The 115,343-nt window shown below is 73.1% G+C and carries 93 protein-coding genes and 2 tRNA genes; 54 read left to right on the top strand and 41 right to left on the bottom strand.

Features of this window, described 5'->3' with window-relative positions; all coding sequences use genetic code 11:
* Nucleotides 1-62 precede the first annotated feature (62 nt).
* From ettA to ACH5A8_RS04070, 3 genes are read left to right on the top strand one after another with little or no spacing between them, the layout of a single operon-like run.
* Nucleotides 63-1,727 (top strand): energy-dependent translational throttle protein EttA, encoded by a 1,665-nt coding sequence (ettA, locus tag ACH5A8_RS04080; RefSeq protein WP_398997670.1) that lies wholly within the window; start codon nucleotides 63-65, stop codon nucleotides 1,725-1,727.
* A gap of 8 nt (nucleotides 1,728-1,735) precedes the next feature.
* Nucleotides 1,736-2,149: an acyl-CoA thioesterase gene (locus ACH5A8_RS04075; protein WP_398997668.1), complete on the top strand. Its 414-nt coding sequence runs from the start codon at nucleotides 1,736-1,738 to the stop codon at nucleotides 2,147-2,149.
* Nucleotides 2,146-2,847: a hypothetical protein gene (locus ACH5A8_RS04070; protein WP_398997666.1), complete on the top strand. Its 702-nt coding sequence runs from the start codon at nucleotides 2,146-2,148 to the stop codon at nucleotides 2,845-2,847. Before ACH5A8_RS04075 ends, ACH5A8_RS04070 begins: the two co-directional genes overlap by 4 nt.
* A 287-nt stretch (nucleotides 2,848-3,134) precedes the next feature.
* Here ACH5A8_RS04070 and ACH5A8_RS04065 read toward each other — a convergent pair whose 3' ends face one another.
* From ACH5A8_RS04065 to ACH5A8_RS04050, 4 genes are all read right to left on the bottom strand, one after another.
* Nucleotides 3,135-4,094 carry an ATP-binding cassette domain-containing protein gene (locus ACH5A8_RS04065; RefSeq protein WP_398997664.1) on the bottom strand — a complete coding sequence of 320 codons (960 nt, stop codon included), beginning with the start codon at nucleotides 4,092-4,094 and terminating at the stop codon, nucleotides 3,135-3,137.
* Nucleotides 4,095-4,325: 231 nt separating this feature from the next.
* On the bottom strand, nucleotides 4,326-7,082 hold the full coding sequence (locus ACH5A8_RS04060; protein ID WP_398997662.1) for an FtsX-like permease family protein: 2,757 nt from the start codon (nucleotides 7,080-7,082) through the stop codon (nucleotides 4,326-4,328).
* A gap of 1 nt (nucleotide 7,083) precedes the next feature.
* Nucleotides 7,084-10,374, bottom strand: a complete 3,291-nt coding sequence (locus tag ACH5A8_RS04055) for an FtsX-like permease family protein (RefSeq protein ID WP_398997660.1) — start codon at nucleotides 10,372-10,374, stop codon at nucleotides 7,084-7,086.
* Between the two features lie 155 nt (nucleotides 10,375-10,529).
* Complete coding sequence (locus ACH5A8_RS04050) at nucleotides 10,530-10,934, bottom strand: globin (protein ID WP_398997658.1); 405 nt, start codon at nucleotides 10,932-10,934, stop codon at nucleotides 10,530-10,532.
* 196 nt (nucleotides 10,935-11,130) lie between these two features.
* Here ACH5A8_RS04050 and ACH5A8_RS04045 point away from each other — a divergent pair, with 196 nt between their 5' ends.
* Nucleotides 11,131-12,132 carry a methyltransferase domain-containing protein gene (locus ACH5A8_RS04045; protein ID WP_398997656.1) on the top strand — a complete coding sequence of 334 codons (1,002 nt, stop codon included), beginning with the start codon at nucleotides 11,131-11,133 and terminating at the stop codon, nucleotides 12,130-12,132.
* A 119-nt stretch (nucleotides 12,133-12,251) separates the two neighbouring features.
* Here ACH5A8_RS04045 and ACH5A8_RS04040 read toward each other — a convergent pair whose 3' ends face one another.
* The 7 genes from ACH5A8_RS04040 to ACH5A8_RS04010 form a co-directional block, all read right to left on the bottom strand.
* Complete coding sequence (locus ACH5A8_RS04040) at nucleotides 12,252-13,658, bottom strand: FHA domain-containing protein (protein WP_398997654.1); 1,407 nt, start codon at nucleotides 13,656-13,658, stop codon at nucleotides 12,252-12,254.
* A gap of 103 nt (nucleotides 13,659-13,761) precedes the next feature.
* Entirely contained in the window at nucleotides 13,762-15,108 is a 1,347-nt protein-coding gene (locus ACH5A8_RS04035; RefSeq protein ID WP_398997652.1) for a VWA domain-containing protein, read from the bottom strand.
* A 135-nt stretch (nucleotides 15,109-15,243) separates the two neighbouring features.
* On the bottom strand, nucleotides 15,244-16,650 hold the full coding sequence (locus ACH5A8_RS04030; protein WP_398997650.1) for a protein phosphatase 2C domain-containing protein: 1,407 nt from the start codon (nucleotides 16,648-16,650) through the stop codon (nucleotides 15,244-15,246).
* 3 nt (nucleotides 16,651-16,653) lie between these two features.
* Nucleotides 16,654-19,398 (bottom strand): tetratricopeptide repeat protein, encoded by a 2,745-nt coding sequence (locus tag ACH5A8_RS04025; protein WP_398997648.1) that lies wholly within the window; start codon nucleotides 19,396-19,398, stop codon nucleotides 16,654-16,656.
* Nucleotides 19,395-20,717, bottom strand: a complete 1,323-nt coding sequence (locus ACH5A8_RS04020; RefSeq protein WP_398997646.1) for a hypothetical protein — start codon at nucleotides 20,715-20,717, stop codon at nucleotides 19,395-19,397. The genes ACH5A8_RS04025 and ACH5A8_RS04020 overlap by 4 nt, the downstream gene beginning before the upstream one ends.
* A 57-nt stretch (nucleotides 20,718-20,774) precedes the next feature.
* Complete coding sequence (locus ACH5A8_RS04015) at nucleotides 20,775-21,788, bottom strand: glutamate ABC transporter substrate-binding protein (protein WP_398997644.1); 1,014 nt, start codon at nucleotides 21,786-21,788, stop codon at nucleotides 20,775-20,777.
* A 35-nt stretch (nucleotides 21,789-21,823) separates the two neighbouring features.
* On the bottom strand, nucleotides 21,824-23,281 hold the full coding sequence (locus tag ACH5A8_RS04010) for a hypothetical protein (RefSeq protein ID WP_398997642.1): 1,458 nt from the start codon (nucleotides 23,279-23,281) through the stop codon (nucleotides 21,824-21,826).
* Between the two features lie 241 nt (nucleotides 23,282-23,522).
* On the opposite strand from ACH5A8_RS04010, the gene ACH5A8_RS04005 reads away from it, so the two are divergent.
* Nucleotides 23,523-23,999: an N-acetyltransferase gene (locus tag ACH5A8_RS04005; protein WP_398997640.1), complete on the top strand. Its 477-nt coding sequence runs from the start codon at nucleotides 23,523-23,525 to the stop codon at nucleotides 23,997-23,999.
* Here the strand turns inward: ACH5A8_RS04005 and ACH5A8_RS04000 are convergent.
* From ACH5A8_RS04000 to ACH5A8_RS03970, 7 genes are all read right to left on the bottom strand, one after another.
* Nucleotides 23,987-24,958, bottom strand: a complete 972-nt coding sequence (locus ACH5A8_RS04000; RefSeq protein WP_398997638.1) for an N-acetylglucosamine kinase — start codon at nucleotides 24,956-24,958, stop codon at nucleotides 23,987-23,989. The two genes, ACH5A8_RS04005 and ACH5A8_RS04000, sit on opposite strands and share 13 nt — an antisense overlap.
* Nucleotides 24,949-26,214, bottom strand: a complete 1,266-nt coding sequence (locus ACH5A8_RS03995) for a 6-phospho-beta-glucosidase (protein ID WP_398997636.1) — start codon at nucleotides 26,212-26,214, stop codon at nucleotides 24,949-24,951. The genes ACH5A8_RS04000 and ACH5A8_RS03995 overlap by 10 nt, the downstream gene beginning before the upstream one ends.
* Before the next feature lie 6 nt (nucleotides 26,215-26,220).
* Entirely contained in the window at nucleotides 26,221-27,114 is an 894-nt protein-coding gene (locus ACH5A8_RS03990) for a carbohydrate ABC transporter permease (protein ID WP_398997634.1), read from the bottom strand.
* 2 nt (nucleotides 27,115-27,116) lie between these two features.
* Nucleotides 27,117-28,058: a carbohydrate ABC transporter permease gene (locus ACH5A8_RS03985; RefSeq protein ID WP_398997632.1), complete on the bottom strand. Its 942-nt coding sequence runs from the start codon at nucleotides 28,056-28,058 to the stop codon at nucleotides 27,117-27,119.
* A 6-nt stretch (nucleotides 28,059-28,064) separates the two neighbouring features.
* Nucleotides 28,065-29,411, bottom strand: coding sequence for an ABC transporter substrate-binding protein (locus tag ACH5A8_RS03980; protein ID WP_398997630.1), 1,347 nt, complete (start codon nucleotides 29,409-29,411; stop codon nucleotides 28,065-28,067).
* Nucleotides 29,412-29,465: 54 nt separating this feature from the next.
* Nucleotides 29,466-30,677: an ROK family protein gene (locus tag ACH5A8_RS03975; RefSeq protein ID WP_398997628.1), complete on the bottom strand. Its 1,212-nt coding sequence runs from the start codon at nucleotides 30,675-30,677 to the stop codon at nucleotides 29,466-29,468.
* Between the two features lie 184 nt (nucleotides 30,678-30,861).
* Entirely contained in the window at nucleotides 30,862-31,965 is a 1,104-nt protein-coding gene (locus ACH5A8_RS03970) for a mechanosensitive ion channel family protein (RefSeq protein WP_398997626.1), read from the bottom strand.
* A gap of 371 nt (nucleotides 31,966-32,336) precedes the next feature.
* Between ACH5A8_RS03970 and ACH5A8_RS03965 the strand changes: the two genes are divergently transcribed.
* On the top strand, nucleotides 32,337-32,873 hold the full coding sequence (locus ACH5A8_RS03965) for an HNH endonuclease (RefSeq protein WP_398997624.1): 537 nt from the start codon (nucleotides 32,337-32,339) through the stop codon (nucleotides 32,871-32,873).
* Nucleotides 32,874-33,024: 151 nt separating this feature from the next.
* Here ACH5A8_RS03965 and ACH5A8_RS03960 read toward each other — a convergent pair whose 3' ends face one another.
* From ACH5A8_RS03960 to ACH5A8_RS03950, 3 genes are read right to left on the bottom strand one after another with little or no spacing between them, the layout of a single operon-like run.
* A complete protein-coding gene (locus tag ACH5A8_RS03960) occupies nucleotides 33,025-34,404 on the bottom strand; it encodes an ABC transporter permease (protein ID WP_398997622.1) in 1,380 nt (459 codons plus the stop codon).
* A complete protein-coding gene (locus tag ACH5A8_RS03955) occupies nucleotides 34,401-35,090 on the bottom strand; it encodes an ABC transporter ATP-binding protein (RefSeq protein ID WP_398997620.1) in 690 nt (229 codons plus the stop codon). The genes ACH5A8_RS03960 and ACH5A8_RS03955 overlap by 4 nt, the downstream gene beginning before the upstream one ends.
* Nucleotides 35,087-35,629: a PadR family transcriptional regulator gene (locus tag ACH5A8_RS03950; RefSeq protein WP_398997618.1), complete on the bottom strand. Its 543-nt coding sequence runs from the start codon at nucleotides 35,627-35,629 to the stop codon at nucleotides 35,087-35,089. Before ACH5A8_RS03950 ends, ACH5A8_RS03955 begins: the two co-directional genes overlap by 4 nt.
* Nucleotides 35,630-35,896: 267 nt before the next feature.
* Here ACH5A8_RS03950 and ACH5A8_RS03945 point away from each other — a divergent pair, with 267 nt between their 5' ends.
* The 3 genes from ACH5A8_RS03945 to ACH5A8_RS03935 all read left to right on the top strand — a co-directional run bounded on the left by ACH5A8_RS03945 (nucleotide 35,897) and on the right by ACH5A8_RS03935 (nucleotide 38,652).
* Nucleotides 35,897-36,169, top strand: a complete 273-nt coding sequence (locus ACH5A8_RS03945; protein ID WP_398997616.1) for a hypothetical protein — start codon at nucleotides 35,897-35,899, stop codon at nucleotides 36,167-36,169.
* Nucleotides 36,170-38,305 carry a 4-alpha-glucanotransferase gene (gene malQ, locus ACH5A8_RS03940; RefSeq protein ID WP_398997614.1) on the top strand — a complete coding sequence of 712 codons (2,136 nt, stop codon included), beginning with the start codon at nucleotides 36,170-36,172 and terminating at the stop codon, nucleotides 38,303-38,305.
* A gap of 71 nt (nucleotides 38,306-38,376) precedes the next feature.
* The gene (locus ACH5A8_RS03935) at nucleotides 38,377-38,652 is read left to right on the top strand and encodes a hypothetical protein (protein ID WP_398997611.1); all 276 of its coding nucleotides are present in this window, start codon (nucleotides 38,377-38,379) and stop codon (nucleotides 38,650-38,652) included.
* Nucleotides 38,653-39,111: 459 nt separating this feature from the next.
* Here the strand turns inward: ACH5A8_RS03935 and ACH5A8_RS03930 are convergent, their stop codons facing one another.
* Nucleotides 39,112-39,783, bottom strand: a complete 672-nt coding sequence (locus ACH5A8_RS03930; RefSeq protein ID WP_398997609.1) for a TetR family transcriptional regulator — start codon at nucleotides 39,781-39,783, stop codon at nucleotides 39,112-39,114.
* Between the two features lie 246 nt (nucleotides 39,784-40,029).
* Here ACH5A8_RS03930 and ACH5A8_RS03925 point away from each other — a divergent pair, with 246 nt between their 5' ends.
* The 3 genes from ACH5A8_RS03925 (at nucleotide 40,030) to ACH5A8_RS03915 (ending at nucleotide 43,592) form a co-directional block, all read left to right on the top strand.
* On the top strand, nucleotides 40,030-41,517 hold the full coding sequence (locus ACH5A8_RS03925; RefSeq protein ID WP_398997607.1) for an FAD-dependent monooxygenase: 1,488 nt from the start codon (nucleotides 40,030-40,032) through the stop codon (nucleotides 41,515-41,517).
* A 125-nt stretch (nucleotides 41,518-41,642) separates the two neighbouring features.
* Nucleotides 41,643-42,662 carry a DMT family transporter gene (locus ACH5A8_RS03920; protein WP_398997605.1) on the top strand — a complete coding sequence of 340 codons (1,020 nt, stop codon included), beginning with the start codon at nucleotides 41,643-41,645 and terminating at the stop codon, nucleotides 42,660-42,662.
* Nucleotides 42,663-42,671: 9 nt separating this feature from the next.
* A complete protein-coding gene (locus tag ACH5A8_RS03915; protein WP_398997603.1) occupies nucleotides 42,672-43,592 on the top strand; it encodes a LysR substrate-binding domain-containing protein in 921 nt (306 codons plus the stop codon).
* 232 nt (nucleotides 43,593-43,824) lie between these two features.
* Here the strand turns inward: ACH5A8_RS03915 and pepN (ACH5A8_RS03910) are convergent, their stop codons facing one another.
* Together pepN (ACH5A8_RS03910) and ACH5A8_RS03905 are read right to left on the bottom strand one after the other, a co-directional pair.
* Complete coding sequence (pepN, locus tag ACH5A8_RS03910; protein WP_398997601.1) at nucleotides 43,825-46,404, bottom strand: aminopeptidase N; 2,580 nt, start codon at nucleotides 46,402-46,404, stop codon at nucleotides 43,825-43,827.
* Nucleotides 46,405-46,555: 151 nt separating this feature from the next.
* A complete protein-coding gene (locus ACH5A8_RS03905) occupies nucleotides 46,556-47,572 on the bottom strand; it encodes an aspartate-semialdehyde dehydrogenase (RefSeq protein WP_398997599.1) in 1,017 nt (338 codons plus the stop codon).
* 389 nt (nucleotides 47,573-47,961) lie between these two features.
* Here ACH5A8_RS03905 and ACH5A8_RS03900 point away from each other — a divergent pair, with 389 nt between their 5' ends.
* Nucleotides 47,962-48,498, top strand: coding sequence for an RNA polymerase sigma factor (locus tag ACH5A8_RS03900; RefSeq protein ID WP_398997597.1), 537 nt, complete (start codon nucleotides 47,962-47,964; stop codon nucleotides 48,496-48,498).
* A gap of 1 nt (nucleotide 48,499) precedes the next feature.
* Nucleotides 48,500-49,408: a hypothetical protein gene (locus ACH5A8_RS03895; RefSeq protein WP_398997594.1), complete on the top strand. Its 909-nt coding sequence runs from the start codon at nucleotides 48,500-48,502 to the stop codon at nucleotides 49,406-49,408.
* A 57-nt stretch (nucleotides 49,409-49,465) separates the two neighbouring features.
* Here ACH5A8_RS03895 and ACH5A8_RS03890 read toward each other — a convergent pair whose 3' ends face one another.
* A complete protein-coding gene (locus ACH5A8_RS03890; RefSeq protein ID WP_398997593.1) occupies nucleotides 49,466-52,768 on the bottom strand; it encodes a S8 family serine peptidase in 3,303 nt (1,100 codons plus the stop codon).
* 420 nt (nucleotides 52,769-53,188) lie between these two features.
* Here ACH5A8_RS03890 and ACH5A8_RS03885 point away from each other — a divergent pair, with 420 nt between their 5' ends.
* On the top strand, nucleotides 53,189-53,647 hold the full coding sequence (locus ACH5A8_RS03885; protein ID WP_398997591.1) for an NUDIX hydrolase: 459 nt from the start codon (nucleotides 53,189-53,191) through the stop codon (nucleotides 53,645-53,647).
* 159 nt (nucleotides 53,648-53,806) lie between these two features.
* Here ACH5A8_RS03885 and ACH5A8_RS03880 read toward each other — a convergent pair whose 3' ends face one another.
* Both ACH5A8_RS03880 and pepN (ACH5A8_RS03875) read right to left on the bottom strand, forming a co-directional pair.
* The gene (locus ACH5A8_RS03880; RefSeq protein WP_398997589.1) at nucleotides 53,807-54,856 is read right to left on the bottom strand and encodes a hypothetical protein; all 1,050 of its coding nucleotides are present in this window, start codon (nucleotides 54,854-54,856) and stop codon (nucleotides 53,807-53,809) included.
* Between the two features lie 208 nt (nucleotides 54,857-55,064).
* Nucleotides 55,065-57,674: an aminopeptidase N gene (pepN, locus tag ACH5A8_RS03875; RefSeq protein WP_398997588.1), complete on the bottom strand. Its 2,610-nt coding sequence runs from the start codon at nucleotides 57,672-57,674 to the stop codon at nucleotides 55,065-55,067.
* Nucleotides 57,675-57,810: 136 nt separating this feature from the next.
* Between pepN (ACH5A8_RS03875) and ACH5A8_RS03870 the strand changes: the two genes are divergently transcribed.
* Entirely contained in the window at nucleotides 57,811-58,482 is a 672-nt protein-coding gene (locus ACH5A8_RS03870) for a DsbA family protein (RefSeq protein ID WP_398997586.1), read from the top strand.
* Nucleotides 58,483-58,581: 99 nt separating this feature from the next.
* On the opposite strand, the gene ACH5A8_RS03865 is transcribed toward ACH5A8_RS03870, so the two are convergent.
* The 8 genes from ACH5A8_RS03865 to ACH5A8_RS03830 form a co-directional block, all read right to left on the bottom strand.
* Nucleotides 58,582-58,779 (bottom strand): hypothetical protein, encoded by a 198-nt coding sequence (locus tag ACH5A8_RS03865; RefSeq protein WP_398997584.1) that lies wholly within the window; start codon nucleotides 58,777-58,779, stop codon nucleotides 58,582-58,584.
* A gap of 450 nt (nucleotides 58,780-59,229) precedes the next feature.
* Nucleotides 59,230-60,633 carry an amino acid permease gene (locus ACH5A8_RS03860; protein WP_398997583.1) on the bottom strand — a complete coding sequence of 468 codons (1,404 nt, stop codon included), beginning with the start codon at nucleotides 60,631-60,633 and terminating at the stop codon, nucleotides 59,230-59,232.
* A gap of 123 nt (nucleotides 60,634-60,756) precedes the next feature.
* Nucleotides 60,757-61,659 carry a TauD/TfdA dioxygenase family protein gene (locus tag ACH5A8_RS03855; protein WP_398997581.1) on the bottom strand — a complete coding sequence of 301 codons (903 nt, stop codon included), beginning with the start codon at nucleotides 61,657-61,659 and terminating at the stop codon, nucleotides 60,757-60,759.
* Between the two features lie 12 nt (nucleotides 61,660-61,671).
* A complete protein-coding gene (locus tag ACH5A8_RS03850) occupies nucleotides 61,672-63,012 on the bottom strand; it encodes an LLM class flavin-dependent oxidoreductase (RefSeq protein ID WP_398997579.1) in 1,341 nt (446 codons plus the stop codon).
* Nucleotides 63,009-63,743, bottom strand: a complete 735-nt coding sequence (locus tag ACH5A8_RS03845; protein WP_398997576.1) for an ABC transporter ATP-binding protein — start codon at nucleotides 63,741-63,743, stop codon at nucleotides 63,009-63,011. Before ACH5A8_RS03845 ends, ACH5A8_RS03850 begins: the two co-directional genes overlap by 4 nt.
* Complete coding sequence (locus tag ACH5A8_RS03840) at nucleotides 63,719-64,594, bottom strand: ABC transporter permease (RefSeq protein ID WP_398997574.1); 876 nt, start codon at nucleotides 64,592-64,594, stop codon at nucleotides 63,719-63,721. Before ACH5A8_RS03840 ends, ACH5A8_RS03845 begins: the two co-directional genes overlap by 25 nt.
* Nucleotides 64,595-64,599: 5 nt before the next feature.
* Complete coding sequence (locus ACH5A8_RS03835) at nucleotides 64,600-65,670, bottom strand: ABC transporter substrate-binding protein (RefSeq protein ID WP_398997572.1); 1,071 nt, start codon at nucleotides 65,668-65,670, stop codon at nucleotides 64,600-64,602.
* Between the two features lie 264 nt (nucleotides 65,671-65,934).
* Entirely contained in the window at nucleotides 65,935-67,134 is a 1,200-nt protein-coding gene (locus tag ACH5A8_RS03830) for an ROK family protein (protein ID WP_398997570.1), read from the bottom strand.
* Between the two features lie 571 nt (nucleotides 67,135-67,705).
* Between ACH5A8_RS03830 and ACH5A8_RS03825 the strand changes: the two genes are divergently transcribed.
* Nucleotides 67,706-68,326 carry a biotin transporter BioY gene (locus tag ACH5A8_RS03825; protein WP_398997568.1) on the top strand — a complete coding sequence of 207 codons (621 nt, stop codon included), beginning with the start codon at nucleotides 67,706-67,708 and terminating at the stop codon, nucleotides 68,324-68,326.
* A gap of 137 nt (nucleotides 68,327-68,463) precedes the next feature.
* On the opposite strand, the gene ACH5A8_RS03820 is transcribed toward ACH5A8_RS03825, so the two are convergent.
* Nucleotides 68,464-69,939, bottom strand: a complete 1,476-nt coding sequence (locus ACH5A8_RS03820) for an amino acid permease (RefSeq protein ID WP_398997566.1) — start codon at nucleotides 69,937-69,939, stop codon at nucleotides 68,464-68,466.
* A 216-nt stretch (nucleotides 69,940-70,155) separates the two neighbouring features.
* On the opposite strand from ACH5A8_RS03820, the gene ACH5A8_RS03815 reads away from it, so the two are divergent.
* Both ACH5A8_RS03815 and ACH5A8_RS03810 read left to right on the top strand, forming a co-directional pair.
* A complete protein-coding gene (locus ACH5A8_RS03815; RefSeq protein ID WP_398997564.1) occupies nucleotides 70,156-70,641 on the top strand; it encodes a ribose-5-phosphate isomerase in 486 nt (161 codons plus the stop codon).
* A 176-nt stretch (nucleotides 70,642-70,817) separates the two neighbouring features.
* Nucleotides 70,818-71,627: an Fpg/Nei family DNA glycosylase gene (locus tag ACH5A8_RS03810; RefSeq protein WP_398997562.1), complete on the top strand. Its 810-nt coding sequence runs from the start codon at nucleotides 70,818-70,820 to the stop codon at nucleotides 71,625-71,627.
* 100 nt (nucleotides 71,628-71,727) lie between these two features.
* Here the strand turns inward: ACH5A8_RS03810 and ACH5A8_RS03805 are convergent, their stop codons facing one another.
* Nucleotides 71,728-72,966: a GNAT family N-acetyltransferase gene (locus tag ACH5A8_RS03805; RefSeq protein WP_398997559.1), complete on the bottom strand. Its 1,239-nt coding sequence runs from the start codon at nucleotides 72,964-72,966 to the stop codon at nucleotides 71,728-71,730.
* A gap of 163 nt (nucleotides 72,967-73,129) precedes the next feature.
* On the opposite strand from ACH5A8_RS03805, the gene ACH5A8_RS03800 reads away from it, so the two are divergent.
* Nucleotides 73,130-74,305: a PP2C family protein-serine/threonine phosphatase gene (locus ACH5A8_RS03800; RefSeq protein WP_398997557.1), complete on the top strand. Its 1,176-nt coding sequence runs from the start codon at nucleotides 73,130-73,132 to the stop codon at nucleotides 74,303-74,305.
* A gap of 159 nt (nucleotides 74,306-74,464) precedes the next feature.
* On the opposite strand, the gene ACH5A8_RS03795 is transcribed toward ACH5A8_RS03800, so the two are convergent.
* Nucleotides 74,465-75,658: an acyltransferase family protein gene (locus ACH5A8_RS03795; RefSeq protein WP_398997555.1), complete on the bottom strand. Its 1,194-nt coding sequence runs from the start codon at nucleotides 75,656-75,658 to the stop codon at nucleotides 74,465-74,467.
* Nucleotides 75,659-76,142: 484 nt separating this feature from the next.
* Between ACH5A8_RS03795 and ACH5A8_RS03790 the strand changes: the two genes are divergently transcribed.
* Entirely contained in the window at nucleotides 76,143-76,337 is a 195-nt protein-coding gene (locus ACH5A8_RS03790) for a hypothetical protein (protein ID WP_398997552.1), read from the top strand.
* A 1,691-nt stretch (nucleotides 76,338-78,028) separates the two neighbouring features.
* Complete coding sequence (locus tag ACH5A8_RS03785; RefSeq protein WP_398997550.1) at nucleotides 78,029-78,646, top strand: nuclease-related domain-containing protein; 618 nt, start codon at nucleotides 78,029-78,031, stop codon at nucleotides 78,644-78,646.
* On the opposite strand, the gene ACH5A8_RS03780 is transcribed toward ACH5A8_RS03785, so the two are convergent.
* Nucleotides 78,647-79,405, bottom strand: a complete 759-nt coding sequence (locus tag ACH5A8_RS03780) for a GntR family transcriptional regulator (protein WP_396318894.1) — start codon at nucleotides 79,403-79,405, stop codon at nucleotides 78,647-78,649.
* 189 nt (nucleotides 79,406-79,594) lie between these two features.
* Here ACH5A8_RS03780 and ACH5A8_RS03775 point away from each other — a divergent pair, with 189 nt between their 5' ends.
* The 14 genes from ACH5A8_RS03775 (at nucleotide 79,595) to ACH5A8_RS03710 (ending at nucleotide 87,728) form a co-directional block, all read left to right on the top strand.
* Nucleotides 79,595-79,924: a hypothetical protein gene (locus ACH5A8_RS03775; protein ID WP_398997547.1), complete on the top strand. Its 330-nt coding sequence runs from the start codon at nucleotides 79,595-79,597 to the stop codon at nucleotides 79,922-79,924.
* Nucleotides 79,925-79,926: 2 nt separating this feature from the next.
* A complete protein-coding gene (locus tag ACH5A8_RS03770) occupies nucleotides 79,927-81,267 on the top strand; it encodes an FtsK/SpoIIIE domain-containing protein (RefSeq protein WP_398997545.1) in 1,341 nt (446 codons plus the stop codon).
* A gap of 14 nt (nucleotides 81,268-81,281) precedes the next feature.
* Nucleotides 81,282-81,461: a hypothetical protein gene (locus ACH5A8_RS03765; RefSeq protein ID WP_398997543.1), complete on the top strand. Its 180-nt coding sequence runs from the start codon at nucleotides 81,282-81,284 to the stop codon at nucleotides 81,459-81,461.
* Nucleotides 81,462-81,466: 5 nt separating this feature from the next.
* Entirely contained in the window at nucleotides 81,467-82,129 is a 663-nt protein-coding gene (locus tag ACH5A8_RS03760; RefSeq protein ID WP_398997541.1) for a DUF2637 domain-containing protein, read from the top strand.
* A gap of 19 nt (nucleotides 82,130-82,148) precedes the next feature.
* The gene (locus ACH5A8_RS03755) at nucleotides 82,149-82,334 is read left to right on the top strand and encodes a mobile element transfer protein (RefSeq protein WP_398997539.1); all 186 of its coding nucleotides are present in this window, start codon (nucleotides 82,149-82,151) and stop codon (nucleotides 82,332-82,334) included.
* 15 nt (nucleotides 82,335-82,349) lie between these two features.
* Nucleotides 82,350-82,649: a SpdD protein gene (locus ACH5A8_RS03750; RefSeq protein WP_398997537.1), complete on the top strand. Its 300-nt coding sequence runs from the start codon at nucleotides 82,350-82,352 to the stop codon at nucleotides 82,647-82,649.
* A gap of 5 nt (nucleotides 82,650-82,654) precedes the next feature.
* Nucleotides 82,655-83,203 (top strand): GGDEF domain-containing protein, encoded by a 549-nt coding sequence (locus ACH5A8_RS03745; RefSeq protein WP_398997535.1) that lies wholly within the window; start codon nucleotides 82,655-82,657, stop codon nucleotides 83,201-83,203.
* An 18-nt stretch (nucleotides 83,204-83,221) separates the two neighbouring features.
* Nucleotides 83,222-83,455 (top strand): hypothetical protein, encoded by a 234-nt coding sequence (locus ACH5A8_RS03740; RefSeq protein WP_398997533.1) that lies wholly within the window; start codon nucleotides 83,222-83,224, stop codon nucleotides 83,453-83,455.
* 91 nt (nucleotides 83,456-83,546) lie between these two features.
* Nucleotides 83,547-83,729 (top strand): hypothetical protein, encoded by a 183-nt coding sequence (locus tag ACH5A8_RS03735; protein ID WP_398997531.1) that lies wholly within the window; start codon nucleotides 83,547-83,549, stop codon nucleotides 83,727-83,729.
* Between the two features lie 5 nt (nucleotides 83,730-83,734).
* Nucleotides 83,735-83,905 carry a hypothetical protein gene (locus ACH5A8_RS03730; RefSeq protein WP_398997528.1) on the top strand — a complete coding sequence of 57 codons (171 nt, stop codon included), beginning with the start codon at nucleotides 83,735-83,737 and terminating at the stop codon, nucleotides 83,903-83,905.
* Entirely contained in the window at nucleotides 83,902-84,996 is a 1,095-nt protein-coding gene (locus ACH5A8_RS03725; protein WP_398997525.1) for a DNA cytosine methyltransferase, read from the top strand. Before ACH5A8_RS03730 ends, ACH5A8_RS03725 begins: the two co-directional genes overlap by 4 nt.
* A complete protein-coding gene (gene repSA, locus ACH5A8_RS03720; RefSeq protein WP_398997523.1) occupies nucleotides 84,993-86,387 on the top strand; it encodes a replication initiator protein RepSA in 1,395 nt (464 codons plus the stop codon). The genes ACH5A8_RS03725 and repSA overlap by 4 nt, the downstream gene beginning before the upstream one ends.
* Complete coding sequence (locus ACH5A8_RS03715; RefSeq protein ID WP_398997521.1) at nucleotides 86,380-86,592, top strand: excisionase family DNA-binding protein; 213 nt, start codon at nucleotides 86,380-86,382, stop codon at nucleotides 86,590-86,592. Before repSA ends, ACH5A8_RS03715 begins: the two co-directional genes overlap by 8 nt.
* Before the next feature lie 83 nt (nucleotides 86,593-86,675).
* Nucleotides 86,676-87,728 carry a tyrosine-type recombinase/integrase gene (locus ACH5A8_RS03710; RefSeq protein ID WP_398997519.1) on the top strand — a complete coding sequence of 351 codons (1,053 nt, stop codon included), beginning with the start codon at nucleotides 86,676-86,678 and terminating at the stop codon, nucleotides 87,726-87,728.
* Nucleotides 87,729-87,797: 69 nt separating this feature from the next.
* Here ACH5A8_RS03710 and ACH5A8_RS03705 read toward each other — a convergent pair.
* Nucleotides 87,798-87,868 (bottom strand) — tRNA-Gly (locus ACH5A8_RS03705).
* 615 nt (nucleotides 87,869-88,483) lie between these two features.
* Between ACH5A8_RS03705 and ACH5A8_RS03700 the strand changes: the two genes are divergently transcribed.
* From ACH5A8_RS03700 to clpX, 5 genes are all read left to right on the top strand, one after another.
* Nucleotides 88,484-88,560 (top strand) — tRNA-Pro (locus ACH5A8_RS03700).
* Between the two features lie 191 nt (nucleotides 88,561-88,751).
* Nucleotides 88,752-90,137: a trigger factor gene (gene tig / locus ACH5A8_RS03695; protein ID WP_398997517.1), complete on the top strand. Its 1,386-nt coding sequence runs from the start codon at nucleotides 88,752-88,754 to the stop codon at nucleotides 90,135-90,137.
* Nucleotides 90,138-90,416: 279 nt separating this feature from the next.
* Nucleotides 90,417-91,022: an ATP-dependent Clp protease proteolytic subunit gene (locus ACH5A8_RS03690; RefSeq protein WP_398998261.1), complete on the top strand. Its 606-nt coding sequence runs from the start codon at nucleotides 90,417-90,419 to the stop codon at nucleotides 91,020-91,022.
* 151 nt (nucleotides 91,023-91,173) lie between these two features.
* Nucleotides 91,174-91,854 carry an ATP-dependent Clp protease proteolytic subunit gene (locus ACH5A8_RS03685; protein WP_398997515.1) on the top strand — a complete coding sequence of 227 codons (681 nt, stop codon included), beginning with the start codon at nucleotides 91,174-91,176 and terminating at the stop codon, nucleotides 91,852-91,854.
* Nucleotides 91,855-92,023: 169 nt separating this feature from the next.
* Nucleotides 92,024-93,310 carry an ATP-dependent Clp protease ATP-binding subunit ClpX gene (gene clpX / locus ACH5A8_RS03680; protein WP_164585953.1) on the top strand — a complete coding sequence of 429 codons (1,287 nt, stop codon included), beginning with the start codon at nucleotides 92,024-92,026 and terminating at the stop codon, nucleotides 93,308-93,310.
* A 70-nt stretch (nucleotides 93,311-93,380) separates the two neighbouring features.
* On the opposite strand, the gene ACH5A8_RS03675 is transcribed toward clpX, so the two are convergent.
* Entirely contained in the window at nucleotides 93,381-94,355 is a 975-nt protein-coding gene (locus ACH5A8_RS03675; RefSeq protein ID WP_398997512.1) for a hypothetical protein, read from the bottom strand.
* Between the two features lie 136 nt (nucleotides 94,356-94,491).
* On the opposite strand from ACH5A8_RS03675, the gene ACH5A8_RS03670 reads away from it, so the two are divergent.
* The 13 genes from ACH5A8_RS03670 to ACH5A8_RS03610 all read left to right on the top strand — a co-directional run bounded on the left by ACH5A8_RS03670 (nucleotide 94,492) and on the right by ACH5A8_RS03610 (nucleotide 115,215).
* Nucleotides 94,492-97,116: a valine--tRNA ligase gene (locus tag ACH5A8_RS03670; protein ID WP_398997509.1), complete on the top strand. Its 2,625-nt coding sequence runs from the start codon at nucleotides 94,492-94,494 to the stop codon at nucleotides 97,114-97,116.
* A 188-nt stretch (nucleotides 97,117-97,304) separates the two neighbouring features.
* Complete coding sequence (locus ACH5A8_RS03665) at nucleotides 97,305-98,828, top strand: bifunctional folylpolyglutamate synthase/dihydrofolate synthase (protein WP_398997507.1); 1,524 nt, start codon at nucleotides 97,305-97,307, stop codon at nucleotides 98,826-98,828.
* Between the two features lie 6 nt (nucleotides 98,829-98,834).
* Entirely contained in the window at nucleotides 98,835-99,200 is a 366-nt protein-coding gene (locus ACH5A8_RS03660; protein ID WP_398997505.1) for a DUF4233 domain-containing protein, read from the top strand.
* A gap of 56 nt (nucleotides 99,201-99,256) precedes the next feature.
* Nucleotides 99,257-99,670 carry a nucleoside-diphosphate kinase gene (gene ndk / locus ACH5A8_RS03655; protein WP_398997503.1) on the top strand — a complete coding sequence of 138 codons (414 nt, stop codon included), beginning with the start codon at nucleotides 99,257-99,259 and terminating at the stop codon, nucleotides 99,668-99,670.
* A gap of 314 nt (nucleotides 99,671-99,984) precedes the next feature.
* On the top strand, nucleotides 99,985-101,004 hold the full coding sequence (locus ACH5A8_RS03650) for a rod shape-determining protein (protein WP_019983803.1): 1,020 nt from the start codon (nucleotides 99,985-99,987) through the stop codon (nucleotides 101,002-101,004).
* A gap of 164 nt (nucleotides 101,005-101,168) precedes the next feature.
* On the top strand, nucleotides 101,169-102,164 hold the full coding sequence (mreC, locus tag ACH5A8_RS03645; protein ID WP_398997501.1) for a rod shape-determining protein MreC: 996 nt from the start codon (nucleotides 101,169-101,171) through the stop codon (nucleotides 102,162-102,164).
* 15 nt (nucleotides 102,165-102,179) lie between these two features.
* A complete protein-coding gene (gene mreD, locus ACH5A8_RS03640; protein ID WP_396318891.1) occupies nucleotides 102,180-102,857 on the top strand; it encodes a rod shape-determining protein MreD in 678 nt (225 codons plus the stop codon).
* Between the two features lie 116 nt (nucleotides 102,858-102,973).
* Nucleotides 102,974-105,244: a penicillin-binding protein 2 gene (gene mrdA / locus ACH5A8_RS03635; protein ID WP_398997499.1), complete on the top strand. Its 2,271-nt coding sequence runs from the start codon at nucleotides 102,974-102,976 to the stop codon at nucleotides 105,242-105,244.
* Nucleotides 105,241-106,440 carry a rod shape-determining protein RodA gene (gene rodA / locus ACH5A8_RS03630; protein ID WP_398997497.1) on the top strand — a complete coding sequence of 400 codons (1,200 nt, stop codon included), beginning with the start codon at nucleotides 105,241-105,243 and terminating at the stop codon, nucleotides 106,438-106,440. The genes mrdA and rodA overlap by 4 nt, the downstream gene beginning before the upstream one ends.
* 173 nt (nucleotides 106,441-106,613) lie before the next feature.
* On the top strand, nucleotides 106,614-108,563 hold the full coding sequence (locus ACH5A8_RS03625; protein WP_398997495.1) for a TIGR03960 family B12-binding radical SAM protein: 1,950 nt from the start codon (nucleotides 106,614-106,616) through the stop codon (nucleotides 108,561-108,563).
* Between the two features lie 104 nt (nucleotides 108,564-108,667).
* Nucleotides 108,668-109,762, top strand: a complete 1,095-nt coding sequence (locus tag ACH5A8_RS03620) for a hypothetical protein (RefSeq protein ID WP_398997493.1) — start codon at nucleotides 108,668-108,670, stop codon at nucleotides 109,760-109,762.
* Between the two features lie 122 nt (nucleotides 109,763-109,884).
* Nucleotides 109,885-110,670, top strand: a complete 786-nt coding sequence (locus ACH5A8_RS03615) for a TIGR03936 family radical SAM-associated protein (protein ID WP_398997491.1) — start codon at nucleotides 109,885-109,887, stop codon at nucleotides 110,668-110,670.
* Between the two features lie 276 nt (nucleotides 110,671-110,946).
* Nucleotides 110,947-115,215, top strand: a complete 4,269-nt coding sequence (locus ACH5A8_RS03610; RefSeq protein ID WP_398997489.1) for a ribonuclease E/G — start codon at nucleotides 110,947-110,949, stop codon at nucleotides 115,213-115,215.
* Nucleotides 115,216-115,343 lie beyond the last annotated feature (128 nt).

Below are 115,343 nucleotides of genomic sequence, written 5' to 3'. Positions count from 1 at the left end.
GCGGTCAGGCAAGATGGGGTGTATCTGCCCACTGCCAGATTCAAGCTGCCGGACGGTTTCTCTTGGCTGAGTTCATTTACACCATGCGCAAGGCGCGCAAGGCGCACGGCGACAAGGTGATCCTCGACGACGTCACCCTGAACTTCCTTCCGGGTGCCAAGATCGGCGTCGTCGGCCCGAACGGTGCCGGTAAGTCGACCGTGCTGAAGATCATGGCGGGGCTGGAACAGCCCTCCAACGGTGACGCGTTCCTGTCGCCCGGTTACAGCGTCGGCATCCTGCTCCAGGAGCCCCCGCTCAACGAGGAGAAGACGGTCCTGGAGAACGTCCAGGAGGGCGTCGCCGAGATCAAGGGCAAGCTCGACCGGTTCAACGAGATCGCCGAGCTCATGGCGACCGACTACTCGGACGCGCTGCTCGACGAGATGGGCAAGCTCCAGGAGGAGCTGGACCACTCCAACGCCTGGGACCTCGACGCCCAGCTGGAGCAGGCCATGGACGCCCTGGGCTGCCCGCCCGGCGACTGGCCCGTCACCAACCTCTCCGGTGGTGAGCGCCGCCGCGTCGCGCTGTGCAAGCTGCTGCTGGAGCAGCCCGACCTGCTGCTCCTCGACGAGCCCACCAACCACCTCGACGCCGAGTCGGTGAACTGGCTGGAGCAGCACCTCGCCAAGTACGACGGCACCGTCGTGGCCATCACCCACGACCGGTACTTCCTGGACAACGTCGCCGAGTGGATCCTCGAGCTCGACCGCGGCCGCGCCTACCCGTACGAGGGCAACTACTCCACGTACCTGGACACCAAGGCGACCCGCCTCAAGGTCGAGGGCCAGAAGGACGCCAAGCGGCAGAAGCGGCTCAAGGAAGAGCTGGAGTGGGTCCGCTCCAACGCCAAGGGGCGCCAGGCCAAGTCCAAGGCCCGTCTGGCCCGCTACGAGGAGATGGCCGCCGAGGCCGACAAGATGCGGAAGCTGGACTTCGAGGAGATCCAGATCCCGCCGGGCCCGCGCCTGGGCAACGTGGTCGTCGAGGTGAACGACCTGCACAAGGGCTTCGGCGAGAAGATCCTCGTCGACGGCCTGTCCTTCACCCTGCCGCGCAACGGCATCGTCGGCGTCATCGGCCCGAACGGCGCCGGCAAGACCACGCTGTTCAAGATGATCCAGGGCCTGGAGACGCCGGACAGCGGCGACATCAAGGTCGGCGAGACCGTCAAGATCTCCTACGTCGACCAGGGCCGCTCCAACATCGACCCCAAGAAGACGCTGTGGGAGGTCGTCTCCGACGGCCTCGACTACATCAACGTCGGCCAGGTCGAGATGCCGAGCCGTGCCTACGTCTCCGCCTTCGGCTTCAAGGGCCCCGACCAGCAGAAGCCGGCCGGCATCCTCTCCGGCGGCGAGCGCAACCGCCTCAACCTCGCGCTCACCCTCAAGCAGGGCGGCAACCTGCTGCTCCTCGACGAGCCGACCAACGACCTCGACGTCGAGACGCTCTCCTCGCTGGAGAACGCGCTGCTGGAGTTCCCGGGCTGTGCCGTGGTCGTCTCCCACGACCGCTGGTTCCTCGACCGGGTGGCGACGCACATCCTCGCCTACGAGGGCGACTCCAAGTGGTTCTGGTTCGAGGGCAACTTCGAGTCGTACGAGAAGAACAAGATCGAGCGGCTCGGCCCGGACGCCGCCCGTCCGCACCGCGCCACCTACAAGAAGCTGACCCGGGGCTGATCCAGCAGATGCGCCACACATACCGCTGCCCGCTGCGCTGGGCGGACATGGACGCGTACGGCCACGTCAACAACGTGGTGTTCCTCCGCTATCTGGAGGAGGCCCGTATCGACTTCCTGTTCCGCCCGGACAAGGAGTTCAAGCAGGGGTCCGTGGTGGCGCGCCACGAGATCGACTACAAGCGGCAGCTCGTCCACCGGCACGAGCCGGTGGACATCGAGCTGTGGGTGACGGAGGTCAAGGCGGCCTCCTTCACCCTCGGCTACGAGGTCAAGGACGGCGACACGGTCTACGTCCGCGCCTCGACGGTCATCGTGCCGTTCGACTTCGAGGCACAGCGGCCGCGCCGGATCACGGCGGAGGAACGCGAGTTCCTCGAGGAGTACACGGACGAGAACCAGGAGGAGGCCGTCGCCGCATGACGGTCCTCCACCTCGCCGACGACACGGAGGCGGCGGACCTCGCCGCCTTCCTCTCCCGGCTGCTGCACTACGACCGGGCCGCCGCCGTACGGTTGCAGGCGGCGGGCACGGCGCTCGCGGTGTTCGGACGGCCGGCTTCCTTCGAGGTGCTGGCGGTGCGCGCGGTACGGCTGGCCAAGCCGTACGAGGACGGGCTGGACGTCACCCTCGACGTGACCGTCTCGGCCGGCGACCTCCTGGAGTCGGTCGACGAGCCGGCGGCCACGGCCGCCGTCCCGGCCCCGGTGACCGGGCCGCCCTGGGCGGGCGTCCTGCCGCCGCGCGGCGGCTGGCGGGCCGAGCCGGGGCTGCCTCCGGCCGTCTCGCTGCGCGCGCTGCTGTCCGCCGCCGTCGCCGAGTTCCGCACCCGGACCCAGGAGCTGCCGCCCGAGCGGCACACCCGGGCCGAGCTCGACGGGATCGGGCGCGAGATCTGGTCCCGGACGGTCGGCCGGACCCGGCTGCCGGTGCGGGCAGTGCACGCGGCGCAGTCGCTGGGCTTCCTGCGCGCCCGGCCCCCGGCGGGCCCTGCGCGGGCGGGCGACGAGGACGGGATCGTGCTGTTCTCGTCCGGGGCCTGGCTGCGGCTGCGTACCCCTTACGGGTCCATCGCCGTACGGCAGGCGGGGCTCGGGACGCTGGACGTCAGCGTCCGCTGAGCCTTGGGGGCCGGCGGAATCTCCCGCGCTCCGGATCTTTGAGGCCTTCTCGGACCTCCGCGGCCTCCAAGGCCCCCGGACCTCCGCGCCTTCCCGGACCTCCGCGCCTTCCCGGACCTCCGCGCCCTCCCGGACCTCCGGGGCCTCCCGGACCTCCGGGGCCGCCTCGGTCCGCTGAGACCTCCGGGGACTCCCGGGACCTCCGGCATCTCCGGGTTCTCCCGGACCCCGCGCCCCGTGAGTTCGCTCACCGCCCGCCGATCTTGCCCGGCGGTCTTGCCGGGCGGTCAGTCCCGTTCGCTGTCGTCCGGGCGTACCGCGATGTGGTCCGGTTCCAGTTCCAGCGCCACCCGGTCGCGCATGCCGAGGGCCTTCGTGTACTCGGCGGGCAGCTGGAGGCGGCCGGCCCGGTCCAGCATGGCGTACTCACGGCTGACCACCAGCTCGTCGCCGGTGGTCGCGTCCACCTCGCTGCGGCGCAGCACCTCCGTGGAGGTGCGGCCGTCGCGGATGGCGACCGTGCGGCGGACCTCGGTGGCCACCGCCTGGTCGTGGGTGACGATGACGATGGTGGTGCCCAGGCGTTCGTTGGCGGTGCGGAAGGCGGCGAAGATCTGTTCGCCGGTGTGGGAGTCGAGCTCGCCGGTGGGTTCGTCGGCGAGCAGCACGGCCGGGTCGTTGGCGAGGGCCACCGCGATCGCCACCCGCTGCTGCTGGCCGCCGGACATCTGGTGCGAACGCCGGTCGCGGCAGTCGGCGACCTCCAGCATCTCCAGCAGTTCCAGGGCCCGTTCCGCCTTCGCGCGCCGGGTGCCGCCGCGGCCGCCGGCCAGCTGCATGGGCAGGGCGACGTTCTGCGCGGCGGTCAGGTAGGGCAGCAGGTTGCGGGACGTCTGCTGCCAGACGAAGCCGACGACCTCACGGCGGTAGCGGAGGCGGTCCTTCGCGGTCATGGCGAGCAGATCGTGGTCGGCGACCCGGGCAGCGCCGGCCGTGGGCGTGTCCAGGCCGGCCAGGATGTTCATGAGGGTGGACTTGCCGCTCCCGGAGGCGCCGACGAGCGCCAGCAGCTCGCCCCGGCGCACCAGGAGGTCGAGGCCCTGCAGGGCCTGCACCTCCACGCCGTCGGCGGTGAAGATGCGGACCAGGCGGTCGCAGCTGATCAGGGCGTCGTGGCCGTAGGCGGGCCGGGTCTGGTCCTCGGTGGCGCGCCGCGCCAGGTCGGCGAGGGTGGTGTTCGTCGTCATCGGGCGGCTCCCTCTGCACGGCGGCTGGGGCGGTCAGGGCGTGTCGCCGGAGTCCCGCCGTCCGCCCCGGGGGCGCGGCGGGCGGGACGTTCGCGAGACGCCCCAGGGCGGTCATGGGTGCCGCGGCGGCGGTCGGACGGCTCGTGGGGGCGGCTGGGCGGCTCGTTGGGGCTCATCGGTCGCCTCGTCGGGCGTCTCGTCGCGGGCCCCCGCCCGCGGTTTCGCGGCCGCTCATCGCGCGTCCCCCGCCCTCAGTTCCCGTACCGAGCCCTTGCGGCCCGTCCACCAGGCCTGGGCGACGGCGATGCCCACCGCCAGCAGCAGGACCGCGGCCGCGGGCAGGGCCAGGGACAGCGGGTCGGTCCGCAGCGCGTGGCGGCCGGCGGTGGCCGCCGCCGTGGGCAGCGCGATGGCGGTCAGGTCGATGCCGGGGGACAGCAGCCGGATGGTCGCCCAGCCGGTCAGCGCGCCGCCCGCCGCGGCGAGCAGCGCCTGCGGGAGGGACTCCAGTACGAGCAGGCGCCGGCCCTGGGCGCGGGTGAGGCCCATGGTGCGCAGACGGGCCAGCAGCGCGGCGCGCTCGGGCGCGGCGCGCAGCAGGGCGAGGAGCAGGGCGAGGACGGCGTAGCCGGTGCCCGCCGCGACCGCCGCGGTGTAGATGTGCTCGGCGCCGGACTGCAGGGGCGAGTCGACGTACCGGGCGCGTTCCTCGGACCGCAGCTGGACGGCGGCCGACGCGCCGGCCGCCCGGCGGAGCGCCGCCGCGTCCAGGTGGTCGCCCGTCACCAGCAGTGTGCTCGGGTGGGCGGCCCGGCCGCCCAGCCCGGCCCGGTCCACGACCAGGAAGTCGGCGCCGGGCACGGCCGGCGTCCGGTCACGGACGACGGCGATCCGTACGGTGACCGTGTCGCCGTCGCCCAGACGGACCGGGAAGGGTCCGGTGCCGTAGGCGGCGACGACCGACGGGGAGGCCAGCGCGGGCAGCGGCGTCCCGCGGCCGGCCGGGCGCCGCAGGCCCTGCGCCGGGAAGGCGCCGAGGCCGGTGCGGCCGGCCAGCGCCGCGTAGTCGGCGGGGGCGACGCCGGCCACGGTCAGCTGGGTGAGGTTCGGTCCGGCCTTGGCCTGGTAGTCGACGCTCGCCTCGGTCACCGCCCGCACCCCGGGCGTCCGGCGGACCTGCCCGGCCAGCCCGGCGGGCAGTTCGTCGGCGGCCTGGACGCGGGCGTCGGCGCCCACGGCGAGCAGGGCGGTGTGGTCGCGGGCCTCGGCCACCCCGCTCAGGACGGAGCCGCCGAAGGCGGCGGTGGTGAGCGCGGTCAGCAGCGCCAGCAGGGGCAGCACCGCCGAGACGGAGCCGCGACCCGCCCGGGCCAGCGACAGGTGGCCCACCGGCCCGCGCAGCCGGCCGGCCGGGCGCATCAGCCAGCGCAGCGGCAGCGGGTACAGCCGCACCAGCAGCAGCGCGGCGATCACCCCCACCAGCACCGGCGCCAGCGACACCAGCTGGTCGCCCGAAGCGCCCGAAGCGGTGGAGGCGCCCGAGTCGTCGGAGACGCCGCGCCGCCGCAGCGCCTCCACCGCCCCGGCCGCGATCACCAGCAGCGTCAGCTCGGCGACCGTACGCCGCCGGGAGGGGCGCCGGCCGACGGCGTCCTCGCGCGGGGCGTGCAGGCGCACCGTGCGGTGCGCGAGCGCGGCGCGCAGGGGGAGCGCGGCGCAGCCGACGGCGGTGACCGCCGCGGCGGCCGCCACCGACCGGGCGACGCGGCCGTCGGGGACGGCGAGCAGGGCCGTGCCGAGACCGAGCGCCCCGGCGGGCACGGCGACGACCGCCGTCTCCGCCAGGAGCTGGCCGGCCAGGCCGCGCAGGGAGGCGCCGCGGGCGCGCAGCAGGGCGAGCTCGGCGCGGCGGCGGTCGGCGGCGAGTCCGCCGGCCATCAGCAGGACGACGACGGCGACCGTCGCGCCGCCGACGGCGGCGACCGACACCAGCGGGCCCACTCCCGAGCGCAGGCGGTCGTAGGAGCCGAACACGTCGTCGAGGGAGGTGCTCACCTGCGTCGCCGGATCGGCGACGGTGCGGACCCGGCCGAGGGCGGGGCCGGACTCCAGGGAGGCGACGGCGGACTTCAGCCGCCCCAGGTCGTGGGCGTGCAGACCGTGGGTGTCGGGGGCCACCTGCCAGTAGCGCACCGGCCGGCCGTCGGTGCCCAGCAGGGCCGGGGCCGCCTCGGGCGCGAGCAGCAGCGCGCCGAGCCAGTACTTCGGCGGTTCGGGCTCGGGCGAGTTGATCTGGACCAGCGCCGGGGTGCGCAGCAGCGGGGTGGCCGCCCAGTACGCGCCGTCGGGCTCGCGCGGGGCGAGCAGGCCCGTGACGCGGACGGTGAGCGCCGGGCCGGAGGACGCGGTGGGCACATGGATGACCGAGCCCACCTCGATGTGCAGGCTCCTGGCCGTCGCCTCGGAGACGGCGGCCTCCACGGTGGAGGTGCGGGCCGTGACGGCGCCCCGGGCCCTGGGCAGCCGGCCGGCGCGTACGGAGGAGTGCTCGGTCAGGCCGCTCGGCGCGAACAGGGTCACCTTCGCGGGCAGTCCGCTGGGCCTGGGGATCCAGGGGTCGAAGACGGCCAGGCTGTTGCTGGTCATCACGCCGTGCGCGGACTGGGCGGGGTCGACGGCCAGCGGGCGGGGGACGGCGGCGAGGACGCCGGTGTACTGGCGGCCCAGGGCGGGTGGGAGCAACGCCTGCTCCTGCTCCCGCGGCGGGAGCTGGACGTCGGGCGCGGGCGCCACCGCGGTGAGGACGCCGCGGGCCTGGCCCGCCTGGGCGACGGCCCGTGCCAGCCCGGCGTCCTCGTACCGGTCCAGGGCGCGCGGCAGCGCCGCGGCCAGGCACGCGGTCAGGGCGACCAGCACGGCCAGGGCGGTCGCGGCGCCCGGTGCGGTGCGCAGCCGGACGCGGACCCAGGAGGGGACGACGGTGTTCACCTCACTCACCTCCGCGGTCTCGAAGGGACACCGCCGGTTCGGCGCGGCGCAGGGTCAGCGCCGCGGTGACGAGCAGCGGCCCGGCGGCGACGGCGGCCAGCAGCACGGCCACCCGGGTGAGGGGCAGGTCGACCAGCACCGTCGGCACGGGTTTGGTGGCCTGCCCGGTCAGCACGATCAGCGGGATCACCGCCCGGGCCAGCACGGTGCCCAGGGCGGCCCCGGCCGCCAGCGCCACGGCGACCAGGACGCCCTGCTCGGCGGCGAGCATCCTCGCCAGCCGGCGGCGCGGTGCGCCCAGGGCCCGCAGTACGGCGAACTCGGCGTCCCGCTCGCGCAGCGCCCCGGTGGCGTTCACCGCGAATCCGAGGGCGGCCAGGAGCGCCGCGACCACGGCCGCGGCGGTGAACGCGGCGGCCGGTCCGGCGCCGAACGGGTCGTCGCGCAGCCCGGCGGCGATCTCGTCGCGGACGACGACCTGCGCGGGATCGACGTCGGGCAGCGCCCGCAGCGCCGTCGCCACGTCCGCCGCGTGGTGCGCGTCGGTGCTCAGCCACCATTCGGTGGGCGCGACGCCGACGCCGTAGCGGGTCTCCAGCAGCCGGTTCACCGACCGCAGGTCCAGCAGGAGCCCGCCGCCGTCGTGCGCCGCGTCCACGGAGTCGCCCGGGGCGGCGCCGTGCGCGGTGGTGGGCAGCGCCCGTACCGCGGCGGCGATCCGCACCGGCACGTTCTGGCCGGCGAACACCACGTCGACGCGCTGGCCGGGGCGGGCGCCGGCCGCGGTGAGGAAGCCGTCGGTCGCCAGGGCCGTGACCTCCGGCCGCGCGGGCTGGGCGGCCTGCAGCCGCACGCTCACCGAGCCGCCCGAGCCCGTCGGTCCGGCCTGCTGGTGGGGCACGTAGCCGGTGCCGTAGGCGAGGGTCAGCGGGCCGGTCGAGGTCACCTCGGGCCGGGTCGGCACGGCGCGGGGGTCGGCGACGGAGGCCGCCCCGCCGCCGGCCGAGGCCGCGGTCCAGGAGGCCGGCAGCGTCAGCCGCAGCGCCGTCCGGCCGGGGGCGGTGGCCTCGACGCGGGACACGGTCAGGCGGTGCTGCCGGGCCCGGTCGACGGGCTGGGGCACGTCCAGTTCGAGGCCGGTGAGGATGAGCGGCCGCGCGGTGGCGGGCAGGCCCAGGTCCAGGGTGTGGGGGCGGCCGTCGGCGGCCAGCGTGCCGAGCGGCATGCGGTACGGGACGCCGTCCGCGTCCTCGACGCCGGCGGCCACGCCGACGGGGCCGCCGGCGCCGCCCGTGGAGCGCAGGGCCGCCGTCAGCCTCAGCCCGGTCGTGCCCGCGGGGATCCTCGCCCCCGCCGTCGCGCCCCGGGGGGTGAGCTTCGCCAGCAGCGGGCGCGCCGGCCCGGCGGCCAGGTCGTCGCGCATCAGCACGGTGCCGGCGGCGTGCGCGGTGTCCAGCGCGATCACCGTCGCGGTGCGGTCGCCGGACAGGGCGAGCGTGGTGCGGGCGGCGGGCGCGGCGGAGCGTACGTGGCCGAGGGCCGCGTACCGGTCGGTGCGGCCCAGCTCGCCGTCCCCGGCGGCGAGCACCCGCACCGGCGCGCCGGCCAGGAAGTCGGCCTGGTCGTCCTGCGAACGGTGCTGGGAGGCGCCCTGGCCGATGGCCAGCATGCCCAGCGCGACGGCGAGCACCAGCAGCAGCACCGCGCCCGCGCCGCGGTTCGGGCGGCGGCTGAACTGCCAGCCCGCCAGTGCCGTCGCGAGCCCGCGTCCGCCGGCCGCGCGCCGCTCGGCCAGCCGGGCCGCCGGCGGCAGCAGGCGCAGCGTCAGCACGGTCCCGGCCAGCAGGGTCAGCGCGGGCGCGGTGACCAGCAGCGGGTCGATGCCGAGCGTCCCCGTGCGGTCGCCGCCGACCGCGCCGGAGGGCTGCCGGTCCAGCTGCCAGTACGCGACGGCGGCCACCGCCAGCAGGCCCACGTCCGCGCCCGCGCGAAGCGGCGCGGGCAGCGCGCGGGCGCGTCGCACGACCGTGAACGACGACGTCAGCGCCGGCAGGGTCACCGCGAGCGCGCAGCCCAGGGCCACGGCGGCGGCCACCAGCCACACCCCGGGCCCGCCGGTCGCCGGCACGTCCGGGTGCAGCCCGATCCGGGCCAGGGCGCCCCGCCCGGCCAGCAGCCGGGTCAGCGGCCCGGCCAGCAGCGGCGCGCACAGCAGGGCGGGCACGGCGAGCAGCAGCGCCTCGGCGGCGGCCAGGCCCGCGATCCGGGCCCGCGATCCGCCGCGCGCCCGGAGCAGCCTGGTCTCGCCGGCGCGTTCGCTGCTCAGCAGCCGGGCCACCAGCAGCAGCGCGTACCCGGCGAGCAGCGTCAGCTGGAGGGCGGCGACCAGCAGCGTCGAGCGGGCGACGAGCAGGGAGCGTTCGATCCGGTCGAGGGTGTCCGGCAGCGAGGTCGTCACCTCGGGCGTGCCGTCCGTCGCGGCGGCCTCGCGCAGGGCGGCGGCGCCCGCCCCGACCGCGTCGCGCAGCGCGCCGATCCGCCCGGTGGTCAGCGTCGAGAAGTCCGCCGACGCCTGCCATCCGGTCGGTCCCGCGCTCACCCTGTCCCCGGCGAGGACGCCAGGGGCGGCCAGCAGCGGGCCGTACATGGTGAAGCCGACCTTGCGGATGCCGCGCCCGCCGAGGTCGTCCAGCCGCCAGTACGGGGCGTCCGTGTGGGCGGGGCGGTACAGGCCGGTGATCCGTACGGAGACCCGCGGGCCGCCGAGGCGGTCGGCGAGGGTCAGCCGGGCGCCGGTCTTCAGGCCGAGGCGCCGGGCCGCGGCCTGGGGCAGCGCGGCCTCCAGGTCGCCGCTCGCCGTCGCCCGGGGCGCGCGCCCGGTGACGAGGCGCACCTGCCCGGCGTCCAGGGCGGCGAAGTAGGTCAGGTCCGGGTCGCCCGACCGCTCGGCCGCGGGCTGCAGCGAGCGGGGGAGGGCGTAGGGGCCGGAACGCGCCAGGGAGCGCACGGTCACGGGCATCCCGTCGAAGGCGGCGCGGGCCCGCTCGCGTACGGCGGCGTCGACGGCCGGGCGGTCCTCGGGGGACACCTCGCTCTGCACGAGGAGGGTCGCGTCGGCGGCGCTGCGGGAGTCGCGCAGGGAGTGGCGCAGCGCGGCGTCGCCGATCGCGCCGGAGTACGCGGCGAACGTCGCCAGCACCGCCGTGGTCAGCAGGACCGTGAGCAGCGCGGCGGCGAGCAGCAGCCGGTGCGCACGCGCTCGCGACAGGATGAACCCCGTGAACCCCGCCACCCGGCTCCCCCCGTGGTTGTCCAGACCTCCGGGTGATGTTGTCAGAGCGAACGGGCCGCTAGAAAGCGCTTCTTTACCGAACTTGACCGGATCGTGACCGAAATCCGGCACCGGGTGACCGGAATGCGGGACTCAGCTTTCGGCCACCCCGGGGCTCAGTCCGGGGTGTTGATCATGGAGGCGGCGGCGTACGTCAGGTAGTTCCACAGCGTCCGCTCCTGCTCCTCGGGCAGGGCCAGGTCGTCGACGGCCGCCCGCATGTGCCGCAGCCACGCGTCGTGCGCCGCCCGGTCCACCTTGAACGGCACGTGGCGCATGCGCAGCCGCGGGTGGCCGCGCCGCTCGCCGTACGTCGACGGGCCGCCCCAGTACTGCATCAGGAACAGCCTGAGCCGCTCCTCGGCGGGACCCAGGTCCTCCTCCGGGTACATGGCCCGCAGCTCCGGATCGCCGGCGACCCCCTCGTAGAACCGGTGGACGAGCCGGCGGAAGGTCTCCTCCCCGCCGACCTGCTCGTAGAACGTCTGCTCCGGAAGCGTGCCGCGCCGAATCTCGGTCACGTCTGGTTGCCTCACAATGTCGTGCCGTCCGCCCCGAGGCTGCCTGGCCGGGGGTCCCCGGGGCCGTCCCCCGGGAATTGCAGTGCCCGTCCATGGTCTCAGACGGCGGACGTGGGACTCGCGGCCCACGACCGCCCCGGCACGGCCCGGGCCGTCGGTGCTCGCCTCGCGGCCGGTCGCGCCGCACAGTGGAGTCATGGGCGCGCATGCCGACGGCAGGGACGACAAGGACGAGGCCGGCCTCGCCGAGCGGGCGCGGGCCGCGCTGGTGCGGGAGATCGAGGCGAGCGGGGCGTGGGCGGCCGACCCCATGTGGCGGAAGGTGTTCGAACAGGTGCCGCGGCACCTGTTCGTGCCGTACTACTACGTCACCGTCGCCGGCGGCTACGAACGGCGCTGGGGCGAGAGCCCGGACCCCGTGGCGCGCGAACGCTGGCTGCGCGGCGCCTACGAGGACGCCCCGCTGGCCACTCGGCTGCGTGACGGGGAACTGGTCTCCTCCAGCAGCCAGCCCTCGTTGATGGCCCGGATGCTGGCCGAGCTGGGGGTGCGGGACGGCGACCGGGTCCTGGAGATCGGCGCCGGCACCGGCTACAACGCCGCCCTGCTCGCCCGCCGGCTCGGCGACGACGCCCTCGTCACCAGCGTCGACCTGGAACCGGAGATCACCGAGGCGGCCCGCCGGCACCTCGCGGCGGCCGGGTACCGTCCCGTCGTCGTCACCGGCGACGGCGCGCGGGGCGTTCCCGAACGCGCCCCCTTCGACCGGATCGTCGCCACCTGCGGACTGTCCACCGTCCCGCGCGCCTGGCTCGCCCAGAGTTCCCCGGGCGGGCGGATCCTCGTCCCGATCGCCACCGGCCTGGCCGCTCTGACCGTGCGGGACGCCTCGTACGCGGAGGGTCCCTTCCTGAACACCCCGGCCTACTTCGTGCCGCTGCGCGGCGGAGGCGGGACCGAGGCGCCGCTCCCGCGGTTGGACGGGCTGCCCGCGCGGGCCCGCGAGGACGAGCTGTTCCGCTTCCTGCTGGCCCTGACCCGCGGCCGGACGGACCCGCGCGAGGACTACGACCTGTGGGAGCGCGAGGGACGCCCGGAACGCGAGCGCTACGGCATCACCGTGAGCGGCGAACGCGCGTGGGCGTGGCTGGACGACCCGGAGGGGCCGAACGCCTGGCCCCTCCCGGACCGGGCCTGACCGGCGGCGGCCGTCAGCCGCGCCGGACCCTCGTCGTCGCCGCCGTCACCGCCGTCCGGCACGCCGGACGGCGGATCGGCCGGTGCGCCCAGGTGCCGGATCGTGATCGGCCGCCGTGCTCAGCCGCGCCGGACCGTGATCGTCGTCCACGCGCCGACGTGCACCCGGTCGCCGTCCTGGAGCGGCACCGGCACGAAGGGCTGGATGGGCTCCTCGGAGCCGTTGACCGTCGTGCCGTTGGTCGAGTTCTGGTCGACCACGGCCCAGGTGCCGTCGGGCTGCTGCACCAGCACCGCGTGCTGGTGCGAGACGCCCGGGTCCTCCGGCGGCACCGACAGGTCGATGTCGGGGGTGTCGCCGGTGGAGTGCCGGCGGCGGCCGATGGTGACCTGGTTGCCGCTGAGCGTGCGCTGCTGCTCGGGCGAGTACGCGGGCAGGTTCAGCCCCGCGGCCTCGGGACCCGAGCGGTGCATCATCGCCATGAAGTACTCGCGGTCGGGACCGATCGTCGCCGTCCACGTCGCCGGCTGCTGGGGTTGCTGCGGGAAGGCGGAGCCGGGCGGGGCCTGCGTGGCGCCGGGCTGCGGGTAGCCGTAGCCGCCGCCCTGACCAGCGCCGGGACCGCCGTGGCCACCGGGACCGGGGCCGCCCGGGCCCGTGGACGACGGCGGGGAGATCACCCAGTCGTCGTCACCGCCGCCGAAGGAAGGCCCGCCGGGCTGCGGCCGGTTCGTCTCCTGCCGGAACGGGGGCGGGGCCTGGGGACCCGGCTGGCCCGGCTGGTGGAACGCCTGCGGCGCACCGGGGCCGCCCTGGCCGCCGGGTCCGCCGAACCCGCCGGGGCCGCCGTGCGGGTTCTGTCCGTGCGGGTTGGGCGGACCGGGCGGCGGCGGGGCCGGCCGCGACGGGTCGGGGCCGAAACCGGAGGGACCGGGGGGCGGGCCGGGAGGACCGCCGAAGGGGCCGGGGCCGGGGCCGCCGGGGCGTCCCTGCGGGTCGGCGCCGAACGGCGGGATCGGCTCGGCGGGCCGGTTCACCTGGGACGGCCGGGAGCCCTGGTAGTCGAAGGAGTCGCCGCCGCCGAAGGACGGGCCGGGCGCCTGCGGGAAGCGCGGACCCGGGCCGGGAGCGCCACCGGGGCCACCAGGACCACCCGAGCCGGGCCCCTGCGGGCGCGGCGGCGCGGCCGGGGTGTACGAGGTGGCCGTGTTGGTCAGGAAGTTCCAGCGGCACTCCTCGCAGAACGGCGCGCCGCCCTCGCGGGGCGTGCGGCACTGCGGGCACAGCTCGGGCTGGGAACCGGGACCGGCGCCCGGGTGCGGACGGCCGCCGGGCGCCCCGGGACCGCCGAAGCCACCGGGTCCACCGGGACCGCCTGGGCCGCCCGGACCGGGCGCGGGCGGGAAGCCGTAGCCGCCGACCGGGGGCGGCGGGGGCGGGGGCGGTACGGCACCGGCCATGCGGTGACCGCAGACCTCGCACCAGTCGTCGGAACCCGACTGGTGTCCGTTCGGGCAGGTCGGCATGTCGGCGCTTCCCCCTCTCCCTCTCCGGCCGCCAGGGCCGGATTTCTCCCACCCCGAGGGGCCGGGCTCGCTGTCCGACGCGGTCGCCCGCGTCACTCCTGGGTCACTTCTTTACACGAACAGTCTTTGTGGACCGGGTCTCGAGAGTCATCTCGTCGGCCTCCGCGACCTTCGCCTTCAGTCGCACAGTACCTGTCGCCGCGTCGACCACGTCCACCACCTTCGAAAGCAGTTTCGCAGTATCGGCGTTCCCCGAGGCGCCGGCGAGCTGTACCGCACGACCCAGTTTGGCCGTCGCTCCGTCGAGATCGCCCGCTTTGCGCAGATCGATGCCCTGTTGGATGACCTGGGCCAGTTCGGCCTGGCCGGTGTAGTGCGCGACCTGCGGATTGATCGAGGTGGAGGCGACCACGTCGTCGGTCCACACGGCCCGTACGAGCCCCTGCGCCCCGAGGTTCTGTACCGGTCCGTCCGGTTGCGGAACCACCAGCGACACCCGGGCGGCCAGCATCTCGCGGCCCACGTTCGCGGCCGGGACCTCGACGCACAGGTGGTAGTCGCGGGACTCGTCGCCCCAGGAGCCGGTGGGGTAGTCCCCGGCACGCGGTCCGGCTTCGGTGCGGCGGCCGGTCAACTCCTCGACCGTCGGCGCGACTTGCTTGACGAACCTGATGGCGGTGCCGACCGGCGTCCACACCCGCAGGGCGACGTCGGCGACCTCCTTGCCCATCGCCGTCTCCATCATGTGCGTGAAGTCGGCGGCCAGCGCCGCCGGATCGGCGACGATGTCGGCGGTGCCGAGCAGCGCCGAGGCGATCCCTGTGACTTCTTTCACTTCCCAGTCGGTGCCCACGCCCCGTGCGTCACAGGTGAAGCGGCTCGCGCACTCCTTCAGCGTCCGCTGCAGGTCCTCGGGCGACTCGTGCTCGTTGCGGCCGTCGGTGAGCAGGATGCCGTGCCGGATGGCGACGTCCGCCGAGGACAACAGCCGGTCGGCCAGCCGCAGCCAGGTGCCGATGGCCGTGCCGCCGCCCGCGCTCAGCCGGCGCAGCGCCTGCTTGGCCTGGTCGCGGGTGGCGGCGTCGGCGACCGCCAGCCGGCCGCCGCCCGGATAGACCTCGGTCGCCACGTGCGTGCCGCCGATCACCGCGAAGTGCACCCCGTCGCGCAGGGTGTCGATCGCGGCGGCCGTCGCCTCGCGGGCGTTGCGCATCTTGGCCGGCGGGTAGTCCATCGAGCCCGAGCAGTCGACCATGACCGCCACCGCCGCGGACGGCGTCTGCCCGGACGCGTACAGGTGCGGCGCGCCGACCGCGTTCCCGATCGTGCCGCCGCCGGTCGCCGTCACCGTGACGATGGCGTTGACCTCCCGGCCGCCCTCCGGCAGGTACTCGTTCTGGTACAGGTCCACCGAGAACCGCGGCGCGCTGGACTTCGAGAAATTGGCCATGCCTTCCCAGATCCCCCCTCCAGGTCCCCGCCGAGCGGGGATGACATCTGTGCGCGGGCCGGTCCCCTCCGGCCGTCGGAGCCTCCCCGTGGTGCGGCCCGCCGGACTCCCCTCGCCGGCGGGCGCGAACGACCCTCAGGCCGATCCTGCCCCCTGCGGAGGGAGGGGGAACGGCACGAGCGCCACTGTTACGTTGTCGTGGCCCCCGCCGTCCAGGGCGTGGCCGACCAGCACCCCGGCGCCGTGCAGCGGACGTGCCGCCGCGTCCGGGGGCAGCACCTGGGCCATCTCCTCGGCGGACTCGGCGTAGTTCCACAGGCCGTCCGTGCACACCACGACGACACCGGGCCGGTCCGGCTTGAACGACGCCGTGTGCGGCTCCAGTTCGTACGCGTCCGCGCCGAGCCAGCCGGTGATCGCGTGGGCGCGCTCGTCGGCGTACGCCTCCGCCTCGCTCATCAGGCCCGCCGCGACCATCTGCGCGGCCCAGGAGTCGTCCTCGGTGAGCCGGGCGGCGGGGACGGCGCGGTCGGCCGGCACCCAGTAGGCGCGGCTGTCGCCGACCCAGCCGACGACCAGGAGCTCGCCGGTGACCACCGCGCCGACCAGCGTGCAGGCCGGCGCGTTCTGGTGCGGGGAGTGCTCGCGGGCCCCGGCGGGCTCCTCGGCCAGCGCGTCGACGGCCCGCGCGGCGGCGACGATCGCCTCGTGCATGGCCTGCTGCGGATGGGTTCCCCGGGGCAGCGCGGCCAGCAGGGAGTCGGTCGCCGTCCGGGACGCGGCGAGCGAGGCCTCGTCGGGGCGGGTCGCGGAGGACACGCCGTCGCAGACGATCGCCACCGAGACGGGCGTGCCGTCGGGCAGCGCGGTGCGGCCGAGCGCGAACGCGTCCTCGTTGCGGTGGTGGCGCAGACCGCGGTCGCTGATCGCGGCCACCGGGCCCGACTCCTGCTCCATGTGGTCGCGTTCGCGCGGCTGGGCGTGCCCGCAGTTCTCGCAGTAGCCGTCGCTGTCGACCCGGCCGGCACGGCACGCCACGCACACCGCGGCGCCCGGCTGCGGGGCGGCGGCCGCCGCGGTCTGCCGAGGGTCCGGCGCCTGGGCCGGGTCCGGTGCCTGCAACGGATACTCCTCGGGCTCCGCCGGACGGTCGAAACGCACACCCGGGCCCTGCGGGGCCGCCGGCTGCGGGTCCGGGACCTGCGTCTGCGGCTGTGCGTGCGGCTGTGACGGTGGTGCCGGCTGCGGCTGCGGCTGCGGTGCCGACGCGTGCGGCTGCGGTCCGGGTGCGGCCTGTTGCTGAGCGGGGGGCGTACGGGGGAGCGGCTGCGGCCGTCCCGCGCCCTGCGCGGCGCCCTCGGCGGGCGCGGCCGGGCGCGGCACCGAGCCGTGGCCCATCGTCAGCGTCGGCGTGTCGTGCGACGGCGCGGCGACCGTGGACAGGTCGTATCCGCAGGCGCCGCAGAACCGGTCGTCCGACTCCAGCGGCTCCGCGCAGCTGGGGCAGTTCGACAGGGCGGCCTGCTGGGGCATCTGCGACATCAACTACACCCACGTCCGGGGGCGGTAACGATTGGCACGTTCCACCAGGTCGATCCTCTCCTTGCCGCCGGGCGCCAGCCGGGCCAGCGTGCGGTACGAACGCTCCAGTCCGAAGCGGAGGCCCCGCTCGTCCAGCTCGCTGCCGAGCAGCACCCGCCGGGAGGCCGCCTCGACGGCTCCTCCCCCGGAGAGTATCCAGTCCAGCGCGCAGCCGAGGACCTCCGCCGACAACAGCTCGCGCCGCGCGGGGTCCAGACCGTACGCACGCAGCGCCTCCACCTGCCCGGCGGCGGCCATCAGGTCCTCCGCGAACGGCGTGTCGGAGGCGAGCGCCGTGCGGTGCCGCAGCCGCGCCCGTACGGCCGCCACACGTGCCGCCGTGTAGTGGATGGAGGCCTCCGGCACCGACTCCAGGGTCCGCACCGCGCCGCGCCGGTCACCGCCGGCCAGCCGGACCCGGGCCAGGCCGAAGGCGGCGCTGACATGGCTCGGGTCGGTCTTCCACACCAGGCGGTAGTACTCGGCGGCGTTGTCGAGCTGCCCGAGGACCTCCGCGCACAGGCCGAGCGCCAGCTTGGGGGCGATCTCGCCCGGGAAGGCGTCGTAGAGCGCGTCGAAGGCGAGGGCCGCCTCCTCGTGGTCGCCGGTGACCAGGGAGACCACGCCCCGGTACCAGACGACCCGCCAGTCGTCGGGGTGCCGCTCCTCCAGCGCGCGCAGCGCCTGGAGCGCGGTGCCCGGCTCGCCGGTCTCCAGCCGGGCGCGGACCTGGCGCAGGTGCGTCTCGGTCGACTGCGCGGGCGCGGCGGCCAGCGCGTTGATCAGCTCGGCCGGCGCGGATGTCAGCAGGCCCGCGAGGAAACCCGCGTTGGGGTCGGCGGGGTCGACGTGCGGGACGGGCAGGGCCAGGGCGGCGGCCGGGGCGTCGACCGCCTTGACGAGAACGGGACCCCCTGGAACAGCGGAACTCCCCGGCCCGCCCGGGAAACCGGGACCTCCCGGTCCACCGGGAAGACCGGAACCCACCGACCCGCCCGCAGGACCGGAACCCGCCGGCACCGCGGCCACGCCCGGAGCACCCGGTGCTCCCGGCATCCCCGGCGCTCCCGAGGCGCCCACCGTGCCCGAGACCCCCGAACCCACCGCGCCCAAAGCATCCGCGCCCCCCGCCGGCACCGCGCCGGACGGCGCCGAGGCCCCCCGGGCACGCGCCGGCCGCGACCCCAGCCGCGACACGTCCCCCGCCAGCGGCGGGAACAACTCGCTGTCGGTGACCCGCAGTTCCGGGCCGAACAGTGTCGACAGGGCGGGCCGCGCCTGGCCCGTCTGCAGGGACACGACCTCCCGCAGCACACCCGTCAGCTGCTCGGCCATCTCCTGCGCGGAGGCGAACCTGCGGGCCGGGTCCGGGTCGGTGGCCCGCACCAGCAGGCGGTAGAACGACTCGTAGCGGCGGAAGACCTCGATGGTGTCCGGGTCCGGCAGGCAGTCCGCGTAGACGTTCGTGTAGCCCTGGAAGTCGAAGGTGAGGACGGCGAGCGTACGGCCCACCGTGTACAGGTCGCTGGCCACCGACGGGCTGGTCTCCGCGACCTCCGGCGCCTGGTAGCCGACGGTGCCGTAGATCGCCGACTCGTCGTCGTCCATCCGGCGCACCGCGCCCATGTCGATCAGCTTGAGCTGGTCCTCGGTCTGGATCGCGTTGTCGACCTTGAAGTCGCAGTACAGCAGGTTGCGGCTGTGCAGGTGGCCGAGCGCCTCCAGCGCCTCGATGCCGTACGCGCACGCCTGCTCCACCGGCAGCGGATCACGCCTGCCGTCCGGTGTGCGACGGGAGTTGGCGATCTCCTTCAGCGACTTGCCGCCGACGTACTCCATGACGATGTAGCCGTCGAGGGAGCCGGTGCGCTGGTCGAGGTGCTCCACGAAGTTGTAGATCCGCACGATGTTGGCGTGCTCGATCTCCGCGAGGAAGCGCCGCTCGGAGATCGCCGCCGCCATCGCGTCCTGGTCGCCGGTGTCCAGCAGGCCCTTGAGCACCACCCACCGGTCGGACACCGCCCGGTCCACCGCCAGGTAGACCCAGCCCAGCCCGCCGTGCGCGAGGCAGCCCACGACCTCGTACTGCCCGTGCACGATGTCGCCGGCGCGCAGCTTGGGCACGAACGAGTACGGGTGGCCGCACTTGGTGCAGAAGCCCTCGGTGCGCCCCGGCCGCTCGCCGCGGGCCCGGCCGACCGGCGCCCCGCAGTCCGAGCGCGAGCAGAACCGCTTGCGCTCGGGCACCTCCGGGTCCTCCAGCACCACCGAGTGCGGGTCGGGCCGCGGCACCTGCGGTACCCGCACCAGCCCCGCGCCCAGCCGGCCGCGCGCCGAGGAGCCCGCCGTGGAGCCGGAGCTGCGCACCGACACCGAACGGCTGGTGGACCTGCCCGACAGGGAGCGGGTGAGCCGCCCCGACACCGAGCGGCGCGACCGCGACGACTGCGACGACGTACGCGAGCTGCCGCCGGTGCGCGCGCTGGAGCGGGAGCCCGAGCCGCCCGCCTCCCCGCCGCCGGTGACCCCGGTGGGCGGCGAGGCGACCAGGCCCTGCCCGAGCTCCCCGCCGTGCCCGTGCGGGGAGGACCCCGAGGCCGAGACCACCGGGGCCAGACCGCAGGTGTCGCAGTACAGCTCGCCGCCGCCGACGTCCTCGTACGCGCCGTCGCAGTCCGGCCGCTGACAGGTCTGCCCCGCCCGACTCATGACTCCCCCCCACCGTCTTCGTCCCGGGGCCCGCCCTGGCGCGGCACCCGCGCGGCGCCGAGCAGTTCGGCCGCCGCCCGCTGGTAGCGCAGCACGGCCTGCTCGGCCACCCGCAGGTCGCAGGGCGCGCTCCACAGCATGCGGCGCGCCGCGTCGTACCGCTCGACCAGCAGCGGGTCCTCCGCCAGGCCGTGCCGGGCCACCTTCGCCTTGTAGGCGTCCAGCCGGCCGCGCAGCTCGGCGCGGACCGCCAGCGGAGCGGTCACCGCTGTCAACGACTCGCGGGCGCGCAGCAGTTCGTCCTCCGCCTTCTGCTCGAGCGACTCCAGCAGCGGCGACAGCCGGTGCCACTGGGCCTGCCTGCGATACTCGGCGGCCGTCGCCAGCTGCTCCTGCAGCGCGGTCGGCGGGCCGCTGACCACCGGCACCTCCGTGGCGGCGATCTTCGCCAGCACCTCGCCGCGCGCGGTGCGCGCCTCGGCCAGCGTGCGGTCCGCGCGGGAGAGCAGGTCGCGCAGCTTGATCAGGCGCTGCTCGGCGTCCTGGCGCACCCCGAGCACCGCGTCGATCTCCCGGCGCACCTCCTCCAGGGCCCGCGCCTCACGGTCGTAGACCGTGGTGTCGGGCCGGCCGCCGCCCGGCGCCGAACTGCCCTGTGCCGGGACCCAGAAGGCGAGCGGGTCGGAGACCACCTGCTCGCGCAGGCCGGTCAGGGTGCGCGTGATGCGCTCCAGGTCGTCGCCGGCCGGGTGCTCGCCGGGGCGGACGCCCACCGAGTGCGCGAGCCGCCGGGTGCGCTGCAGCTCCGCGGCGAGCAGATCGATCCGGGCGGGCAGCGCCGACCACACCGCGTCGGCGGCGACCACCATGTCCAGACCGGCCGCGTACAGCTCGTTCATCCGGTCCACCAGGGCGGCCAGCGTGAAGCTGTGGCTGAGCCGGGCGGCGCCCTCGGCGTGCGGCGCGCCCGTGGCGGCGTCGGCGACGGTCACCGACTCGCCGCGCAGCAGCCCGGTCAGCTCCACCAGGTCCTCGTGGCTGGACCAGCGGCGGCGGGCGCGGATCTCACGGGCGGTGCGCAGCGCGCCCGTGTACGCGTCGAAGTACGCCCACAGCAGCGTTATCGACGCCTCCGTCGCCGCCCAGCGTTCCCGGGTGACGCCGGTGAGCTGGGCGCCCTCCAGCAGCCTGCGGCCCGCGTGGTCCTGCAGGGCGAGGAGCGAGGTCTCGATCGCCTCGTGCTCCGCGCCGAGCCGCGCCAGCGCACGGTCCACCTCGTCCCGGTCGAGCACCGGCCCGGCGGGGTCCGTGCCGCCCATCGATCACCTCTCGCTGCTCTCGGAGTTCCGTCGCTCGTACGCCGGCCGCGGGACGCGTCACCGGTAGACCGGCGTCGGCGGCGTCGCGGACGGGCTGTTCTCGCCCAGCGTGGAGGAGAGCCAGTCGTCGTACGCCTTCTTCCAGCCCCCGTCCCTGCGGTACTGGTCCAGTATTCGGTTGACCTGGCGTACCAGGTCGTCGGCGCCCAGCTTCATCGCCACGCCGTAGTACTCCTTGGTGAAGGTGCCGCCCTTGAGCTGCACCGTCGGGTCCTGCGCGGCCAGGCTCGCGGCGAGCGCGCCGTCGGTCACCACCGCGTCCGCCTCGCCCAGTTGCAGCCGCACCAGGCAGTCCAGCTGGTTGGGGACGGTGGCGGAGATGTCGGTGGAGGCCGGCAGCGTGCCGTCGCGCTTGCCGGCGCCGAGGTGGTCGTAGGCCGTGGAGCCGGTCGCCGAGCAGACCCGCTCGCCCGCCAGCGACGCGCCGTAGCCCGTGATCTTCGACGTCCTCGGGGCGAGGACCTGCTGGCCGGTCAGGAAGTACGGCGCGGAGAACGCCACCTGGCCGAGCCGGTCGCAGGTGATGGTCATGGTGCGCACCACCATGTCGACCCGGCCGCTCCTGATCGCGGGGATGCGCTCGTTGGTGGGGATGGCCCGGAACTGGACCTTGTCGCCGTCGCCGAGGATGTCCTTCGCGATGCGGTGCGCGAGGTCGATGTCGAAACCCTCCAGCGCGCCGGAGGAGTTGTTCGGGTTGCGGTAGCCCCAGCGGTAGCTGTTCTGGTCGACGCCGACCGAGAGGTAGCCGCGCTTCCTGATGGCCTCGACGGTGGGGCCGTCGGCGGCGGACGGGGACAGGCTGCGGTTCTGGGCGTCGCCGTCCGTGCAGTCGCCGGCCCTGGCCTGCAGGCCCTGCGCCGTTCCCGGGCCGCTCGTCGCGGGGGCGGCGCCGGGCGACTGGGTGCGCGGCAGCAGCAGGACGAACGCCAGCGCCAGTGCGCACAGGGCCGCCATCGCCCCTACGCCGCCCCAGCCCCGCAGACCGGCCCGCAGTCGTCGTACGCGCATGCTCACGCCTCCTTCCACCCTGGTCATGCCCCCTCTCACCGGTACTCCGACAGCCTGCGTCCGATGCCGAGCAGGGCGCCGGCCGCGCCGGCGACCGCCAGCGCGGCGGAGCCGGCCGGCAGGCCGGTCATGGCGCTGCGCCCGTCCTGGGCGGCCTCCTCGAACTCGGCGGTCTCATGGGTGAGCGCCTTGGCCAGCGAGGCGTCGACGTTGTCGAAGCACTCGCCCGTCGAACGGTCCTTCGCGGTGGTGCCGATGACCCGGTCGCGGGCCTGCTGGTAGTCGCCGGAGTCGTTGGCCTGCCGGGCCTCGGCGTGCCGGGACACCCAGGCCTTCATCGACCGGTCGGCCACGCGCACCGGATCGCGGCCCGCCGCGTCGTCGGCGAGGGCGCCGGCCTGGTCGAGGGTCTTGCCGAGGGCGCCGATCTCCTGGTCGTAGGCCCAGTCGTAGGCGTCCATGACCGTGCCGTCGGGCAGCGTCTTGGTCTCCGCGCCGCGGCTGACCAGGGTGAGGTTCTCGTCGCTGCGGGCCTTCAGGGAGGCGATCCGGGCGTCGTGCAGCACGTTCAGCGAGCGCACGCCGTGTGCGTAGGAGCCGTCGAGACCCGCGCGGGCGACACTGTGGCCGACGACCAGCCAGACGAGGACGACGGCGCAGGCGGCGGTGGCGGCGACCAGGCCGTGGTTCAGCACCCGGTTGGTGCGCCGGTAGTCGCGGTGCTGGGCCCAGGCGAGGGCGGCCAGGGCGAGGACGCCGAGGGCGATCGCCGCCCATGGGTAGGGGGTCGCGTCCGCGTAGTCGGAGCGCAGCCGCTGGTTCTCCTTCTGGTACAGGTCCTCGGCGGCCGGCAGCATCTCGTTCTGCATCGTGGTGTTGGCGGCCCGCAGGTAGGCGCCGCCGACCGGGAAGCCCTGGCGGTTGTTGGCGCGGGCGGACTCGACCAGGCCCTTGTAGCGGGGCAGCAGCTCGTTGAGCTTGGTGATGGTGGCCGCGGAGGGGGAGTCCGGGGCGGAGTTGGCGGCGGCGGTGACGAGTCCCGCGGCGGCGGTGCGCACGTCCGCCTCGTAGCGCTCGCGGGTGGCGCCGGTCTCCTGGAGTCCGGCCAGGTAGCCGCTGGAGGCCATGGTGTTGGCGTCGGCGAGCGAGCGGTAGATGTCGGCGGCGCCGGAGCTGAGGGGCTGGCTGCTGTGCAGCACGTCGTCGGCGGCGCTCGCCCGGTCTGTCGTCTGCCAGGCGGTGACGGCGCCGAACGCGATGACGAGCAGGGCCAGTACGGCGCCGATGGCGCGCAGCCGGCCCGGTTCGGTGACGGCGGCGGCCCGCAGCCGGTCCACGCCCTCGGCGAACGCGGTGCGGCGGGCGGGCGACGGGGCGGGGGCGGCGGCTCGGGGCGGCGCGGCGGCGGGCGGACCCGGCTGCGACGGTACGGCCGGCGTCGGGGGCAGGGCGCGGCTCGGCGGCGCCGCGCTGCCGTTCGGCGAGTGTGTCACTGCCGACCTCCCCCTGGTCATCCGTCGCCGCAAGTATCCCTGTCGGCACCGACATCCGCACCGGCTTCACTCGATCTTGATCCGATCGCAGCGCGGCCGCCGGGCTCGCCGGTCCCGCGCCGGCGCGGTGTGCGCGACGTCGTGTGCCGCACCACCCCCTGCCCATGTACACGGCCCGTGCGTCGGTTCGGTTCCACCGGGGACCGGTCCGGCCGACCGGAACGGTCGTTGACCTTGCCGGATGACCCGACGAACGAGTGTTCCCGACGACTTCGCCGTGCCCCGGGAACTCACCGCCGACGGCTTCCGTCTGGAACCCCTGGAACCGCGGCACGACGAGTCCGACCACGAGGCGTGGTCGTCGAGCATCGAGCACATCCGCGCCACCCCCGGCTTCCGCGAACGGCGGTGGCCGCCGGCGGACGGCATGAGCCTCGCGGACGACCTGCGCGACCTGACGGAGCACGCCGACGACTTCGCCGCGCGCTTCGGCTTCACCTCCACCGTGCTCGGCGACGACGACCGGGTCGTCGGCTGCGTCCACATCCACCCCTCCCGCACGGACGAGGGCGTCGTGGACGTCCGCTCGTGGGTGCGCGCGGACCGCCGCGAGCTGGGCGGTCCGCTGCACGACGCCGTGGCGGCCTGGCCGGCCTCCTCCTGGCCCTTCGAACGGATCCCCGCTGACCGCCCGGCGGTCGCGGCTCACCCCTCGTAGTACGCCCGCACCCGCTCCTGGACCTCCGGGCCGGCCCCCACGTGGTCCAGCCCCAGCAGGGCCGCCCCGAGCACCGGGCGGGCCGTCACCACGCGCGGCACCGCGTTCGGGGCGCGCTCGGACAGCAGGCGGCGGATCCCGCCGTCGAGCAGGGGATGGCGGGCGGCCAGCACGCTGCCGCCCAGCAGGACCGGGGTCTTGTCGGCCAGCAGCTCCAGGCGGGTCAGGGCGACCGTCGCCATGGCCACCACCTCCTCGGCCAGCCGGTCCACGAGCGCGCGGGCGATCGGGTCGCCCTCGGCGGCCGTGCGGAACAGCACGGGCGTCAGCTCGTGGCGGCGGGCGAGCTCGACGTGTTCCAGGTGCAGTGCCTCGATCAGCGCGTACATGGAGCCGAGGCCGAAGTGGGCGGGCAGGGTGCGGGCCAGTGCCGTGGGCTCGCCGCGGCCGTCCTCGGCGCGGGCGGCGAAGTACAGGGCCTCCTCCGCCAGGCCCCAGCCGCCGCCCCAGTCGCCGGAGATCCTGCCGATCGCCGGGAAGCGGGCGGTGCGGCCGTCCGGGCGCATGCCGACGCAGTTGATGCCGGCCCCGCAGACCACCGCCACCCCGCGCGGCTCGGCCACCCCGGCCCGCAGGATCGCGAACGTGTCGTTGCGCACCTCCACCGTCGCGCCCCACGCGCGCGCGTGCAGGGCCGCCGCCAACTGCTCCTCCTCCACGGGGAGGTCGGCGTTGGCCAGACACGCCGACACATGCGTCACGGAGGTCGTCCCGGCCGCCGCGTAGGCCCGGCCGACCGCCTCTGCCAGCGTGTCCACCGCCGTCTCGACGCCCACGACGGGCGGCCGGAAGCCGCCGCCGCGGGCCGTGGCGAGGACGGTCCCGTCCGCCGCCACGACCGCGACGTCGGTCTTGCTGTTGCCCGCGTCGATGGCGAGGACACCGTCGGTCAGGCCCACGCGAGGTGCTCCCGGTTGTGCGCGACCAGCTGGTCGGTGAGGGTCTCGGCGTAGGCGTACTGCCCGATCAGGGGGTGGGCGAGCAGCGCCTTGAAGACCCGCTCCCGGCCGCCGCGCAGCGCCGCGTCCAGGGCCAGTACCTCGTATGCGGTCACGTTCGCCACCAGCCCCGCGTACAGCGGGTCCAGCGGGGCCACCGGCAGGGGGGCCGCGCCGCTCGCGCCCACGGCCGCCTGCACCTCGATCACCGCGTCGTCGGGCAGGAAGGGCAGCGTGCCCCGGTTGAGCGTGTTGACGACCTGGTACGGGCTGCCGCCTCCGCCCAGCAGGGCCGCGGCGAGGTCCACGGCGGCCTCCGAGTAGAAGGCGCCGCCGCGCTTGGCGAGCAGCGCGGGCTTCTCCGCCAGCTCCGGGTCGCCGTACATCGTCAGCAGCTCCCGCTCCATGGCGGCGACCTGCGCGGCCCGCGACGGGCCCTCGCGCAGCTCCTCGACGACCCGGTCGTGGGCGTAGTAGTAGCGCAGGTAGTAGGAGGGGACCACGCCGAGGCGGTCCAGGAGCGGGCGGGGCAGGTGCAGGTCCTCGGCGATCCGCTCGCCGTGCTCGGCGAGCAGCCGCGGCAGCGCGTCCTCGCCCTCGGGCCCGCCCAGGCGCACCCCGGTCTCCCAGGTGAGGTGGTTGAGGCCCACGTGGTCGAGGTGGACGTCGTGGGGCTCCACGCCCAGCATCGCCGCGAACTTGCGCTGGAAGCCGATCGCCACGTTGCACAGGCCGACCGCGCGGTGGCCGGCCTGGAGTAGGGCGCGCGTGACGATGCCGACCGGGTTGGTGAAGTCGATGATCCAGGCGTCCGGGTTGGTGCGGCGCACCCGCTCGGCGATGTCCAGGACGACGGGCACGGTGCGCAGCGCCTTGGCGAGGCCGCCGGCGCCGGTGGTCTCCTGGCCGACGCAGCCGCACTCCAGCGGCCATGTCTCGTCCTGCTGCCGGGCGGCCTGGCCGCCCACGCGCAGCTGGAGCAGCACCGCGTCGGCGCCGTCCACGCCGGCGTCCAGGTCGGCGGTGGTGGTGATCCGGCCGGGGTGGCCCTGCTTGGCGAAGATGCGCCGGGCGAGGCCGCCGACCAGCTCCAGCCGGTCGGCCGCCGGGTCGACCAGGACCAGTTCCTCGACCGGCAGGGTGTCCCTCAGGCGGGCGAAGCCGTCGATGAGTTCGGGGGTGTAGGTCGAACCGCCGCCGACCACGGTGAGTTTCACTGTTGTCTAACCCTTTACTCCGGTGAGCGTGACGCCCTCGACGAACGCCTTCTGGGCGAAGAAGAACACGAGGATCACGGGGGCCATGACCAGCACTGTGGCGGCCATGGTGAGGTTCCAGTCGGTGTGGTGGGCGCCCTTGAAGGACTCCAGGCCGTAGGACAGGGTCCAGGCGCCGGGGTTCTCCGAGGCGTAGATCTGCGGGCCGAAGTAGTCGTTCCAGGCGGAGAAGAACTGGAACAGGGCGATGGCCGCGATGCCCGGCTTCGCCATCGGCAGGACGACCCGGACGAGGGTGCGCAGCTCGCCGCAGCCGTCCACGCGGGCCGCGTCCAGGTACTCGTTGGGGATCGTCGTCAGGAACTGGCGCAGCAGGAAGATCGAGAACGCGTCGCCGAACGCCATCGGGATGATCAGCGGCCACAGCGTCCCGGACAGGCCGAGCTGTTTGGCCCAGAACAGGTACATCGGGATGACGACCACCTGCGGGGGCAGCATCATCATCGAGATCACCAGCATCAGCGACAGATTGCGGCCCCGGAAGCGGAACTTGGCCAGCGCGTACGCCACCGGGACCGAGGAGAGCACCGTCAGGACGGTGCCGCCGCCGGCGTAGAGCAGGGTGTTGCGCCACCAGGTGAGGAAGCCCGGCGTGTCGAACACCTTCCGGTAGTTGCCCCACTCCCAGGTGTGCGGGACCAGGTCGCGGCTGAGGGCCTGGCTGTCGCTCATCAGCGAGGTCAGCAGCACGAACACGAAGGGCAGCACGAAGAAGAGGGCGGCGGCCACGCCGAGCGAGTGCACCGCGATCCACTCCAGGGCGGCCCTGCGGCGGGCGGTGCGCTCGGCGGGCGAGGCGGGGGTCTCGATCGCGGCGGGCGGCCGGAGCACTTGGGTCATCGTCAGTCACCTGCCTGGATGAGACCGCCCCGGCGCCGCATCAGGAACGCGGTGAACACCATCGACAGGGCGAACAGGACCAGCGCGACCACACAGGCCGAGCCGTAGTCGAAGCGCTGGAAGCCGAGGTTGTACACGAGCTGGGGGAGGGTGAGGGTGGACTTGTCGGGATAGCCGGGCTCGAACTGGGTGCCGGCGCCCTGGATCACGCCGGAGGCGACCTTCCCGGCGACCAGCGGCTGCGTGTAGCACTGCATGGCCTGGATCACCCCGGTGACCACCGCGAACATCACGATCGGCGAGATGTTCGGCAGCGTGACGAAGCGGAACCGCTGCCGGCGCGAGGCGCCGTCCAGTTCGGCGGCCTCGTACTGCTCGGTGGGCACGTCGAGCAGCGCGGCCATGAAGATGACCATCAGGTCGCCGACGCCCCACAGGAAGAGCAGGGTCAGGGCCGGCTTGGACCAGGCGGGGTCGTTGAACCAGCCCGGCGCGGGCACGCCGACCTTGTCCAGCAGGGCGTTGACCGGTCCGGTGCCCGGGTTGAGCAGGAAGGCGAAGGCCATGGTCGCCGCGACCGGCGGGGCGAGGTAGGGCAGGTAGAACAGGGTGCGGAAGACGCCCGTACCCGTCTTGATCTTGGTGATCAGCAGGCCCACGCCCAGCCCGAAGACGACCCGCAGGGTGACCGTGACCAGCACCAGCCACAGCGTGTTGCGCAGCGCCGGCCAGAACAGCGGGTAGTGCTCGAAGACGTACCGCCAGTTCTTCGCGCCGCTCCACGTCGGCGGGTTGAAGCCGTCGTAGTGCATGAACGAGAAGTAGACGGTGGAGATCAGCGGGTACGCGAAGAAGACCGCGAAGCCGATCAGCCAGGGCGACATGAAGGCGAGAACCTTCAGCGCCGAGCGGCGGCGTTTGGACGCCAGGGTGACGGTGGTCATCGTGCGTCACTCCGCCTGCGCGATGTCCGTGTCGATCTGCGCGGCCGTCTTCTTCAGACCGGCCTCGAGATCCTTGGCCTTGCCGCTCTCGTAGTCGTAGCCGAACTGCTGGATCGTCACGAGGTACTGGCCGCCGTTGACGGAGGCGGGCGTGGTGGTCGAGTGCGGGTTCGCCGCGATGTCCAGGAACGTCTTGAAGCGCGGGTCGTACTTCAGCTTCGGCGACTTCAGCGCGGCGAGGGTGGAGGGCACGTTGTGGATGTCGTTGGCGAAGCCGACCACCGCGTCGGTGTCCGTGGTGATGTACTTGACGAACTCCCAGGCGGCGTTCTGCTTGCGGCTGGTGGCGGCGATGCCGGTGATGGTGCCGGTGATGTAGCCCTTGCCGTACTGGTCGGCCTGGTCGTCGGGGACGGGCAGCGGGGCGACGCCGATCTCGAAGCCCGGCTCGGCGTCCTCGGCCATGCCCAGGCGCCACTCGCCGTCGAGCTGCATGGCGACCTGGCCGGTGTGGAAGGGGTGCTTGGCGCCCCATTCGTCGCCGAGCGTGGCGCGGAACCTCTCCAGCTTCTGGAAGCCGCCGAGGTCGTCGACCAGCTTCTTCTGGAGGGTGAACGCCTTCTGGAAGGCGGGGTCCGTGGCGACCTTCGACTTGCCGTCGGCGCCGAAGTACGCCGGGGAGAACTGCGCGAGGTAGTGCTCGGTGGTGGTCTCCCAGCCGTGGTAGTCCGGCATGAACCCGAGCCGCTTGAAGCCGTCCCCGTCGGGGATCGTCAGCTTCTTGGCGTCCGCCTCCAGTTCGGACCAGGTCCTCGGCGGGTGCTTGATGCCCGCCTCGTCGAACGCCGTCTTGTTGTAGTAGAGCCCGTACGCGTCGCCCAGCAGCGGCGCGGCGCAGCGCTTGCCGTCGAACCGGGTGTACTCGTTCATCGCCTTCGGGAACGTCCGCTGCGGGTCGACCCCCGCCTTCTCGAAGAACGGGTCGAGGTCGACCAGCGCGCCCGAGGAGCAGAACTTGCCCACGTTGTTGGTGGTGAAGGACGAGATCACGTCCGGGGCCTTGTCGCCGCCGGTGCGCAGCGCCTGGTTCATCTTGTCGTCGGTCATGTTGCCGACGGCGTTGACGTGGATGTTGGGGTGCGCCTTCTCGAAACCGGCGATCAGCGACTTTACGGCCTTGACCTCGTTCGGCGCGCTCCAGGCGTGCCAGAAGTTGATCGTCGTCTCCTTGGAGGCGTCGTCGGTCGCGCCGGCGTTCGACTGGCCGGTGCAGGCGGTGGCGAGCAGCGCCATGGAGGCGCAGGCGGCGACGGAGAGGGCCGCTCTCCGTGACTTCCGGGACACTACGGGCATGGCTGGATCTCCCTGGGGCGGGCTCAGTGGACGTGCGGGGGGCTCGTTGGGGGGTCAGCGCGAGGTGTCGAAGACCTCGTCGCGGGTGGCGGCGAGCGCGCTCTCCAGCGCGCCGCGCAGTACGGGGTGGTCGCGGACGTCGCCGACCACCAGGCGGGGCCGGGAGGCGGCCAGTTCCTCCAGTTCGCCCTGGACGAGGGCGCGCAGCACCTCGCCGCCGGCGGTGAGCGAGGCGCCGCTGAGGACGACCAGCTCCGGGTCGAGGACGGAGACGAGGGAGGCGAGACCGGTGGCGAGCCGGGTCGCGTACGTCGTCAGCAGGGTGCGGTACGGGCCGGTGGCCTGGTCGGCGGCGCGGGCGACGAGCGTAGCGGCGGCCCGCGCGTACGGCCCCGTCGGCACGTCCTCGATGCCCAGCTCGCGGGCGAGGCGCGGGATGGCCTGGGAGCCGGCCAGCTCCTGGTAGCCGCCGCTGCCCGCCCGGGAGACCTGGCGCGCCAGCGGGGCGCCGGGCACCGGCAGGAAGCCGACCTCGCCGGCGCCTCCGGTCCAGCCGCGGTGCAGCCGGGCGCCGAGGACCAGGGCGGCGCCCAGGCCCTCCTGGTTCCACAGCAGCACGAAGTCCCGGTGGCCGCGGGCGGCGCCGAGGCGCTGCTCGGCCACGGCGGCGAGGTTGACGTCGTTCTCGTACTCCACCGGCATCGGCAGCGCGGCGGCCAGGTCGTCCAGGAGCGCGGGGGAGTGCCAGCCGGGCAGGTGGGCGGCGTAGCGCAGCCGTCCGGTGTTCGGGTCGAAGGCGCCGGGGGTGCCGATGACCAGGCGGCGCACATCGCCCCGGGCCAGCCCGGCCGCCTTCACCGCGCCGTCCAGCGCGTCGGTGACCTGGCGGACGACGGGCAGCGCGGGGCGGCGGCCCGGGGTGGGCAGCTCGTACTCGCCGACGGTGCGGCCGGTGACGTCGGCGACGGCGGCGCGGACGCGCTGGGGGGTGACGTCGATCCCGGCGGCATGGGCGGCGGCCGGGTTGACCGCGTACAGCTGGGCGTTGGGGCCCGGGCGTCCCTCGCTGGTGCCGGTGGCCAGGACCAGTCCTGCGGCCTCCAGGCGGGCCAGGAGCTGCGACGCGGTCGGCTTGGACAGCCCGGTGAGCTTGCCGATGCGGGTCCGCGACAGGGGTCCGTGCTCCAGCAGCAGGTCGAGGGCGGCGCGGTCGTTCATGGCCCGCAGGACCCGAGGGGTGCCCGGCGTACCGGCGGTTCCTGCCATCGCGCACCTGCCCCGTCAACCATTGTTAGGAAAGTTTCCTGTCCGAGTGGGAGGAACCTAAGCCCGGTGTGAAGGGGGCGTCAAGAGAAAGCGCCCCCGGCGACGAGGTCGTCGCCGGGGGCGCGGAGGGGCCAAGGGGGCGCGGGAGCGCGGAGAGGGCGCGGGAGACGGCGGGCGCCCGGCCCTACTTGGGCGCCGGGCGCTGCGGGACTATCGGCGTGGCGGCCTCCGCCTGCGGGGAGGCGGCGTTGGAGAAGACGGACGGAGCCGCGACCGACGCCATGGGGTCGGTCGCCTCCTCCTCGGCCGCCGGGGCCGTCGCGCCGCCCACGATGCGGATGTCGGCCGCGTCGAAGGCGCGCTTGACGCGCCAGCGCAGCTCGCGCTCGACCGCCGTCGACTTGCCCGGCATGGTCCTGGCCGACAGGCGGGTCACCATCGAGTCGAGCAGCACGCTGTCCAGGCCCAGCACCTCGATCGGGCTCCACAGGAACTCGTTCCAGGGCTCTTCCTTGCTCATCTTCTCGGCGACCTCCGTCAGGGTCGCCCGGAGCTTGTCCAGGTCCTCGCTCGCCCTGACCGTCACGTCGACGCCGGCCGTCGCCCAGCCCTGGGAGAGGTTGCCGATCCGCTTGACCTCGCCGTTGCGGACGTACCAGATCTCGCCGTTGTCGCCGCGCAGCTTGGTCACCCGCAGGCCGACCTCGATCACCTCGCCGGAGGCGACGCCCGCGTCGATCGTGTCGCCGACGCCGTACTGGTCCTCCAGGATCATGAAGACGCCGGAGAGGAAGTCCGTCACCAGGTTGCGGGCGCCGAAACCGACCGCCACGCCCGCCACACCGGCCGACGCCAGCAGCGGCGCCAGGTTGATCTGGAACGTGGCCAGCACCATCAGCGCGGCCGTGCCCAGGATCAGGAAGCTCGCCACCGAGCGCAGCACCGACCCGATCGCCGCCGAGCGCTGCCGGCGACGCTCGGCGTTGACCAGCAGACCGCCCAGCGACGAGCCGCTGTTGCCGGCCTGCGCGGTGCGGTTCATCCGGTCGATGAGCTGGGTGATCGCCCGCCGGACCACCACCCGCAGCACGGCCGCTATCGCCAGGATCAGCACGACCCGCAGGCCGATCGCCAGCCAGGTCGACCAGTTCTGCTCGACCCAGCTCGCGGCCTGGTTCGCGCTCTGCTGGGCGTCCTGGAGCGTGGGGACCGTCACGGCCGGCGACCCCGAGGGGGACGGCGACGGCGAGGGTCCGGCGGCCAGGAGCAGGTCGGCGGGCAGGGACACGGCAGGTACCTCCAGGTGCGTCCGCCGTCCGGTGCAACGGTCGGTACGCGGTGGTCGTCACAGGACGGCCGGCGCGGGGTCGATATCGCCGGGGTCACGGAAAAGTCACCGGACGGGCAGACCCACCACACTAACGGGGCACGATGCGGGGGTCCGCGCTCCCGCGGGGGGACCTGGTGCACGGGGGGCGCGCACCCGCCTCTGAGCAGGCGGTGTGAACTGATCCCGTTCCGGGGGATGAATCAGGTGTGGTCGAAAACACTCCCAGCCCGTTACCGGGACATGGTGGCGCGTTCACCAGGCCTGAGGGGAGACTGACTGCAGATCGTCCCGGCGCGAGCCACGCGCCGCCGGCGTACAAGGAGGCCCCCGTGCCGCATGTCCTGGTCCTCAACGCGTCGTACGAGCCCCTCGGCGTCGTACCGCTCCGCCGCGCGCTCGTCCTCGTGCTCGAGAACAAGGCAGTCTGCCTCGAGGAGTCCGGCGCCCATCTGCACAGCGCGACCGTCACCGTGCCCGCCCCCAGCGTGGTCCGGCTCAAGCGTTTCGTGCGGGTTCCCTACCGGGGGCCCGTTCCACTGACCCGGCGGGCGCTGTTCGCGCGCGACGGAGGCCGCTGCGCGTACTGCGGCGGCATCGCCACCAGCGTCGACCACGTCATCCCGCGCTCCCGCGGCGGACAGCACGTCTGGGACAACGTGGTGGCCTCCTGCCGCCGCTGCAACCACGTCAAGGCCGACCGCCACCTGGTCGAACTGGGCTGGCGGCTGCGCCACAAGCCCGCTCCGCCCACGGGCCTGGCCTGGCGCATCATCGGCACCGGCCACCGGGACCCGCGCTGGCTGCCCTATCTGCAGCCGTACGGCGCGGACGACGCACTGGCCCGGATCGACGGCATATCGGCCTGACGGTCCGGGCCTTCGCGCAGCGGCACGGTACGCGCCGCGCGGGGAGGGGCGGCCCGCCGCCCGGGGGAGAGGGGCGGCCCGCACGGCGCCGCCCCTCCACGGCGACCGCTCCGGCCGGATCCGCCCGTCGCCGCCGTACCCCCGCGCGTGCCTACGCGTACCGCAGCTCCCCCGGCCGCACCGACCGCCGCAGCAGCGGCAGGGAGGCCGCCGCGGCCAGCAGGCAGGCGGCGTGGACGGCCACCGGGACCAGGAGGGACCAGTAGGGGAAGGCCGGGCGGCCGTAGTGGACGGCGACGTGGGCGTAGCCGAGGCCGATCGCCAGGCCGCCCGCGCCCGCCACCAGCAGGGCGGGGGCCAGGGGGAGGGCGGTCTCCAGCAGCAGGGCCCGGGCCAGGACCGCGCGCGGCACCCCGGCGGCGACCTGCGCGGCCAGGCCCCGGCGGCGGGTGGCCAGCGACTCGGCCGTGCCCGTGGCCAGCGCGGCCGCGGTGATCACCAAGGCGAGCACGATCGCGGCGGCGGTCAGGTCCAGCCCCGACGTGTAGAAGGACAGGTCCGTGCCGAGCTCGTGCCGCCGGCGCATCTCGTACAGATCGGCCAGCAGTACGTGCCGCACCCCCGTGTAGCCCGTCCCCACCACCGTCACCAGCATCAGCGCCGCATGGGTGCGGGCCGTCGCCCACGGGTCCGCGCGCAGCCGCTCCGCCGCGATGAGCACCGCCGGTGACCCGGTACGCCCCGCCAGCGAGCGCCCGGTCAGCCCGGACAGCGCCCCCGCGAGCCAGACGGAGCCCGCGCCCACGGCCACCACCGCACCGAGCATGGACAGCGTCCCCAGCGTCCCCGACCCGCGCCATGTGCGCGCGACGGTCACCGAGGTGCTGATCGAGACCGTCGCCGCCGCCACCGCGAGCGCCATGCCGGCCAGGAACCACAGCCCCGGCCCGCACCCCGACCGCCGCGGCCCGATCCGCCGCACCCGGCCGAGCGGCGTGGTCACCACCCGGCGCAGCGCCGGCACCCCCGCCGCCGTGCCCAGCACCGGCACCCCCGCCGCGACCACGACCACCCCGGCCCAGGCGAACGGCGTGGGCCGGTGCCACAGCGACAGCAGGACCGGCACCGCCACCGCCACCGCGAGCACCGAGCCCAGCAGACAGGCCGGACCCGTCTCCAGGGCGGCGATCCGCCGCACCCGCGACGCCTCCGCGCCGGCCAGCCGCAGCGAGGCCAGCCGCCGGTCGCGGTGGACCGCCCCGATCCGGGCGCACTGGCCGAGGAAGCCGAGTACCGGGACCTCCAGCAGCAGCAGCGTGAAGACCACCCCGCGCCGCTCGCCCGGCTGGTCGAGCAGACCGTGGGCGAGCGGGACGCCGTACTGCCCGCCGCGCAGCGCCGCCAGGGCGACGGCCGCCAGGGCGAGTCCGGTCGCGCACAGCGCCCCCACCGCCGTGAGGCCGATGCGCCACCACTCCTGGCGGTCGGAGCCCCGCACGAGCAGCCAGGCCAGCCGCAGATCGGTCCTCACGCCCCCACCTCCAACCGGTCCGGGGCGCCGTCGCGCAGCCGCACCTCGCGGTCGGCGTACGCCGCCACCTGGGCGTCGTGCGTGACCACCAGCACCGCGGCGCCCGACTCGCGGGCGGTGCGCACCAGGGCCGTCATCACCTGCTCGGCCGCCAGCGAGTCCAGCGCCCCCGTCGGCTCGTCCGCGAAGACGACCCTCGGCCCGGTCACGAGCGCCCGCGCCAGCGCCACCCGCTGCGCCTGACCGCCGCTCAGCTCCCCGGGCCGCAGCCCGCCCTGCTCCCGCACCCCGAACCGCTCCAGCCACCGCTCCGCCGACTCCTGGGCCGCCCCCCGCGCGGCCCCGGCCAGCATCAGCGGCAGCGCCGCGTTGTCCAGCGCCGTCAGCTCCGGGATCAGCTGGCCGAACTGGAACACCACACCGAACTCGGTGCGCCGCAGCTCGCTCAGCCGCCGCTCCGGCAGCCGGTCCACGCGCTCCCCGCCGTACGTCACCGAGCCCTCGTCCGGCCGGACGATGCCCGCCAGGCAGTGCAGCAGCGTGGACTTGCCGCTGCCGCTCGGACCGGTCACGGCGACGATCTCGCCCGCGCCCAGCTCCAGGCTCGCCCCGCGCAGCGCCGGCGTCCTGCCGTGCGCCTTGACGAGGTTCCGCGCCGCCAACAGGGGCGCCGGATGGTTGGTCATGCTCGTTCGACCTCCGCGGTCAGAGCGGTCAGGGTGGTGAGCCGGGCCTGCGTGGTGGTCATCCAGCGCAGGTCGGCGTCGAGGTGGCTGACGGCGTAGTCCGCCGCGAGCACGGTCGCCAGATCGGCGTCCGGGGCGGTCTTCAGCGCCGTCAGCTCCCGCATGCGCGCCATGTGGGCGGCCCGTTGCGCGAGCAGGTGGCCGGCGGGGTCGCCGCCGGTGAGGATCGCGACGACGACCTTGGCGAAGATCTCGTTCGTCACGAACGGCGCGGGCGGCGTGACCTGCCCGGCCCAGTCGGCCGCCTCACGGGAGCCGTCGGCGGTGAGCCGGTACGAGGTGCGCTCCGGGCCGCCGTCGGCGTCGGTGCCGGCGACCTCGGCCAGGCCGTCCCGGACCAGGCGTTGCAGGGTCGTGTAGACCTGCCCGTAGGCCAGCGGGCGGGCCTGCGGGAAGTGGTCGTCGTGTCGTCGCTTGAGGTCGTAGCCGTGACTCGGGCCTCCGGCGAGCAGGCCCAGCAGGATGTGGCGGGTGCTCATGAGGGTCAGTATGTACCGCGTATATGTACTGAGTGAATAGCCTGAGGCGGGAGTGTCGGAAGGGGGTGGGCGTGCCTCCGGGGGAAAGTAGCCTTCCTGCCGGGTTTGCCCCGGCCCGCCGGGCGGGGAGTGTGACCAAGAGCACGTAGTTCGCCTTGGTGCGTCTGCCGCCGCGCGCACTGGGTAGGGCTGCGGTGACCCACCGGACGCCGTACCGGGCGTCGTGCCCGATGCCGTGTCCGACGCCGCACCCGACAAGGAGACCCCGTGGCCGCCCCCGCACACCTTCTGCTCTCGGCCCTCGCCGACACCGCCCTGCCCAAACCCTCGGCGGAGCCGGCCTTCGACCGCCCGGGGCCGTCCGCCGACTTCCACCCGGACGTGTACACCGCGGAGGGCGCCGGCGCCGAGGCCCCGCTGACCAGCGAGCCGCCGCTGCCGGACGCCGAACCGCTCACCAGCGAACCGCCCCTCGCCGAGGCCGCCCCGCTCACCAGCGAGACCACCGCCGACCCGGACCCGCACGGCGCGGAGCTGTAGATGGCGGAGCCACGGCCGGCCGAACCGCCCGGCGACGAACTGAACCGGCTCGCCGAGCTGCACGGCGTCGCCACCTCCTACAGCCCCGCCCCGGGCCGTACGGTGGCCGCCTCCGGCGTCGCGGTCGTCGCGGCCCTGGCCGCCCTGGACGTCGACGCGAGCACCCCGGACGCCGTCCGCGCCGCACGCACCGCCCGCGAACGGGAACTGGCCGGCCGGCTGCTGCCGCCCACACTCGTCCACTGGAGCGACGCCGGCCCGCCGGAGGCGCTCACCGCGCTGCCGCCCGGCACCCGCGTCGACGTCGAGACCGAGCGCGGCGAGAGCCGCACCGGCGCCCACGACCTCCCGCCGGGCGTCCACCGGCTGACCGCCACCGCCCCCGACGGCCGCACCGGCCAGGCGCATCTGATCGTCGCCCCGCCCCGGCTCCCCACCCCGCCGCACCGCTCCTACGGACTGCTCGTCCAGCTCTACTCGCTCCTCACGCACCGCTCCTGGGGCATGGGCGACCTCGGCGACCTCGAGGAACTGAGCGCCTGGGCCGGCCGGGTGCTGGGCGCCGGATTCGTCCAGGTCAACCCGCTGCACGCGGCCGTGCCCGGAGCGCCCACCGACCCCTCCCCCTACCGGCCCTCCTCACGCCGCTTCCCCGACCCCGTGCACCTGCGCGTCGAGGACGTGCCCGAGTTCCCCTACATCGAGGACCGCGCCGACCGCGAACGGGTGGCGGCGCTGCTGGAACGCGCCGCCCGGCTGCGCGCCGCCGTCCTCGACGAGGGCGCCCTCATCGACCGCGACGCCGTCTGGGAACTCAAGCGCGAGGCTCTGGAAGCGGTCTGCCGCGTCCCGCTCGGCCCCGGCCGCCACGCCGCCTACGCCGACTTCCTCACCCGCCAGGGCCAGGCCCTCACCGACCACGCCACCTGGTACGCCCTGGCCGAGATGCACGGCCCGGACTGGAGCCGGTGGCCCGAGGGACTGCGGGACCCGCGCTCCACCGAGACCGCCCGCGCCCGCGCCGCGCTCAGGGACCGCGTCGACTTCCACACCCGCCTCGCCTGGCTCACCGACGAACAGCTCACCGCCGCCCAGCGCGCCGCCCGCGAGGCCGGCATGCCGGTCGGGATCGTGCACGACCTCGCCGTGGGCGTGCACCCCGGCGGCGCCGACGCCTGGGCCCAGCAGGACCACTTCGCCGCCGGCATGTCGGTCGGCGCCCCGCCGGACGCCTTCAACGCGCGCGGCCAGGACTGGGGCCTGCCCCCGTGGCGCCCCGACCGCCTCGCCGCCTCCGGGTACGCCCCCTTACGCCACCTGCTGCGCGCCCTGTTCCGCTACGCCGGCGCCCTGCGCATCGACCACGTCATGGGCCTGTTCCGGCTCTGGTGGGTGCCGCAGGGCCTCCCGCCCACGGAGGGCACCTACGTCCGCTACGACGCCGAGGCCATGCTCGCGACCCTGGTCCTGGAGGCGTCACGCGCCCGGTCCGTGGTGATCGGCGAGGACCTCGGCACCGTGGAACCCGGCGTGCGCGAGACGCTGGACCGGCGGGGGGTGCTCGGCACCTCGGTCCTGTGGTTCGAACGCGACTGGCAGGGCGACGGACTCCCCCTGCCCCCCGGACGCTGGCGCGCCGACTGCCTGGCCACCGCCACCACCCACGACCTGCCGCCCACCGCCGCCCGGCTCACCGGCGAGCACGTCGACCTGCGCCACCGCCTCGGCCTGCTCACCCGTCCGCTGGAGGAGGAGCACGCCGAGGCCGCCTCGGATATCCGCGAGTGGCTGCGGGTGCTGCGGGAGCGGGGCCTGCTGCGGGGCGCGGACGGCGGTGACGTCGGCGCCCCGGACGCGGACGCGGGCCACGACGTCACCCGGGAGGAGGAGGAGATCCAGGCCGTCCACCGGTTCCTGGTGCGCACCCCGGCCCGCATGGTCGGCCTCTGGCTGCCGGACACCGTCGGCGACCGCCGCCCGCAGAACCTTCCCGGCACCTGGGATCAGTATCCGAACTGGCGTCTGCCCGTCGCCGACGCCGAGGGCCGCCCGGTGACCCTGGAGGACCTGGCCGCCTCCCCCCGGCTGCACACGCTGACGGACGTGCTGCGGGAGGGGGTGGAGGGAGGGGAGTGAGAGCGGGGGCGTCGGCGTCCCACGGGCACCCCGGACGCGCGCTCCGTTCCGGCGTTCGCTAGTTTTGCATCGTGGACAAGAAGAACGCCCTGCGCGCCGGCACCCTGGCGGCCGGTACGACGCTGATGATGCTGCTCATGTCGTCCCCCGCGCTCGCGGTGACCCGCGACGACGGTGACGACCCCGGTCCGGGCCTGAGCGTCGGCGAGACGCTGGGCTACTTCGTCGGTATCCCGATCGTCCTGTTCCTGGTCATCGCCGGTCTGGTCATGGTGCTGGACAGGTCCAAGAAGCAGGAGACCAGCCGGAACATCAACGTCCGGCCCAAGGCGGAGGTCAAGGCCTGAGCGGTTCGGTCCGACCGGCCCGTTCGGTCGACCGGCGCGGCCCGTTCAGCCCGTCGGGCCCCGCCCGGCTCTCCGGGCCGCCCGCCCGTCTGAGTCCGACGAGGCCGAGGTCCGGCCGGGCGTGAGCCCGACCGGCGCGAGCCTCACCGGGCGTAGGTCCGGTGAGGCTCAAGTCCAGGTCCAGATCCAGGTCCGGCGGGGCCGAGGCCTGATCAACGCCTGACAAAGTTCTTCTCCGTGGGTCCGCGCGATCGCCGCGATCCACGGCGGCCCACCGCACGCTCACACCGAGGGCGCCGGTCCCGCCCCGCGTACGCACGCCGTACGCGGGGACGGGACCGGCGCCCTCGGTGCGTTCCGGACAGCGCGCGTTCCGGACAGCGCGCGATCCGTGCGCCGCGTGTCTGTTCCGTGCGGCGCGCGTTCTGTGCGGTCGCGCGTGCCGGCCGTCCGGGCCTGTCAGGGGTGCGGCGCGGTCAGATAACGCTGCACGGTGGGCGCCAGCCACGCCAGGACCTCCTCGCGCGCCAGCGCGACGGCCGCCGGGAGCCGCAGCACGTAACGGGTGAGGGCGAGGCCCAGCAACTGCGAGGCGCACAGCGCGGCCCGCGCCGGAACCTGCTCGGGGTCCGGGCACACCTCACGGGCGACCGGCAGCAACTGATCCCGGAACACCCGCTGCATCCGCTCCGCGCCCGCCGTGTTCGTGACGCCGACCCGCAGGATCGCGGTCAGCTCCCCGTTCTCCTCCCACAGTGCCAGGAAGTGGGAGACCAGCGCCCGGCCCACTTCGTCACGGGGCAGCGCGGCCAGGTCCGGCAGCCGCAGATCGAGGGCGACGGCCGCCGCGAACAGGCTCTCCTTGTTGCCGTAGTACCGCATGACCATCGAGGGGTCGATGCTCGCGTCCTTGGCGATCGCCCGGATGGTGGCCCGCTCGTATCCGTCCGCCGCGAAGCGCGCGCGGGCGGCGCCGAGGATCGCGGCGCGGGTGGCGTCGGAACGACGGGAGGGCGCGGGGGTAGGTGTAGGCGTGGTGCCGGTGCCGGTGCCGGTGCCGGTGCCGGTGCCGGTGCCGGTGGCAGTGACGGGTGTGCCGGTGGCGGAGGCTTCGAGGGCGCTTTCGGACATGCCTGCCACCGTAGGCCAACACGCGTGGGTCAACAAGTGTGGGTCAACGAGCGTTGACGCTCCTCGCCGGTCGCGCTATGTTGGCCAACAAGCGTTGACCTACAGATGTTGACCCGCGGGTGTCGACCTGCAGATGTTGGCCTACGGATGTAGACCCACAGACGCCGGCCGGCCCCGGTTGGTCAACGGCGGATGGCCAACGCCCGTTGACGGCACAGTCGGCAGTCGGATCCCAGGAGGCCCCACATGCCCGGCACCACCGCATCTACCGGTTCCAGCGCCACTCCCGCTTCCCCCGCTTCTCCCGACCCCGTGATCGTCGTCGGCGCCGGTCCCACCGGTCTGCTCCTGGCCGGTGACCTCGCCGCCGCCGGTGTCCCCGTCACACTCATCGAGAAGCGACCGCACCGGATCAGCAACCTCTCCCGCGCCTTCGTCCTGCACGCCCGCACACTCGAACAGCTCGACGCCCGCGCCCTCGCCGACGACCTGGAGGCGGTCGGCCGGCCCCTCCAGCGGCTGAACCTCTTCGGACGGCTCGGCATCGACCTCGGCGCCCTGCCCTCCCGCTTCCCCCACGTCCTCGTCCTCGCGCAGTACGAGGTGGAGGAGGCGCTGGAGCGGCGTGCGGTGAAGGCGGGCGTGGAATTCCGCCACGAGACCGAGGTGACCGGGCTGGCCCAGGACGAGGCCGGTGTGACGGTCGAGGTGCGCGGGCCCGAGGGGCGGCCCGCCTCGCTCAGGGCGGCGTACGTCGTGGGCGCGGACGGGATGCGCAGTGCCGTGCGCCGGGCGATCGGGCTGCCGTTCCCGGGGCGGTCGGTGATCCGTTCGGTCGTCCTCGCGGACGTACGGCTCGCCGAGCCGCCCGAGACCCTGCTCACCGTCAACGCCGTCGGCGACGCCTTCGCCTTCCTCGCGCCCTTCGGGGACGGCTACCACCGCGTCATCGGCTGGCGCCGCGGCAGCGCGGCGCCCGACCACGAGCCCGTCACCCTCGACGAGGTCAGGGAGATCACCCGGCTCGCCCTCGGCCGCGACTTCGGCATGCACGACGCACGCTGGCTGTCCCGCTTCCACAGCGACGAACGCCAGGCGCCCGCCTACCGCGTCGGCCGGGTCCTCCTCGCCGGCGACGCCGCCCACGTCCACAGCCCGGCGGGCGGGCAGGGCATGAACACCGGGCTCCAGGACGCGGCCAACCTCGGCTGGAAGCTCGCCCAGGTGATGACCGGCCACGCCCCCGACGCCCTGCTCGACACCTACCAGGCCGAACGTCACCCGGTCGGCAGGTCCGTGCTGCGCAGCAGCGGCGGCATCATCCGCCTCGCCATGGCCAGGCGCCCCTGGACGCTGGCCCTGCGCGCCGGACTCGTCACCGTCCTCGACCACGTCGGCCCGGTCCGCCGCCGGATCGCCGGGCAGGTCACCGGCATCGGATACAGGTACGCCGCGCCCCGGGGCTCCCACCGCCTCACCGGCAGCCGGGCGCCCGATCTGGCACTCGCCGGCGGCGGACGGCTCTACGAGGCGTTGCGCGGCGGCCGGTTCGTCCTCGTCGCCCCGTACGCGTACGAGGTGGGGCCGCGGCGCGCCGGCCGGCTGACCGCCGAGCGCTGGGCGAGCGACCGCCGCACGGCCCTGCTGGTCCGTCCCGACGGCTATGTCGCCTGGGCGGCGGACACGGCGGACTCGGCCGAGATCGAGCAGGCGCTCGCCGCCCACGTGGGCTGAGGACCGCCCGGGCAGGACCGTTCAGTTCTCCTGAAAGAACGCGTCGAAAAGACGCGATGGACCTGACGGGTCGCCGCTGCGACGGTGAAGGGGACCGCCCGCACCGTCACGGCGAAAGGACCTACGTGGCCGCCGTCCTGAACAGGACCACCACACCCGACCCCCGACCGCCCACATCCCCGGCCGTCCGACCGCCCACGACCCCGGACCCTCGGCCGCCCGCGGCATCCGGCCCCGCCCGCCCCCGCAAGGCCGCCGCCTCCGTGCTCGGTCTCGCCCTCGCCGCGCTCGCCACCGTCGTCTGGTCGGGCAGCTTCGTCACCTCCCGGGCGCTGCACGACAGTGTCCCGCCGGTCCAGCACGCCTTCTGGCGCTGGGTGATCGCGCTCGTCGCCGTCGCCCCGTTCGGCGCCCGGCGGGCCTGGCGGCAGCGACGCCTGATCCGCCGGCACGGCCGCTACGTCCTGCTCGCCTCACTGCTCGGGGTGGCCGTCTACAACACCCTCGTCAACCAGGCCGGGACGAGCACCCCGGCCGCCACCATGGGCATGATCATGGCCGCCTCGCCGGTCCTGATGGCGCTGTTCGAACGGCTGGGCGGGACACGGCTCGGCGCGCGCCGCACCGCCGGACTGCTGACGGCCTGCGCGGGCGTGCTGCTGCTCACCCTCGGCACGGCGGGCGGCGCCGGGGGCGGGGCGGGCTTCCCGGTGGGCGGACTGTGGATGATCGCCGCCGCGTGCTGCTTCGCCGGCTACAGCGCCCTGCTCCGCCGCCGCCCCGCCGAACTGGACGGCACCGCCTTCCTGTTCACGACGTTCCTCGTCGGCACCGTCCTCCTGCTGCCCGTCCAGGCCGCGAGCCTCGCCCTCCAGGGCGGCTTCCGGCCTTCGCCCGGCACCGTCCTGCCGCTGCTGTACGTGGGCGTGGCCTCCTCCGCGGTCGCCTTCTTCGCCTGGAACAAGGCCATCGCCCTGATCGGCGCGGCCCGCGCCGGCATCGTCTACTACCTCCAGCCCGTGCTGGTGGCCCTGCTCTCCTGGGCGCTGCTCGGCGAGACCACCGGATGGCCGGGAGCGCTGGCCATGGCGCTGATCCTGGGCGGCGTCGTCCTCGGCGCGGGCTCCCGGAGCGACGTCCGGTAGCGTGCCCGCATGGCCGAGTGGGATCTGAGGAAGCTGGGGATCCTGCGCGTCCTGAGCGAGCGGGGCACCGTCACCGCGACCGCCGAGGCCCTGCACATGACGCCCTCCGCGGTCTCCCAGCAGCTCACCAACCTGGCCCGGCAGCTGGGCGTCGTCCTGCTGGAGCCGCAGGGCCGCCGGGTCCGGCTCACCGACGCGGCCCGGCTGGTGCTCCGGCACGCCGAGACGGTGTTCGAGGAACTGGAGCGCGCGGACGCGCACCTCGCCGCCCACCTGCGCGGGGAGGCCGGCGAGGTGCGGGTCGGGGCCTTCTCCACGGCGGTGCCCGCACTGGTCGTCCCGGCGGTCCGGGCACTGCGCGAGCGGCATCCGGGCGTGACCGTACGGGTCCGGGAGACCGAGGCGCGGGAGGCGTACGAACTGCTGGCCGCCGGGGAGGTGGACCTCGCGCTGTCGCTGGCCGCGCACGCGCCCGGCGTGGGCGACCCCGGCTTCACGCGGGTGCCGCTGCTCGCCGATCCGCTCGACCTCGCCCTGCCGCCGGGGCACGCGCTGGCGTCGGCGGCCCGGGTGCGGCTCGCCGACCTCGCGGAGGAGGAGTGGATCTTCGGCGGCAGCGGGCCCTGGACGGACATCACGCGCGCGGCCTGCGAGGCGGCGGGATTCAGCCCGCACCAGGGGCACTCGGCGGCCGGCTGGACGGCGATCCTGGCGATGGTGGAAGCGGGGATGGGCGTCGCGCTCGTCCCGCGGATGGCCGCCGTGCGCGGGTCGGGTGTGGTCAGGCGCGCCCTGACCGAGGACCGGCCCCGCCGCCACGTCGTGGCGGCCGTACGCAAGGGCGCGGAGGAAGCACCGGCCCTGGGCAGGGTCCTGACCTCCCTGCGGGCCGCGGCGACCGCCCTCGCCCACGAGGACGTACGGCCCTGACCGCACCAGGACGGACGTACGGCCCCGACAGCCCGAGGACAGCCGTACGGCCCCGACCGCCGACCGTACGTGGACGCACGGCCCCGACCCCACCAGGACACACGGCCCCGACCCCACCAGGGGCATACGGCCGGCCCTGCCGCCCGTGAGCCGCGCCCCGCGGAAGCCGGGCGCGCCGACGAGGTGGGGCGCCCGGCCGGAGACCGGGCGCCCCACCTCGTACTGCCGTCCGCTACTTGGCCGCGGCGTCCGCCGCCTGGGCCTTCAGCGAGCGCTCGACGCCCGCGCGGGACTCCGAGACCAGCCGGCGCAGGGCCGCGTTGGGCTCGGCGGAGGCCAGCCACTCGTCGGTCCTGCGCAGGGTGTCCTGCGAGACCTGGATCGCCGGGTACAGACCGATCGCGATCTGCTGGGCCATCTCGTGCGAGCGGGAGTCCCACACGCCCTTGAGCACCTCGAAGTACCGGTCGGCGTACGGCGCCAGCAGCTCGCGCTGGTCGGTCTGGACGAAGCCCGAGATGACCGCCTCCTGCACGGCGTTCGGCAGCTTGTCCGAGTCCACGACCGACGCCCAGGCCTCCGCCTTGGCCTCCTCGGTCGGGCGGGCGGCGCGGGCGGTGGCCGCGTGCCGCTCACCGGCCGCGGTCCTGTCCCGCTCGTACTCGCCGGCGATCTCCGCCTCGTCGAAGCGGCCCACCGCCGCCAGCCGCTGCACGAACGCCCAGCGCAGCTCCGTGTCGACGGCCAGGCCCTCGATCGTCTCGGAACCCTCCAGCAGGGCGTTGAGCAGGTCCAGCTGCTCCGGCGTGCGGGCGGTCGCCGCGAAGGCGCGCGCCCAGGCCAGCTGGTGGTCGCTGCCCGGCTCGGCGGCGCGCAGGTGCGCGAGCGTGGCGTCGGTCCAGCGGGTCAGCAGCGTGTCGTGGGCGGCCGGGTCGGCGTACAGGTCGACGGCCAGCTTCACCTGGCGGTGCAGCGACTGCACCACACCGATGTCGGACTCCTTGCCGATGCCGGAGAGCACCAGCGACAGGTAGTCGCGGGTGGCCAGCTCGCCGTCGCGGGTCATGTCCCAGGCCGAGGCCCAGCACAGGGCGCGCGGCAGCGAGGACTCGAAGTCGCCCAGGTGTTCGGTGACGAAGGCCAGCGACTCCTCGTCCAGGCGGACCTTGGCGTACGACAGGTCGTCGTCGTTGAGCAGGACGACCGCCGGGCGGCGTCGGCCGGCCAGCTGCGGCACGGCGGTCAGTTCGCCGTCCACGTCCAGCTCGATCCGGCCGTCGGCTGCGCGCACCAGCTTGCCGCTCGCCTCGTCGAGGTCGTACAGGCCGATGGCGATGCGGTGCGGGCGCAGCACCGGCTCGCCCTTCGCGCCCGCCGGCAGCGCCGGGGCCTCCTGGTGGACGGCGAAGGAGGTGATGACGCCGTCGGCGTCCGTCTCGATCCGCGGGCGCAGGATGTTGATGCCGGCCGTCTCCAGCCACTTCTTCGACCAGGTCTTCAGATCGCGCCCGGAGGTCTCCTCCAGCGCGCCCAGCAGGTCGGACAGGCGCGTGTTGCCGAACGCGTGCCGCTTGAAGTACGCCTGCACGCCCCGGAAGAACTCGTCCATGCCGACGTACGCCACCAGCTGCTTGAGGACGCTGGCGCCCTTGGCGTAGGTGATGCCGTCGAAGTTGACGAGGACGTCGTCCAGGTCGTTGATCTCCGCCATGATCGGGTGGGTGGAGGGCAGCTGGTCCTGCCGGTAGGCCCACGTCTTCATGGAGTTGGCGAACGTGGTCCACGAGTGCGGCCAGCGCGAGCCGGGGGCGTGCGCCTGGCAGGCGATGGAGGTGTAGGTGGCGAACGACTCGTTCAGCCACAGGTCGTTCCACCACTCCATGGTGACCAGGTCGCCGAACCACATGTGGGCCAGCTCGTGCAGGATCGTCTCGGCCCGCACCTCGTACGCCGCGTCGGTCACCTTGGACCGGAAGACGTACTGGTCGCGGATGGTGACCGCGCCCGCGTTCTCCATCGCGCCCGCGTTGAACTCCGGCACGAACAGCTGGTCGTACTTGGCGAACGGGTAGGCGTAGTCGAACTTCTCCTGGAACCAGTCGAAGCCCTGCCGGGTGACGTCGAAGATCGCGTCCGCGTCGAGGAACTCGGCGAGCGAGGGCCGGCAGTAGATGCCGAGCGGCACGGACTGGCCGTCCTTCTCGTACACGCTGTGCACCGAGTGGTACGGGCCGACGATCAGCGCCGTGATGTACGACGAGATGCGCGGCGTGGGCTCGAACACCCAGACGTCGTCCTGGGGTTCCGGCGTCGGCGAGTTCGACACGACGGTCCAGCCGGCGGGCGCCTTCACGGTGAACTGGAAGGTGGCCTTCAGGTCCGGCTGCTCGAAGGAGGCGAACACCCGGCGGGCGTCCGGCACCTCGAACTGCGTGTACAGATAGGCCTGGTCGTCGACCGGGTCGACGAAGCGGTGCAGGCCCTCACCGGTGTTGGTGTACGCGCAGTCGGCGACGACCCGCAGGATGTTGCGGCCCTGCAGCAGGCCGGGCAGGGCGATCCGGGAGTCCTGGAACACCTCGGCGGGGTCGAGCGCGTCGCCGTTGAGGGTGACCTCGTGGACGGCCGGGGCGATCAGGTCGATGAAGGACGCGGCGTCGTCCTCGGCCACGTCGAAGCGCACCGTGGTCACGGACCGGTAGGTGCCGCCCTCCTGCGCGCCGGAGAGGTCGAGATCGATCTCGTACGAGTCAACGGTGAGCAGCTTCGCCCGCTGCTGCGCCTCTTCGCGAGTCAGGTTTGTGCCAGGCACGCGGTCATCTCCTCGTGATGTGTGGGTGCGGTCATCCTTCCACGTCGCGCCCGATGGGAACGGGCGGTCGCCGACTCGCGGCGACCGCCCGTCACCCGCACGCGTCCGTACGGGGTGTGTGCGCCTCGGCAGGGCGGCGCGCCCCCGCGCGTTACGCGCTCAGCTCGGCCGCCACCAGCTCCGCGATCTGCACCGCGTTCAGGGCCGCGCCCTTGCGCAGGTTGTCGTTGGAGATGAACAGGGCCAGGCCGTTGTCGACCGTCTCGTCGCGGCGGATGCGGCCCACGTAGGACGGGTCCTGGCCGGCGGCCTGGAGCGGGGTCGGGATGTCGGAGAGGGCGACGCCGGGCGCGCCGGCCAGCAGCTCGGTGGCGCGTTCCACGCTGACCGGGCGGGCGAAACGGGCGTTGACCTGGAGGGAGTGGCCGGAGAAGACCGGCACCCGCACACAGGTGCCGGAGACCTTCAGCTCCGGGATCTCCAGGATCTTGCGGGACTCGTTGCGCAGCTTCTGCTCCTCGTCGGTCTCGTTCAGACCGTCGTCGACGAGGTTGCCGGCGAGGGGCAGCACGTTGAAGGCGATGGGGCGCTTGTAGACGGCCGGCTCGGGGAAGTCCACCGCCGCGCCGTCGTGGGTCAGCTTGTCGGCGTCGGCGACGACCTTCTGCGTCTGGCCGTGCAGCTCGGCGACGCCCGCGAGACCGGAACCGGACACGGCCTGGTAGGTGGCCACGACGAGGGCTTCGAGGCCGGCCTCCGCGTGCAGCGGCTTCAGCACCGGCATCGCGGCCATCGTGGTGCAGTTCGGGTTGGCGATGATGCCCTTGGGGCGGTCGGCGATCGCGTGCGGGTTCACCTCGGACACCACCAGCGGCACGTCCGGGTCGCGGCGCCAGGCCGAGGAGTTGTCGATCACCACGGCGCCCTGCGAGGCGACCTTCTCGGCCAGCGCCTTCGAGGTCGCGCCGCCCGCCGAGAACAGCACGATGTCCAGGCCGGTGTAGTCGGCCGTAGAGGCGTCCTCCACGGTCACGCCGTCCAGCACCGTGCCGGCCGAGCGGGCCGAGGCGAACAGGCGCAGCTGGGTGACGGGGAAGTCGCGCTCCGTGAGGATCCTGCGCATGACCGTGCCGACCTGACCGGTGGCTCCGACGATTCCGACCCTCACGGTGACTCCCTCTACGTGTGCTGTAGGTGCTGTGCGCTCGGCCGAGGCCTTTCCATGATGCGGCCGACCCCGACCCACGTGTCCAATTCTTTGCGCCCGGTGCCCGGGGAATGGGACGCGCCCGGCCGGACCACGACCTGCGGAACTGCGGTGCGCACCCCGGTCGAGCTGCAAAAATCCACTCGGTGAGGCCCCCGTGCCGCAAGCTGTGCTGCCGCGTGCCTGCCCGCTCGCCCCCGCCTCATACGACGATGTGACGTACGCCTCCGCCCGCGCCGGCCGCCCCCGTCCGCCCAGCGGCGAGGCGCCCCCGGAAATTCCCGCCGCCGGCGCCGAACGTTCCGCACGGCCGCCGCGTCGTAGGAGTGACGCGGGGGAGGGGAGGGCTCGTGCTGCGCGGAAGGGCACGCCGTGACCGGGAGGCGGACCACGGCGGCGACGATCCGCTGGACGCGGCGCAGGAACGCCGGGTGCGGGCGGTGCTCGCGCTCGGCGGCGTACCGCGGGCGGACCTGCCGGACGGGGTGCAGCAGGTCCGCCTGCGGCTGCTGGAGCGGGCCGCGAGCGGCCGGGAGGCGCCGCGGGACGTCTCCGCCTGGGCGGCGGTCGTCGCCTCCAACCTCGCCATGGACTGGCACCGTGCCCGCAGCCGCCAGGACCGGCTGGGGGAGCGCCTGGCCGCCCAGCGTCCGCCCGAGCACGCCGCCGGGGGCGAGGACGCCCGGCTGCTCTCCCTCGCCGTCGCACAGGGCCTGGACGAGCTGCCCGGCCCGCAGCGCCAGGTCCTGGTCCTGCGCTTCTACGCCGACCTGCCGGTGCGGGACATCGCCGAGCAGCTCGGCGTGCCGGAGGGCACGGTCAAGAGCCGGCTGCACACCGCCGTCCGCGCGCTGCGGACCCGGCTGCACGAGAACGAGGTGGTGTGACGTGACGGCCGGACCCGAGCCCCACGACGGCGTCGACCCGCTGCTGGCCGCCCTCCTCGGCGAACCGCCGCGGGCCGCTCCCCGCGACGCCGAGTACTTGGCCGAGTACCGCGCTGCCCGCGCCGACCTCACGCTCCTGCGCGAGCAGCTGCACCTCTTGGCGGACGCCTTGACGGAAGAGGCGCCCGGCCGGGCGGCGGGACCGGTCGCGGCCTCGGCGCGGGCCGCCGCCTCGGGACCGGCGCCGGAGTCGGGACCCGGCGCGGGAGCGGCATCCGATGCGGTGCCCGTGCCGGGCAGGCGGCCGGCTCGGACACGCCCCGCCCCGGGCGGTCCCGCACGGCCGTCCCGGCGGTCCGGCGGATCGCGCCGTGCGCGGGTCGTGGCCCTGCGCGGGCTGGTCGCCGCCGGTGTGGCCTCCGTCGCGCTGGGGTTCGGGTGGCTCGCCGTCCAGGGCGGCGCGGGCGACGGTGCGGGCGGCAGCGCCGACAAGGCGAGCGCCGCCGAGGCGCGTCCCGGCGGGGCGGACGGGAGCGGGGCGGACGGGAGCGGGCCGGCCGGCGACGAGGGGGCCGCGGGGACGGCGGTGCTCGCCGACCCCGGCTACCTCGCCTGCGCCCGTCTCGTCGTGGAGGGCGATGTGACGAGGGCGGCCCCGGTGACCGGCGCCGGCGAGGCGCGGGTCACCCTGCGCGTGACCCGCGTCTACAAGGCGGACCCGCCGGTGAAGGAGGCCGTGGTCACCCTGACCGGCCCCCTCGGCCTCGGCGCGGGCGACCACGTGCTCGTGGGCGTCCCGCGCCGCGCCGGAGAGGCGGGAACCTGGCTCGTCGGCGAGCGGGCCGTCGCCCCGGAACGGGAGCGCGTCGCCCGCGCGCTGCCCGAGTCCCGCGCCACCGGCTGCGGGTGACGCGACGCGAAGAGGCGGGCGCCCACCGGACGCCCGCCTCCCCTCACACGGTGTGCGTCACCGCACGACCTTCTCGATCCGCACGCTGCCGAGGCCCGCGACCGTGCCGCGCGCGTTCACCAGCTGCACCTGGCCGAAGAACTCGCGTCCCTCGGGCGCGGCGGCGGCCGCCGTGACCTTGCCGGTCACCGTGGCCGTGCCGCCCGTGCCCAGCTTCACCGGCGTCGCGTCGTCGACCGTGACGGCGCCGAGCGCGGCGGAGAAGAACACGTCCCGGTAGTCGTACTCGGTCGAGCCGGACGGCACCGAGTAGGCGGCGACCTCGATCGTGTAGACGCCTGCGGCGGGCTTGGCGATCGAGACCGCCTCCTCCGAGTCGCCGTCGGCGGACTGCGCGACCCGCGCGCCCTTGGCGTCGTAGACCGTCAGGTCCAGGTCGGCCGACTTGTCGGAGACGCCGCCGATCGCGACGTCCAGCGACTGGGCGCCCTCGGGCACGGTCACCGTCGTGGTCTGCTTCTCACCGGCCTTGACGGTGGGCCGGGCCGACTTCGCGGAGCCGAGCGGTCCGCCGACGAGCTTGCCGTCCAGGGCCGCGTAGGTGTTGGTCACCTTCCAGGAGGCGGTGGCCGGCGCGCCGACCTTCGCCTCGGGGACGGTCACGGTCGCCGGGTCGAACGCCGCGCCGAGCACGGTGACGTCCAGCTTGTAGGGGTTGTCGAGCAGCGGCGAGGTGCGACGCGCCTCGACCTCGATCTCCCACACGCCGGCCTGCGGGTCGGCGTAGGAGCGCACGTCGGGCCGGCAGCCGTTGCCGTCCAGGTAGTGCGGGTAGCAGTACGGGGTCGAGGTGTTGTCGACCGGGACGCCGTACGGGTGGATGGCGATGAACCGGGTCTGGCTCTCGCCCTTCAGCCCGCCGATGGCCACCTCCAGCGACTTGGCGCCCTCGGGCACGGTCACGAAGTACGACTTCGTGCTGTTGCGCTGCACGCTGCCGGAGTCCGTGTAGGTGTAGTGCACCGGAGCGGCGACCACGACCGTGGTGAGGATCTGCCGGTCGACGCCCTCGGTCCTCGGGTCGTCGAGTTCGAGGATCGCGCTCTTGAGGCCGGCCGACTTCGGGGTGGCGCGGACCTTGACGGTCACCGGCTGGTTCAGCGGCAGCTCGACCTCGTCGGAGCCGACGACCTTGAAGGTGCCCTCCGTGTTGTTCTCGAAGTGCAGCTCGTGCCGGACCGCCTTGTCCGGGCCGGACGTACGGGTCAGCGTGAGATCGTACGTCCTGCTCTGGCCGGCCTTCAGGCCGCCCTCGCGGTCGTAGAGGCCGGTGCCGAAGCCGGGGGTCTTCAGCGCGTAGTCGATCGCGGTGTCGACCGGGGCCTTGACCGTGTAGTCGTGCGCCGAGGCGCCCTTGCGGATCGACTTCCAGGCGTCCACGACGTTGATCAGGCCCGCGCCCTCCTGGTAGGCCTGCACGCCCTTGATGTGGTCGGCGGTCGAGGTGAGCGCGGTGCGCAGGACGGCCGGGGTGAGGTCGACGCCCTTCTGCTTGGCCGCGCTCAGCAGCAGCGCGGAGGCGCCGGCGGCCTGCGGGGAGGCCATCGAGGTGCCCTGGAGCATCGAGTAGCCGGCCGGCAGGGAGTAGCCCGCCTCGGCGACCGGGGAGCCCGGCAGCCAGGTCTGGGTGGTGTTGATCGCCGCGCCGGGCGCGGTCAGCGTCGGCGTGAACCCGCCGTCCTCGCGCGGTCCGGCGGAGGAGAACGGCATCATCGCGTACTTGGTCTTGACCTCGGAGCCGTAGTCGGCGGCCCAGGTCTCCTTGGAGACGGACGCGCCGACCGAGATGACCTTGTCGGCCAGGCCGGGGTCGCCGATGGTGTTGGCGCCGGGGCCCGAGTTGCCCGCGGAGATGACCAGCTGGACGCCGTAGGTGTCGATGAGGCGGGTGTAGAGCTCGGCGCGCGCGTTGTTGCCGTCGTTGAGCGCCGGCAGGCCGCCGATGGACATGTTGACGATGTCCACGCCGCGGTTGGCGACGAGGTCGATCATGCCCTCGGTGAGCGCGACGTTGGTGCAGCCGCCGGTCCAGGTGCAGGCGCGCGAGGAGACGATCTTGGCGCCGGGGGCCGCGCCGCTCATCCTGCCGCCGAACAGGCCGTTGGCGGCGGTGATGCCGGCGACGTGGGTGCCGTGCTCGGACTCGATGACGCCGATGTTGACGAAGTCGGCCTTCTGGCCGATCCAGGAGCCGCCGTAGGGGTCCATCGGCACGTCCTTGCGGATCTGCACGACGAACGGCTGCCGCTCGGCGACGTCGGTCTTCGGGTCGTCGGTGCCGAACCAGCCGATCTGGTGGTCCTGACCGTACGGCTTCATCGGGGTGTCGTCGGTGAAGTCGTGGTTGTCGTTCAGGTCGACGCGGACCGTGCCGGCCGCCGCGTCGTAGAGGACGCCCCAGGAGTCGGTGGTGTCGCCGTCGCGGTTGGCGTCGCCCTTGGCGTCGCCGCCGGCGGTAGCGGACTCCTTGAAGGTGCTGATCTGGTACGAGCCCGCCGGGGCCTTCCAGGTCTGGCCGCCGTAGCCGAACTCCGGCCCGGAGACGGCGGTGACCATCGGGCGCCAGGTGGCGTCGCCGTCGAGGATCGGGTCCGTCGCGGTCACCCAGTCGACGATCTTGCGCTCGCCGGTGGTGGTCCTCTGCAGCGCCGGGTGGCTGAGGTCGACGCCCGAGTCGAGGATGCCGATGGTGACGCCGCGGCCGTCCGCCTTCGGGTTCTGCTTCACGAAGTCGACGGCGCCCGTCTCGAAGGACGGGTTGTAGGGGTTCTCCGCGGGGGTGTTCCTGCCCGGTGCGGGGTAGGCGGCGCTCTTCTTGCCGCTCGCGCCCTTCGCGGTGTCCCCGGCCGGTGTCGGGTCGTCGAGCTGTATCTCCTGCCGCAGGTCGATGGCGTGCACGGAGGACAGCTTCTCGGCGGCGGCGATCACCGAGTCCGCCTTCACGGTCGGCACGGTGGCGCGGACGTAGCCGAGCGCGTCGTAGGTGCGGCCCACGGAGCCGCCCTTGACCGCGTCGAGCTGCTGGGCGACCTGCTCGGTCCGGCCCGGAGCGGTCGCGATCATCATCGTGACGTTCTTCGTGCCGTCGGCCTTGGCGGTGGCGAGCAGGTCGGCGTCGTCCGGACCGAGCTTGGCGCTCGCCGACTTGACGGCCGGGTCGGACGGGGCGGGGCCGTCGCCCTGCGCGGCGACGGCCAGGGGTATCGGCCCGGCCGCGGAGAGCGCGGCCACCACGCCGGCGGCCACGGCGATGCGGGCCAGGCGTCTCGCGCCGGGGGCGCGCGGGGAGTCGGAGGTCATCGGCATCCCTTGCAGATAAAGGAACCAGGCGAGTCGCGATCGAATTCGATCACTGGCGTCCGGATTGCGGAGCCGGACGATCGCTCAGCTTTACCCAAGGGAAAGATGTTTGTGGAGAGTTGACCGTGGCGGGATGGACGCATGGCGTACTTCCGCCATGCGTCACCGGGGACACACCACCCTGAAACCGCTGATACCGCACGCAGTTGCGGCGGTTGGGAACGCCCGGTGGCGGACCGCCTGCGCACTGTCGCCGGGCGCCGCCCCGCGCCGCCGGCGCGCCGACCGTTCCTCGACCCGCCGTCGAGGCGGCGCGGCGCGCACGGGTCGGGGGCGCCCGGGCGGATCACCGGGCGGTCGCCGCGCCGGGCTCCGCCCGAACGCCCGCCGGCGGGCCCGCGACTGCCGTAACGTCTCCTCATGCGTGAGGAGTTGCGGGTGGCGGCCTACGCCGTGTGTGTACGGGACGGACAGATGCTGCTGGCCCGGTGGGTGGCGCGGGACGGCGCGCGCCGCTGGACCCTGCCCGGCGGCGGCATGGAACACGGCGAGGACCCCTACGACACCGTGGTCCGCGAGGCCGAGGAGGAGACCGGCTACGCGGTCGAGCCGGTGAGCCTGCTGGGCCTGGACTCGATCCGCCGCACCTACCCGCGCCCGCTCGGGGCCCAGGCCGACTTCCACGGCCTGCGCATCGTCTACGAGGGCCGGGTCACCGGCGGCGAACTGCGCAACGAGACGGACGGCTCCACCGACCTGGCCGCCTGGCACCCCCTGGAGACGGTCCCCGACCTCCAGCGCGTCGAACTGGTCGACGTGGGCCTGCGCCTGTGGCGCGAACGTCCGGGGGTGGGCCGGCTGCCGGGAGAGGGAGCGTAGTCCCGCCGGCCGGGGCGGCGCGGAGCCGCGGATGTGCGGTGCGGTCCGAGGGGCGGCGCGCACGTGTGCGGAGGGGCCGCCGGGTGCGATCCCGGCGGCCCCTCCGCTCCCCTCCTGACGGTCCCGCCCCCCGCGGTGTCCCGTCTCCCCCCCCGGCCCCTACCGGGGCAGCACCACCACGTACACCGCCGGATCGCGGTCGGCCGCCGCCATCAGGGCGGTGCGGACCACCGTCGCCTGCTGCTCCGGCGCGTCGCGCAGCTTCCTCGGGGTGACGTGGACGACCGTGATGCCGAGTCGCTCCAGGAGCTCGCGCTTGCGGGCGTACTCCGTCCACAGCGCGTCGTCGTTCTGGCGCGGCGCGCGGGTGTCCAGCTCCAGCGCGACCGCCTCCCCGGGCCAGTACGCGTCCAGGCCGCCCAGGTGCGGGCCGCCCGGCAGCCTGAGGTCCACGTTCCACACCGGGTCGGGCAGGCCGTGCTCGGCGACCATCCGGTACAGCCGGTCCTCGGCGATCGCCCGGCCCTCCGCCAGCAGCGAGTCCACCGCGTCCACCACGTGCGGCCGGTTCAGCAGGCGCGCCTCGTTCAGCTCGCGGACCACCGCGGCCGGCTCGCAGTGCCCGCCGCGCACCGCCTCCGTCAGCAGCCGCTGCACCGTGGCCGCGTCCCGCAGGCCGGCCACCGCGTCCGCCAGGGCGCGCGGCACCGGGGCCACCGGCAGGCCGGTGACCACCTCGGGCACCGGCAGCTCGGCCGTCCGCCGGATCCGGGCGGAGCCCGCCGAACGCAGCCGGCGCAGTCGCGGCACCAGGACGTCGATCTTCTCCAGCGCGGGCAGCGCAGGCGCGGCGGCGAAGCCGTGCAGGGTCAGCGCGGCCAGACCGGTGATCATCACGTCCGTGGGCACCGGACGGTGCGGCCGCTGGGCGGTGGGCTGCGCCGGCACGCCGGGCGCCGCCTTCGGCGCCGGCCCGCGTGCCGCGTACATGAGGACCGCGTGCAGGCGTTCCTCACTGGTCGGCGGGCCCGGGTGGAGCAGGAACACGCCCGGCAGGTACTGCTGCCAGGGCCCGCCGGCACGGCACTGCTCGTTCGTCTCGGCCGCCGACACGCCGTGGGCGCGCAGTTGAGCGGTGGTCAGGACCCTGCGGTGCGTCTCGGCCAGGTGGCTCAGGGGGCGGGGGGAGAGCGGGGTGTTGTGGTTCATGCCGGGGAGCTTCCCGCACCCGCACCGCCCGCTAACCGCTGTTACACGTCCGTCGACAAAGCCGGACAAGGCGGCACTAAAGGACGGGTGTTCGGATGCCGAGAACCCCTGGTCCGTGCGGCACGGACCAGGGGTTACGGGGCATCTTGTAACAGTTACTCCACGCCCGACCTTTGGCCAAAGGACAGGTCGGGGCGGAGGCCGGGGCTCACGCCGCGCCCACCGCCGCGTCGCATTCCTGGCCGCGCAGCGCCCGCGCCAGGTCGTCGCGGGCCTCCAGCACCAGCCGGCGCAGGGCCGGGGCGGCGTCCTCGTGCTCGGCGAGCCACGCGTCGGTCGCCGCCAGCGTGTCGGGCGAGTCCTGAAGCGCCGGGAACAGTCCCCGCACCACGTCCATCCCGATCTGGATCGACCGCTCGCCCCACACCCGCTCGATCGCCGCGAAGTACTTCTGGGCGTACGGCGCGAGCAGCTCCCGCTGCGAGGGCCGCTCGAAGCCCGCGATCGTCGCCTCCACCAGCGCGTTCGACAGCGCGTCCGACTCCACCACCTGCGCCCACGCCTGCGCCTTCACCGCGGCCGAGGGCCGCGCGGCCAGGCAGCGCACCTGGTGGCGCTTGCCGGAGGCCGTGTCGTCACGGGCGAGCTCGGCGGCGAGCACCTTCTCGTCCGCCGCGCCGTGGGCCGCCAGCGGCTCCAGGAACGCCCACCGCAGCTCCTGGTCGACGTCCAGCCCGGCGATCTCCTCGGCGCCGTCCAGCAGCCCGCGCAGCAGGTCCAGATCGGCCGGCGCGGAGGCCGCGGCGGCGAAGAACCGCGCCCACGCGAGCTGGTGCTCGCTGCCCGGTTCGGCCTGCCGCAGCTCGGCCAGCGCGCCCTGCGCGAGCGCCGTGCCCGCCGCCGCGCGCCACTTCGGCGCGACGTAGTGCACCAGCGCCGACTGGGCCCAGGCGTGCAGCATCTGCAGCACGCCGATGTCGGACTCGCGGCCCGCGAACCGCAGCACCAGGTCGACGAACTCCCGCGCCGGCAGCAGCGCGTCCCGGGTCAGGTTCCACAGCGCCGACCAGCACAGCGCCCGGGCCAGCGGATCGGTCAGCGCGCCGAGGTGCTCGCGCAGCGTGGCCAGCGAGGTCTCGTCGAAGCGGATCTTGCAGAAGGTGAGGTCGTCGTCGTTGACCAGCACCAGTTCCGGCGCGTCCTGGCCGGCCAGCTCGCCGACCACCGTACGGGCGCCGTCCACGTCCACCTCGGCGCGCGCGTACCGCTCCAGCGCGCCGACCTGCGAGCGCCGGTACAGGCCCACCGCGACCCGGTGCGGGCGCAGCTCGCCACGCGGCGGAGCCGCATGGTCGGACACAGCGGACGCGGCGGCCTCCTGCACCACCGCCAGCTCGTCGATGCGGCCCTCGGCGTCCAGCAGCACCTGCGGGGTCAGCGAGTTGACGCCCGCCGTCTGGAGCCAGGACCGCGCCCACGCGCCCATGTCCCGGCCGCTGGTCTCGCCCAGCACCGCCAGCAGGTCGCCCAGGCGCGTGTTGCCGTACGCGTGCCGCTTGAAGTAGCGGCGCGCGCCCTCCAGGAACGCGTCCTGGCCGACGTAGGCCACCAGTTGCTTGAGCACGCTGGCGCCCTTGGCGTAGGTGATGCCGTCGAAGTTGAGCTTGGCGTCCTGGAGGTCGCGGATGTCCGCGGTGATCGGGTGCGTGGAGGGCAACTGGTCGGCCCGGTAGGCCCACGCTTTGCGGCGGTTGGCGAAGGTGATCCAGGCGTCCTGGAAGCGGGTCGCGCCGACGTTGGCGAAGGTGCCCATGAAGTCCGCGAAGGACTCCTTCAGCCACAGGTCGTCCCACCACACCATGGTGACCAGGTCGCCGAACCACATGTGCGCCATCTCGTGCAGGATGACGTTGGCCCGCGCCTCGTAGGACGCCTGCGTCACCTTGCCGCGGAAGATGTACTCCTCGCGGAAGGTCACCAGGCCCGGGTTCTCCATCGCGCCGAGGTTGTACTCCGGCACGAACGCCTGGTCGTACTTGCCGAACGGGTACGGGTAGTCGAAGTGCTCGTGGAAGAAGTCCAGGCCCTGCTTGGTGATCAGGAAGACGTCGTCGGCGTCGAAGTGCCGGGCCAGCCCCTTGCGGCACAGCGCGCCGAGCGGGATCTCCAGCCGCGTCCCGTCCGCCAGCTCCCGCTCGTAGGTGTCGGTGACGTAGTGGTACGGCCCCGCCACCACACAGGTGATGTAGGTCGAGATCGGCTTCGTCTCCGCGAACCGCCACACCCCGTCGTGCTGCTCGCCGGCGCCGTTGCTCCACACCGTCCAGCCCTCGGGCGCCCGCACCTCGAACCGGAAGGGGGCCTTGAGGTCGGGCTGCTCGAAGCCCGCGAAGACCCGGCGGGAGTCGGCCGGCTCGTACTGCGTGTAGAGGTAGACCTCGCCGTCCTCCGGGTCGACGAAGCGGTGCATGCCCTCGCCGGTGCGCGAGTAGGCGCACCGGGCGTCCACGACCAGCTCGTTGTCGGCGGCCAGGTCCTCCAGGAGGATCCGGGAGCCGTCGAAGACCTCACCGGGGTCGAGGTCGCGGCCGTTGAGCGAGACGGCGGTGACGGCGGGGGCGACCAGGTCCGCGAAGCTCGTCGCGCCCGGCTCGTTGCAGCGGAAGCGGATGGTGGTGACGGACCGGAAGGTGCGCGGCCCGTCGCCCTCCTGCCCGCCGACCGCCGACCGCAGGTCGAGGGACACCTCGTACCCGTCGACGGACAGCAGAGCGGCCCGCTCCCGGGCCTCGTCGCGGGACAGATTCTCTCCGGGCACGGACGGCACTCCCTCGTGTCGTGTTCAGGATGCGGACAGCACCGATCCTGCCATGCGGCCCTGACGGGCGGCATCAGGGAATGCCCCGGGAGACGATCGGCGTTGCCCGTTCAAAGACCCGATACCGAGGAGAGCCATGTCCGAGAACGCCTCCGCCACGACCGCCGCCGGGAAGACGCCCGTCGACTTCTGGTTCGACCCGCTGTGCCCGTGGGCCTGGATGACCTCCCGGTGGGTGCTGGAGGTCGAGAAGGTGCGGGACATCGAGGTCCGCTGGCACATCATGAGCCTGGCGGTGCTCAACGAGCCCAAGCTCGACACCCTGCCCGAGGAGTACCGGGAGCTGCTGACCACCAAGGCGTGGGCGCCGGTCCGCGTGGTGACCGCGGCCTGGCAGAAGCACGGCGAGGACGTCCTCGGCCCGCTCTACACGGCGCTCGGCACCCGCTTCCACAACCAGGGCGAGGGACCCACCCGCGAGGCCATCGCGGGCGCGCTGGCGGACGCGGGCCTGCCCGCCGACCTGATCGACTACGCCGACCAGGAGGACTTCGAGTTCGACGCCGAGCTGCGCGCCTCCCACAAGGAGGGCATCGAGAAGGTCGGCCAGGAGGTCGGCACGCCGGTCATCGCGCTCCCGGGCGCCGACGGCGAGCAGATCGCCTTCTTCGGCCCGGTCGTCACCCCGGCCCCCAAGGGCGAGGAGGCGGCCCGCCTCTGGGACGGCACGGTCGCCGTCGCGTCGGTCCCCGGCTTCTACGAGATCAAGCGCACCCGGACGGCGGGGCCGGACTTCAGCAACCTCTAGGAGACGGCCTGCCGCCGCCCTGGGGTCTTTCGTCTGGATCAGGCCGGGCAGGGAGCGGGGCCAGGGCCCGCGAGCCCGGCGTGATCCGAACGAGAGGCCCTAGTTCTCGGGGAGGTCGCCGCCGTCGTCCCACTTGAGGCGACGCTGGTAGCGGCGGCACCCCGGGCGGGCGCAGCGGATGTACGCCTCCGGCGGGAAGCCGGTCCTCGCGCCGCGCACGTGCGCCTTCTCGGCGTCGGTGAGGGAGCGGAACGGCTGCATGGGCCCACCGCAGTTCGGGCACCGCTTGAACACCATGGCCCGAGAGTAGGCGCGTACGACGCCGGCGGCATCCGCGCCGACGGCGCGCGAGAACGGGATGACCCCCGCGAGTCAGGTCCTCGCGGGGGTCTCCTTCTTTCCGCCCGCCCGCGTGAAGGGTGAGAAGACGATCACGAGGCGGGACGCTCCGGGCGCGCCGGTGGGGGCGCGGACGGTCGCTTTATTGCGAATGACTTGCAACTACAGGTTAGCAACAACAGGGCGGGTGCGGGCAAGGCCGCCGCACGCACCCGGACAGCCGCGCGCCCGCCCGCGGGCAGGCCGGCCCGCACGCGTCCGGACGCCGCGGACAGACCGGCCGGCCCGCACGCACCCGGACGCCACGAAGACCCCGGCGTGAGGCGCACGGGCCCGGACGCCGCGAAGGCCCCCGCGTGCAGTACGCGGGGGCCTTCCGGACCGTTTGCGAGACCCTGACGACCTGGGTCAGCTCCTGGCGCGCCCGCGCTGCCAGGCGTAGCCGACCACCGCCAGGACGAGCGTCATCGCGCCCGTCGAGTACAGCTGCACCCGCGTGTCGGCCTCCCGCGCCATCAGCACGAAGACCGCCGCCATCCCGGCCAGGGCCACCCAGGTGAGCCACGGGAACGCCCACATCCGCACCACCAGCCTCTCCGGCGTCTCCCGCTCCAGCCGGCGCCGCAGCCTCAGCTGCGAGGCGGCGATGAAGATCCAGACGACCAGGATCACCGCTCCGATCATGTTCAGCAGCCAGGGGAAGACGTCGTCGGGCCGCCAGTAGCTGAGCAGCACGCACCCGAACCCGAAGAGGCTCGACACCAGCACCGCCACCCGCGGCACCCCGCCGGACACCCGCGCCAGCGCCCGGGGTCCCTGACCGCGCCCGACCAGCGAGTACGCGATCCGCGAGGAGCCGTAGATGTTGGCGTTCATCGCGCTCAGCAGCGCGACGAACACCACCACGTTCATCAGCGGGCCGGCGCCCGGGATGCCCAGGTGGTCCAGGGCGGCGACGTAGGGGCCCTTGGCGACGACCTCGGGGGAGTCCCAGGGGACGAGGGTGACGATGACCGCCATGGAGCCGACGTAGAACAGGGCGATGCGCCACATCGCGGTGCGCACCGCGCTCGCCACGCCCTTGACCGGGTCCTCGGACTCGGCCGCCGCGATGGTGACCGTCTCCAGGCCGCCGTAGGCGAAGACCGAGGCGAGCAGGCCGACGATCAGGCCCTGCCCGCCGTGCGGGAGGAAGTCGGTGAGGTGCGAGGCGCCGGGGGAGTCGGTGCCGGGCAGGACGCCGGCGACCGCGAGGACGCCCAGCACCAGGAACAGGGTGATCGCGCCGACCTTCAGGGCCGCGAACCAGAACTCGAACTCGCCGAAGTTCTTCACCGCCGCGAGGTTGGTGCCGCAGAACACCACCATGAACAGCGCCACCCACATCCACTCGGGTGTGCCCGGCAGCCAGCCGGTGACGATCTTCGCGGCGCCCATGCCCTCCAGGCCCACCGCCGTGCACAGCAGCACCCAGAACGACCAGCCCGCCGTGAAGCCGGCCCACGGCCCGAACGCCCGCTCGGCGTGCGCGGAGAAGGAGCCCGACGACGGATGGGCGGCCGACATCTCGCCCAGCATCCGCATCACCAGCATCACGAGGACGCCGGAGAGGGCGTAGGCGACGACGATCGAGGGGCCGGCGGCGGCGATGCCCGCGCCGGAGCCGACGAAGAGACCCGCGCCGATCACCCCGCCGAGGGCGATCATCGACAGATGGCGCTGCTTGAGTCCGTGGGAGAGGGGGACGCCGCCCGTCTCGGAGGGCGTCCCGGCGGCGGTGCCGGTGCTGGTGCGGGTGGGGCTGCTTGGCATGGGCGCGCTCGTCCGGGGTGTGGGGGGCGGGGCAAGAGTGCCCACAGTGTGGGCGGCCCGTCCGCTCAGAGGGACGGGCCGCCCATTATCCGGACGCGCCCTGCGCGCAGGGTGAACCCGCGGCTACGCGGCGAGCGCGGTCGCGACGGTGGTGTAGTGCGAGGCGTCGCCCTCGATGGAGTAGCTCTCCTTGCCCTCCACACCGACCGGGACGTCACCGGCGACGGTCACGCGGTTCAGCCGGCGGGGCAGGCCGTCGTAGTTGTCGATCGCGTAGTGCTGGGTGATCCGGTTGTCGAACAGCACGAGCTGGTTCTCCGACCAGCGCCAGCGCAGGACGTTCTCCGGGCGGGTGACGTAGGCCTGGAACAGGTCGAGGATCTTGCGGGACTCCGGCACCGACAGGCCGACGATCCGCTGCGCGAACCCGCCGATGAACAGCCCGCGCTCGCCGGTCAGCGGATGAACCCGCACCACCGGGTGCGCGGTGCGGTACTTGATCGAGGTGAACTGGGCGCGCTGGGCCGCCTTCTCGTCGTCGATCGACTCCTGCGGGACCGCGTAGTCGTAGTCGTTGGTGTGCTCGGCCCACAGCGTGTCGGCCAGCCGGCGCAGTGGCTCGGGCAGGTCGCGGTAGGCGGCCGCCGCGTTCGCGATCAGCGTCTCGCCGCCGTACGGCGGGATCGTGATGCTGCGCAGGGTGCTGGCCTGGGGCGGGTTCAGCACGAACGTGACGTCGGTGTGCCAGTGGTTGGCCCGGCCGCGCTCGCTGTCCACGGGCAGCACGTTCGGCGCGCCCTCGACGGCCGGCACGGTCGGGTGGGCGGTGGTCAGGTCGCCGAAGTGGCGGGCGAAGGCCTCCTGCCCGGCGTCGTCGAGGCTGACGTCGTCGAAGACGAGCGCCTTGTGGGCGTTGAGCGCCTCCCGTACGGCGGCGACGGTCTCCCCGTCGAGCGGCCGGGACAGGTCGACGCCGAGGACCTGGGCGCCGATGTTCGCGGTGACCTTGCGGATCTCGATGGACATGGACGGTTCCTTTCAGGCGGTGGCGAGTGCGGGGCTGACGTGCTGGTTGACGGGGCGGGGCAGGCCGTAGCGCTCCCGCAGGGTCTGGCGCGGCCCGTACTCGGTGCGCAGCAGGCCGCGGGCGCGCAGGATCGGGACGACGTGCTCGACGAAGGCCTCCAGGCCGGACGGCAGCACGGCGGGCATGATGTTGAAGCCGTCGGCCGCGCCCCGCGTGAACCAGGTCTCGATGGCGTCGGCGACCTGCTCGGGCGTTCCCGCGAAGGTGAGGTGCCCGCGCCCGCCGCCGAGCCGGCCGATCAGCCGGCGCACCGTGAGCCGTTCGCGCCGGGCCAGCTCCACCACGAGCGTGTAGCGGCTCTTGGCACCCTCGATCGCCGACTCGGGCGGCAGTTCGGCGGGCAGCTCGCGGTCCAGGTCCAGGGCGCCGGGCGGCAGGCGCAGCAGGCTCTCCAGCCGGGCGCGGCCGTGCTCGGGCACGATGTGGTCCTCCAGGAGCTGCTCGCCGGCCCGCGCCTCCGCCTCCGTGGAGCCCAGCACGGGCACGATCCCGGGCAGCACCTTGATGTGCTCGGGGTCCCTCCCGGCCGCCCGAGTACGGGACTTGAGGTCGGCGTAGAAGGCCTGCGCGTCACCGAGGGTCTGCTGCGCGGTGAACACCGCCTCCGCGTGCCGCGCCGCGAACGCCTTGCCGTCCTCCGAGGAGCCGGCCTGCACGAGCAGCGGGTAACCCTGTGGTGTGCGCGGCACGTTGAGCGCGCCCGCCACGCTGAAGTACGTCCCCTCGTGCCGGGCCGGGTGGATCTTGGCGTCGTCGCCCCACACCCCGGCCGCCTTGTCGGCGACGACGGTGTCGTCCTCCCAGCTGTCCCACAGCTTGAGCGCCACGTCCACGAACTCGGCGGCCCGCGCGTAGCGCTCGGCGTGCGCGGGCTCGGCGGCCAGGCCGAAGTTGCGGGCCGCCTCCGCTCCGGCGGTGGTCACGATGTTCCAGCCCGCCCGGCCGCCGCTGATGATGTCCAGCGAGGCGAACTTGCGGGCCAGGTTGTAGGGGGAGTTGTAGGAGGTGGAGGCGGTGGCGATCAGACCGATGTGCTCGGTGGCGGTCGCCAGGGCGGTCAGCAGGGTCAGCGGCTCCAGGGAGCCCGCCGGACGCTGGGCGACGGTGCTCCACAGCTGCGGGCCGTCGGCCAGGAACAGCGAGTCGAACGTGCCGCGTTCGGCGATCCGGGCGAGGCGCACGTAGTGGGCGAGGTCGACGTGCGCGTACGGGTCGCTCTCCGGCAGCCGCCACGACGCCTCGTGGTGGCCGGTGTTCATCAGGAACGCGTTCAGGTGCAACTGGCGGGTCATGCGAGGTCCTCCGTGACGCCCAGCGCGGCGAGCAGCCGCTCCCGGTACTCGCCGAGCAGCGGGTCCCGGTAGGAGCGCGGGTGCGGGCGGTCGATGGTCAGGTCGAGGCCGATACGGCCCTGGTCCAGGACGAGGACACGGTCGGCGAGCACGATCGCCTCGTCCACGTCGTGGGTGACGAGCAGCACCGACGGCCGGTGCCGCTGCCACAGTTCGCGCAGCAGGCCGTGCATCCGGATCCGGGTGAGCGCGTCCAGCGCGCCGAACGGCTCGTCGGCCAGCAGCAGTTCGGGCTCGCGGACCAGGGAGCGGGCGAGCGCGGCGCGCTGCGCCTCGCCGCCGGACAGCTCGCTCGGCCAGGCCCGTTCGCGTCCCCGCAGGCCCACCTCGGCCAGCGCGGCCCGGCCCCGTTCGGCGGCGTCCTTGCCGTCGGTGCCCAGCAGCACGTTGTCCAGCACCCGCCGCCAGGGCAGCAGCCGGGAGTCCTGGAAGACCACGGACACCCGCTCGGGGGCCTGGAGTCCACCGCCGCCCCGCACCCGGTGGTCGAGGCCGGCGATGGCCCGCAGCAGCGTGCTCTTGCCGGAGCCGCTGTGCCCGAGCAGCGCGGTGAACGAGCCGGCCGGCAGGTCGAGATCGATGCCGGCGAGGACGCTGCGGCCCTCGAACGACCTGGTCAGACCGGAGAGCCGTACGGCCGGCCGGGTCAGCTGCTCAGTGTGCGGCGCCATGACAGCACCCTCCGTTCGATCAGACGGACCACGCTGTCGGAGATCAGACCGAAGACGCCGTAGACCAGCAGGCCGACGAGGATGACGTCCGTCTGGCCGTAGTTCTGGGCCTGGAACATCATGTAGCCGAGGCCGCTCGTGGCGTTGATCTGCTCCAGCACCACCAGACCGAGCCAGGAACCGGTCACGCCGAGCCGCAGGCCGACGAAGAAGCCGGGCAGCGCGCCGGGCACCACGACCTGGCGGACGAACCGGTAGCGCGACAGGCCCTGCACCTCGGCCAGTTCGACGAACCGGGTGTCGATGCCGGACAGCGCGGCGTGCGTGTTCAGGTAGATCGGGATGTAGACGACGATCGCGATGATCGCGACCTTGAAGGTCTCACCGATGCCCAGCCAGAGGATGAACAGCGGGATCAGACCGAGGGTGGGGATCGCCCGGTTGAGGTTCACCGTCCCGTCGATCAGCGCCTCGCCGGTCCGGGTGAGCCCGGAGGCCAGCGCGAGCAGCACCCCCGCGCCCAGGCCGATGGTGAAGCCGTAGGCGGCCCGGCGCAGCGAGGTCGCCACGTCGGTGGGCAGCGTGCCGTCGGTCCACAGGCGCCCGGCCGTCCTCAGCACCGTCCAGGGCGCCGGGATCGCGCCCGGGTCGAGCTGTCCGGCGGCGGAGGCGGCCGCCCACAGGGCGAGCAGCACCAGGGGGCCGACCAGCCGGGCGGCGGGCAGCCGCCTGCCGGGGGAGAGCCCGCGCCGGGCGCGCCGGGTGCGGGCCGGCGCCCCGGAGCCGGAGGGCGCCTCGGCGGTGGCCGCGCCGGAGGCGGGGGCGGTGGTCTCGGTCGCCGAGGTCGTCATGGCGCTCACCTCCGGTACTCGGCCGCTACGGCCTCGGCCGCGATGGACTCGAACCGCCGGTCGAAGAGCGAGTCGACCTTGAACCCCTTCACGAAGCCGCCCTCGGCGAGCAGATCGGCGGTCTCCTGCTCCCACTTGATCGCCTCGTCCCAGCTCGGCGGGAACAGCGGCTTGTTGGCGAGCTCGGTGACGGCCTCGGCCTGCGCGAGCGACAGGTTCTGCGTCTTGACGTAGAACTCCCGGTTCCACACGTCCGGGTGCTCCCACTGCCACACCAGGCCCTTGGCCCACCGCGGGATGTACGCGGCGACGGCGGCGGCCTTCGCCTCGTCGGCGAGCACGGAGACCGGCGCCCACAGCAGGTTGAGCAGGTCGACGACGTCGGTGGGGATGGTGTGCGCGCCCTTGCCCCCGTACTGCTTCAGATACGCCGGGGCCTGGCTGTTGCCGAGCGGGGCGACGTCCACCTGCCCGGACTGCAGCGCGGTGAGGAACTGGTTGCTCGTCAGCGGGACCAGCTTGACGTCGTCGTACTTCAGCCCCGCCTCCTTCAGCGCGCGCAGCAGGACGACGCCCTGCGCCTGCCCCTGGGAGAAGGCGAGCCGCCTGCCCTCGAAGTCGTGGACCGAGCGGATGTCGCTGCCGGGCTTGGTGGCGAACAGGTAGTTGGGCTTGCGGGTGAGGCCGACGGCGACGATCCGCGCGTCGTAGCCCTGGTAGTGCGCCTGGATCGGCGGGATTCCCGCGTTGTTGGCGACGTCCAGGGAATGGGCGCGGAAGGCGTTGATGACGTCCGGGCCGGCGCCGATGTTCAGCCAGTCCGACACGGTGAAGGGCAGCGGGGGGAACTTCGCCAGCTTGGACTGGAGCTGCTGGGTGTTCTGGTAGGAGGCGATCTTCAGGCTGGTGCCCGGCGGCACCTTGCGGGCCAGCGGGGCGGACAGGTCGGCGGACGACCTGGAGGCGGCGGCGCTCGATCCGGCGCAACCGCTCAGTCCGGCCGCCGCCGCGGCGACGCCCAGCAGGGAGGAGAGGAACAGACGCCGGTCCGGTGCGGACACGGGTGCCAAAGGCATGGGAGAACTCCGTGGGTTCACATGGTTCACAGGGCGGCGGGGACGCATGCTGAATTCCGGCACGACGGCGAAGCCCGGCGAAAGGAAAGGGAATTCAGGCAGGGGCGGTACCGGGTGCCGGAGCACGCGGGAAGAACCGGAGGGAAAGGCGCTCCGGGGCGCTTCAACGGGTCAGCAACAAAGAGTGCGACAGCTCGTGAGCGGGTTCATGAGATGAATGCTCCCGGCCGGGCGCGACCCCTGTCAACATTCGGAGTTTTCGAATTAATCAACTTCAGGTGACACGGCCAGCGGGTCCCGGTAGAGCACGTCCAGGGCCACCGCTCCGCCCGCCACCGCCAGCACCGAGTCCGCGAACGCGCTCGGCGTCACATCGGCCGCCCGCTCCGCCCCCACCGCCTGCCTGAGCGCCGCCAGACAGTCCTCCCGGTGCATGGCGCCGACCTCGGTGACCACCACCGCCTCCGGGTTGAGCACGCCCAGCAGCATCCCCACCGCACGCCCCGTCGTCCGCGACCGCGCCACCAGCAGCCGTACGGCCTCCGGGTCGCCGGCCGCCGCCGCGTCCAGCACCCGCATCGGGTTCACCCCGTCGATCACCCCGGCCGCACGGGCCCGCCGGCACAGCGTCCGCTCGCTCAACTCGGCCTGCAGGCAGCCCACTCGGCCGCAGTCGCAGGGCTCGGTGCCGCCCGGCACCGGCAGATGCGCGATCGTGCCCGCCTGGGACCGCGGCCCGTGGTGCACCTCGTCGTGGGTGGCGAACGCCGCGTCGACCACGTTGCCGACGAACAGGTGCAGCACACTGCGGCTGCCCCGCGCGCCGCCGAACAGCCGCTCCGCGTTGACCAGCGACCGCGCGTGCCCGTCGACGTGCACCGGCAGCCCGGTGCGCGCGCCGATCGCCTCCCGCACCGGTACGTCCCGCCAGCCCAGCAGCGGATGTTCGACGACGGTCCCGGAGTCCCGGTCCACCCAGCCGCCGGCGGCGAAGCCCACACCGAGCGGGGTGCCGCCCGGCGCCGAGGCCAGCAGCGCCGCGAGCCCGTCGGCGGCCCGCGCCAGCACCTGCCCCGGCTCGGCGCCGGCGTGCTTGAGCCGCCGCTCGGCCATCACCCGGCCACGCAGATCCAGCAGCGCGACCGTGGTGTACGGCACCGCCACGTGCACGGCGCCGACCACGAACCGCGCGTCGTCCAGGTCGACGGGCACGTGCGGCCGGCCCACCCCGCCCGACTGCCGGGGCACGGCGGCCTCGTGGATCAGTCCGAGCCGGGCGAGCCGGGCGCAGTGGTCCGTCACGGAGGCCGGGGAGAGCCCGGTCAGCCGCGCGATGGTGCTGCGCGCCACCGGTCCGTGCGCCAGCACCGAACGCAGCACGACACTCGCGCTGGTCCGGCGCCGGTCGGGATCGGCGAGCCGGGGAACGGGGGAGGCCAGGGTGGGTGCCGCGGCACGGGGCATGGGAAGTCTCCCGGGAAGAGGGGGCCGACGCTGCGCCTGCTCGGGAGCAGGGGCGCGCGGAGCCCGCCCCTACCGGGAGCGGCGACAGGTGGCCGTGCCCTGGCGTCGCAGGTCGACGTAGCGACGCGACGAGAAGTACCGGGCCTGGGCAACCATGCGTTCGAAGCTAGCAAACGGGCCCACCGGTGCCCAGACGGCGACCGACGGGCGAGACGGCGCCACCGGCCGCAGGAGAAGGGCGGCGCCACCGGCCGCAGGAGAAGGGCGGCGTCACCGGGCGCCCGTGGCCGGCCCGGCCCAGCCGCCGAAGCGGCCGGACGCCCGGCGATCCCCGCCGCGGAGGGCCGGCCGTTTGGCGGGACCCTACAGAGGCGGTCGCGCCGGGCCGCGTCGCCCGCGCCACTCCACCTCAGTGACCGGCGTCACGCGCCGCCGGGTGTAACCGGTTGCCTTTGTGCGGAGCCCACCAAGCCCCCGCTCAAGCCTTTGTCGAGCGCTGACGGTGATCGGCTCCGGCGCGCTGGGATAGCGTCACGATGTTCCCAACTGCCCTCACCCCCGCGGAGTCCCCATGAGCACCGCCGCCCCCGCCGCCCTCCCCCAAGATCTCGACTCCGCTCGATCAGGGGGGACCCCCATCGGCCAGGTCCTCGCCGACCTGCTCCCCTCCTCCCGTGTCCGGGACGCCGCTCTCGTGCTCGGGGGCGCCGCGCTCACCGGCATCGCCGCGCAGATCGCCGTCCCGGTGCCTGGCTCCCCGGTGCCGGTGACCGGCCAGACGTTCGCCGCGCTGCTCGTCGGCACCTCGCTCGGCGCCGGCCGCGGCCTGGTGGCCCTCACGCTGTACGCGCTCGCGGGCGTCGCGGGCGTGCCGTGGTTCGCGGAGGGCGGCTCGGGCGCGGGCGCCCCCTCCTTCGGCTACGTCCTCGGCATGATGCTGGCCGCCACCGTCGTCGGCGCGCTGGCCCGCCGCGGCGCCGACCGCGGCGTCTGGCGCACCGCCGGCACCATGATCCTCGGCGAGGCGGTCATCTACGCGGTCGGCGTGCCCTACCTGGCCCTGTCCACCGGCATGTCCGCCTCCGCCGCGATCGCCGCGGGCCTCACCCCCTTCCTGATCGGCGACGCCGTGAAGGCCGCCCTGGCGATGGGCGCGCTGCCGGCCGCCTGGAAGCTCGTCGGCAAGCGCTGACCCCGTGACGCACCAACGACAACGCGGTGGAGGGAGCCCTTCGGGGCTCCCTCCACCGCGTTGTTCACCGCGTTCTCCGGCTCAGGCCCGCGAGAGGGACCGGACGCCGGGTCAGCCGGCCGTTACCTTCTCGGCGATCAGTCGGCCGTGACCTTCCCGGTCCCGGCCGCCGGCTCGCCGGCCACCGCCCGGCGGCCGCCGTCGAGCTTCTGCTTGACGAACGCGATCACCAGGACGACCGCCGCCACCAGCAGCGACAGCAGCACGGTCTCGCGGCCGTCGTGCTCGGTGTCGGTCAGCATGTAGCCGAGGACGAAGACGATCACCGCGGCCGCCGCCCAGGTCAGGTACGGGTACAGCCACATCTTCACGACCAGCTTCTCCGGCGCCTCGCGCTGGATGATCCGCCGCATCCGCAGCTGCGAGAAGCAGATCGCCAGCCACACGAACAGGGCGACGGCGCCGGAGGAGTTGACGAGGAAGAGGAAGACGGTGTCCGGGAACTTGTAGTTGAAGAACACCGCCACGAAGCCGAAGGCGACCGAGACGAGGATCGCGGTCCTCGGCACGCCCCGGCCGGTGGTCCGCGCGAACGCCTTCGGCGCGTCACCGCGCTCGCCCAGCGAGAAGGCCATGCGGGAGGCGGTGTAGAGGCCGGAGTTCAGGCAGGACAGCACCGAGGTCAGCACGATGAAGTTCATGATCTGACCGGTGTGCGCGACGCCGAGCGAGTCCAGGGCGGCGACGTAGGAGCCCTTGTCCGCGATCGACTTGTCGTCCCAGGGGATCAGGGAGACGACGACGAGGATCGAGCCGAGGTAGAAGACGGCGATGCGCCAGATGATGCTGTTGGTCGCCTTGGTGACCGCACGCTGCGGGTTCTCGGTCTCGCCCGCGGCGAGGGTGGCGATCTCGCTGCCCATGAAGGAGAAGACGACGAGCAGCACACCGGTGAGGATGGAGCCGGGGCCGTGCGGCAGGAAGCCGCCGTGGCCGGTCAGGTTGCCGAAGGACGCCTGGTCGGTGTGGACGCCGGGCAGCACGCCGAAGATGGCGAGCAGGCCGACGACGATGAACGCGGCGATCGCGACGACCTTGATGCCGGCGAACCAGAACTCGAACTCGCCGTAGGAGCCGACGGAGACCAGGTTGGTGGCGGTCAGCACCAGCATGACGATCAGGGCCCAGCCCCACTGCGGGACGGCCGGTATCCACTCGGAGAGGATCTTCGCGCCGGCGGTGGACTCCACGGCCAGGACGACGACCCAGAAGAACCAGTACAGCCAGCCGATCGAGAACCCGGCCCAGCCGCCGAGCGCGCGGTCGGCGTGCGCGGAGAAGGAGCCGGAGGTCGGGTTGGCGGCGGACATCTCGCCGAGCATGCGCATCACGAGGACGACGAGCGTGCCGACGAGCGCGTAGGACAGCAGGATGCCGGGTCCCGCGGTGGCGATGCCGGCACTGGAGCCGACGAACAGGCCCGCGCCGATGACGCCGCCGATGGCGATCATCGTCAGGTGGCGATTCTTGAGTCCGGCCTGAAGCCCGGAACCGTGTCCGTCGGGGCTTGTCTGGCCGTTTCCAGCCTTCGGCAGGGTCGACTGCGAGGTCATGGACGGTTATTCCTTACGCCGGGTGAGCGAGTTCCCGTACGAGCGGTGTACGAGTCGGTCCAGTGAATCCGAGGCATAGGAATTCGTGAACCTGTGAAACGTAATTGTTACTTGAGGTTTCCTTGAGGTCTGTAGCTTTGCTCACATTCGTCGTCCGGGTGTGCTAAGTCACCACCCCACGCGTCTGCCCCCGGTCCGCCGTGACACACTCGGAGCATGCGCGTGTATCTCGGCTCCGACCATGCGGGCTTCGAACTCAAGAACCACCTCGTCGAGTGGCTCAAGGCGGCGGGACACGAGCCCGTCGACTGCGGGCCGCACCTCTACGACGCCCAGGACGACTACCCGCCCTTCTGCCTGCGCGCCGCCGAGCGCACGGCCGGCGACCCGGACTCCCTCGGCATCGTGATCGGCGGCTCCGGCAACGGCGAGCAGATCGCCGCCAACAAGGTCAAGGGGGTCCGGGCGGCCCTCGCCTGGAGCGAGGAGACCGCCTCCCTCGGCCGCCAGCACAACAACGCCAACGTCGTCGCCGTGGGCGCGCGCATGCACACGCAGGAGGAGGCGACGAAGTTCGTCGAGACCTTCCTCGGCACCCCCTTCTCCGGTGACGAGCGTCACATCCGCCGCATCGACATGCTCACCGCCTACGAGACGACGGGCGACCTCCCCCCGATCCCGCCCCACCACCCCCAGCAGTAGCCCGTGGCCCCCGGGGACACCGACCCCGGGGGCGCATCACTCCCTCACGGGCGCGCCGCTCACCCGGCGTGAGGGGAAGGGGCCCCGCCGCGGCCGGGCGGAGCCCCGGACGGCGCCCGCTTCCCGCCGAGTCGCGTCGGACGGGCGGGAGAAGACCGAGGAAAGGGAACCGCACCGTGCCGGAAGGGCACACCATCCACCGGCTCGCGCAGGACTACGCCGCCCGTTTCCAGGGCACCGCCCCGCGAGTCACCAGCCCCCAGGGCAAGTTCTCCGACGCCGCTGACCTCCTCGACGGAGCGGAGCTCACCCGCACCGAGGCCCACGGCAAACACCTCTTCCTCGGCTTCCGCGACACCGACTGGGTCCACATCCACCTCGGCCTCTTCGGCAAGGTCGCCTTCGGCGACGCCCCCGCGCCCGCGCCCACGGACACCGTCCGCCTCCGCCTCGCCGACGCCACCTCGTACGTCGACCTGCGCGGCCCCACCACCTGCGCGCTGATCACCGAGGCGGAGAAGCGGTCCGTGCACGAGCGCCTCGGCCCGGACCCCCTGCGCCCCGACGCCGACCCGGCCGCCGCCTACGCCCGCGTCCGCCGCAGCCGCACGACGATCGCCGCCCTCCTGATGGACCAGAAGGTCATCGCCGGCGTCGGCAACGTCTACCGCGCCGAGGTCCTCTTCCGGCACGGCATCGACCCGTACCGCCCGGGCAGGGACATCACCGCCGCCGAGTGGCAGGCCGTCTGGACCGACCTCGTCGGCCTGATGCGCGACGGAGTCCGCGCGAACCGCATCGACACCGTCCGCCCCGAGCACACCCCCGAGGCGATGGGCCGCCCGCCCCGCGTCGACGACCACGGCGGCGAGGTGTACGTCTACCGCCGCGCCGCCATGCCCTGCCATATCTGCGGCACCGAGATCCGCACCGCCGGCCTGGCCGCCCGCAACCTCTTCTGGTGCCCCGCCTGCCAGCGCACCTGACGAGGGCGCCCCCGGACCCACCCCGCACCGGCCACCGCCGGGACGGCGCCGGGCCCGGAAGCGCCACGCCCTGCGCGACGCCCCCTGGAGAGCGACGTCCCTAGAACCCGTGCGGCAGCCAGGGCGCCACCGCCGACCCGAACCCCACCGACGCCTCCGCCAGCGCCCCCCGCCGCAGCTCCCGCACCCGCCCGGCCGCCGCCAGCCCCGCGAGCGGCACGCCGCCGAGGTACGCCGCCCCCAGCTCCCGTACCGAGAGCGACAGATCGGCGGCGTCCGACGTCCGCTCGCACGACGCTCCCTTCACGTCGCCGCTCAGCCGCCACCGCCCGCCGTTCCAGGGGCAGAACGCGTCCTCGACCTCGAACACCACGTCCACCGGCGCCTGGTACGTCCGCGCGGCCAGCGCCGCCCCGACGTCGACCAGCCGCACGTACAACGCGTCCCGCAGCCGCGGCCGGCACCGCCGGATGTCGGTCACCAGGTACTGCCAGGCCTCGTCGACCGGCCGGTTCCGCACCGCCAGCGTCGTCATCAGGTCGATGCCGAACAGGAACCGCCACAGCGCCGCGTCCGTCGCCGGATCGAGCGCGGCCAGGTCCCGCAGGGTGACCGTGCCGTTGTGGCCGCCTTCGCCCCAGCCGAGCTTCGTCCGGTACCGGGCGTAGCCGGTGATCTCGCCGCCGCGTTCGGCGACCACGCACAGCAGCGCCGACCCGCCGTCCCGCTCGCTCGGCGGGTCGATCACCTCCCGGCGCTCCCAGCCCGGCTGCCGGGCCGGCATCCCGGGCCGCCTGGGCACCAGCCGCGCGTAGACCGCCTCGCACGCGTCGAGCACCTCGGCGGGCTCCGCGTACCGCACGCGTACGTCGTCCGTCCCGGCCGGTACGGACAGCCCCGCGCGGTGGGTGTCGATGTCGGCGTCGAGCTGGAAGGTCGCCGCGGCGTACCCGAACCGGCCGTAGATCGCGGGCTCGGAGGCGGTCAGCACCGCCAGCGGCTCGCCCCAGGAACGCACGTCGTCCAGCTGCCGCCGCATCATCGACGTCAGCACCCCGCGCCGCCGGTGGGTCGCGGCCACGCCGACCATGGTGACGCCGGCGGCCGGCACCAGGGCCCCGCCGGGCACGCTCAGCCGGAACGTGAACGCCCCCGCCGACCCCACGCACACGTCCCCGTCCCACACCCCGAGGGAGCGGTCGTACTCGGTCAGGGAGCGGTCCAGTTCCAGCACCTCGGGCGACTCCGTCCCGCCGAACGCGCGGACCAGGTGGTCGTACCAGGCGTCCCACTCCTCCCGCCGCAGCACCCTCGTCACCGGTCCAGGTTCACTCGCCATACCGTCATGCCTACCAGGGCCGCCGAGGGCGGGCGAACGAATTTCGCCCCGGTCGCCGCACACCGGCCGCCCTTGCAGTCGACTGTGAAGTCCGGCCTCGGACGGGGGATAAGTCGGACCTCCCGTGCCAAGCGGCGGGTCCGATGGATAGGGTCCCGAACTAATGACAGCAGGACGACAGCGGCGCGCGGAAGCCGAGACGTTCACGGCCCGGTTGAAGATGCGGTGGCACCGGGCCCGCGTCGGCGTGCGCAGAGCCGCCGTCGACTACTTCCGCGGCGACGGCTCGGACTGGATCGCGCTCGGCGGACTGCTGCTGACGGTCCCGCTGATCGCGGCCCTGACCCTCCTCGACTCCGTCTGGTTCTCACCGGTCGCGCTGGTGCTGCCCATCGTCGCCGGCGGACTGCTGCTGCGCCCGGCCAGCCTGCTCGGCCTGTACGCGGCGGCGGCCACGGCCCTGATCGTGGAGTCGGTGCGGCTCGGCCCGTACACCGAGGGCCCCTCCCGGGTGACGCCCGGCGTGGTGCTCGTGGTCGCCGCGTGCGGCTTCTTCGGGCTGCTGATCGCCCAGTTCCGCAGCCGGGTCGGCGTGCCCTGGCGGCGCGGCGGCACCATGCTCTTCGACCTGCGTGAACGCATCCGCGTGCAGAGCAAGCTGCCGCACCTGCCCGGCGGCTGGCACCACGAGATGGCGCTGCGCCCGGCCGGCGGCCAGTCCTTCTCCGGGGACTTCGTGGTCGCGGCCCGGACCAACGGCGGGCGCACCCTGGAGGTCGTCCTCACCGACGTGTCCGGCAAGGGCATGGACGCCGGTTCGCGGGCGCTGCTGCTGTCCGGCGCGTTCGGCGGCCTGCTGGGCAGCCTGCCCCCGCACGCCTTCCTGCCCGCAGCCAACGGCTACCTGCTGCGCCAGGACTGGGAGGAGGGCTTCGCCACCTCCATCCACCTGGTCCTGGACCTGGACTCCGGCGACTACGAGCTGTACTCCGCGGGGCATCCGCCGGGCCTCCAGCTCAGCGCGGGCACCGGCCGCTGGGAGGAGAAGGCCGCCGAGGGCCCGCTCCTCGGGGTGTACGACGGCGCCCAGTTCGACCCGGTCAAGGGCTCCCTGCGGCCGGGCGACGTCCTGATGCTGTTCACCGACGGCCTGGTGGAGACGGCCGACCGGGACATCGCCGAGGGCATCGACCGCCTCACCGGCGAGGCCGACCGCTATGTCGCGGGCGGCTTCCACGGCGCGGCCTGGCACCTGATCGAGGCGGTGGCCAAGGACGTCAACGACGACCGGGCCCTGCTGCTCATCTGCCGCGAGGGCCCGACCGCCACGGCCCACTGACCCCGGTCCCAGCCACCGGCCTCCGCCGCGACGCAGCCACTCGCCGCCACGACGGACACCGCGCCGCAGCGCACCCGCCGTCCGGGCCGGGCGACGGGGACCCCGCAGCGCGCGGCGCCCGCCGCCCCGGCCGGGCCGGGCGCCGTGGCGTGCGCCGCCTCAGCGGGCCGAGGCCGCCGCCACCGCCCGCGGTTCGGCGGCCCGGCCGGCGGGCCGTCCGCGCTCCCCGGCCGCGGGGACGGCGTCGCGGTCGAAGGCCCACTCCATCCGCGGTTCCATCACGCACCGGAACACCCGCCGCACCGGCCCCGTGCACAACAGGGTCACCGCGGTCGCCGCGACGACGGTGACGGCCAGCGCGCCGAGCGGCCGGTGCAGCCAGGCCGCGTCGGCCCAGCCCGCGTACACGGCGCCCTTCACCAGGAAACCGTGCAGCAGATAGCCGCACAGCGTGCCGGTGCCCAGCGCCGTGAACCACGTCCGCCGGCCCGGCACCCAGGCGAGGAAACAGGCGGTCAGCAGCAGCGCGGCGGCGAACATCACCAGCACCATGACCGGCCCGGCCCACCAGGGCGCGCCCAGGTCCTGCGCGGCGCTCTGCCGGTAGAGCCACCCCGACTCCGCGCGCGGCACGGCCCACCAGGCGAGCGAGAGGGACAGCGCGAACACCGGCACCGCCGCGATCCGCACCGAGCGGCGCCGCACCAGACGGAAGTGCTCGGGCCGCATGCGCAGGCCCAGCACGAAGCAGGGCAGGAACTGCAGGACGCGCTGGAGTTCCAGTTCGGTGCCCATTCCCGGGGTGAGCGAGGCGAGCATGGCGATGCCGAGGGCGACCGGCACCGGGTGGCGGACCAGCTTCCACACGGGCGCGGTCAGACGCCACACGAACAGGGCGCACAGGAACCAGGTGAGGTACCAGGGCGAGAGCAGGCTGATGTCGTGGTCACCGGAGTGACCGACGTGAATACGGAAGAGTGAATACGCGGTCTCGAAGATGACGTACGGCACGGCGACGCCGGTGATCAGCCGCTTCAGCCGGTCGGGACGCGCGTCGAAATTACGGGAGAAGAAGCCGGAGATGATGATGAACGCCGGCATGTGAAAGACGTACACCACGTCGTACGCCGCTTCCAGCGTCCGATTGCCGCTCTTGACCGCCGACCAGGAATGGCCCAGGGCCACCAGCACGATCGCCAGGTACTTGGCGTTGTCGAAGAAAGCGTCCCGCTGTCCGCCGGGCCGGCCGGCGCTTTCGGCGGGTCTGCGCGGGGACGGCAGTCCGGGGACCGGTGACTGTGCCGGGGGGAGGGGTGTTCTGTTCTGGCCGGGGGACGAGGCAGCGTGGAACATCTGAGGCACCCTAGCGTCGGCGGTCGGGACTCGACGGAACCCCGGACGGCGGTCCCGCTCATCGGCGGCGGATACCCGGGAAGTAACGAGGGAAATGTGATCGCCGGGTGACGGTCGACACATCACCGGTGCCGTTCACGCACATCATCCGCGCCCTCGATGTCCGGATTCATCACGACGAGTTGTCTCATCCCGCCGTGCCCGCCCGGGTCATTCGAAATCCCTGCGAACGTGCTGTGCGGACTTCGAAACGACAATCCCCGGATTACCGCGCGGGCGTTCCGGATCGCCCGCCGAATTCCCGTTCGGGGCATGCCCGGAGCGGGAGTCGGGCCGTGAGGCGATGCCGTCCGGGGCGGAGGAGGCGGCCGATGATGCGTCAGCGACCGCATAGGTGAGCCGGGTTGGTGGCACGATGGTTCCAACGGGGGTGCGGGGACGGCCTCCGGGCGGGAGTGCGGACCGACCGAGGGTGTGATCAGTTGTGGCCATTTCACTGTCAGTGGTGCTGCTGTTGGCGATCATCCTGGTGGTGTTGCTCCGAGGGGGATCCATCAAGGCCGGGCCGGCCATCGTCGCCGTGCTCTTCGGCTTCTTCCTCGCGTCCACCGGCATGGCCCCGTCGATCAACCGCTTTCTGAACTCGATAGCGGACACGATCAACTCGATCAGGTTCTGACGTCCCGCGCGCGGGGCCGCGACCGGCCGCCCTCCTCCGCTCCCGTACCGGGCGCCGGAGGCGGCGCCGCCATGGGCCCGGCCGGCCCCTCGCACCGACCGGACGGACCTCACGGGCCGGGCACCGGAAACGCCTCAGGGCCGGACCGGAGGATCACTCCTCCGGTCCGGCCCTGAGCCGTGCAGAGCGGGCGACGGGAATCGAACCCGCGTAGCCAGTTTGGAAGATCGCGTATGCGAACTCCGGCTGACCTGCGGGGCTGCTGACCTGCGGGGGAGCGGCTGTTTCGCTTCAGTCCCCGTGGCTCCCCGCTCGATACCGATCGATCGGGCACGCGTGGGGCACGGCGGTTGCACTGACCCGAGTCCTGCCGCGTGGCCTAGGGGCGGTTTGTGCGCTCACCGTGTGTCGCTACTGCGCGTAGATAACGATTAGCAGGATCACCACGAAGCCGACGACGAACCACCAAGGCGGCCCCTTCGGGCGTAACCGGCGCGTTGCTGTCCAGCGGCCTCGATGGTCCCGAGGCTGGTAGTACCTCCTGCGCGACGCCACCAACACCCTCCCCAGGTCGCCTATGTGATTACGATCTCAGTACAGCAGAGGCTGGAGTCTTCGGTGGCTGTCAAGATCCGTCTATGTCGGTTGATGAGAGTGGCAAGGGCGACCGAGAGATGGCAGCTTCAAACGTTCGTGCGACACGACCATGGGTTCTTTGCCTCGCCAGCGGGCTTGTCGGCGCGGCCGTAGGAGCGGGTGTCGTAGGGGTCATGTGGCACACAAGCGCCCAAGACAGTCGACCTTCGGGCCCCGCCTTCACGGCGACGGGGACGGTCACCGTCTTCGGCTCTTGGGTTGGGGCCCAGGAGGATGAGGGCTGCGTTGGCGTAGATGACTTCGCGGATCTACGGCCCGGCGTTCCGGTCCGCGTCTTCGACCCATCCGGCCACGAACTCTCCCGGGGGCGTCTCGGCAACGGGATCCCGGGCAAAGTGGTTGGAAACAGTTGTACCTGGCCCCTGACGGTCTCCGGTATCCCGGGTGGCGCGAGCCAGTACCAGTTGCAGGTGGGGGAGCGGGAGCGTCTCGCGAAGACCCCTGAGGAATTGCGTAGCGGTGTAGATCTGTCGTTCGGGGCCCAGTGAAGGCGGCGTATGGCCACCGCCTCAACCACCACCCACCCCAGCTCCCATCCCGTCCGCCGTCGACCCACACACCGTGGAGCGGGCGTGGTTCAGGGGCGTCAAGGTGGAGCGCGCCACTGTACGAACGACCTTGACGCCCCTGGGCCGCGTCTGCTCGGCTCTGCCTGGGTCGACGGTGGACGGGATGGGAGCACCCTCGCGCAAGCCACTACGTGCCCGCGGTCGGCGACGGTGCCCCCTCCCCCCGGTGCCGGCCGATCCCCCGCCGGAGGCATCGTCTTGACCGTTGGCCGCGCTCTGCGGTGCTCGACTCATGGCCGCCGGCCCTATCCACATGTGGGCGCGCGTCGGCGCAGTCCGCGCGGAGCGGGCCGAAGGCAGGAGCGGCGCGCGGAGCGGAGCCGGGAAGCGCGCCCGGCGGAGCGGAGCGCAGCCGGGGCTTGATGAGGTAGAGAAACCTGTAACAGCTCATGGCCGATACGGGCCTTGGCGCTGCTCACGCCTGCGTGGTGGTCTGAGATCAGAGGTCACGCGCGAGGGGGCAGGGTGCAGCCGTTACCGAATGACTTGGCACGGAACCGGCCGGGCGATGCGGTGCGCCGCAAAATCCTGGAGTTGCAGCCGAACCCGGTGCTGAGACTGATCGACCGTCGGCGCCCCGGTTCGGACATTTGGAGTTGGGCGGACGGACTCACCGGGGAACGCCTCACTGGGCGCCAGTTGAACAAGCTCCGCGGCCGTGGATGGTTCACCCTTCATGCGATCCAGTGGGCGAGCGGCGCGGACATCGACCACCTCGCCATCGGCCCCGCTGGCGTCTTCTCCATCAATTCCAAGCGGCACCGCGGGAAGACCGTCTGGTACGGCGACACTGCCGTCACGGTGAACGGCTCCCCGACCCGCCACATCGCCGTCAGTCAGTCCGAGGCCCGGCGCATCTCGCGGGCTTTGTCCACACGCTGTGGAGCCGACGTTCCCGTCCGCCCCGTGATCTCCGTGGTGCACGCGGCAAAGCTCACGGTCAAAGGCGCGAACCCGCCAGTTCTCGTCCTGGCGGTCGAACACCTCGGACGGGTGCTGTCGGGACTGTCGCCTACGCTCTCGACAGACCAGGTCACGCACATCTACGGCGCGGCGCGGGATGCCCGGACTTGGGTCGGTTGATCAGGCGTCGAAGTCGTACTCCAGCACGTAGGCGGCGGAGTCGAGAGTCATCTCGTTTACTTCGACGGGACGCCCCTCGTCCGCGAACGCCGTACGGCAAATCATGATCACGGGCGTGCCCATGGAGAGATGGAGGCGGCTCGCCTCTTCCTGTGACGGCATCCGGGACCGGATCTCCTCGCGGAAGTGCACGGGCTTGTAACCCAACTCGGCAAGTCGGGCGTAGGTACCGCCGGGGCCGGTGTCTTCCTGGGTGATCGCCGAACCTGCCACCAGGTCCGCGGGCAGATAGGACGTGGACAGCAGGACGGGCTTGTCGTCCAGGACGAAGCGGCGGCTGCGCACACATACCGGCGCTTCGGCTTCGGTGCCGAGTACCTGACTGATCCGCTCGGGTGATGCCGCCTCGTAGACCTGCACCTGGTCGACCACCAAGGTGCGGTCCTCGATGTCAGCCGACCAGATGGACCGCCCCGAACCCCACTGATCACGGGACAGTCGCTGGATGCCTCGCCGCCTGAGCGGCTTGAAGGCGCGGACGAACACGCCGGCGCCCTTGCGGGACTCGGCAAGACCCTCGTTCTGGAGCACGCCGAGCGCTTGCCGGGCAGTCATGCGGGCCACCTCGTACGTGGCCATGAGGTCGTTCTCTCCTGGTAGCCGATCACCGGGGCCGTACTCGCCGGCCTGGATCGCTTCCCTCAGTTCCTCCGCGATCCGCTGGTACTTCGGCTGGCGTCCGCTGCCCTGGGTGACCATGTGATCCCTCCTCTCTTCTCTAGACACCTTTATTGATTCCGTCAGCCGACACAACTCGCAGCTCACCCTCGTAGCCGAGTCGAAACCTCTCTAGAGATGTATTGACGTCTCTAGAGAGGTGCTGTTCTATTGAGTCATCTCTAGAGAGGTTGCTCACAAGGGAGCCGCCTCGGGGATGAGGGGACAGCTATGCCGTCGTTCAAGATCGACCTTTCGACCGCTGTGGTGTTCGTGGCGACCGCGCCGACGCCGAAGCTGGCCAACGCGAAGACGGGTGAGCGTGCGATGGACCGGGAGACCGGTGCGCCGCTGTCGACGGTGGGCCTGCTGATCTCGGACGAGGGGGAGGGGAACCTCTACCAGGTCACCATCCCGGAGACCGGTTTCCCGGAGGGCCTGACCCCGGGCATGCCCGTGCGGGTTGTGGACCTGAAGGCGCGGGACTGGGAGAACGAGTTCAACGGCCAGAAGCGGCACGGCATCGCGTTCCGCGCGGTCGCGATCACCCCGGCGGCCTGACCATGAGTGACCTGTCCATGGTGCTGGAGACCACGGGAGCCCTCGCGGGGGCCGGCGGTCTCGGCTACGCGAAGGTCCGCGCGCCGCGCGTGTACTGGTCGCTGGTCGGGCTGCCGGTCACCTGGGGCCGGTTCACTCTCTCCTACCGCTCCACGATGGACGTGTGCGGGCTGACGGTCCAGCCGTCCCGCTTCCGGGCCTTCGTCACGCGGAACGTGGCCCGGCGTGAGGTGCTGCCGGTCCCGCCGAAGATCCGCCGGGTGCAGGGCACGTCGACGGGGCTGCGGGTGACGCTGCGGCTTCCCGCCGGCCTGGAACCGGCCGACCTGATGGCCGCCTCCGAGAGGCTGCGGCACGCCTGGGGCGTCCACTCGGTGGCCATCGCCGAGACCAAGCCCGGCTACGTCCAGCTCCGCATGACCGGCTATGACGTGCTGCGCCGCGTCCGGATGCCCCGCACAGCACGCCCGGAGGGCCTGGCCGTCCCGGTGGCGCTGCGCGAGGACGGGACCGCGTTCGTCCGGGACTACCGGGCGGTGCCCATGGCGCTGACGCTGGGCGCGAACAACTCGGGCAAGTCCGTGTATCAGCGCAACCTGATCAAGGGCTTGGCCACGCTGCCGGTGGCGCTGGTGGGGATCGACTGCAAGCGCGGCGTCGAGCAGTCCGCCTACGCACCTCGCCTGTCGGCTCTGGCCACCACACCGGATGCCTCGGCGTCGCTGCTGGATGTGCTGGTGTCGGAGATGGAAGACCGGTTCGACCTGCTGAGTCTGCATGGCGTCTCGGACATGTGGGAGCTGCCCGAGCGGTTACGGCCGGTGCCGGTCGTCGTCCTGGTGGACGAGGTGGCGGAACTGTTCCTGATCTCCTCCAAGAAGGACGAGGAACGTCGGGAGCGGATCGTCACCGCGTTGATCCGGCTCGCGCAGATGGCCCGCGCGGTCGGGATCTACCTGGAGGTCTGCGGGCAGCGCTTCGGCTCCGAGCTGGGCAGGGGCGCGACCATGCTCCGCGCGCAGCTCACCGGCCGGGTGGTGCATCGGGTCAACGACAAGCAGACCGCCGAAATGGGCCTGGCGGACGTGGCTCCGGACGCGGTGATGGCCGCCGGCCTGATCCCGGCGGAGCGTCCCGGAACGGCGGTCGCCGCCGACTCCTCCGGGGGCTGGGCGAAGATCCGCACCCCGCACACCTCCCGCGACGACGTGACGGCACTCTGCCGACAGTTCGCCCACCTCGTCCCCGACCTTCCCGCGCTCGCCCCGTACCGGCCGCACGCGCCCGCGGACGCGCCGACGCCGGGTCCGTCGCTGGTCAAGCCGCTGCCGGTCACGGACTGAAAGGGGGACACGCCATGGCTACGCGTAAGAAGGCCAAGCCCGTGCCGGTGCTCTGCCCGGACTGCGACGGCAAGGGCGAGACCAGCGAAACCGTCCGCGTCGGCGCCCGCAAGGGTCGCGCCACCGACAACCGGCAAGCCGCCCTCTGCCTGACCTGCCTGGGCACCGGCGAAGCACCCACGGGCGGGGAGTGATCACCGTGAACCGTGTGATCCGCCCTGACGCCGTCCTGGTCCAAGCCGTGATCGCCGGAGCGTTGTCCTTCGCCCACCTGCACGACTTGGCTGCGGCGGCCGGGCAGTCCGGATGGAAGGCGTGGGCCTACCCGGTCTCCGTCGACCTACTTCTTGTCGCCGCCTGGCGTCGGCTCCGCGCCGGCCGGGACCGCTCCTCCTGGACCTGGTTCGCCATCGCCCTCACGGCCTCCCTCGGCGCGAACGTCGCCACCGCCGGTCTCCTCGACCTGCACGACGTACCGGCCTGGCTGCGCATCCTCGTCGCCGGCTGGCCCGCCCTCGCCTTCCTCGGCGGGACCCTCCTCGTCCACGCCCCTGCCCCGATCACCTCGGAGCCCGAGCCCGACGAGCAACCGGCGGCGCCGGAAGTCGAGATGCACCGCACCGACACCCCGGAACCGGCCGCCCCGGCTCCCGCCCCAGCGGCGGAACTGGCCCCGGCACCGCCCAAGCCGCCCGCGGCCACCCCGGCCGTTCCGCCGGCCCTGCTCGACCATGCCCGCTCGATCGCCGACGCGCACCGCAGCTCGACGGGCGAGCCGATCACCGCCGATGCGCTGACCGCCCGGCTCGGCCTGCCCGCCCCGACCTGCGAAGCCATCGCCGCTCAACTCCAGCTCGCCTGAACCGAAAGGGAGTCCCGTCGTGCGTCCGAACCGCTTCTACAACGTGATCCGCATCGGCCCGGTCAAGGTCGGCACCTACAACAACGGCCGTGGCCAGACCCGGCACACCGCCGCTTGCACCGCCCCCGGCTGCGGCTTCTCCACCGACCACCGCGACCGCTCCGCCGCCGAACTGTCCGCCCGCACCCACCGCTGCAACCCCTGACAGGAGGACGATCCCGTGTTCACCCCGAAGTACCCGCCCACGGCCACCCCGGTCCAAGCGTCCACGACCGACCACGCCCCGGCCCCGGTCCCCGCCTCGCCCGCGGCACCGGTCGCCCCCGCCTCGAACCGGCCCACCGTCCAGCTCACCCCGGGCAGCGCGCTCGCCCTCGCGGCCGGCGGCGGTGCCGTCGTCCTCGTCGTCGGCGCGGTCCTGGTCTCCCTACTCCTCGCGGTCGCGATCACCGGCGTCTCGGTCGCCGTGGTCGCCGTCGTCCTCCGCCTCCTCGTCAAAGACCTGAACCGGGGGCGGTGAGCAGGATGGACGCGAACGTGATCGCGGCGGGCTTACCGGCCCTGGGCTGGGCCGTGCACGGCGGGATGCTCCTGCGCCGACTGGCCACCGCCCGCCGCGACCCGCTCACCGGCCTGCACACCCGCGCCGGATGGACCACCCGAGCCGAACACCTCCTCAACCGGCACCCGGCCGCGCTGGTCGTCCTCGTCGACCTCGACGACTTCAAGGCCGTCAACGACACCCACGGCCACGCCGCCGGGGACGCCGTACTGACCACCACGGCCCGCCGCCTGACCGAGTGGTGCGGACGCCACGGCATCGCCGCCCGCCTCGGCGGAGACGAATTCGCCGCCATAGTCACCAACCCCGTCCGCACCCCCGGCCCGGACGCCCTGCGCACCGCACTGGCCCGGCCCGTGCCCCACGCCGGCGGTCTGCTGCCTGTCTCGGCCTCGGTCGGCTGCTGCCACCGCACCGACCTGCCCGCCCCGACCCTGACCGACGCCCTGTCCGCCGCCGACGCGGCGATGTACGCGGCCAAGGGTCACGGCCGACGCAACACCCACCACTGATCCCGAGAGGAACGATCCATGGGCATCTTCAGCCGCAAGCAGGACCCGGAGCCCGCGCGCAACGACGAGATGGTCGAACTCGGTCGTGAGTACGCCATCGCCCGCCGCCACCGCGACACCAAGGCCATGAACCGGATCATGCGCCAGGTCGGCAACGACAAGGACGTCACCGACCTCAGCGACTTCCGCGCCGGCCAGAAGTCCTACGACTCCATCCCGCCCATCCCCCGCGGTCGCAACCGCCGCCGCTGAACGGCCCCGGGGCGGCTCTCTCGCCAAAGATCCGCCGCCCCGGCGCCTGCACCACTTCCAGATCCAACCGACCCGAAAGGGAAGCCCCATCATGCCCCAGCACGCCCAGACCCCGCGCGTCTGCCGCGACTGCGACGGCTTCGCCGCCGTCGTCATCACGACCGGCACCCGCCAGCCGGACGGCACCCGCGCCACCCTCACCGTGTCTTGCCCGGCCTGCAAGGGCACCGGAGGCACGCTCCCCGCCGCCAGCCTCGTCCGCGTCGGGAGGTGACGGCCGTGGCCCTCCTCGACTGGCGCTCGCCCGAGCACTTCGACCACAACGAAGACAAGCCGTGCGTGATCTGCACCAAGCCCACCCCGCTGCGCTCCGACAACGGCAAGCCCGTCCACAAGGTCTGCGCCAAAGCCTGGATCGACACCCACCCCGTGAGGGAGGGCGACCAGTGAGCAACCATGCCGACTCGCTGATTCTCGACCTCTTCGCCGGCCCCGGCGGCTGGTCCCAGGGCCTGCACGCCCTCGGCCTGACCGATACCGGCATTGAGACCGACCCCGCCGTCTGCGCCACCCGCACGGCCGCCGGACACACCACCATCCACGCCGACGTCGCCGCTCATCCCACCGCACCGCTGCGGGGGAAGGTGTCCGGGCTGATCGGCTCCCCGCCCTGCCAGACGTTCAGCGCCGCCGGCCTGCGCGCCGGAAACACCGACCTGCCCCTGTGCCACCAAGCCTTGGACGACCTCGCCCACGGACACGACACCCGCGGTGAACTGCGCGCCGCTTGCACCGACACGCGGTCCCTGCTCGTCGTGGAGCCTCTGCGCTACGCCCTGGACCTGCGACCCGACTGGATCGCCCTGGAGGAAGTCCCCGCGGTCCTGCCCGTGTTCGAGCACACCGCCCGCCTCCTGGCCCACGTCGGCTACTCGACCTGGACCGGCGTCCTCAACGCGGCGGACTTCGGCCTGGCACAGACCCGCCGCCGCGCCTTCCTGATCGCCTCCCGCACCCGCCCCGCCCTGCCGTCCGACCCCACCCACGCGGACGGCGGCACCCCGGCCGACCTGTTCGGCGACGGTCTGCCCGCCTGGGTGTCCATGGCCCAAGCCCTCGGCCTCGGACCCGGCGTCACGGTCGCCACCCGCGGCAACCGCAAAGCGAGTGGCGGCAACAAGTTCCGCGCCTCCCGCCCGTCGTGGGCGTTGACCGAGAAGGCCCGCTCCTGGGTGCTGCACTCCCGCCGCGACTCGCCCAACTGGATCGCCGCCCACGGTGCTCGCCCCAACCGGCACGGCGACCAACCGGCCCCCTCCCTCACCGGTGAAGCCCACCGCTGGCACTGGAGCCGAGACGGCGCCTACCAACGCCCCCTCGACGTGACCGAAGCCGCAGTCCTCCAGGGCTTCCCCGCCGCCTACCCGTGGGCCGGCTCACGCACCAAACAGTTCCAGCAGATCGGCAACGCCGTCCCCCCGCCCCTGGCCACTGCCGTCCTGCGCACCGTCGTCCCGGCCGCGCTGGAGGTGGCCGCGTGAGCGACACCGCCACCATGGCGGGCCTGGACCCGGCCACCCTCGCCGACGTGCTGAGGCTGGCCGGGTCTCCCGGCTTCGACCGCATCCAGGACCAGATCCGCCGCACCGGCGGCTGCACCGACCCGATCCGTCTCCAGGGCTCCACCGTCACCCGTGACGCTGTGACCGGGCACGTCCTGCACTCCTACTCCACCGACACCGAGCCGGGCGGCGTCCTGCGGATCGCGTGCGGCAACCGGCGGGCCTCCCGCTGCCCCGCCTGCGCCTGGACCTACGCCGGCGACACCTACCACCTCATCCGCGCCGGCCTCGTCGGAGACCCTGCCAAAGGCACCCCCGACACGATCCGCGACCACCCGCGGGTCTTTGCCACCCTCACCGCACCCTCGTTCGGCCCGGTCCACAACCGGCCCGGAAACCGGCCCTGCCGCTGCGGCACCCGCCACCCCGAAGACGCCCCCGAGCTGGGCACCCCGCTTGACCCCGAGACGTACGACTATGCGGGGGCGGTGCTGTGGAACAACCACGCCTCCGACCTGTGGCGCTACTTCACGATCTACCTCCGCCGCGAGATCGCCAAGCGCGCCGGCCTCACCCAGAAAGCCGCCCGCGAAGCCTCCCGCGTCGCCTTCGGCAAGGTCGCGGAGTACCAGAAGCGCGGAGCCGTCCACTTCCACGCAGTGATCCGCTTCGACGGACCCGAGGGGCCCGACAGCCCTCCGCCGGCCTGGGCCACCCTCGATCTGCTCACCGACTCGATCCACGCCGCTGCCGCCCGCGTCGCCGTCGACGTACCCGCTGCCGGTGACCAACGTGCCCGCACCCTGCGCTGGGGCGAGCAGCTCGACGTACGCCCGATCCGCGCCTTCGGCGACGGCTCCGAGATCACCGAACAGGCCGTGGCCTCATACGTCGCCAAGTACGCCACCAAAGCCGCCGAGACCACCGGCACCGTGGATCGCCGCATCGGCAACAAGGAAGCCCTGGAACTCCTCGGCGTCCCCGACCACCCGGCCCGCCTTATCGCGGCCTGCCTCGACCTGCACGCGCTCTACCCGGACCGGAAGTTACGGGACTGGGCTCACATGCTCGGCTTCCGCGGCCACTTCTCCACCAAGTCCCGCCGCTACTCCACCACCCTCGGCGCCCTGCGCCAGACCCGCGCCGACTACCGCGCCGCACAGCAACGCCAAGACCTCGGCCTGCCCGACCCCGACGACGAGGAAGCAACCACGCTCACCCTCGCCCACTGGGCCTACGCCGGCCACGGCCACACCCCCGGTGAATCCTGGCTCGCCGCCACCAGCCGCCGGGAGATCCAACTCAACCGCGAAACCGCCCGCGAGGAACTTGCAGACCCGCGCCATCAGGGAGGGGACGACCATGAATGAGCGGTACCTCAACGTCGACCAGGTCGCCGAGATCCTCGGCACCACCGTCCGCTTCCCGCGGCGTCTGATCGAGGAACGGCGGATCACGTACGTCAAGGTCGGGCGACACGTCCGCATCCCGGAGAGCGCCGTACGGGACTTCATCTCCGCAAACACGGTGGAGCCGCGCCGGCGGGCTGCTCGCCTTCGGGGGGTGGCCGCCTGATGGCCGGCAAGCGTCGACAGTTCGGCCGGGTCCGGAAGCTCCCGTCAGGTCGCTACCAAGCTCGTTATGTCGGTCCGGACGGGATGCTTCGCCCGGCGCCCGACACGTTCCGCACCAAGCGGGACGCGGACGAGTGGCTTGCCGACAAGCAGACCGAGATGAGGCGTGGGGACTGGCACGACCCGGATGCCGGGAAGGTGGCGTTCGGCTCGTACGCGGCTGCGTGGGTCAACGAGCGGGAGTTGACGGCCCGGACGCGCCAGCTCTACGAGTCACTGCTGCGGCTCCATCTCGAACCCGCCTTCGGCAGGGTCAACGTCGCGGAGATCTCGCCCCCGTTCGTGCGGCGCTGGCGTGCCGACAAGTTGGCTGCCGGCACCGGTGCCACGACGGTTGCAAAGGCGTACGCGCTGCTGCGGGCGATCCTCGCGACCGCCGTGTCCGACCAGATGATCAGGCGCAACCCGTGCCAGATCAAGGGCGCCAGCACCGTGCACACCCCGGAGCGGCCCACTGCCACTGTCCAGGAGGAGTACGACCTCGCCGACGCCATCCAGCCCCGTTACCGGGCGCTCGTGCTGATGGCCGGCTTCCTCGGCTTGCGCTGGGGCGAACTGGTCGGGCTGCACCGCCGTGACCTCGACCTCGACCACGGCACCGTACGGGTCCGCCGGGCCGTCGCCGAACTGAACAACGGGCAACGGGAGGTGAAGGCACCCAAGAGCGCTGCGGGCAAGCGCACGGTGTCCATTCCCGCCGCCATCCTCCCGGACGTCCGTGATCACCTCGCGCGGTACGCCGAACCGGGTGCGGACGGCCGGGTCTTCGTCGGGGCCAAGGGGGCGACTCCTCGGCGGAACCACTTCAACCGGCTGTGGCACAAGGCGTGCGCTGAAGCAGGCATCAGGGGTCTGCACTTCCATGATCTGCGCCATACCGGCAACACCCTCGCGGCCTCGACCGGGGCCAGCACGCGAGAGCTGATGGCGCGCATGGGACACAGCACCGCGCGGGCCGCGCTGATCTACCAGCACGCCAGCGCCGACCGTGACCGGCTGATCGCCGACGCCGTGAGCGGCCTCGTCGACAAGGGCCGGCGGAACCGCAAGGGGCACGCGGGGGACACGGCGGACTGATCGCGGCCCCTGGAAACACTCAGGGCCAGGCAGAGGAATGAACCTCTGACCTGGCCCTGAGCCGTGCAGAGCGGGCGACGGGAATCGAACCCGCGTAGCCAGTTTGGAAGACTGGGGCTCTACCATTGAGCTACGCCCGCACACAACACGCGCCGCTGGTCCGACGACCGCGGCACACAAGGCATCGTAGCGGGTCGTACGCGGTCGCCGCACACCCCTTCCGCCGTGCCGCCGTCGGCCCGCCCCGCGCGTCCTTCCCGCGCCGGCCGCTGTGCCCCGCCCGGGCGCCCCCGACCCGCTCCCGCGGCGGTCCTCCCGCGCCCGGCCCCACAGGCTCTGCCCCACTCCCGCGGCGGTCCTCCCGCGTCCGGCCCCACAGGCCCTGCCCCACTCCCGCGGCGGCCTCTCCCGTGTCCGGTCCCCCAGGCCCGGCCCCACGCGCACGGCCGCCGGCCCGGAGCCCCGCCCGTGCACCTCGGTGCCGCCCCGCCCGACCCGGTGCCGTCCCGTCCGCGCCGGAGCCCGCCCGGCGCGCCGTGTCACCCCGCCGGGCCGCTCGCCGGGCCGCCCGCCGTGGCCGTCCGGCGTTGTGTTCGCGCCACTCCGGTGGGCCCAGGGGGCCCGGCCGACCGCGTGGGCGCGGGCGCGCGTGGTCGGTGGCGTGCGCCCGGTGGACGGGGGCGCGCGCCGGGCGCGGTCGGGGAAATGGGGCGGTCGCACTGGCTGCGGGCATGTACCCTACGTGTCGCACCAGACGGGGTGTGGCGCAGCTTGGTAGCGCGTCCGCTTTGGGAGCGGAAGGCCGTGGGTTCAAATCCCGCCACCCCGACCACCCGCCGGCCGCCGGTCGGCGCATCTCGCGTTGATCGCCTTTTGGGGCGCTGAGCGGCTCCGGTTACTATGCAAGCTGCGCGCCCGTGTGTCCGGTCCTAGGACCTACGAACTCCTCCGGGCGGCGAAATATCCGCCGGACCTGTCTGGCTCCGGCAGAAACCAAGAAGTCAGCCACAAGGAGACCGAACCGTGAAGAGCGCCGTGGAGACCCTGAACCCGACTCGGGTTCGGCTCACTGTCGAGGTGCCCTTCGAGGAGCTCAAGGACAGCCTCGACGCGGCGTACAAGAAGATCAACCAGCAGGTCACGGTGAAGGGCTTCCGCAAGGGCAAGATCCCGGCCCGGGTCATCGACCAGCGGTTCGGCCGCGGTGCGGTTCTGGAGGAGGCCGTCAACGACGCGCTCCCGAAGTTCTACACCGACGCGGTCAACGAGGCGGAGCTGAACCCGCTGGGCCAGCCCGAGGTCGACATCACCGAGCTGAAGGACGGCGAGACGCTGAACTTCACCGCCGAGGTGGACGTCCGCCCGACCATCGAGATCCCGGACTACTCCGGCATCGAGGTCGAGGTCGACGCGATCGAGGTGACCGACGAGGACGTGGAGAAGGCGGTCGAGCAGCTGCGCGAGCGCTTCGCCTCCACCTCCCCGGTCGAGCGCGCCGCCGAGGACGGCGACGTCGTCACCATCGACCTGGAGGCCAAGGTCGACGGCGAGGTGCTGGAGGACGGCATCGCCGACGGCGTCTCCTACACCATCGGCTCCGGTGAGCTGCTGGACGGGATCGACGACGCCGTGAAGGGCCTGGAGGCCGGTGGCGAGGCCACCTTCACCTCCGAGCTGAAGGGCGGCTCGGCGGCCGGCAAGGAGGCCGAGGTCACCGTCAAGGTCACCCAGGTCGCCGCCCGCGAACTGCCGGAGCTGGACGACGACTTCGCGCAGCTCGCCTCCGAGTTCGACACCCTCGAGGAGCTGAGGGCGGACAGCCGCAAGCGCCTGGAGAACATGAAGCAGTACGACCAGGCCACGCAGGCCCAGGAGCGCGTCCTGGACAAGCTGCTCGAGCTGGTCGAGGTCCCGGTCCCCGAGAAGCTGCTCGAGGACGAGATCAACACCCGCAAGCACAACCTCGAGCACCACCAGCTCGGCCAGATGGGCCTCACCCTCGACAAGTACCTGGAGATCCAGGGCAAGACCGCCGAGGAGTTCGACACCGAGACCCGCGAGGCCGCGGTCAAGGGCATCAAGACCCAGTTCGTCCTGGACGAGCTGGTCAACAAGGAGAAGCTGGGCGTCAACCAGGAGGAGCTCACCGAGCACCTCATGCGCCGCGCCGCCTCCTCCGGCATGTCGCCCGACCAGTTCGCGCAGGCCGTCGTCCAGCAGAACCAGGTTCCGCTGCTGGTCGGCGAGGTGGCCCGCGGCAAGGCCCTGGCCGTCGTGGTCGAGGCCGCGACCGTGAAGGACACCAACGGCGAGATCGTCGACCTGGAGGACGAGGAGGAGGACGAGGCCGCCGAGGCCGCGACCGACGCCGCCGCCGAGGGCGAGGGCGAGGAGAAGGCCGAGGCCTGATCCCTCCGCGTCGCCTGAGACGTACGTACGATGGGCCCTGGGGAACCGCTCCCCGGGGCCCGTCGGCGTATCCGGCCCCCGTCCGCCGAGGGCCCCGCGCTACGCCCCCGGCGAACACTCCCCTCAGCGGGATTCCCCGAAGCGACCCGCGCGTTAGGGTCCATGAATACGAGGGCAGGGGAGTCCCCGAACACCGCCGGACGGCCCCACGCCCCGGCAGAACACGTGAGACGGCCCGGCGCCGTCGTAAGACGAGCAGGTGGATACGTGACGAATCTGATGCCCTCCGCCGCCGGCGAGCCTTCCATCGGTGGCGGCCTCGGCGACCAGGTCTACAACCGGCTGCTCAACGAGCGGATCATCTTCCTCGGCCAGCCGGTGGACGACGACATCGCGAACAAGATCACCGCACAGCTGCTGCTCCTTGCCGCCGACCCGGACAAGGACATCTACCTGTACATCAACAGCCCCGGCGGCTCGATCACGGCCGGCATGGCGATCTACGACACCATGCAGTACATCAAGAACGACGTGGTGACCATCGCCATGGGCCTCGCCGCCTCGATGGGCCAGTTCCTGCTCAGCGCGGGCACCCCGGGCAAGCGCTTCGCCCTGCCGAACGCCGAGATCCTGATCCACCAGCCGTCCGCCGGCCTCGCGGGTTCGGCCTCGGACATCAAGATCCACGCCGAGCGGCTGCTGCACACCAAGAGGCGCATGGCCGAGCTGACCGCCCAGCACACCGGCCAGTCGTTCGAGCAGATCACCCGCGACTCGGACCGCGACCGCTGGTTCGACGCGGTCGAGGCCAAGGAGTACGGCCTCATCGACGACGTCATCACCTCGGCCACCGGCATGCCGGGCGGCGGCGGCACCGGGGCCTGAGCCGCTCCCAGCGGGCCGCAGCGCCCCTGAGCGGCGCCCACGGAGGCCCCTGGCCCTCGCGGACCCCGAAGGACCGCCACGGCCGCCCACCGGCCCCGTACGGCCCAGCCAGCCCCTCAGCCGACCGCCCAGCCCTTTTCCAGGAGACACCGTGAACGACTTCCCCGGCAGCGGCCTCTACGACCGTGCGCGCGCCGAGTACAACGGCCCGACGGCCGAGTCCCGCTACGTGATCCCGCGCTTCGTCGAGCGCACCTCCCAGGGCGTCCGCGAGTACGACCCGTACGCGAAGCTCTTCGAGGAGCGCGTGATCTTCCTCGGCGTCCAGATCGACGACGCCTCCGCCAACGACGTCATGGCGCAGCTGCTGTGCCTGGAGTCGATGGACCCCGACCGGGACATCTCGGTCTACATCAACAGCCCCGGCGGCTCCTTCACGGCGCTCACGGCCATCTACGACACGATGCAGTTCGTGAAGCCCGACATCCAGACGGTGTGCATGGGTCAGGCGGCCTCCGCCGCCGCGATCCTGCTGGCCGCCGGCACGCCGGGCAAGCGCATGGCGCTGCCCAACGCCCGTGTGCTGATCCACCAGCCCTACAGCGAGACCGGCCGCGGCCAGGTCTCCGACCTGGAGATCGCCGCCAACGAGATCCTCCGGATGCGTTCGCAGCTGGAGGAGATGCTGGCCAAGCACTCCACCACCCCGGTCGAGAAGATCCGCGAGGACATCGAGCGCGACAAGATCCTCACGGCCGAGGAGGCGCTGTCCTACGGGCTGATCGACCAGATCATCTCGACCCGCAAGATGAACAACGCCGCCGTCCGCTGACGCGGACGCCGGGCCGCCCGGCGGCCCTTTGGCACGGTCACGTCGAAGTGAACCGTGCCAAGGGGGGCCCGAACGGGGGGCCCGGCAAGGTACCGTCGACATAAGGCAGCACCAGGAGCCGCTGGACCGCATGCGTCCAGGCGTCTCCCAGGCGAAGGGGAAGCACACCGTGGCACGCATCGGTGACGGCGGCGATCTGCTCAAGTGCTCGTTCTGCGGCAAGAGCCAGAAGCAGGTCAAGAAGCTCATCGCAGGGCCCGGTGTGTACATCTGCGACGAGTGCATCGATCTCTGCAACGAGATCATCGAGGAAGAGCTCGCCGAGACCAGCGAGGTGCGCTGGGAGGAACTGCCCAAGCCCCGCGAGATCTACGAGTTCCTCGACGGCTACGTGGTGGGCCAGGAGGCGGCCAAGAAGGCCCTCTCCGTCGCGGTCTACAACCACTACAAGCGCGTCCAGGCCGGCGAGAACGGCGGCGGCCAGGGCCGTGAGGACGCCATCGAGCTGGCGAAGTCCAACATCCTGCTGCTCGGCCCCACGGGCTCCGGCAAGACCCTGCTGGCCCAGACCCTGGCCCGGATGCTGAACGTCCCGTTCGCCATCGCCGACGCCACCGCGCTGACCGAGGCCGGCTACGTGGGCGAGGACGTCGAGAACATCCTGCTCAAGCTGATCCAGGCGGCCGACTACGACGTCAAGAAGGCCGAGACCGGGATCATCTACATCGACGAGATCGACAAGGTCGCCCGCAAGAGCGAGAACCCGTCGATCACGCGCGACGTCTCCGGCGAGGGCGTGCAGCAGGCCCTGCTGAAGATCCTGGAGGGCACCACGGCCTCGGTGCCGCCGCAGGGCGGCCGCAAGCACCCGCACCAGGAGTTCATCCAGATCGACACGACGAACGTGCTGTTCATCGTGGGCGGCGCCTTCTCCGGCCTGGAGAAGATCATCGAGGGCCGCGCGGGCGCCAAGGGCATCGGCTTCGGCGCGACGATCCGCTCCAAGCGGGAGCTGGAGGCCAAGGACCAGTTCGAGGACGTCATGCCCGAGGACCTGGTCAAGTTCGGCATGATCCCCGAGTTCATCGGCCGCCTGCCCGTCATCACCTCGGTCCACAACCTGGACCGCGAGGCCCTGCTGAAGATCCTGGTCGAGCCGCGCAACGCCCTGATGAAGCAGTACCAGCGCCTGTTCGAACTCGACGGCGTGGAGCTCGACTTCGAGCGCGAGGCCCTGGAGGCCATCGCCGACCAGGCCATCCTGCGCCAGACCGGCGCGCGCGGCCTGCGCGCCATCATGGAGGAGGTCCTGATGTCGGTGATGTACGAGGTCCCGTCCCGCAAGGACGTCGCCCGCGTCGTCATCACCGCCGACGTCGTCCACTCCAACGTCAACCCCACCCTGATCCCGCGCGACGCCCGCGGCCGGGGCCCGGGCGAACAGAAGACGGCGTAACCGCCCGTCCGCACACGAACGAAGGGGCCCCGGTCGACCGACCGGGGCCCCTTCGCCGTGCGGGTGCGCGTCAGATCTTGACGCGGACGTCCTTGCGGAGCTTGGCGGCGAGGTCGGCCGTGTTCTCCAGGGTGAGGCCGTTGCCGGTCGCCATCTGGGCCACGTCCATCGCCAGGACGTAGACGACCGTGCTGTGGTCGGCCCAGATGCACATGGGCACGTTCATCGTCTTCGGGGCGCCGGCCGTGGCCTCCTCGTTCGTGATCTTGGCGTTCTGGCACTTCATGACGCCGTTGTCGAAGCCGGACGGCGACATCTTCTGCGGGCTGCCCTCCAGCTCGCCCTTGGTGCCGTCGCTGCTCTTGTCCTTCTCGGACTCGGTCTTCATGTAGGCGAACATCGCGTCGACGACCTTGTCCGGGTCGTCGATCGTGCCGTAGACGCCGCTGAAGCTCAGCATCTTGGCCGTCAGGCCCTCACCGGCGGTGTAGCCCGCGCTGACGTCCTTGGGGTTCTTCACACCCCACTTCTCGGCGTCCTTGAGGTCGTCCTTGGTCATGCCGTCCGGGGAATCGTCCTGCGACTTCTTGTACGTGCCGTCGATCACCGTCGCCGGCGTCACCAGCTTGTGCGGGCCGTCGTCGGCCACCGAGCTGCCGCCGCCGCCCCCGCCGATCACGAAGTACGCGCCGACCGCGATCGCCGCCACGACCGCCACCGCACCGATGATCAGACCGGTCTTCTTCTTGCCGCCGGCCGGGGCCGGGGGCTGCGGCGCCGCGCCGTAGGGCGGCTGCTGGCCGTACTGGGGCTGCTGGCCGTACGGCTGCTGGCCGTACGGGTTCGGCTGGGGCGGCACACCCGGCTGCTGAGGCTGCTGCGGGTAGCCGTAGCCCGGCTGCGCGGGAGGGGCCTGCGGGGGGTAGCCGTAGCCGGGCTGCGCGGGCGGCGCCTGCGGCGGCTGCTGGCCGTAGGGGCCCGGCTGACCGTACGGCCCGGGCTGCTGGGGCTGCCCGCCGTACGGGCCCGGCTGGTTGTAGCTCATTACTGGGTTCCCCTCCAGATGCTTATGTGTTCCTGACATCCTGGCCCAGACCCGCCGGGCCCACGGCATCGGGGTGCGCACCGTTACACAACAAATGCGGTTCGGGACAGCGCCGTGACGCCTCTAAACTGAGCGCGTGACCGAGAACGCTCAGCAGCAGCCACCAGCGCCCGACACCGAACTGCCGACCCAGTACGCGCCGGCCGACGTAGAGGGGCCGCTGTACGAGCGCTGGGTAGAGCGGGGCTACTTCGAGGCGGACGAGAAGAGCGACAAGCCGCCCTACACGATCGTCATCCCGCCGCCGAACGTCACGGGCTCCCTCCACCTGGGCCACGCCTTCGAGCACACGCTCATCGACGCCCTCACCCGCCGCAAGCGCATGCAGGGCTTCGAGACGCTGTGGCAGCCCGGCATGGACCACGCCGGCATCGCCACGCAGAACGTCGTCGAGCGCGAGCTCGCCAAGGAGGGCAAGTCCCGCCACGACCTGGGCCGCGAGGCGTTCGTCGAGCGCGTCTGGAAGTGGAAGGGCGAGTCCGGCGGGCAGATCTCCGGCCAGATGCGCCGCCTCGGCGACGGCGTCGCCTGGTCGCGTGAGCGCTTCACCATGGACGAGGGCCTCTCCCAGGCCGTCCAGACCATCTTCAAGCGGCTCTACGACGACGAGCTGATCTACCGCGCCGAGCGCATCATCAACTGGTGCCCGCGCTGCCTGACCGCGATCTCCGACATCGAGGTCGAGTACCAGGACGACGACGGCGAGCTCGTCTCCATGACGTACGGCGAGGGGGACGACACCATCGTCGTCGCCACCACCCGCGCCGAGACGATGCTCGGCGACACCGCCGTCGCCGTCCACCCCGACGACGAGCGCTACAAGCACCTGGTCGGCAAGCTGATCAAGCTGCCGCTGACCGACCGCTCCATCCCGGTCGTCGCCGACGCGCACGTCGACCCGGAGTTCGGCACCGGCGCGGTCAAGGTCACCCCGGCCCACGACCCGAACGACTTCGAGATCGGCCAGCGCCACGACCTGCCGTCCATCGCCGTGATGGACGAGCACGCCGTCATCACCGCCCACGGCCCCTTCCAGGGCCTGGACCGGCTGGAGGCCCGCTCCGCCATCGTCGCCGCGCTGCGCGCCGAGGGCCGGATCGTCGCCGAGAAGCGACCCTACGTCCACTCCGTCGGCCACTGCTCGCGCTGCAAGACCACCATCGAGCCGCGCCTGTCGATGCAGTGGTGGGTCAAGGTCGGCCCGCTCGCCAAGGCCGCCGGCGACGCGGTCCGCGACGGCAAGGTCAAGATCCACCCGCAGGAGATGGAGAAGCGGTACTTCGACTGGGTCGACAACCTCCACGACTGGTGCATCTCGCGCCAGCTGTGGTGGGGCCACCGCATCCCCGTCTGGTACGGCCCGAACGGCGAGGTCGTCTGCGTCGGCCCCGACGACGAGGCGCCCACCGGCGAGGGCTGGCACCAGGACACCGACGTCCTCGACACCTGGTTCTCCTCCGGCCTGTGGCCGTTCTCCACGCTCGGCTGGCCCGAGCAGACCGAGTCGCTCGCGAAGTTCTACCCGAACTCCGTCCTGGTCACCGGCTACGACATCCTCTTCTTCTGGGTCGCCCGGATGATGATGTTCGGCCTGTACGCGATGGACGGCACCCCGCCGTTCCACACCATCGCCCTGCACGGCATGGTCCGCGACCAGTTCGGCAAGAAGATGTCGAAGTCCTTCGGCAACGCGGTCAACCCGCTGGACTGGATGGACAAGTACGGCTCCGACGCGCTCCGCTTCACCCTGGCGCGCGGCGCCAACCCGGGCGTGGACGTCCCGATCGGCGAGGACTGGGTCCAGGGCTCGCGCAACTTCGCCAACAAGATCTGGAACGCCACCCGCTTCGCCCTGATGAACGGCGCGACGGTGGACGGCCCGCTGCCGGACGCCTCGCGCATGTCGGCGACGGACCGGTGGATCCTGTCCCGGCTGAACTCCGTGGTCGCCGAAGTCGACGCGTACTACGACGACTTCCAGTTCGCCAAGCTGTCGGACACCCTCTTCCACTTCGCGTGGGACGAGGTCTTCGACTGGTACGTGGAGCTGTCGAAGACCGTCTTCATGGCGGGCGGCGAGCCGGCCGAGGTCAGCAAGCGGGTCCTCGGCGAGATCCTGGACGTCACGCTGCGGCTGCTGCACCCGGTGGTCCCGTTCGTCACGGAGACGCTGTGGACCACCCTCACGGGCGGCGAGTCGGTCGTCATCGCCGACTGGCCCGAGGACAGCGGCTTCCGCGACGCGGACGCCGAGCGGGAGATCGAGACGCTCCAGTCCGTCATCACCGAGGTCCGCCGCTTCCGGGCCGACCAGGGCCTCCAGCCGGGCCAGCGCGTCCCGGCCCGCCTGTCCCTGGACGGTACGGCGCTGGCGGTCCACGAGGCGGCCATCCGGCAGCTGCTGCGGCTCCAGCCGGAGGGCGAGTCCTTCACCGCCACGGCCACCCTGCCGGTCGCCGGCGCCGAGGTCGCCCTCGACCTGTCCGGCACGATCGACGTGGCGGCGGAGCGCAAGCGGCTGGCCAAGGACCTGGCCGCCGCCGAGAAGGAGAAGGCGCAGGCGAACGGGAAGCTCGGCAACGAGGCGTTCCTCGCCAAGGCGCCCGACCAGGTGGTCGAGAAGATCCGTACGCGGCTGGCGAAGGCCGAGGAGGACATCGCGCGGATCACCGCGCAGCTGGAGCGGCTGCCCCAGGCGTAGCCGCCGGCCGCCCGCGTCGGGCCCCGGAGTCGAGGAGACTCCGGGGCCTCTCGGCTGCTCCGGGGCGGCCGGGGAGCGCGTTCGGCCGCAGGCGCGTCATGGCCGGCCGCGCGGTTCCCCGCACCCCCGCGGGGCGCGTCCCCGCACCGACGCCGCGCCCCGCTCACCGCCTCCGTAGACTGAACCCCGTGAGCGACCTTCCGCACGAAGACGACCGAAACGACCGGCCCGACCCCCTCGACGACTTCGACGAGATCATCGAGGCCGAGACCACCCGCGACCCCGATCTCGCGGTGATCGAGGCCGGCAGCCGCACCCTGCGGACGCAGGGCGGCCCGCCGCAGGCGGACGTGCCGGGGCGGCCGGAGGACCCCGAGGTCGACAAGGCGCTGCGCGAGGTCGAGGCGGACCTGGCGACCCGCTGGGGCGAGACCAAGCTGGAGCCCTCGGTCAGCAGGATCGCCGCGCTGATGGACGTCCTGGGCGAGCCGCAGCGGTCGTACCCCTCCCTCCACATCACCGGCACCAACGGCAAGACCTCCACCGCCCGCATGATCGAGGCCCTGCTCGGCGCCTTCGAGCTGCGCACCGGCCGCTACACCTCGCCGCACGTGCAGTCGGTCACCGAGCGGATCAGCCTGGACGGCGCGCCGATCTCCGCCGAGCGGTTCGTGGAGACGTACCAGGACGTCAAGCCGTACGTGGAGATGGTCGACGCCGCCCAGGAGTACCGGCTGTCGTTCTTCGAGGTGCTGACCGGCATGGCGTACGCCGCCTTCGCCGACGCGCCGGTGGACGTCGCCGTCGTCGAGGTGGGCATGGGCGGCAGCTGGGACGCCACCAACGTGATCGACGGCGACGTCGCCGTGATCACCCCCATCGGGCTCGACCACACCGACCGGCTCGGCTCGACCACCGGGGAGATCGCCGGCGAGAAGGCCGGGATCATCAAGCAGGACGCCACCGTGATCATGGCCCAGCAGCCGGTGGACGCGGCGCAGGTGCTGCTGAAGAAAGCCGTCGAGGCCGACGCCACGGTGGCCCGCGAGGGGCTGGAGTTCGGCGTCGTGGCCCGGCAGGTGGCCGTCGGCGGCCAGCTGCTGACCCTGCGCGGACTGGGCGGCGAGTACCCCGAGGTGTACCTGCCGCTGCACGGCGCCCACCAGGCGCACAACGCCGCCGTGGCGCTCGCCGCCGTGGAGGCGTTCTTCGGCGTCGGGTCCCAGCGCGCCGAACCGCTGGACGGCGAGACCGTCCGCAAGGCGTTCGCGTCGGTCACCTCCCCGGGCCGGATGGAGGTCGTGCGGCGTTCGCCGACCGTCGTGCTGGACGCGGCGCACAACCCGGCGGGCGCCCAGGTCACCGCCGAGGCCGTCCAGGAGGCGTTCGACTTCACCCGGCTGATCGGTGTGGTCGGGGCCAGCGCCGACAAGAACGTGCGCGGCCTGCTGGAGGCCTTCGAGCCGATCTTCGCGGAGATCGTGGTCACCCAGAACTCCAGCCACCGCGCGATGGACGCCGACGAGCTGGCCGCGATCGCCGTCGAGGTGTTCGGCGACGAGCGGGTCCAGGTCGAGCCGCGGCTGCCCGACGCCCTGGAGGCCGCGATCACGCTCGCCGAGGAGGAGGGCGAGTTCGCCGGCGGGGGAGTGCTGGTCACCGGTTCCGTCATCACCGTGGGTGAGGCCCGACTGCTTCTGGGGAGGGGCTGACTTCTCGTGCGTACGCTCTGTTCCTCGACCCTGCTCGGCGAGTTCTTCGTCATCGGCTTCGCCGCGCTGGTCGCCATGAAGGACCCCGACCTGACCATGTCGGCCGTGTGGACGGTCAGCGGTGTCGCCATGGTGCTGTGCGTGCTGCTGTGCGGCATGGTCACCCGGCCCGGCGGCGTCGTCCTCGGCTGGGCGCTGCAGATCGCGCTGATCGCCTCCGGCTTCGTCGTGCCGGTGATGTACTTCCTGGGCGCCGTGTTCGCCGCGCTGTGGTGGGCGTCGGTGCACTTCGGGCGGAAGATCGACGTGGCCAAGGCGAGATTCGCGGCGCAGGCGGCCCAGCCGGTTCCCGCCTCCCCTGACACTCCGTAGCGGCGACCTTGTAATCTCTCCCCACCGCACACTTGTACAGCACTAAGGAGTCCCTCGTGACCCAGCGCACCCTCGTCCTCCTCAAGCCCGACGCCGTCCGTCGTGGCCTGACCGGCGAGATCATCAGCCGTATCGAGCGCAAGGCCGGCTGGCAGATCACCGCGCTGGAACTGCGGACCCTGGACCAGGACACGCTGGAGCAGCACTACGGCGAGCACAAGGGCAAGCCGTTCTACGAGCCGCTGGTGGAGTTCATGTCCTCCGGTCCGGTGATCGCCATGATCGTCGAGGGCGAGCGGGTCATCGAGGGCGTGCGCGCGCTGGCCGGTCCGACCGACCCGATCGCCGCCGCGCCCGGCTCCGTCCGGGGCGACTTCGGTGTGATCGTCCGGGAGAACCTGATCCACGCCTCCGACTCCGAGGAGTCCGCCGAGCGCGAGGTGAAGATCTTCTTCCCCGGGCGGGTCTGACCTCGCCGCACACCGGTGCGACCCGGTCCGCCTGACGGTTCGTCAGCTCATCAGCCTGCCTGACCTGGGCGGTCGCGTACAACCGGCCGCCCTTCGGCATGGCCGATGCCGATCGGGGGAACGCGTGCCCCCGATGGACCGTCTCCACAAGCGAGGCGGTACGCCATCTGCTGACAATGGCGAAGACCCTCGCGCAGTGTTCGTGCAGGCGCGTCTACGATGGAAGCCTTCACGTCACAGCACCCACCTCGCCGTACCTGAGACGCCCTCAAAAGCTACCGGGGAAGGCCAGACGAATCCTGATGGGGAACTCAATGTCGTTCATCGGCCGTGACATGGCTGTCGACCTCGGGACCGCCAACACGCTGGTGTACGTCAGGGGTCGCGGGATCGTACTCAACGAGCCGTCCGTCGTCGCGATCAACACGAACACCGGTGGCATCCTCGCGGTCGGCGCCGAGGCGAAGAAGATGATCGGGCGCACCCCCGGCAACATCGTGGCCGTACGTCCGCTCAAGGACGGCGTCATCGCGGACTTCGAGATCACCGAGCGGATGCTCCGCTACTTCATCCTGAAGATCCACAAGCGGCGGTACCTGGCCCGGCCGCGGGTCGTGGTCTGCGTGCCCTCCGGCATCACCGGCGTCGAGCGCCGCGCTGTCATCGAGGCCTCCTCGCAGGCCGGCGCGCGCCAGGTGCACATCATCGAGGAGCCCATGGCCGCGGCCATCGGATCCGGCCTGCCGGTCCACGAGGCCACGGGCAACATGGTGGTGGACATCGGCGGCGGCACCACGGAGGTCGCGGTCATCTCGCTCGGTGGCATCGTCACCGCCCAGTCCATCCGCGTGGCCGGCGACGAGCTGGACAACGCGATCATCCAGCACGTCAAGAAGGAGTACAGCCTTCTGCTGGGCGAGCGGACGGCCGAGCAGATCAAGATCACGATCGGTTCGGCGTACGAGCTCGAGGCCGACGAACACACCGAGATCCGCGGCCGGGACCTGGTCTCCGGACTGCCGAAGACCGTCGTCATCTCGGCCGCCGAGGTCCGCAAGGCGATCGAGGAACCGGTCAACGCGATCGTCGACGCGGTCAAGACCACCCTCGACAAGTGCCCGCCGGAGCTGTCCGGCGACATCATGGACCGGGGCATCGTGCTGACCGGCGGCGGCGCGCTGCTGCGCGGTCTGGACGAGCGGCTGCGCCGGGAGACCGGCATGCCGATCCACATCGCCGAGGACCCGCTGGACAGCGTGGCGCTCGGCTCGGGCAAGTGCGTCGAGGAGTTCGAGGCGCTCCAGCAGGTCCTGGACGCCCAGCCGCGGCGATGACGCAACTTTTCGATTCCGCCGTACGAGATGATCTTCTCTCGTACGGCGGATCGTTGATATAGAGGCATAAGCCTCCACAAAATGGGCCCCTTGGGTGCGCGCTCGGCCGTTTCGCGCCTCGGGGGGCCACCCGATTCCTACGAGGAAGGGCACGGCCGCCGCACGTGAGGGACACGAAAGAGAGCCGGCTGCTCCTGGTGCTGCTGATCGCCGTCGCGTTCGCGCTGATCACAGTGGACATCCGCGGCGGGGAGAACTCCCCGGTGGACGGCGCCCGACGGGCGGCCGCCACCGTCTTCGGCCCGATCGAGAACGGCGTGGCGGGCGCGGTGAACCCGGTCGGCGACGCGGTCTCCGCGGTCCGCGACTCCGGGGGCCGCCACGACCGGCTCGCCGCGCTGGAGAAGGAGAACGCGGCGCTCAAGGCCGAGCTGGGCAGCGACGACCGCAACCGCAGCCGCCTCGGCCAGCTGGACCGGATGCTGAAGCTGGCCGGCGAGGGCCAGTACGGCATCAAGGGCGCCCAGGTCATCGCCATAGGAGCCGCGCAGGGCTTCTCCTGGACCGTCACCATCGACGCCGGCGCCAACGACGGCATCCAGCGCGACATGACCGTCCTCAACGCCGACGGTCTGGTCGGCCGGGTCACCACCGTCGGCCCCGACTCCGCCACCGTGTTGCTCGCCAACGACCCCGACTTCACCGTCGGGACCCGCATGGAGGGCAGCGACGAACTCGGCTTCGCCGCCGGCCAGGGTGACCGCCCGATGCGCGTCCAGCTCCTCAACGGCAAGGCGGAGGTGAAGAAGGGCGACCGGCTCGTCACCTTCGGCTCACAGGCCGACAAGCCCTTCGTGCCCGGAGTCCCGGTCGGCGTCGTCTCCCGCGTCGACCCCTCCGGCGGCGACCTCACCCGCACCGTCTACGTCACGCCGTACGTCGGCTTCACCAAGCTCGACGTCGTCGGCGTCGTCGTGCAGGGCCCCAAGAAGGACCCGCGCGACACGGTCCTGCCGCCCAAGCCCAAGCCGACCCCCACGCCCACCGTCACCGTGACGGTCACGCCCAGCCCGACGGCCGGCGCCGACGCCCGCGGACGCGGTGACGACGTCCGCGGCCGGGGCGACGAGCAGTCCACCGCCGACGACCAGCTGCAGTAGGAGCGAGAAGTCCTCATGCGCCTCAACCGGATCCTGCTCTCCACCGCGCTGGTCGTCGTCGCCCTGGTGATCCAGGTGAGCGTCCTGGCCCGGCTCCATCTGCCCGGCGCGGTCCCCGACCTGCTGCTGCTCACCGTCCTCGGCCTCGCCATGGTCTACGGCCACGTCGGCGGCGCCCTCGTCGGATTCGGCGCCGGACTGCTCGCCGACATCGCCCCGCCCGCCGACCACGCGGCCGGCCGCTACGCCCTGGTGCTGTGCGTCATCGGCTACTTCGCCGGGCTCATCAAGCCCGAGACCGGCCAGGTGAAGTCGGCCGTCGGCCCGATGGCCGTCGTGGTCGCCGCCGCCCTCGGCTCCACCCTGCTGTACGCCGGGGTGGGCGCCCTGGTCGGCGACACCGCCGCCCGCCACGTCGGCCTGCCCGGCCTGCTCGTCAGCGCCGCCGTCTACGACCTGCTGCTCGCCCCGTTCGTGGTGCCCGGCATCATGGCGCTGGCCCGCCGCGCCGACAACGACCCGCTCGCCGAGACCGGCTCCGCCGCCAAGCAGGGCGACATCTCCTCCGGCTGGCTGTCCTCCGGCACCGGGCTGCGCATCGGCGGCCAGCGCGGGGCGCTGGGCGGCCTGAAGACCAAGGCCCGCGCCCGCACCACCCGGGTCGGCCGCATCAAGGGGGTCAAGCGGCTGTGAGCCACGGAGAGTTCACCCGAACGGGGATGTCCCGGCGGAACGCCGGCTCACAGGTCCGTCGTTCATCATCCGTACGCGCGCACACGTCCGCACGCTGAGAGGGGGAGGCAGCTCCAGTGACCAACATCCCCGAGACCGGACGGACCCCAAGGGTCCAGACCCGGCTCGTCGTCATCCAGATCCTCGTCCTCTCACTGCTCGGCACCCTCGGCGGCCGGCTGTGGTACCTCCAGATCCGCGAGGGCGCCCAGTACCAGAAGGAGGCGTCCGGCAACCACGTCCAGCAGGTCGTCCAGCCCGCCGTGCGCGGCTCGATCCTGGACGCGCGCGGCGTGCCGCTCGCCGACAACGAGACCCGCCTGGTGGTCTCCGCCTCCCGCACCGACCTGCTCAAGCAGAAGGACGACGGCAAGGCGGTCCTCACCAAGCTGGCCGGCGTCCTCGGCATGGACCCGCAGGAGGTCATGCAGAAGGTCCGGCTGTGCGACGCCAAGACCCCCCAGCCCTGCTGGAACGGCTCGCCGTACCAGCCCATCCCCATCACCGACGAGGCCACCGCCAAGCAGGCCCTGCAGATCCGCGAGCGCACCGAGGACTTCCCCGGCATCACCGCCGAACCGGAGGCCGTGCGGCGCTACGCGGCCCCGGGCAAGTCCAACACCGCGCAGGTCCTCGGCTATCTCTCGCCGGTCACCGACGAGGAGATCCAGGCGGCCAAGGACACCTCCTCGCCCTATCTGCGCTCCGACATGGTCGGCCGCACCGGTCTTGAACGCCAGTACGACAAGGAGCTGCGCGGCAAGGCGGGCGTCACCCGCTACGAGGTCGACAACCTCGGCCGCGTCATCGGCAAGGCCAAGTCCGACGCCGCCCAGCCCGGTGCGAACCTGGTCACCAGCATCGACGCCCGGGTCCAGCGGGTCGCCGAGTACGAGCTGGACAAGGCGATGAAGGCCGCCCGTCAGCAGTACGACAAGATCACCGGCACCAACTACAAGGCGGACTCCGGCGCCGTCGTCGTCATGGAGGCCAAGACCGGCCGGGTCGTGGCCATGGCGTCCGCGCCCACCTACGACCCCAACGTCTGGGTCGGCGGCATCTCCGCCAAGGACTACAAGGCCCTCACCGGCAAGGACTCCGACTACCCGCTGCTGAACCGCGCCATACAGGGTCAGTCCGCGCCCGGCTCGACCTTCAAGGTGGTCTCCACGGCCGCCGCCGTCGAGGCCGGCTACGCCTTCAACGGCAACTACCCCTGCACCAGCTCGTACTCCGTCGGCAACCAGGTCTTCAAGAACTTCGAGGGCGAGAACTTCGGCCCCATCTCCCTCGGCCGCGCCCTTGAGGTCTCCTGCGACACCGTCTTCTACGGCCTCGCGGACAACGAGTGGAAGAAGGACGGCGGCATCAACCCCAAGAAGGGCCAGCCCAAGGACTACTTCTTCAAGGCCGCCCACCAGTTCGGCCTCGGCAAGGAGACCGGCCTCGACCTGCCCGGCGAGGTCAGCGGCCGCGTCCCCGACCGCCGGTGGAAGCAGGACTACTGGGAGATCAACAAGGACGCCTGGTGCAAGTCCGGCAAGAAGAACGGCAGTTACGTCGAGAAGATCGCCTACGAGAACTGCCTCGAAGGCAACAAGATGCGTGAGGGCGACGCGATCAACTACTCCATCGGCCAGGGCGACACACTCGTCACACCGATCCAGGAGGCCGTGATCTACGGCGCCATCTCCAACGGCGGCACCATGTACACCCCGACCATCGGCAAGGCCGTCGTCAGCGCCGACGGCAAGCAGGTCACCGAGATCAAGCCGAAGTCGAGCGGCAAGCTCCCCATCACCAAGGCCGCCCGCGACATGATGGACCAGGCCCTGGCGGCCGTGACCACCCGCGGTACCGCCGCCTGGAAGTTCACCGGCTGGCCGCAGAACAAGATCCCGCTGCACGCCAAGACCGGCACCGCCGAGGTCTACGGCAAGCAGACCACCTCCTGGCTGGCCACCTACAGCAAGGACTACTCGGTCATCATGACCATCTCCCAGGCCGGTACGGGCTCGGGCGCCTCCGGTGAGGCCGTGCGCAACATCTACAGCGCCATGTACGGCGTCCAGGCCGACGGCTCCATCGACAACAAGAAGGCCCTGCTGCCCACGCCGCAGACGAGCCTGCCGAAGGTCCAGGCCGACGGCACCATCACCGCCCCGAAGATCTCCGGCGACCCGGCCAAGGACCAGGAGGCCGTCGCCAAGCAGGTCGCCCAGCAGGGCGGCACCACCGCCCCCCAGGACGACCAGGGGACGGCGGCCACGACCAACACGCCCCCGGACGGCAACCGGGACACCCGCAGGCGCAGGCGCCGTGGGGGAAGCCGGAGGACGGCCGCATGACCGGCGCCAACAGCTTCTCCGTCTCCGGCTACGGCCCCGACCGGGCCGGCTGGACGCGGCTCTTCGCCCGCGACTCCGTCACCCGCCGCCTCGACTGGCCGATGCTCCTGTCCGCGCTCGCCCTGTCGGGCATCGGCTCCGCCCTGATCTTCTCGGCCACCCGCAACCGCACCGAGATCAACCAGGGCGACCCGTACTACTTCCTGATCCGCAACCTGATGAACACCGGCATCGGGCTCGCCCTGATGATCGGCACCATCTGGCTCGGCCACCGCGCCCTGCGCAACGCCGTGCCGGTCCTCTACGGCGCCTCGGTGCTCGGCATCCTGCTGGTGCTCACCCCTCTCGGCGCCACCATCAACGGCAGCCGCAACTGGATCGTGCTCGGCGGCGGCTTCTCCATCCAGCCCTCGGAGTTCGTGAAGATCACGATCATCCTGGGAATGGCGATGATGCTCGCCGCGCGGGTCGACGCCGGTGACAAGCCGTACCCCGACCACCGCACGGTGCTCCAGTCCCTCGGGCTGTCCGCGGTGCCCATCCTGATCGTGCTGCTCATGCCCGACCTCGGCACGGTCCTGGTGCTGGTCACCATCATCCTGGGCGCGCTGCTCGCCTCCGGCGCCTCCAACCGCTGGGTCTTCGGCCTGCTCGCCGCGGGCGTACTCGGCTGCGTCGCCATCTGGCAGCTGCACATCCTGGACCAGTACCAGATCAACCGCTTCGCGGCCTTCGCCAACCCCAGCCTCGACCCCTCCGGCGTCGGCTACAACACCAACCAGGCCCGTATCGCGATCGGTTCGGGCGGCCTGACCGGCGCGGGGCTCTTCCACGGCTCCCAGACCACCGGCCAGTTCGTCCCCGAACAGCAGACCGACTTCGTCTTCACGGTCGCCGGCGAGGAACTGGGCTTCGCCGGCGCCGGCCTGATCATCGTGCTGCTCGGCGTCGTCCTGTGGCGCGCCTGCCGCATCGCCCGGGAGACCACCGAGCTGTACGGCACGGTCGTGGCCGCCGGGATCGTCGCCTGGTTCGCCTTCCAGGCCTTCGAGAACATCGGCATGACGCTGGGCATCATGCCGGTCACCGGCCTGCCCCTGCCGTTCGTCTCCTACGGCGGCTCGTCGATGTTCGTGGTCTGGGTGGCGGTCGGCCTGCTCCAGTCCATCCGGGTCCAGCGGCCGATGTCGGCGTGAGCGGGGGACGTACGCCGGCGCGGCCTCGGGCCTGACGGCCCGGGGCTCCGGCCGCGCGGTCCCGGCGTCCGGCCGTGCGGACCGGGCGCCCGGTCGGGTTACGCTTGATGGTCACCCTCCCCCGGCCTCCGGCAGGGGGCACCACCAGTCAGCTCACGAAGGTAACCCCCGCGATGTCTGTCGAGTCGGTCTTCCCACAGCTCGAGGCCCTGCTCCCGCATGTGCAGAAGCCGATCCAGTACGTAGGCGGTGAGCTCAACTCCACCGTCAAGCCGTGGGACAGCTGTGACGTCCGCTGGGCGCTCATGTACCCGGACGCGTACGAGGTCGGCCTGCCCAACCAGGGCGTCATGATCCTCTACGAGGTACTCAACGAGCAGGACGGCGTCCTGGCCGAGCGCACCTACAGCGTGTGGCCCGACCTGGAGGCGCTGATGCGGGAGCACGGCGTCCCGCAGTTCACGGTGGACAGCCACCGCCCGGTGAAGGCCTTCGACGTGTTCGGCCTGTCCTTCTCCACGGAGCTGGGCTACACGAACATGCTCACCGCCCTGGAGCTGGCCGGCATCCCGCTGGAGTCCAAGGACCGCACGATCGACGACCCGATCGTCCTCGCGGGCGGCCACGCGGCCTTCAACCCCGAGCCGATCGCCGACTTCATCGACGCCGCCGTCATCGGCGACGGCGAGCAGGCCGTCCTCGACATGACCCGGATCATCCGCGAGTGGAAGGCCGAGGGCCGTCCCGGCGGCCGCGAGGAGGTCCTCCTGCGGCTGGCGAAGACCGGCGGCGTCTACATCCCCGGCTTCTACGACGTCGAGTACCTGCCCGACGGCCGTATCGCCCGTGTGGTCCCCAACCGCTCCGGCGTGCCGTGGCGCGTCTCCAAGCACACCGTGATGGACCTGGACGAGTGGCCCTACCCCAAGCAGCCGCTGGTCCCGCTGGCCGAGACCGTCCACGAGCGGATGTCGGTGGAGATCTTCCGCGGCTGCACGCGCGGCTGCCGCTTCTGCCAGGCGGGCATGATCACCCGCCCGGTGCGCGAGCGCTCCATCACCGGCATCGGCGAGATGGTCGAGGCCGGACTGAAGGCGACCGGCTTCGAGGAGGTCGGCCTGCTCTCCCTGTCCTCCGCGGACCACAGCGAGATCGGCGACATCGCCAAGGGCCTCGCCGACCGCTACGAAGAGGACAAGATCGGCCTCTCGCTGCCCTCCACCCGCGTGGACGCCTTCAACGTGGACCTGGCCAACGAGCTCACCCGCAACGGCCGCCGCTCGGGCCTGACCTTCGCCCCCGAGGGCGGCTCCGAGCGCATGCGCAAGGTCATCAACAAGATGGTCTCCGAGGAGGACCTGATCCGCACCGTCGCCACCGCCTACGGCAACGGCTGGCGCCAGGTGAAGCTGTACTTCATGTGCGGCCTGCCCACCGAGACCGACGACGACGTGCTGCAGATCGCCGACATGGCCACCCACGTCATCGCCAAGGGCCGCGAGGTCTCCGGCTCCAACGACATCCGCTGCACGGTCTCCATCGGCGGTTTCGTCCCCAAGCCGCACACCCCCTTCCAGTGGGCGCCCCAGCTCTCCGCCGAGGAGACCGACGCGCGCCTGCAGAAGCTGCGGGACAAGATCCGCGGTGACAAGAAGTACGGCCGCTCCATCGGCTTCCGCTACCACGACGGCAAGCCCGGCATCGTCGAGGGCCTGCTCTCCCGCGGCGACCGCCGCATCGGCGCGGTGATCCGCGAGGTCTACGAGGACGGCGGCCGCTTCGACGGCTGGCGCGAGCACTTCTCCTACGACCGCTGGATGGCCTGCGCGGACAAGGCGCTGGCCCCCTTCGGCGTCGACGTCGACTGGTACACCACCCGCGAGCGCTCCTACGAGGAGGTCCTGCCCTGGGACCACCTGGACTCCGGCCTGGACAAGGACTGGCTCTGGGAGGACTGGCAGGACGCCCTCGACGAGACCGAGGTCGAGGACTGCCGCTGGACCCCGTGCTTCGACTGCGGCGTCTGCCCGGCCATGGACACCAGCATCCAGATCGGCCCCACCGGCAAGAAGCTGCTCCCGCTGACCGTGAAGCAGCCGGCCGGCTCCGGACACGCGCACTGAGCGACCGGGAATGAAGCGGGCCGCACTGTCACCGAGGTGACGGGGCGGCCCGCTTCGTCGTCGCGGGACGGATCCGGGCGTCCGGCGCTCGCGTCGTCGCCGGTATGGAACTGGAGAAACCGGAAGCGGCCGCGCGGGAGGCCGAGGGGTGTCTCGTGGCGGCGGTGCGGGTGCCGGTGCGGATCGTGGTGCTGGTGCTCGTGGTGCCCGTCCGTGTCCTGTGGGACGTCCTCGTCGCCGGCGGACGGCGCCTGCGTGACCGTGTGCTGCGGCCGCTGGGGCGGGCACTGTTCGTGTGGCCGTGGGTGCGGCTGTGGCGGTACGTCGTCGTACCGGTGGGCCGCGCGCTCGCCCGGCTCGGGCGGGTTCTCGTCGTCGTGCCGCTCGTCCGGGTGTACCGCTGGGTGCTAACGCCGGTCGGCCGTGCGCTCGCGTGGGTCGCGCGGGGGACCGGGGCGGTGCTGGGCCGGGTGTACGCGCGTGTGCTCACGCCGGTCGGGCGCGCGTGCGCGTGGGTGCTGGGGGGACTCGGGCCGGTGCTCGTCGCGGTCGGCGCCGCGCTGTACGCGGGGGCGGCCCGGCTCGCGCGGTGGCTCGTCGTCGTACCGGCGCCATGGCTGTACCGGTGGGCCCTCGCGCCGGTCGGGCGCGCCGTCGCCTGGTGCGCGCGGGGGCTGTGCTGGCTGCTGGGGCTGCTCGTCACCGGGATCGGCGTGGTCCTGTACCGGGTCTGCCGGCTGCTGCTCGTGCTTCCCGCGCTCGCCCTGTGGCGCTGGGTGCTCGTCCCCGTGGGCCGTGCCCTCGCCGTCCTCGGGCGGGAGGCCGCCGACGCGCTCCGGTACGCCTGGCGGGTGGGCGGACGCGTCTCGCGCGCCCTCGGGCGGCTGCCGGCGACCCTGCTGCGGTGGACGGTCGTGACGCCCGCGCGCTGGACGTACCGCACCGTGCTCACCCCGGTCGGGCGCCTCGTCCGGGACGCCGTGCTGCGCCCGGCGGGCCGGGCCGCGCGCGCCGCCGGCCGCGCCGCCCGCCAGGTCCTGGACGCGGCTCGTGGGACCGTACGGCGGACCGGGGCCGACATCCGCCGGGCGCTGCTCGTGGAGGCCGCCCCGGCAGCCCGGCGGGAACCCGTCGTGGCCGAGACGCGTACCCTGGAGGGCAGGACCGGGCGCGAAGCGTCCCCGCGGCCGCGGGGGTGACCGAGCGCCGCACCTGAGCGCTCCCCGCCCACGCGGGGGCGGCGCCGCGGTCCGTCCGCCGTACACAAGGAGAAGTTCCACTGGGCAAGCGACAGCCCGAAGGCCCGCCGCCCGCACCCGCGGTGCAGCGCATCCGACTGCGTTACACCAAGCGCGGCCGCCTCCGGTTCACCAGCCACCGTGACTTCCAGCGCGCCTTCGAGCGTGCGCTGCGCCGCGCCGAGGTGCCGATGGCGTACTCGGCGGGTTTCACACCGCACCCGAAGGTCTCCTACGCCAATGCCGCACCCACCGGCACGGGCAGTGAGGCGGAGTACCTGGAGATCGCGCTCACCGCGCCCCGCGACCCGGAGCGGCTGCGCGACCTCCTCGACGAGTCGCTGCCCGACGGGCTCGACATCGTCGAGGCGGTCGAGGCCCGCACGTCGGGACTCGCCGACCGGCTGACCGCTTCCGTGTGGGAGCTGCGGCTGGAGGGCGTGGACCCGGCCGAGGCCGACCGCGCGGTGGCGGCCTTCGCGGGCGCCACGAGCGTCGAGGTGCAGCGCCTGACCAAGAACGGCATGCGCACCTTCGACGCCCGCCCGGCGGTCGTGAGCCTTCAGAGCGCGGAAACGCGTGGTGCGGCGGCTGATAGGCCGACCGACCAGCCCTGTGCGATACTGCGGCTGGTTGTTCGGCACGTGACGCCTGCCGTACGACCCGACGACGTCCTGTCCGGTCTCCGCGCCGTGGCCGACCTGGCGCCGCCGGTCCCCGTAGCGGTGACCAGGCTGGCGCAGGGGCTGCTCGATGAAGAGACCGGCACGGTGACCGACCCGCTCGCGCCCGACCGCGAGGCAGACCCGGCCGCCCCGGCCGCTTCACCAGGGGCCGCCGGCGCCGCCGCCGCGAAGGCGTCTGCGTAGGGAAGGTTCCGTAGGGACGGACGTCGAAGCGTCGCCCTCGTACTCGGGAGCCACCTGGGTCGGGCAGCGCACCGACCACAAGACTTTCGCCAGGCCGTACGCGACAAGGCGTACGGAACCGGCGAGACAGGACACAGACAGCTCCCGTGTGGCGCCCGCGCCCCGGACGGCGGCCATCGCGCACCGCGCGGCCGCGGACGTCAACGGTGTTCGACCGACACGGTCGTACACCGGACCAGGCGCGGCGCCCGGGAGCCTGACGGGAGATTCGCCCGCATGCTCGAACCGACCGAGCCCACCAAGGGTTCCGAAGAACTGAACACCCCGAGCGACACCCTGCCGCCGCGACGCCGGCGCCGTGCCGCTTCCCGGCCGGCGGGCCCGCCGGCCGGCACCGCCGCCGAGGCGGCGGCCGAGGTGACCGCGCCCGCCATAGCGCCCGCCGACTCCGCCGAACTCGCGGCGGAGACCGAGCCGGTGGAGCAGGCCGCGGTCGAGGAGCCCGCGCCGCCGCGCCGTACGCGCCGCCGGGCCTCCGCGCCGACCGGGGCGCCGAAGGCCGCCGAGGCCGCGGCGAGCGCCGAGACCGTGGTGCCGAACGCCGCCGACAGCGACGCGGCCGCCGCGCCGGCCGTCGACGAGACCTCCGCCGGTTCGGTGGAGTCCGGCGAGGCCGCCGCCCCGCGGCGCACCCGCCGCCGGGCCACGCGCAGCGTGACCGCGCCCGCCGAGACGGCCGTCCCCGCCGCGACCGCGGACAGCGCCACGAGCGCGGAGAGCGCCGCCCCGGCACAGCAGGCACCCGCCGAGGTCCCGGCCGAGGCCGCCGCCGAGGCGCCCGCGCCGGCCCGCCGCACACGTCGTCGTGCCTCTTCCCCCGCCGGCGCGCCGCAGCCGACCGAGGCCGCCGCGCCCGCCGAGGCCCCGGCCGCCCCGGCCGAGGCCGCCGCCGAAGCCCCCGCCGCCCCGGCCGAGGCTCCCGCCGAGGAGGCCGCGCCGAAGGGCCGTACACGCCGCCGGGCCACCCGCAAGGCGACCGCGCCCGCCGGCCAGGCCGAGAGCGACGTCGCCGAGACGGTGGCCGAGGCCCCGCAGGCCCCCGCCGTCGAGGCCGCCGCCCAGGAGCCGGAGCCCGCCGTCGCCGAGGAGCCCGCCGAGGAGGCGGCCCCGCCGCGGACCCGCCGCCGCGCCACGCGCCGCGCCACCGCGCCGTCCGGCGCTCCGGAGACCGCCGTGAGCGAACCCGCCGCCGAGGCGCCCGAGGCCACGAAGGCCCCCGCCGCCGAAGCCCCGAAGGCCCCCGAGGCCGCGCCCGCCGAGGCCGTCGAGGAGGCGGGGCCGCGCCGTGGCCGCCGCCGCGTCGTACGGCGTGCGGCGACCGGGTTCTCCGAGCCCGCCGCCAAGTCCGGCGCCGCGCGGGCCGAGGCCGCCGAGGCCGAGTCGACGCGCCGGCCCGCGCGCCCGTCCGTGGCCGTGTTCCAGCCGCCGGTCTTCGCCGAGCCGAAGTTCCAGACCCCGCAGCGGGCCGCCGCCGAAGCGGCCGCCGAGGCAGCGGAGGCCGAGGAGCCGGAGGAGACCGAAGAGGCCGTCGCGCAGGAGCAGGCGGAGCAGTCCGAGCAGACCGGGGCCCGGCGTCGCCGCCGGCGTCGTGGCGCCGCGCAGGGCGAGGAGCCCGAGGCGGCCCCGGCCGTCGCGGAGGACGAGACCGAGGCCGACGAAGCCGAAGAGACCGAGGAGCCCGAGGACGGCGCCGAGGGCGACGACGGCGAGGAGGGCGCCTCGCGCCGCCGCCGCCGTCGCGGTGGCCGTCGCCGCCGCCGGGGCGAGAGCGCCGAGGCCGGCGGTGACGAGGACGCGGAGGAGAGCGGGGAGCTCGCCGCCGCGCAGGCCGCCGAGGACGCGGAGGACACCGCCGAGCAGATCGAGGAGGACGCCGAGGACTCCGAGGAGTCCGCCGAGGACGAGGAGCACGCGGCCGGCGGCAGCAGCAGCCGGCGTCGCCGCCGGCGCCGTCGCCGCGCCGGTGACAGCGCCCCGGAGGCCGAGCCGTCCTCCGACGACCCCGAGCGCACCGTCGTCAAGGTCCGCGAGCCGCGCAAGAAGGACGAGCGGCCCTCCGACGAGGTGCAGTCCATCAAGGGCTCGACCCGTCTGGAGGCCAAGAAGCAGCGCCGCCGCGAGGGCCGCGAGCAGGGCCGCCGCCGCGTCCCGATCATCACCGAGGCCGAGTTCCTGGCCCGCCGCGAGGCCGTCGAGCGCGTGATGGTGGTCCGCCAGCACGGCGACCGCACCCAGATCGGCGTCCTCGAGGACGACGTGCTCGTCGAGCACTACGTCAACAAGGAGCAGGCCGTCTCCTACGTCGGCAACGTCTACCTCGGCAAGGTGCAGAACGTCCTGCCGTCGATGGAGGCCGCCTTCATCGACATCGGCAAGGGCCGCAACGCCGTGCTGTACGCGGGCGAGGTCAACTTCGAGGCGCTCGGCATGTCCGGCGGCCCGCGCCGCATCGAGTCCGCCCTGAAGTCCGGCCAGTCGGTCCTGGTGCAGGTCACCAAGGACCCGATCGGCCACAAGGGCGCCCGCCTCACCAGCCAGGTCTCCCTGCCGGGCCGCTACCTCGTGTACGTGCCCGAGGGCTCGATGACCGGCATCAGCCGCAAGCTGCCCGACACCGAGCGGGCCCGGCTGAAGACCATCCTCAAGAAGATCGTCCCCGAGGACGCGGGCGTCATCGTGCGCACCGCCGCCGAGGGCGCGAGCGAGGAGGAGCTGCGCCGGGACGTCGAGCGGCTCCAGGCGCAGTGGGAGGAGATCAAGAAGAAGTCGAAGAACGGCGGCAGCGCGCCGACGCTGCTGTACGGCGAGCCGGACATGACCGTCCGGGTCGTGCGCGACATCTTCAACGAGGACTTCTCCAAGGTCATCGTCAGCGGCGACGAGGCGTGGCAGACCATCCACGGCTACGTCTCGCACGTCGCCCCCGACCTCGCCCCGCGCCTGTCGCGCTGGACGAGCGAGGTGGACGTCTTCGCCACGTACCGGATCGACGAGCAGCTCGCCAAGGCGCTGGACCGCAAGGTCTGGCTGCCCAGCGGCGGTTCGCTGGTGATCGACCGGACCGAGGCGATGGTCGTCATCGACGTCAACACCGGCAAGTTCACCGGCCAGGGCGGCAACCTGGAGGAGACGGTCACCAGGAACAACCTGGAGGCGGCCGAGGAGATCGTGCGCCAGCTGCGGCTGCGCGACCTCGGCGGCATCATCGTGATCGACTTCATCGACATGGTGCTGGAGTCCAACCGGGACCTGGTGCTGCGCCGGCTGCTGGAGTGCCTGGGCCGGGACCGCACCAAGCACCAGGTGGCCGAGGTCACCTCGCTGGGCCTGGTGCAGATGACCCGCAAGCGGGTCGGCCAGGGCCTGCTGGAGTCCTTCTCCGAGACCTGCGTCCACTGCAACGGCCGCGGTGTCATCGTCCACATGGAGCAGCCCTCCGCCGGCGGTGGTGGCGGCAAGCGCCGCAAGCGCGCCCGGGCCGGCGCCGAGCCGCACGAGCACGAGCACGAGGCCGTGGCGGCCGTCGCGGTGAGCGCCGAGGAGGAGGCCGAGACGGAAGCGGAGGTCGCCGCCGAGGTCGCCGTGCCGGCCGCGCTGCCCGCGCCCGAGATGGCGCCGGACGAGGAGCTGTACAGCAGCATCGCCGAGGCGGAGGCCGCGGCGTCCCGGGGCCGTGGCCGGCGCCGGGCGAGCCGCCGGGCGTCCGCTCCCGCGGGCGCGCCGAGGGCGATGGCCGACGGCGCCGCTCCGGCGCCCACGGCGCAGGACGTCACCGCCGAGCGGGAGACCGAGCGCCCGGTGCGCCCGGAGCCCGCCGCCGAGGCGCAGGCCGAGCCCGTGGCCGTCGAGGACCCGGTGGTCCCGGCCGCCCCGGCCGAGGCTCCCGCCGAGGAGGCGGCGCCGAAGGGCCGTACGCGCCGTCGGGCGACCCGCAAGGTGTCGGCGCCCGCCGGTTCCCCCGCGGGGGCCGAGGCGGCGGTCGTGACGGTGCCGGAGGCGGCCCGTGCGCAGGAGGCCCCCGAGGCCCCGGCGGCGGAGCGGCCCGAGGCTCCGGCCGAGGCCGTGGCCGAGGCGCCCGCGGAGCCCGCCGCCCCGGCGCGTCCGCGTCGCCGCGCGGTGCGCAAGGCCACGGCGCCGACCGCGCCCGAGGAGACGGCCGTCGTGGTCGTCCCGGCGGCGCCGGCGGAGCCCGAGCCGGAGCCGGTCGAGCCGCAGGCCGCTGAGGCGGCGGAGGCGCCCGAGGCAGGCGAGGCGGGCGACGTCCCGGCCAAGAAGACGGCCCGCAAGGCCGCCAAGAAGGCCACGGCGAAGAAGGCCGCCACCAAGAAGACGGCGGCCGCCAAGAAGACCGCCGCGAAGAAGACGACGGCCAAGAAGGCGGCGAAGACCGCCAAGACGGCCACGGCCGCGAAGAAGCCGGCGTCGAAGAAGACCGCGGCGGCGCGCCAGTCGTCGCCGTCCGTCTCGGCCTCGGCCGACGAGTGAGCGGCGCGGACCCCGCGGGGGGGCCCCCCGGGGGGGGGCGGCCCCCGGGGGGGGGCCGGGGGCCCCCCCGCCCCGGGCCCGCCCCCCCCGGGGGGGGGGCCGCCCCCCCGGGGGCCCCCCCCCCGCCC

Origin of the sequence: Streptomyces sp. NPDC018610 (genome assembly GCF_044391765.1) — a bacterium.
GTDB lineage: Bacteria > Actinomycetota > Actinomycetes > Streptomycetales > Streptomycetaceae > Streptomyces.
The sequence above is the reverse complement of the archived record's forward strand: the minus strand, read 5'-3'. Positions and strand labels throughout refer to the sequence as shown.

What these genes read in the sequence shown, in the direction of transcription:
- ACH5A8_RS04075 (WP_398997668.1), top strand. Translation starts at nt 1,736, where the DNA reads ATGCGCCACACATACCGCTGCCCGCTGCGCTGGGCGGACATGGACGCG.
- ACH5A8_RS04070 (WP_398997666.1), top strand. Translation starts at nt 2,146, where the DNA reads ATGACGGTCCTCCACCTCGCCGACGACACGGAGGCGGCGGACCTCGCC.
- ACH5A8_RS04065 (WP_398997664.1), bottom strand. Translation starts at nt 4,094, where the DNA reads ATGACGACGAACACCACCCTCGCCGACCTGGCGCGGCGCGCCACCGAG.
- ACH5A8_RS04045 (WP_398997656.1), top strand. Translation starts at nt 11,131, where the DNA reads ATGGGCGCGCATGCCGACGGCAGGGACGACAAGGACGAGGCCGGCCTC.
- ACH5A8_RS04040 (WP_398997654.1), bottom strand. Translation starts at nt 13,658, where the DNA reads ATGCCGACCTGCCCGAACGGACACCAGTCGGGTTCCGACGACTGGTGC.
- ACH5A8_RS04035 (WP_398997652.1), bottom strand. Translation starts at nt 15,108, where the DNA reads ATGGCCAATTTCTCGAAGTCCAGCGCGCCGCGGTTCTCGGTGGACCTG.
- ACH5A8_RS04030 (WP_398997650.1), bottom strand. Translation starts at nt 16,650, where the DNA reads ATGTCGCAGATGCCCCAGCAGGCCGCCCTGTCGAACTGCCCCAGCTGC.
- ACH5A8_RS04025 (WP_398997648.1), bottom strand. Translation starts at nt 19,398, where the DNA reads ATGAGTCGGGCGGGGCAGACCTGTCAGCGGCCGGACTGCGACGGCGCG.
- ACH5A8_RS04020 (WP_398997646.1), bottom strand. Translation starts at nt 20,717, where the DNA reads ATGGGCGGCACGGACCCCGCCGGGCCGGTGCTCGACCGGGACGAGGTG.
- ACH5A8_RS04015 (WP_398997644.1), bottom strand. Translation starts at nt 21,788, where the DNA reads ATGCGCGTACGACGACTGCGGGCCGGTCTGCGGGGCTGGGGCGGCGTA.
- ACH5A8_RS04005 (WP_398997640.1), top strand. Translation starts at nt 23,523, where the DNA reads ATGACCCGACGAACGAGTGTTCCCGACGACTTCGCCGTGCCCCGGGAA.
- ACH5A8_RS03990 (WP_398997634.1), bottom strand. Translation starts at nt 27,114, where the DNA reads ATGACCCAAGTGCTCCGGCCGCCCGCCGCGATCGAGACCCCCGCCTCG.
- ACH5A8_RS03985 (WP_398997632.1), bottom strand. Translation starts at nt 28,058, where the DNA reads ATGACCACCGTCACCCTGGCGTCCAAACGCCGCCGCTCGGCGCTGAAG.
- ACH5A8_RS03980 (WP_398997630.1), bottom strand. Translation starts at nt 29,411, where the DNA reads ATGCCCGTAGTGTCCCGGAAGTCACGGAGAGCGGCCCTCTCCGTCGCC.
- ACH5A8_RS03975 (WP_398997628.1), bottom strand. Translation starts at nt 30,677, where the DNA reads ATGGCAGGAACCGCCGGTACGCCGGGCACCCCTCGGGTCCTGCGGGCC.
- ACH5A8_RS03955 (WP_398997620.1), bottom strand. Translation starts at nt 35,090, where the DNA reads ATGACCAACCATCCGGCGCCCCTGTTGGCGGCGCGGAACCTCGTCAAG.
- ACH5A8_RS03950 (WP_398997618.1), bottom strand. Translation starts at nt 35,629, where the DNA reads ATGAGCACCCGCCACATCCTGCTGGGCCTGCTCGCCGGAGGCCCGAGT.
- malQ (WP_398997614.1), top strand. Translation starts at nt 36,170, where the DNA reads ATGGCGGAGCCACGGCCGGCCGAACCGCCCGGCGACGAACTGAACCGG.
- ACH5A8_RS03930 (WP_398997609.1), bottom strand. Translation starts at nt 39,783, where the DNA reads ATGTCCGAAAGCGCCCTCGAAGCCTCCGCCACCGGCACACCCGTCACT.
- ACH5A8_RS03925 (WP_398997607.1), top strand. Translation starts at nt 40,030, where the DNA reads ATGCCCGGCACCACCGCATCTACCGGTTCCAGCGCCACTCCCGCTTCC.
- ACH5A8_RS03915 (WP_398997603.1), top strand. Translation starts at nt 42,672, where the DNA reads ATGGCCGAGTGGGATCTGAGGAAGCTGGGGATCCTGCGCGTCCTGAGC.
- ACH5A8_RS03890 (WP_398997593.1), bottom strand. Translation starts at nt 52,768, where the DNA reads ATGACCTCCGACTCCCCGCGCGCCCCCGGCGCGAGACGCCTGGCCCGC.
- ACH5A8_RS03885 (WP_398997591.1), top strand. Translation starts at nt 53,189, where the DNA reads ATGCGTGAGGAGTTGCGGGTGGCGGCCTACGCCGTGTGTGTACGGGAC.
- ACH5A8_RS03880 (WP_398997589.1), bottom strand. Translation starts at nt 54,856, where the DNA reads ATGAACCACAACACCCCGCTCTCCCCCCGCCCCCTGAGCCACCTGGCC.
- ACH5A8_RS03870 (WP_398997586.1), top strand. Translation starts at nt 57,811, where the DNA reads ATGTCCGAGAACGCCTCCGCCACGACCGCCGCCGGGAAGACGCCCGTC.
- ACH5A8_RS03865 (WP_398997584.1), bottom strand. Translation starts at nt 58,779, where the DNA reads ATGGTGTTCAAGCGGTGCCCGAACTGCGGTGGGCCCATGCAGCCGTTC.
- ACH5A8_RS03860 (WP_398997583.1), bottom strand. Translation starts at nt 60,633, where the DNA reads ATGCCAAGCAGCCCCACCCGCACCAGCACCGGCACCGCCGCCGGGACG.
- ACH5A8_RS03855 (WP_398997581.1), bottom strand. Translation starts at nt 61,659, where the DNA reads ATGTCCATCGAGATCCGCAAGGTCACCGCGAACATCGGCGCCCAGGTC.
- ACH5A8_RS03850 (WP_398997579.1), bottom strand. Translation starts at nt 63,012, where the DNA reads ATGACCCGCCAGTTGCACCTGAACGCGTTCCTGATGAACACCGGCCAC.
- ACH5A8_RS03845 (WP_398997576.1), bottom strand. Translation starts at nt 63,743, where the DNA reads ATGGCGCCGCACACTGAGCAGCTGACCCGGCCGGCCGTACGGCTCTCC.
- ACH5A8_RS03840 (WP_398997574.1), bottom strand. Translation starts at nt 64,594, where the DNA reads ATGACGACCTCGGCGACCGAGACCACCGCCCCCGCCTCCGGCGCGGCC.
- ACH5A8_RS03835 (WP_398997572.1), bottom strand. Translation starts at nt 65,670, where the DNA reads ATGCCTTTGGCACCCGTGTCCGCACCGGACCGGCGTCTGTTCCTCTCC.
- ACH5A8_RS03830 (WP_398997570.1), bottom strand. Translation starts at nt 67,134, where the DNA reads ATGCCCCGTGCCGCGGCACCCACCCTGGCCTCCCCCGTTCCCCGGCTC.
- ACH5A8_RS03825 (WP_398997568.1), top strand. Translation starts at nt 67,706, where the DNA reads ATGAGCACCGCCGCCCCCGCCGCCCTCCCCCAAGATCTCGACTCCGCT.
- ACH5A8_RS03820 (WP_398997566.1), bottom strand. Translation starts at nt 69,939, where the DNA reads ATGACCTCGCAGTCGACCCTGCCGAAGGCTGGAAACGGCCAGACAAGC.
- ACH5A8_RS03815 (WP_398997564.1), top strand. Translation starts at nt 70,156, where the DNA reads ATGCGCGTGTATCTCGGCTCCGACCATGCGGGCTTCGAACTCAAGAAC.
- ACH5A8_RS03805 (WP_398997559.1), bottom strand. Translation starts at nt 72,966, where the DNA reads ATGGCGAGTGAACCTGGACCGGTGACGAGGGTGCTGCGGCGGGAGGAG.
- ACH5A8_RS03800 (WP_398997557.1), top strand. Translation starts at nt 73,130, where the DNA reads ATGACAGCAGGACGACAGCGGCGCGCGGAAGCCGAGACGTTCACGGCC.
- ACH5A8_RS03795 (WP_398997555.1), bottom strand. Translation starts at nt 75,658, where the DNA reads ATGTTCCACGCTGCCTCGTCCCCCGGCCAGAACAGAACACCCCTCCCC.
- ACH5A8_RS03780 (WP_396318894.1), bottom strand. Translation starts at nt 79,405, where the DNA reads ATGGTCACCCAGGGCAGCGGACGCCAGCCGAAGTACCAGCGGATCGCG.
- ACH5A8_RS03775 (WP_398997547.1), top strand. Translation starts at nt 79,595, where the DNA reads ATGCCGTCGTTCAAGATCGACCTTTCGACCGCTGTGGTGTTCGTGGCG.
- ACH5A8_RS03770 (WP_398997545.1), top strand. Translation starts at nt 79,927, where the DNA reads ATGAGTGACCTGTCCATGGTGCTGGAGACCACGGGAGCCCTCGCGGGG.
- ACH5A8_RS03765 (WP_398997543.1), top strand. Translation starts at nt 81,282, where the DNA reads ATGGCTACGCGTAAGAAGGCCAAGCCCGTGCCGGTGCTCTGCCCGGAC.
- ACH5A8_RS03745 (WP_398997535.1), top strand. Translation starts at nt 82,655, where the DNA reads ATGGACGCGAACGTGATCGCGGCGGGCTTACCGGCCCTGGGCTGGGCC.
- ACH5A8_RS03740 (WP_398997533.1), top strand. Translation starts at nt 83,222, where the DNA reads ATGGGCATCTTCAGCCGCAAGCAGGACCCGGAGCCCGCGCGCAACGAC.
- ACH5A8_RS03735 (WP_398997531.1), top strand. Translation starts at nt 83,547, where the DNA reads ATGCCCCAGCACGCCCAGACCCCGCGCGTCTGCCGCGACTGCGACGGC.
- ACH5A8_RS03715 (WP_398997521.1), top strand. Translation starts at nt 86,380, where the DNA reads ATGAATGAGCGGTACCTCAACGTCGACCAGGTCGCCGAGATCCTCGGC.
- ACH5A8_RS03710 (WP_398997519.1), top strand. Translation starts at nt 86,676, where the DNA reads ATGCTTCGCCCGGCGCCCGACACGTTCCGCACCAAGCGGGACGCGGAC.
- ACH5A8_RS03690 (WP_398998261.1), top strand. Translation starts at nt 90,417, where the DNA reads ATGCCCTCCGCCGCCGGCGAGCCTTCCATCGGTGGCGGCCTCGGCGAC.
- ACH5A8_RS03675 (WP_398997512.1), bottom strand. Translation starts at nt 94,355, where the DNA reads ATGAGCTACAACCAGCCGGGCCCGTACGGCGGGCAGCCCCAGCAGCCC.
- ACH5A8_RS03650 (WP_019983803.1), top strand. Translation starts at nt 99,985, where the DNA reads ATGTCGTTCATCGGCCGTGACATGGCTGTCGACCTCGGGACCGCCAAC.
- mreD (WP_396318891.1), top strand. Translation starts at nt 102,180, where the DNA reads ATGCGCCTCAACCGGATCCTGCTCTCCACCGCGCTGGTCGTCGTCGCC.
- rodA (WP_398997497.1), top strand. Translation starts at nt 105,241, where the DNA reads ATGACCGGCGCCAACAGCTTCTCCGTCTCCGGCTACGGCCCCGACCGG.
- ACH5A8_RS03625 (WP_398997495.1), top strand. Translation starts at nt 106,614, where the DNA reads ATGTCTGTCGAGTCGGTCTTCCCACAGCTCGAGGCCCTGCTCCCGCAT.
- ACH5A8_RS03620 (WP_398997493.1), top strand. Translation starts at nt 108,668, where the DNA reads ATGGAACTGGAGAAACCGGAAGCGGCCGCGCGGGAGGCCGAGGGGTGT.
- ACH5A8_RS03610 (WP_398997489.1), top strand. Translation starts at nt 110,947, where the DNA reads ATGCTCGAACCGACCGAGCCCACCAAGGGTTCCGAAGAACTGAACACC.